The sequence below is a fragment of the Echinicola arenosa genome, assembly GCF_014841125.1.
Classification (GTDB): domain Bacteria; phylum Bacteroidota; class Bacteroidia; order Cytophagales; family Cyclobacteriaceae; genus Echinicola; species Echinicola arenosa.
In genome coordinates this window covers 288358-403700 of sequence record NZ_JACYTQ010000001.1, presented here as the reverse complement: position 1 = coordinate 403700, position 115343 = coordinate 288358, and the positions used below count along the sequence as shown (strand labels likewise).

General features: G+C 40.0%; 82 protein-coding genes, 1 tRNA gene and 1 riboswitch (1 of these 84 running past the window's edge). Of the genes, 60 read left to right on the top strand and 23 right to left on the bottom strand.

What is annotated here, in order from left to right:
- Window positions 1-170: 170 nt before the first annotated feature.
- A complete protein-coding gene (locus IFO69_RS01485; protein ID WP_192008944.1) occupies window positions 171-518 on the bottom strand; it encodes a 4Fe-4S binding protein in 348 nt (115 codons plus the stop codon).
- Window positions 519-689: 171 nt separating this feature from the next.
- On the opposite strand from IFO69_RS01485, the gene IFO69_RS01480 reads away from it, so the two are divergent.
- From IFO69_RS01480 to IFO69_RS01465, 4 genes are all read left to right on the top strand, one after another.
- Window positions 690-1706: an acyl-CoA reductase gene (locus tag IFO69_RS01480; protein WP_192007261.1), complete on the top strand. Its 1017-nt coding sequence runs from the start codon at window positions 690-692 to the stop codon at window positions 1704-1706.
- Between the two features lie 86 nt (window positions 1707-1792).
- Window positions 1793-3097 carry a TIGR00366 family protein gene (locus tag IFO69_RS01475; protein ID WP_225443953.1) on the top strand — a complete coding sequence of 435 codons (1305 nt, stop codon included), beginning with the start codon at window positions 1793-1795 and terminating at the stop codon, window positions 3095-3097.
- Between the two features lie 168 nt (window positions 3098-3265).
- Window positions 3266-5533, top strand: coding sequence for an aconitate hydratase (locus IFO69_RS01470; RefSeq protein WP_192007259.1), 2268 nt, complete (start codon window positions 3266-3268; stop codon window positions 5531-5533).
- Window positions 5534-5768: 235 nt separating this feature from the next.
- Window positions 5769-7652 carry an ATP-binding protein gene (locus IFO69_RS01465; RefSeq protein WP_225443952.1) on the top strand — a complete coding sequence of 628 codons (1884 nt, stop codon included), beginning with the start codon at window positions 5769-5771 and terminating at the stop codon, window positions 7650-7652.
- Here IFO69_RS01465 and IFO69_RS01460 read toward each other — a convergent pair.
- The gene (locus IFO69_RS01460) at window positions 7640-8587 is read right to left on the bottom strand and encodes a tetratricopeptide repeat protein (RefSeq protein WP_192007257.1); all 948 of its coding nucleotides are present in this window, start codon (window positions 8585-8587) and stop codon (window positions 7640-7642) included. The two genes, IFO69_RS01465 and IFO69_RS01460, sit on opposite strands and share 13 nt — an antisense overlap.
- A 266-nt stretch (window positions 8588-8853) precedes the next feature.
- Between IFO69_RS01460 and arsC the strand changes: the two genes are divergently transcribed.
- Entirely contained in the window at window positions 8854-9207 is a 354-nt protein-coding gene (gene arsC, locus IFO69_RS01455; RefSeq protein ID WP_192007255.1) for an arsenate reductase (glutaredoxin), read from the top strand.
- 34 nt (window positions 9208-9241) lie between these two features.
- Window positions 9242-10258: a cation diffusion facilitator family transporter gene (locus IFO69_RS01450; protein ID WP_192007252.1), complete on the top strand. Its 1017-nt coding sequence runs from the start codon at window positions 9242-9244 to the stop codon at window positions 10256-10258.
- A gap of 346 nt (window positions 10259-10604) precedes the next feature.
- On the opposite strand, the gene IFO69_RS01445 is transcribed toward IFO69_RS01450, so the two are convergent.
- Window positions 10605-11042 (bottom strand): SRPBCC domain-containing protein, encoded by a 438-nt coding sequence (locus IFO69_RS01445; protein WP_192007250.1) that lies wholly within the window; start codon window positions 11040-11042, stop codon window positions 10605-10607.
- A gap of 42 nt (window positions 11043-11084) precedes the next feature.
- On the bottom strand, window positions 11085-11492 hold the full coding sequence (locus IFO69_RS01440) for a VOC family protein (protein WP_192007246.1): 408 nt from the start codon (window positions 11490-11492) through the stop codon (window positions 11085-11087).
- A 122-nt stretch (window positions 11493-11614) separates the two neighbouring features.
- On the opposite strand from IFO69_RS01440, the gene IFO69_RS01435 reads away from it, so the two are divergent.
- From IFO69_RS01435 to IFO69_RS01425, 3 genes are all read left to right on the top strand, one after another.
- Complete coding sequence (locus IFO69_RS01435) at window positions 11615-12595, top strand: GlxA family transcriptional regulator (protein ID WP_192007244.1); 981 nt, start codon at window positions 11615-11617, stop codon at window positions 12593-12595.
- A gap of 263 nt (window positions 12596-12858) precedes the next feature.
- On the top strand, window positions 12859-15234 hold the full coding sequence (locus IFO69_RS01430) for a TonB-dependent receptor (protein ID WP_192007242.1): 2376 nt from the start codon (window positions 12859-12861) through the stop codon (window positions 15232-15234).
- A 2-nt stretch (window positions 15235-15236) separates the two neighbouring features.
- Entirely contained in the window at window positions 15237-16049 is an 813-nt protein-coding gene (locus IFO69_RS01425) for a DUF4249 domain-containing protein (protein WP_225443951.1), read from the top strand.
- Window positions 16050-16130: 81 nt separating this feature from the next.
- Here the strand turns inward: IFO69_RS01425 and IFO69_RS01420 are convergent, their stop codons facing one another.
- The 3 genes from IFO69_RS01420 to IFO69_RS01410 form a co-directional block, all read right to left on the bottom strand.
- Window positions 16131-18884 carry a hypothetical protein gene (locus IFO69_RS01420; RefSeq protein WP_192007240.1) on the bottom strand — a complete coding sequence of 918 codons (2754 nt, stop codon included), beginning with the start codon at window positions 18882-18884 and terminating at the stop codon, window positions 16131-16133.
- 895 nt (window positions 18885-19779) lie between these two features.
- Window positions 19780-21807 carry a M3 family metallopeptidase gene (locus IFO69_RS01415; RefSeq protein ID WP_192007238.1) on the bottom strand — a complete coding sequence of 676 codons (2028 nt, stop codon included), beginning with the start codon at window positions 21805-21807 and terminating at the stop codon, window positions 19780-19782.
- Between the two features lie 172 nt (window positions 21808-21979).
- Window positions 21980-23326, bottom strand: a complete 1347-nt coding sequence (locus IFO69_RS01410; protein WP_192007236.1) for a M20/M25/M40 family metallo-hydrolase — start codon at window positions 23324-23326, stop codon at window positions 21980-21982.
- 68 nt (window positions 23327-23394) lie between these two features.
- On the opposite strand from IFO69_RS01410, the gene IFO69_RS01405 reads away from it, so the two are divergent.
- Together IFO69_RS01405 and IFO69_RS01400 are read left to right on the top strand one after the other, a co-directional pair.
- Window positions 23395-23910 (top strand): DinB family protein, encoded by a 516-nt coding sequence (locus IFO69_RS01405; protein ID WP_192007234.1) that lies wholly within the window; start codon window positions 23395-23397, stop codon window positions 23908-23910.
- A 42-nt stretch (window positions 23911-23952) separates the two neighbouring features.
- On the top strand, window positions 23953-24468 hold the full coding sequence (locus IFO69_RS01400; RefSeq protein ID WP_192007232.1) for an acyl-CoA thioesterase: 516 nt from the start codon (window positions 23953-23955) through the stop codon (window positions 24466-24468).
- A 76-nt stretch (window positions 24469-24544) separates the two neighbouring features.
- Here IFO69_RS01400 and IFO69_RS01395 read toward each other — a convergent pair whose 3' ends face one another.
- The gene (locus IFO69_RS01395; RefSeq protein ID WP_192007230.1) at window positions 24545-25756 is read right to left on the bottom strand and encodes a hypothetical protein; all 1212 of its coding nucleotides are present in this window, start codon (window positions 25754-25756) and stop codon (window positions 24545-24547) included.
- A gap of 311 nt (window positions 25757-26067) precedes the next feature.
- Here IFO69_RS01395 and IFO69_RS01390 point away from each other — a divergent pair, with 311 nt between their 5' ends.
- Both IFO69_RS01390 and IFO69_RS01385 read left to right on the top strand, forming a co-directional pair.
- On the top strand, window positions 26068-27225 hold the full coding sequence (locus IFO69_RS01390; RefSeq protein WP_192007228.1) for an acyl-CoA dehydrogenase family protein: 1158 nt from the start codon (window positions 26068-26070) through the stop codon (window positions 27223-27225).
- 138 nt (window positions 27226-27363) lie between these two features.
- Window positions 27364-29043, top strand: a complete 1680-nt coding sequence (locus IFO69_RS01385; protein ID WP_192007222.1) for an AMP-binding protein — start codon at window positions 27364-27366, stop codon at window positions 29041-29043.
- 35 nt (window positions 29044-29078) lie between these two features.
- Here IFO69_RS01385 and bioB read toward each other — a convergent pair whose 3' ends face one another.
- Window positions 29079-30056, bottom strand: a complete 978-nt coding sequence (bioB, locus tag IFO69_RS01380; protein WP_192007220.1) for a biotin synthase BioB — start codon at window positions 30054-30056, stop codon at window positions 29079-29081.
- 131 nt (window positions 30057-30187) lie between these two features.
- Window positions 30188-30748: a DinB family protein gene (locus IFO69_RS01375; protein ID WP_192007218.1), complete on the bottom strand. Its 561-nt coding sequence runs from the start codon at window positions 30746-30748 to the stop codon at window positions 30188-30190.
- Window positions 30749-30904: 156 nt separating this feature from the next.
- Between IFO69_RS01375 and IFO69_RS01370 the strand changes: the two genes are divergently transcribed.
- Together IFO69_RS01370 and IFO69_RS01365 are read left to right on the top strand one after the other, a co-directional pair.
- On the top strand, window positions 30905-32275 hold the full coding sequence (locus tag IFO69_RS01370) for an exonuclease domain-containing protein (RefSeq protein WP_192007216.1): 1371 nt from the start codon (window positions 30905-30907) through the stop codon (window positions 32273-32275).
- 266 nt (window positions 32276-32541) lie between these two features.
- Window positions 32542-33339 carry a hypothetical protein gene (locus IFO69_RS01365; RefSeq protein WP_192007214.1) on the top strand — a complete coding sequence of 266 codons (798 nt, stop codon included), beginning with the start codon at window positions 32542-32544 and terminating at the stop codon, window positions 33337-33339.
- A gap of 30 nt (window positions 33340-33369) precedes the next feature.
- Here IFO69_RS01365 and IFO69_RS01360 read toward each other — a convergent pair whose 3' ends face one another.
- Complete coding sequence (locus IFO69_RS01360; RefSeq protein WP_192007212.1) at window positions 33370-34401, bottom strand: patatin-like phospholipase family protein; 1032 nt, start codon at window positions 34399-34401, stop codon at window positions 33370-33372.
- Between the two features lie 348 nt (window positions 34402-34749).
- Between IFO69_RS01360 and IFO69_RS01355 the strand changes: the two genes are divergently transcribed.
- Window positions 34750-36063 (top strand): alkaline phosphatase PhoX, encoded by a 1314-nt coding sequence (locus IFO69_RS01355; protein ID WP_225443950.1) that lies wholly within the window; start codon window positions 34750-34752, stop codon window positions 36061-36063.
- 48 nt (window positions 36064-36111) lie between these two features.
- On the opposite strand, the gene IFO69_RS01350 is transcribed toward IFO69_RS01355, so the two are convergent.
- The 3 genes from IFO69_RS01350 to metE are packed head-to-tail and all read right to left on the bottom strand — an operon-like array spanning window position 36112 to window position 39373.
- Window positions 36112-36507, bottom strand: a complete 396-nt coding sequence (locus IFO69_RS01350; RefSeq protein ID WP_192007203.1) for an acyl-CoA thioesterase — start codon at window positions 36505-36507, stop codon at window positions 36112-36114.
- On the bottom strand, window positions 36504-36995 hold the full coding sequence (locus IFO69_RS01345) for a PAS domain-containing protein (RefSeq protein WP_192007201.1): 492 nt from the start codon (window positions 36993-36995) through the stop codon (window positions 36504-36506). Before IFO69_RS01345 ends, IFO69_RS01350 begins: the two co-directional genes overlap by 4 nt.
- A 53-nt stretch (window positions 36996-37048) precedes the next feature.
- Window positions 37049-39373: a 5-methyltetrahydropteroyltriglutamate--homocysteine S-methyltransferase gene (metE, locus tag IFO69_RS01340; RefSeq protein WP_192007200.1), complete on the bottom strand. Its 2325-nt coding sequence runs from the start codon at window positions 39371-39373 to the stop codon at window positions 37049-37051.
- A gap of 195 nt (window positions 39374-39568) precedes the next feature.
- A riboswitch (cobalamin riboswitch) is annotated at window positions 39569-39763 on the bottom strand.
- A gap of 277 nt (window positions 39764-40040) precedes the next feature.
- On the opposite strand from metE, the gene IFO69_RS01335 reads away from it, so the two are divergent.
- From IFO69_RS01335 to IFO69_RS01295, 9 genes are all read left to right on the top strand, one after another.
- The gene (locus IFO69_RS01335; RefSeq protein ID WP_192007199.1) at window positions 40041-40997 is read left to right on the top strand and encodes an aldo/keto reductase; all 957 of its coding nucleotides are present in this window, start codon (window positions 40041-40043) and stop codon (window positions 40995-40997) included.
- Window positions 40998-41084: 87 nt separating this feature from the next.
- Window positions 41085-41158: transfer RNA gene (locus tag IFO69_RS01330), tRNA-Pro, on the top strand.
- Between the two features lie 280 nt (window positions 41159-41438).
- The gene (locus IFO69_RS01325; protein ID WP_192007194.1) at window positions 41439-41588 is read left to right on the top strand and encodes a hypothetical protein; all 150 of its coding nucleotides are present in this window, start codon (window positions 41439-41441) and stop codon (window positions 41586-41588) included.
- Between the two features lie 69 nt (window positions 41589-41657).
- On the top strand, window positions 41658-42080 hold the full coding sequence (locus IFO69_RS01320) for a phage integrase SAM-like domain-containing protein (RefSeq protein ID WP_192007192.1): 423 nt from the start codon (window positions 41658-41660) through the stop codon (window positions 42078-42080).
- Window positions 42081-42455: 375 nt separating this feature from the next.
- Window positions 42456-42665, top strand: coding sequence for a hypothetical protein (locus tag IFO69_RS01315; protein WP_192007188.1), 210 nt, complete (start codon window positions 42456-42458; stop codon window positions 42663-42665).
- A gap of 623 nt (window positions 42666-43288) precedes the next feature.
- Window positions 43289-43852 (top strand): phage tail protein, encoded by a 564-nt coding sequence (locus IFO69_RS01310; protein WP_192007186.1) that lies wholly within the window; start codon window positions 43289-43291, stop codon window positions 43850-43852.
- Window positions 43853-44008: 156 nt separating this feature from the next.
- Window positions 44009-52708: an MBG domain-containing protein gene (locus tag IFO69_RS01305; RefSeq protein ID WP_192007184.1), complete on the top strand. Its 8700-nt coding sequence runs from the start codon at window positions 44009-44011 to the stop codon at window positions 52706-52708.
- Window positions 52705-53715, top strand: coding sequence for a PorP/SprF family type IX secretion system membrane protein (locus IFO69_RS01300; RefSeq protein WP_394354452.1), 1011 nt, complete (start codon window positions 52705-52707; stop codon window positions 53713-53715). The genes IFO69_RS01305 and IFO69_RS01300 overlap by 4 nt, the downstream gene beginning before the upstream one ends.
- A gap of 164 nt (window positions 53716-53879) precedes the next feature.
- Window positions 53880-54107 (top strand): hypothetical protein, encoded by a 228-nt coding sequence (locus IFO69_RS01295; protein ID WP_192007182.1) that lies wholly within the window; start codon window positions 53880-53882, stop codon window positions 54105-54107.
- 82 nt (window positions 54108-54189) lie between these two features.
- Here IFO69_RS01295 and IFO69_RS01290 read toward each other — a convergent pair whose 3' ends face one another.
- The 6 genes from IFO69_RS01290 to IFO69_RS01265 all read right to left on the bottom strand — a co-directional run bounded on the left by IFO69_RS01290 (window position 54190) and on the right by IFO69_RS01265 (window position 64607).
- Window positions 54190-56070 (bottom strand): FG-GAP-like repeat-containing protein, encoded by a 1881-nt coding sequence (locus IFO69_RS01290; RefSeq protein ID WP_192007180.1) that lies wholly within the window; start codon window positions 56068-56070, stop codon window positions 54190-54192.
- A 7-nt stretch (window positions 56071-56077) separates the two neighbouring features.
- Complete coding sequence (locus IFO69_RS01285) at window positions 56078-57874, bottom strand: metallophosphoesterase (protein WP_192007178.1); 1797 nt, start codon at window positions 57872-57874, stop codon at window positions 56078-56080.
- Window positions 57875-57963: 89 nt separating this feature from the next.
- Window positions 57964-59511 (bottom strand): RagB/SusD family nutrient uptake outer membrane protein, encoded by a 1548-nt coding sequence (locus tag IFO69_RS01280; RefSeq protein WP_192007176.1) that lies wholly within the window; start codon window positions 59509-59511, stop codon window positions 57964-57966.
- 17 nt (window positions 59512-59528) lie between these two features.
- Window positions 59529-62873, bottom strand: coding sequence for a SusC/RagA family TonB-linked outer membrane protein (locus IFO69_RS01275; RefSeq protein ID WP_192007175.1), 3345 nt, complete (start codon window positions 62871-62873; stop codon window positions 59529-59531).
- Window positions 62874-62958: 85 nt separating this feature from the next.
- Complete coding sequence (locus IFO69_RS01270) at window positions 62959-63921, bottom strand: FecR family protein (protein WP_192007173.1); 963 nt, start codon at window positions 63919-63921, stop codon at window positions 62959-62961.
- 119 nt (window positions 63922-64040) lie between these two features.
- Entirely contained in the window at window positions 64041-64607 is a 567-nt protein-coding gene (locus IFO69_RS01265; RefSeq protein ID WP_192007171.1) for a sigma-70 family RNA polymerase sigma factor, read from the bottom strand.
- 322 nt (window positions 64608-64929) lie between these two features.
- Here IFO69_RS01265 and IFO69_RS01260 point away from each other — a divergent pair, with 322 nt between their 5' ends.
- The 4 genes from IFO69_RS01260 to IFO69_RS21765 all read left to right on the top strand — a co-directional run bounded on the left by IFO69_RS01260 (window position 64930) and on the right by IFO69_RS21765 (window position 66381).
- On the top strand, window positions 64930-65406 hold the full coding sequence (locus IFO69_RS01260; protein WP_192007169.1) for a nucleotidyltransferase substrate binding protein: 477 nt from the start codon (window positions 64930-64932) through the stop codon (window positions 65404-65406).
- Window positions 65403-65714 carry a nucleotidyltransferase family protein gene (locus tag IFO69_RS01255; protein WP_192007167.1) on the top strand — a complete coding sequence of 104 codons (312 nt, stop codon included), beginning with the start codon at window positions 65403-65405 and terminating at the stop codon, window positions 65712-65714. Before IFO69_RS01260 ends, IFO69_RS01255 begins: the two co-directional genes overlap by 4 nt.
- A 203-nt stretch (window positions 65715-65917) precedes the next feature.
- A complete protein-coding gene (locus IFO69_RS21770) occupies window positions 65918-66181 on the top strand; it encodes a hypothetical protein (RefSeq protein ID WP_317173397.1) in 264 nt (87 codons plus the stop codon).
- A gap of 14 nt (window positions 66182-66195) precedes the next feature.
- Window positions 66196-66381, top strand: coding sequence for a JAB domain-containing protein (locus IFO69_RS21765; protein WP_317173396.1), 186 nt, complete (start codon window positions 66196-66198; stop codon window positions 66379-66381).
- 228 nt (window positions 66382-66609) lie between these two features.
- Here IFO69_RS21765 and IFO69_RS01245 read toward each other — a convergent pair whose 3' ends face one another.
- Window positions 66610-70815 carry a hybrid sensor histidine kinase/response regulator transcription factor gene (locus IFO69_RS01245; RefSeq protein ID WP_192007165.1) on the bottom strand — a complete coding sequence of 1402 codons (4206 nt, stop codon included), beginning with the start codon at window positions 70813-70815 and terminating at the stop codon, window positions 66610-66612.
- Window positions 70816-71106: 291 nt separating this feature from the next.
- Between IFO69_RS01245 and IFO69_RS01240 the strand changes: the two genes are divergently transcribed.
- The 17 genes from IFO69_RS01240 (at window position 71107) to IFO69_RS01160 (ending at window position 98074) form a co-directional block, all read left to right on the top strand.
- A complete protein-coding gene (locus IFO69_RS01240; RefSeq protein WP_192007162.1) occupies window positions 71107-74280 on the top strand; it encodes a SusC/RagA family TonB-linked outer membrane protein in 3174 nt (1057 codons plus the stop codon).
- A gap of 16 nt (window positions 74281-74296) precedes the next feature.
- The gene (locus IFO69_RS01235; protein WP_192007158.1) at window positions 74297-75790 is read left to right on the top strand and encodes a RagB/SusD family nutrient uptake outer membrane protein; all 1494 of its coding nucleotides are present in this window, start codon (window positions 74297-74299) and stop codon (window positions 75788-75790) included.
- A gap of 49 nt (window positions 75791-75839) precedes the next feature.
- Window positions 75840-76769: a dihydrodipicolinate synthase family protein gene (locus IFO69_RS01230; RefSeq protein WP_192007156.1), complete on the top strand. Its 930-nt coding sequence runs from the start codon at window positions 75840-75842 to the stop codon at window positions 76767-76769.
- 39 nt (window positions 76770-76808) lie between these two features.
- On the top strand, window positions 76809-79520 hold the full coding sequence (locus IFO69_RS01225) for a sodium:solute symporter family transporter (RefSeq protein ID WP_192007152.1): 2712 nt from the start codon (window positions 76809-76811) through the stop codon (window positions 79518-79520).
- An 18-nt stretch (window positions 79521-79538) separates the two neighbouring features.
- Window positions 79539-81098 (top strand): sialidase family protein, encoded by a 1560-nt coding sequence (locus IFO69_RS01220; protein WP_225443949.1) that lies wholly within the window; start codon window positions 79539-79541, stop codon window positions 81096-81098.
- Window positions 81095-82627, top strand: coding sequence for a sulfatase family protein (locus tag IFO69_RS01215; protein ID WP_192007150.1), 1533 nt, complete (start codon window positions 81095-81097; stop codon window positions 82625-82627). The genes IFO69_RS01220 and IFO69_RS01215 overlap by 4 nt, the downstream gene beginning before the upstream one ends.
- Before the next feature lie 46 nt (window positions 82628-82673).
- Entirely contained in the window at window positions 82674-83843 is a 1170-nt protein-coding gene (locus IFO69_RS01210; protein WP_192007147.1) for an AGE family epimerase/isomerase, read from the top strand.
- 353 nt (window positions 83844-84196) lie between these two features.
- Window positions 84197-86299 carry a GDSL-type esterase/lipase family protein gene (locus tag IFO69_RS01205; protein WP_192007144.1) on the top strand — a complete coding sequence of 701 codons (2103 nt, stop codon included), beginning with the start codon at window positions 84197-84199 and terminating at the stop codon, window positions 86297-86299.
- An 864-nt stretch (window positions 86300-87163) separates the two neighbouring features.
- Window positions 87164-87454: an Arm DNA-binding domain-containing protein gene (locus tag IFO69_RS01200; protein ID WP_192007141.1), complete on the top strand. Its 291-nt coding sequence runs from the start codon at window positions 87164-87166 to the stop codon at window positions 87452-87454.
- A 521-nt stretch (window positions 87455-87975) separates the two neighbouring features.
- Window positions 87976-88617, top strand: a complete 642-nt coding sequence (locus tag IFO69_RS01195) for an RNA polymerase sigma factor (protein ID WP_192007139.1) — start codon at window positions 87976-87978, stop codon at window positions 88615-88617.
- 51 nt (window positions 88618-88668) lie between these two features.
- On the top strand, window positions 88669-89679 hold the full coding sequence (locus IFO69_RS01190; RefSeq protein WP_192007136.1) for a FecR family protein: 1011 nt from the start codon (window positions 88669-88671) through the stop codon (window positions 89677-89679).
- A gap of 148 nt (window positions 89680-89827) precedes the next feature.
- Entirely contained in the window at window positions 89828-93196 is a 3369-nt protein-coding gene (locus IFO69_RS01185; RefSeq protein ID WP_192007134.1) for a SusC/RagA family TonB-linked outer membrane protein, read from the top strand.
- Window positions 93197-93220: 24 nt separating this feature from the next.
- A complete protein-coding gene (locus tag IFO69_RS01180; protein ID WP_192007132.1) occupies window positions 93221-94831 on the top strand; it encodes a RagB/SusD family nutrient uptake outer membrane protein in 1611 nt (536 codons plus the stop codon).
- Window positions 94832-95013: 182 nt separating this feature from the next.
- A complete protein-coding gene (locus tag IFO69_RS01175; protein ID WP_225443948.1) occupies window positions 95014-96573 on the top strand; it encodes an arylsulfatase in 1560 nt (519 codons plus the stop codon).
- 315 nt (window positions 96574-96888) lie between these two features.
- The gene (locus tag IFO69_RS01170; RefSeq protein ID WP_192007128.1) at window positions 96889-97167 is read left to right on the top strand and encodes an MPN domain-containing protein; all 279 of its coding nucleotides are present in this window, start codon (window positions 96889-96891) and stop codon (window positions 97165-97167) included.
- A gap of 14 nt (window positions 97168-97181) precedes the next feature.
- Window positions 97182-97319, top strand: a complete 138-nt coding sequence (locus IFO69_RS21825) for a JAB domain-containing protein (protein ID WP_192007126.1) — start codon at window positions 97182-97184, stop codon at window positions 97317-97319.
- Window positions 97320-97681: 362 nt separating this feature from the next.
- Complete coding sequence (locus tag IFO69_RS01160; protein WP_192007123.1) at window positions 97682-98074, top strand: VOC family protein; 393 nt, start codon at window positions 97682-97684, stop codon at window positions 98072-98074.
- Window positions 98075-98439: 365 nt separating this feature from the next.
- On the opposite strand, the gene IFO69_RS01155 is transcribed toward IFO69_RS01160, so the two are convergent.
- Window positions 98440-98829 carry a gamma-glutamylcyclotransferase family protein gene (locus IFO69_RS01155; RefSeq protein ID WP_192007121.1) on the bottom strand — a complete coding sequence of 130 codons (390 nt, stop codon included), beginning with the start codon at window positions 98827-98829 and terminating at the stop codon, window positions 98440-98442.
- A gap of 255 nt (window positions 98830-99084) precedes the next feature.
- Here IFO69_RS01155 and IFO69_RS01150 point away from each other — a divergent pair, with 255 nt between their 5' ends.
- Window positions 99085-99378 carry a hypothetical protein gene (locus IFO69_RS01150; RefSeq protein ID WP_192007119.1) on the top strand — a complete coding sequence of 98 codons (294 nt, stop codon included), beginning with the start codon at window positions 99085-99087 and terminating at the stop codon, window positions 99376-99378.
- Between the two features lie 74 nt (window positions 99379-99452).
- Here IFO69_RS01150 and IFO69_RS01145 read toward each other — a convergent pair whose 3' ends face one another.
- Window positions 99453-101744, bottom strand: a complete 2292-nt coding sequence (locus tag IFO69_RS01145) for a glycosyl hydrolase family 95 catalytic domain-containing protein (RefSeq protein WP_192007118.1) — start codon at window positions 101742-101744, stop codon at window positions 99453-99455.
- A 240-nt stretch (window positions 101745-101984) separates the two neighbouring features.
- On the opposite strand from IFO69_RS01145, the gene IFO69_RS01140 reads away from it, so the two are divergent.
- The 13 genes from IFO69_RS01140 to IFO69_RS01080 form a co-directional block, all read left to right on the top strand.
- Window positions 101985-103187 carry a DUF4861 family protein gene (locus IFO69_RS01140; RefSeq protein WP_225443947.1) on the top strand — a complete coding sequence of 401 codons (1203 nt, stop codon included), beginning with the start codon at window positions 101985-101987 and terminating at the stop codon, window positions 103185-103187.
- A 281-nt stretch (window positions 103188-103468) separates the two neighbouring features.
- Window positions 103469-104527: a cobalamin-independent methionine synthase II family protein gene (locus IFO69_RS01135; RefSeq protein WP_192007117.1), complete on the top strand. Its 1059-nt coding sequence runs from the start codon at window positions 103469-103471 to the stop codon at window positions 104525-104527.
- A gap of 532 nt (window positions 104528-105059) precedes the next feature.
- Window positions 105060-106880: an asparagine synthase (glutamine-hydrolyzing) gene (gene asnB / locus IFO69_RS01130; protein ID WP_192007116.1), complete on the top strand. Its 1821-nt coding sequence runs from the start codon at window positions 105060-105062 to the stop codon at window positions 106878-106880.
- A 283-nt stretch (window positions 106881-107163) separates the two neighbouring features.
- Window positions 107164-107541 carry a hypothetical protein gene (locus tag IFO69_RS01125; RefSeq protein ID WP_192007115.1) on the top strand — a complete coding sequence of 126 codons (378 nt, stop codon included), beginning with the start codon at window positions 107164-107166 and terminating at the stop codon, window positions 107539-107541.
- 85 nt (window positions 107542-107626) lie between these two features.
- Window positions 107627-107866 (top strand): ribbon-helix-helix domain-containing protein, encoded by a 240-nt coding sequence (locus IFO69_RS01120; RefSeq protein ID WP_192007114.1) that lies wholly within the window; start codon window positions 107627-107629, stop codon window positions 107864-107866.
- Window positions 107859-108146 (top strand): type II toxin-antitoxin system RelE/ParE family toxin, encoded by a 288-nt coding sequence (locus IFO69_RS01115; RefSeq protein ID WP_192007113.1) that lies wholly within the window; start codon window positions 107859-107861, stop codon window positions 108144-108146. Before IFO69_RS01120 ends, IFO69_RS01115 begins: the two co-directional genes overlap by 8 nt.
- 273 nt (window positions 108147-108419) lie before the next feature.
- On the top strand, window positions 108420-109184 hold the full coding sequence (locus tag IFO69_RS01110) for a M48 family metalloprotease (protein ID WP_192007112.1): 765 nt from the start codon (window positions 108420-108422) through the stop codon (window positions 109182-109184).
- A 106-nt stretch (window positions 109185-109290) separates the two neighbouring features.
- Complete coding sequence (locus IFO69_RS01105) at window positions 109291-109671, top strand: VOC family protein (protein WP_192007111.1); 381 nt, start codon at window positions 109291-109293, stop codon at window positions 109669-109671.
- A 787-nt stretch (window positions 109672-110458) separates the two neighbouring features.
- Window positions 110459-112162, top strand: a complete 1704-nt coding sequence (locus tag IFO69_RS01100) for an amidohydrolase (RefSeq protein ID WP_192007110.1) — start codon at window positions 110459-110461, stop codon at window positions 112160-112162.
- Between the two features lie 131 nt (window positions 112163-112293).
- Window positions 112294-112971, top strand: a complete 678-nt coding sequence (locus IFO69_RS01095) for a response regulator transcription factor (RefSeq protein ID WP_192007109.1) — start codon at window positions 112294-112296, stop codon at window positions 112969-112971.
- Complete coding sequence (locus IFO69_RS01090) at window positions 112968-114251, top strand: sensor histidine kinase (RefSeq protein WP_192007108.1); 1284 nt, start codon at window positions 112968-112970, stop codon at window positions 114249-114251. Before IFO69_RS01095 ends, IFO69_RS01090 begins: the two co-directional genes overlap by 4 nt.
- 73 nt (window positions 114252-114324) lie before the next feature.
- Window positions 114325-114768: a PepSY-like domain-containing protein gene (locus IFO69_RS01085; protein WP_192007107.1), complete on the top strand. Its 444-nt coding sequence runs from the start codon at window positions 114325-114327 to the stop codon at window positions 114766-114768.
- Between the two features lie 11 nt (window positions 114769-114779).
- A protein-coding gene (locus tag IFO69_RS01080) for a DUF2490 domain-containing protein (RefSeq protein ID WP_192007106.1) crosses the window boundary here: on the top strand, window positions 114780-115343 show its 5' portion. The gene runs 207 nt beyond the window's last position; only the first 564 of its 771 coding nucleotides appear in the window; the start codon lies at window positions 114780-114782; its stop codon lies off the right edge, out of view.

Genomic DNA, 115343 nt, shown 5'->3' with positions numbered 1-115343 from the left:
GGATTTATAATACGAATGACAAGTTAAATCAATTCGGGATTTAAATTCAAGGTCTTGGTAGGTTTTTTTTTTGAGAAGGGTGCTGTTTTTTGTATAAAGCTTTAAAAGTCAGGTGTTTTTTTGGGAAACTGGTAAAAAGAAAAAGGAGCGATGTTTATCGCTCCTTTATGTTATTCTGCGTGTAAATATTCTTTCTTCGCTAAAAGTTCTTCTTCTGACTCAGGGTTGTCAGGATCGTCAACGCAACAATCCACAGGGCAAACAGCGGCACACTGAGGCTCCTCGTGAAATCCTGTACACTCTGTACATTTCTCAGTAACGATATAGTAAAATTCATCAGAAACAGGCTCCTGAGGTTCATCAGCGTCAATCACTGTACCGTCTGCCAGCTTTACCTCTTTGAGTTCAGTTCCACCGCCCCATGTCCATTCGATGCCACCTTCATAGATCGCAGTGTTAGGGCATTCAGGTTCGCATGCACCGCAATTGATGCATTCGTCGGTTATCATTATTGCCATTATAATCTCCTTTTTTAATTTCGAATTCAAAATTAATAAGCATATAACAATATACCAATACAAATATTGATACGCTAAATAATTTATAATGAATCTAGCTTAGAATTCCAAAATTCACTTTTTAATGACAAATAAATATCTTTGTGGTCTTATACAAAAAATGACAACGAAATGACCCTTCAGGAGAGAATCAATGCTTTTGCTGCTTTAGGAAAGAAGCTATCATCTTTGCCCGATTATGAAATTGATGAATTGGCTTTTAGGGCTGAGAATAATAACAATTGGTTTACTCCTGACCAAGTGAAACTAGCACTTCAGGGCTTGGTACAGCTCTTGGATGAAGAGGCCTTGAATAGTTGGATGGCAAAATATCAGGTAAAAGACCAGCCAGAGGCTAGAACGGTTGGGGTAATGATGGCTGGGAATGTACCTGCGGTTGGATTTCATGATTTAATGGCAGTTTTGTTGACAGGGCATATCGCTCATGTCAAGCTCAGTTCGACTGATCAAGTACTGCTTAAATGGTTGGTGCAGGAATTGGTGGAATTGGCGCCTTATTTTGGTGATAGGGTGTTTTTTGAGGATATGTTAAAAGGGAAAGATGCTTACATAGCCACAGGAAGTGATAATTCGGCTCGATATTTTGAATATTATTTTGGGAAATTTCCAAGTATTATTAGAAAAAACAGGACTTCGATTGCGGTCTTAGATGGTTCTGAATCAGCCTTGGATTATAGAGAATTGGCCAAAGATATTTTTCAGTATTTTGGTCTTGGCTGTAGAAATGTTTCCAAACTTTACCTGAAAAGCGAATCACAAATAAAGGCTTTTCTGAAAGCCATTGAGGGTTATCATTTTGTGTTAAGCCATCATAAGTACCTTAATAATTACGATTATAATAAATCCATTTACCTTATAAATTGTGATGTTCATTTGGATAATGGCTTTTTACTCTGTAAGCCAAGTGAGGAGTTGGTTTCTCCAGTTGCGGTTCTTTATTATGAAGTTTATGATGAGATAGAACAGTTGATGGAAGAAATAAAAGAAAAGGAAGATAAAATCCAATGTATTGTGAGTAGAGGAGCATGGTATCCAGGCAGTTTTGAGTTTGGTGAAGCGCAAAGACCTTCTGTGGAAGATTACGCAGACCATGTAGACACGGTGGCTTTCTTGCAGGACCTTTCTTGATTCAGGGTTGATATATGGTGGATGTTTTGGAGAAAGCCATTATATTATGTGGCTAATAGTGCTCCCAGAATTAATCCGAATCCAATTTGAACAATAGAGCAAAGACTTTTTCCTTTCCAACCCCTTTCGGCTTGGCCCTTCTGCTGTCTGTAACTTGTATAGTTGGGGCGATTGTGATGACTAAGTCGGATAAAATATCGACTTATTATTACATGTGGGAGATCTTAGGTTTTTGGAGGAAAGGTTTCTGGGGATTGCTGGAGTTTACTTTGCAAATGGTTTTGATTTTGGTTTTTGGGCATGCATTGGCCATTTCCAAACCTGTGTCCAGCTTGTTAGGTAAGGTTTCCTCATTAGTGAAGTCCAATGTTCACGCTGTTTTACTGACCGGGGCGGTCACCATGATAGCCGGTTATTTCAATTGGGGCTTTGGGTTGATTTTAGGAGCTGTATTGGCGAAGAGGATAGGGAATCATGCTGTACAGCAGGGGATTCCAATTAATTATCCATTAGTAGCAGCATCTGGTTACTTGGGGATGATGGTGTGGCATGGTGGGTTTTCTGGTTCAGCGCCTTTAAAAGTGGCCGAACCCAATCATTTTTTGGTATCTGAAATTGGATCCATTCCAGTTTCAGAAACTATCTTGAGCAAGGAAAATATCCTGATTAATAGTTTCCTTTTTTTCGCAATCCTGATAACCCTCTGGCTACTTTCTCGAAAGAAGGTGGGATTCACTCCTGTAGAAGTGGGAGAAGATTTTTTAGAAGTAGTTGAAGGAAAAGGTTATTTGGGATCGATAGTGGGAGGATTTATTTGTCTTTTGGGTTTTGGAAGTTTTTTTGAAAATGGAGATAATGCTTTTGGTTTTATAGATCTTAATTATGTCAATTTTTTATTACTTGGCTTTGGGATGGTGACACATAAAAGCTTAACAAATTATACCAAAGCTATCCAAAATGCCCTGAAAGGTGCTACAGGGATTATCTTGCAGTTTCCCTTTTATGGCGGAATCTTGGGAGTGTTGAAATATTCGGGCTTGTTACTGTTGATCTCAAGTTATTTCGTGAAGCTTTCATCCCCCGATATTTTTCCTTTTATGACCTTTATGAGCGCAGCTATAGTAAATGTGTTTGTTCCTTCTGGAGGCGGCCAATGGGCTGTGCAAGGGCCAGTGATTGTGGAGGCTGCGATAAAAATGGGTTTGCCCGCTCATGAAATGGTCATGGCGATGGCTTATGGGGACCAACTGACTAATATGCTTCAGCCTTTTTGGGCCTTACCTTTATTGGCGATTACAGGGATAGCGCCAAAGGACCTGTTGAAATATACCATTTATTTTTTTTTGGTAGGGGGAGTTGTATTTGGATTGGGGGTGTTCTTGGCTTTTTGATAAGAGGGTAATTCTGTCAAAAACCCTTCTAGGAACTATTAAAGGGTTATTTTAAACCCTTATAAATAAGTGACAATACTTAGCTTTTGCTTCTCTTTTTCGCCTAAAACTGTATCTTTGCCAACGATTTAATCGAAATCAAGTTATCACTAAAATAATTCATTTCAAATGGCATTTGATATAGAAATGATCAAGGCAGTGTATGCGAAGTATCCTGAGCGTATTGCAGCTGCCAGGAAGGTGGTGGGTAAACCACTTACTTTAGCAGAGAAAATCCTTTACGCACACCTTTGGGAAGGAAACGCTACACAAAGCTTTGAAAGAGGGAAGTCTTACGTAGATTTTGCTCCTGATAGAGTGGCAATGCAAGATGCTACTGCCCAGATGGCCTTATTGCAGTTTATGCAGGCTGGAAAGGAAAAAGTCGCAGTACCTTCTACAGCTCATTGTGACCACTTAATTTTGGCACAAAATGGAGCGAAAGAAGATTTGAAGAGCTCGCTTACTGCCAGTGGTGAAGTATTTAACTTTTTGGAATCAGTTTCCAATAAATATGGTATTGGTTTCTGGAAACCTGGAGCAGGTATTATTCACCAAGTGGTTTTGGAAAATTATGCTTTTCCTGGAGGGATGATGATCGGGACAGATTCCCACACCGTAAATGCCGGCGGTCTAGGTATGGTTGCTATTGGTGTAGGTGGGGCGGATGCCGTAGATGTAATGGCCGGAATGGCTTGGGAATTGAAATTCCCTAAATTGATTGGAGTGAAGCTGACCGGTAAAATGAACGGTTGGACTTCTGCCAAAGATGTGATTTTGAAAGTAGCTGGAATCCTTACCGTAAAAGGTGGTACTGGTTGCATCGTTGAATATTTTGGTGAAGGTGCCCAGTCACTTTCAGCAACTGGTAAAGGTACTATTTGTAACATGGGGGCTGAAATTGGAGCTACAACTTCCACTTTTGGTTACGATGAATCAATGGCACGTTATCTGAGAGCTACTGACCGTGCAGATGTTGCTGATTTGGCCAATGAGGTTAAAGAGCATTTGACAGGTGATGATGAAGTTTATGCGAATCCGGGGCAATATTTTGATCAGGTAATTGAAATTGACCTTTCTACCCTTGAGCCACATATCAATGGGCCATTTACTCCAGATAGAGCTACTCCAGTTTCTCAAATTAGAGCTGAAGCAGAGAAAAATGGATGGCCAACCAAAGTAGAGTGGGGTCTCATCGGTTCATGTACCAATTCTTCTTATGAAGATTTGTCAAGAGCATCTTCCATTGCTCAGCAAGCTGTGGATAAAAAATTGAAAACCAAAGCTGATTTTGGAATTAACCCAGGTTCCGAGCAAGTAAGATTTACTGCCGATAGAGATGGTTTATTAAAGATTTTCGAAGATCTTGATGCAACTATCTTTACCAATGCTTGTGGGCCTTGTATCGGTCAATGGGCCAGAACTGGTGCGGACAAGCAAGAAAAAAACACCATTGTTCACTCTTTTAACAGAAACTTCTCTAAGCGTGCAGATGGTAACCCTAATACCCATGCTTTTGTGACTTCTCCTGAAATGGTTGCTGCGATTGCCATCTCTGGTGATTTAGGTTTCAATCCACTTACAGACAAGTTGGTTAATGCTGATGGTGAGGAAGTGACTTTAGACCCACCAAAAGGTGATGAGCTTCCAGAGAAAGGATTTGCTGTAGAAGATAATGGCTATCAAGCTCCTGCGGAAGATGGTAGTGGTGTAGAGGTTATTGTAAATCCTGACTCCAAGAGACTTCAGTTGTTGGAGCCTTTTGCTCCTTGGAATGGGCAGAACATCACGTGTGCAAAACTTTTGATCAAGGCTTTTGGGAAGTGTACTACTGACCACATCTCAATGGCTGGTCCATGGTTGAGGTTTAGAGGTCATTTGGATAATATTTCTGATAACTGCTTGATTGGTGCCGTGAATGCATTCAATGAAGAAACCAACAGTGTGAAGAGCCAATTGACAGGCGAATATGGTCCGGTTCCTGCAATTCAAAGAGCTTACAAAGCAGCAGGTGTGCCAACTATCGTAGTAGGTGACCATAACTATGGTGAAGGCTCTTCCAGAGAGCATGCTGCCATGGAACCAAGACACCTTGGCGTGAAAGCGGTATTGGTGAAGTCATTTGCTAGAATTCACGAAACCAACTTGAAAAAGCAAGGTATGTTGGCATTGACATTTGCCAATGAGACCGACTATGATAAGGTAAAAGAAGATGATACCATCAACTTCTTGGATCTTGATCAGTTTGCTCCCGATAAGCCGCTTAATTTGGAATTTGTCCATGCGGATGGTTCCAAAGATGTGATTGTTGCTAACCATAGTTACAACGATGCCCAGATTGGTTGGTTTAAGGCTGGTTCGGCGTTGAACTTGATCAAAGCACAACAAAAAAGTTAATTGATTTTATTGATTAAAAGTTAGAAGCTTGCCGATTTGTTCGGTAAGCTTTTTTTTATGTTAATCGATTTAGCTTTCACTATATCGATGATTATAAGTTCTAGATGAATTGTTATTTTTAAATTAAATGTTTGATTAATTATATAATATTATAAATTTCAGTATTAGTTTTGATTTATTCCAAAGTTTCGTCTATTTTAAAGCGGTTTTTTGTAATTGCATAAAAGATAGGAATTTGAATAATCTCTTTAGGACTATAACAGACCAATCTTCTGAGATGGTTTTTATTGTTGAAAAGGTTTTTCCATATGCTATTGTGTATGGGAACAAGGCTTTTGAAAATGAAATAGGTAAGTTACTTTCTGATGAAAGTCTAAGAGGTTTGGGGTTAGATATTAATACCCTGTTATTTCAAGAGGAGAATATTATACACTATAACAATGATTTTTATTCATTTTTTGTTGAGAATGATCAAATAGGTGGAGACTATTACCTGTTTCAAAAAGGTAGCAAGATCTCTTTGCAGGATAGTGAAGTATCTTTGGATATCTTTAATAAGCAGGTAAAGGCTGAAGATTTTTTTTTCAAGAATTTACTTGACAAAATACCCACCGCACTTTTTCAAATGGTCATGGATGATAGAGGCAAGATGAGCTTCAAATATTTCAGTGAGAGTCGGAAGGGAATGTTTGATATGGCTGGAAAAGACAAGGATCATTTTAAAAGCATAGATTTTTTACTGAGTAGGGTTCATCCAGATGATATTGGGATGGTTTTGAAGACTATCGTTTATAGCACCAGATCCATGGCGCACTGGAGATGTGAATTCCGGATAATTATCAATCCTGAAGAGGGGCCTCGATGGGTAATTGGTGTGGCTTCCCCTGAAAGTTTACCTTCAGGAATTAATTGGTATGGAAGCATAATTGATATTACAGACATTAAGGAAAGGGAATTAGAGTTGGAAGCTGCTAAAAAGGTTGCAGAGGAATCCAGCAGGACCAAATCTGATTTTATTTCTATGATTACCCATGAGATCAGGACTCCTTTGAATGCAATCTCTGGTTCAGTCTATTCACTTTTTGGAGAAGAGCACAGTAAGCTTCAAGAAGGGCCGTTAAATACAATCAATTTTGCAGTGGATAACCTGATTATTATGATCAATGACTTATTGGATTTCCAAAAGATAGAGTCAGGTAAAATGTCCATTGAGCACAAGCCTTTTAATGTTAAGCAACTCTTGGGACAAGTGGTGAATGGCTTGAAGTACCAAGCCCATGAATCCAAAAATCAAGTCAACCTGATTGTGTCCGATAGGTTGGATGTTAACGTTTTGGGAGATAAGGTAAGGTTGTCTCAAGTGTTAAATAACCTTATGACTAATGCACTGAAGTTTACCAATGAGGGAAGGGTGAATTTAACAGCTACTTTAGTGCAAGACACAGAGAATCAAGTTAGGGTTTATTTTGAGGTGAAAGATACAGGTATCGGTATTGCTAGGGAGGACTTCAAAAAAGTGTTCAATGAATTCGATCAGGTAAGTCATAGTTTTGATGTAAAATATGGTGGAACTGGCCTGGGAATGCCGATTACCAAAAGGTTATTGGAAAACATGGGGAGCCAGATCCAACTGGAATCAGAAGTAGGTGTTGGGAGTACTTTTTTCTTTGAAATTACCTTTGATAAGTCTTTTGCTGAGAATAGTATTGAGGTGCTTAAGCCATCTATAGCAGAGACAGAGACTCCATTGGAGAAGCCCCGTGTCCTACTTGCTGAGGACAACGAAGTGAATGCCATTGTCATTATGAAGATCATAAGAAGGTGGGGCTTTGAATGTGAAAGGGTTTGTAATGGAGAGGAGGCACTGAGAGCTGTTGACATAAAAAGGTATGACATCATCTTGATGGATCTTCAAATGCCTGTGATGGATGGTTATGAGGCTGCAAGGCTAATAAAAGAAAAGACATCGATACCTATTATAGCCTTGACAGCTGCTTCAAAAAGCGAGCTTCAAAATAGAATGGAGGACAGGCTAATGGATAGCTTTATCTCCAAGCCAATAGATGCACTAGAATTACAGGGAAGGATCAAAGAACTGATAAAGGCTCATAAAGTCTGAGTCAGTTCGAGGTACTTTTGAGTTAGCTTGATTGATGGGGCTTTTTGATGGACTTCTGATAAATATTTTTGGGCAAGCGCTTTGTCTTTTTTAAAATAATAATAGATGCCCTTATTTCTGAGAGCGTATAGGTTTTTACTGTTTTGCTTAAGGCTGAAGTTGATGTCTTCTATTCCTTTTTCCAAGTCTCCATGAAAGAGATAATACAGTCCGCGGTTATTGTAAAAGTAAGCTTGACCAGAATTGAGGTCGATGGCTTTTTGAACCCAGTTTAGTGCTGTACTATACTCACTGTTTTCAAAAGCGATCAATGACCTTAAGTTGTAAATATTGGCTTCGTTAGGGTTGGTTTTTTCAGCGGTTTTTAGGTCTTCTTCTGCCATTTGATAGTCTTCCAAGTAATAGTATATGGTAGCCCTGTTGACATAAAGATCCGTTATTTTACTGTCTAGTTCAATTGCATTGTTAAAGGCAGTCAAGGCTTGTGAGTAATTGGTAAGTGCTTCTTGAGCTAAGCCTCTTATGAAATAGCCTTTATAATTTTGGGGCGCGTTCGCAATAAGCCGATCTGCATCAGCTAGCGATTTGTAGTTTTCTCCATTGTCAAGATAAGTTAGGGCTCTCTGGTATCGGGCATCATAATTCGCTTGGTCGATTTCAAGTGCTTTTGAAAAGTCATTGATGGCTTGGTCCAGTTTGGCCATCCTAAGGTTTGAAATACCTCTATTGTAAAAAGCATCAACAAACTCTGGATCCAAGTCAATGGCCTCATTGTAAAAATCTATGGCTCCTTCGTAATCGTTTTCCAACATTTTATTGTTTCCTTTCAAAAGGAACCTGCCTTTTTTGTCTTCTAAGGAGTCACAGGAAAAAAGAAAGATGATAATTAGGGATAAAGAAAATAATAATTGATGTAAAGAATGAAGCTTGTTCATGGTGCTGTTAAGGTATTCTATTGGGCAAGTAAAGTTAATGAAAGCTTTTTATTTAAATTACAAATAAAGCTGTTTTGAAGTATGGTGAAGTACCTCAAAACAAATCAGTGAGCTGAAGGGTATATATGATGAGGTTCTATTATAATTTAAGTACCGATACAAAATATGTATGGTTTTCTTTGTTTTGGATAGAAGGCAGGGGGAACTTTCATGATTTTATTTTCTACATTGAATAATTAATTTTGAATTCTTAATAAAAAAGTGAAATGAGTAAAGTAAAGATTTTTCATAACCCAAGATGCGGTAAAAGCAGGAATTCACTGAAATTGCTTCAGGAGAAAATGCCAGGGGAACAAATAGAGATCATTAAATACCTGGAGACTCCTCCTTCAAAGACCGAGCTTAAGGCTGTAGTTCAAATGTTAGGGATTTCAGCAGATCAATTGATTCGTAAGAATGAAAATGTATGGAAGGAAAATTTCAAAGGTAAATCGTATGGGGAGGATGAACTGATTGATATTATGGTGGATAATCCCATTCTAATTGAGCGTCCTATAGTAATCAAAGAGCGTAAGGCAGTTATCGGAAGACCACCGGAAAATATATTGGAGATTTTATAAATTGTCTTTCCATTTGCGTTAAAGAGAACCACTTGTGAACAATCCTAGAAAGCATTGGATTATTGCCTCTTTTGTCATCAGTGTCCTGTTGCTTATACTTAAATTTTATTCTTATTATTTGACACGGTCAAATGCGATATTGACAGATGCTTTGGAAAGTATTGTCAATGTGGTGGCTTCGGGCTTCGCCTTTTATAGTATCCATCTGAGCTCTATGCCTCGCGATCAAAACCACCCATATGGTCACGGGAAAATCGAGTTTTTTAGTGCTGGAATTGAAGGGGTTCTGATTATTCTTGCGGGCTTTTTTATTATTTACCAATCTATTATTGGATTTATTTTTCCATCTGTATTAAGATCTTTGCCATATGGGATGGCTTTGGTAGGTTTTTCAGGAGCTATTAATGGTTTTTTAGGCTACATGCTTTTCAAGAAAGGAAAAGAGCATAATAGTCTTACCTTGGAGGCTGATGGAAGGCATATTCTGACAGATGCTTTTAGTAGCTTTGTCCTTATCATCGGTGTGGGTATAATCTATTACACAGGTTTAGATGTGCTTGATGGTGTGTTTTCAATTCTATTTGCACTTTATATCATTTACAATGGTTATGGTTTAGTTAGAAAGTCTGTGGCTGGATTAATGGATGAAAGAAACCCAACCTCAATGATAGCAATGGTCAAGGTGCTGAACAAGCATCGAAAGAATAACTGGATCGACATCCATAACATGAGGGCCCAGCAATATGGTGCAGATAAACATATTGACCTGCATTTGACTTTACCGTATTACTTTGAACTGAGGGAGGTCCATGAGGAAGTGGAACGGGTGGAGGAAGTATTGGAGAAAAATATGTTGGGAAATGTTGAGATTTTTGTTCATGCTGACCCTTGTTTGCCGGAGAAATGCTGTCATTATTGTCAAGTGAAAGACTGCCCTGTCAGAAAGTATCCCAAATCGCAAAAGATAAATTGGAACGTGAATAATATGTCCCAAAATCAAAAGCACTATCATGAGTTAAGCGAAAATATTAGAGGGGGAAAGTTTATGTGATTTTGTTATTTGCTTTAATAGGGTTAAAAGCTTTTGTTGTAGGTTTTGGTTTCCTTATAAATTCCTGTAAATATTTGATTTTAAGTGTTTTGGTTTTGTTTTGGTTTTTGGATATTTAAGCTAAGTTTCTTAACTTAAAGCATGAGCGATGAAAAAAAGTTTAAAGTGTTCCTGACTGCGTCTGCTTTTGTTTGGTTGGCAATAGTCATTTTAATTATTGTTTTGTAGTCAGAAGAAAGAGAGCTATTACTGTTTCTGCGTACCATGCAGCTAATGTTTTTTTAAATGGATCAAATTTTTGAAGAAAATAAAAGCGGTGCAATATTCATTGCACCGCTTTTATTTTCTAGTCTTCAGCAATTGATTTTAGTTTGAGTAGTGCTTTGGGCCATGTATCGTTAAAGTATTCTTTGTACTCCTCAACAGTATCCATTTCAACTAACAGTTCCGTATTTCCGTCGATATTTTTGAGTGTATAGTTTTCATGGACCCCTGCCCAGCTCTTTACCTTTTCACTTTCTAGGTCTTCTTTTCCATTGTCATAAAACCCTAAATGTTCTATGGACATGTATTTATTAGGAATAGTTTTGGCAATTCTACTGACCATTCCTTGTCCATTTCCGTCCAGAAATAACACTTTACTACCTTCTTTCCAGTCTGTTTCAGCTCGGGAACCTTCACTGAAAACAGCAGTCCATGCTTGGTAAGACTTGTCATCCCATAGTGTTTCCCATACTTTTTCAGGTGAAGTGTTGATTTGAATTGTGAAAGTTAATTTTTCCATGTCTACTAAGGTTTAGAATATTCAATTTACCAGTATTTTAGTTTATTTTCTACATTGGAATAGCCAATGATGTCCGAATTTATCGGTAAGTCCACCAAAAAGAACACCCCAAAAATTTGTTTGAATAGGATGGAATGATTTTGCACCAGCAGCTAATTTATCATAGTATTTAAACAGTTCTTCTTCTTCTTTGGTGTCGATAAGGAGAGAGATGGAATTTCCTTTTTGAAGTCCAACTTCGTCTACCAAGTCAGTTCCTATGATGGTCAGCTTTTTATTTTTTAAGATAGCGTGAACAATTTTTCCCTTATAATTTTCAGGAAGTTTATTTGAGTGGGGAGATTCTCCTACCGTTTGTAAGCTCAAGGTTCCTCCAAAACAGTTTTGATAGAATGACATGGCTTCTCTACAGTTTCCATTAAATGTAAGGTAGCTAATGATTTGATTCATAACATTGAAATGAATGGAGTGAATAGTACTGGTAAAGTTCAGAAATAAATAGACCTTTACAACGGTGTGAAGACGACGGATTTGAGGGTTGATTGCGACAAGCTTTCTAATTATCTTTAATCATGAAAAAAGTATCCATACTTGTGCCGGAATCTTCAGTGATGGAAGCCATTGCTGATCCCCGGTATATGTTTACCGCAGCCAATCAATTTTTGATTTCTTCAGGTAAAGTTCCTTTGTTTGAGGTGCAGTTGGTTGGGGGGCAAAGAGAGGTGAAGCTTGCGGAAGGCGTGTTTTCTGTACATCCTGACAAACTTTTTAGCGATGTGGATGAAACTAATTTAATTATCATTCCTGCGCTTTTTGGGAATATGAAACAAGCGGTTGAACTAAATGAAGCATTTATTCCTTGGATTTTGGATCAATATAGAAAAGGAGCTGAGATAGCTTCCTTATGTGTAGGAGCTTTTTTGTTGGCAGCTACAGGCTTGTTGGATGGGAAAAAATGTTCAACGCATTGGGCCTATTATAATGAGTTCAGAGAGACTTTTCCCAATGTAGAGGTCGTTGATGGGAGTATTATTACCGAGGAAAACAGGGTTTACTCTAGTGGGGGAGCTAATTCTTATTGGAACTTATTGTTGTACTTGTTGGAAAAATATACCGATAGGGGCACAGCTATTTTGGCAGCCAAATACTTTGCCATAGACATTGACCGGGAAAGCCAATCAGCATTTGCCATCTTCAATGGGCAAAAAGATCATCCTGACGAGGAGATAAAAAAGGCTCAGGAGTTTATAGAAAACCACTACGATGAGAAGCTCAATGTAGATGATTTGGCAGGAATGGTTGCCATAAGTAGAAGGAGTTTTGAAAGGCGTTTCAAGCAAATGACAGGAAACACCGTCATAGAATACTTGCAGAGAGTGAAAATAGAAGCGGCAAAAAGAAGTTTTGAGTGCACAAGAAAAAATATTTCAGAAGTCATGTTTGATGTTGGATACACTGATACCAAAGCTTTTCGCAATGTCTTCAAAAAAATAACCGGACTTACACCAATTGAGTATAGAAATAAGTACAATAAAGAAACTGTGCTATCTTAATTAAATATTTTTTGAAAATACTAATTGATGCCTCAGGGTAATTTCCCTTAAAAGTGTCTATCAATTAGGGGAGGAATTTTCTCAATTTGTTAAAGTTTATTTTCTAACCCCAAGAAACTATTTTCGTTGATAGAGAAATAGTTTTTAAAATTTACCCAAAACAAAATAACCTGAATCGAAGTTGGGCAAGTGTCAATGTTGTTAAAAAGCTCAAATTTTAAGGGCTACTTTGTTAGTTTTGCCTTTTTGAAAAACAAAAACAGATGAAAAGAAGAAAAAGGACTTGTCGTTCGATAAGTTTTCAAGGAAAATTTTTGCTGCTCTTTTTGACCAGTTGTTTAGCCACTGCCAGTCTTTACGCCCAAGAGAAATTTACCATCAGGGGTAATATTGAAGATGCAAACAGTGGAGAAGGTCTGATAGGAGCCACAGTTTTTATCAAGGAATTAAGTACAGGAGGGACAAGTAACGTCTATGGCTTTTATTCCCTAACAGTTCCTGCAGGGGATTATACCTTGGTGTATAGTTTTGTGGGATATGAGTCAATTACAAAAGCCATAACCTTGGACAAAGATCAAACAATTGATGTGGAGTTAGGGTCAGGGGCAACAGAATTGGAGGAGGTAGTAGTCAATGCTGAGCCTGAGGATTCTAATGTCCGGTCCACGCAAATGAGTGTGAATAAACTGGATATGCGAGAAGTGGAAGCTATCCCTGTTATTTTTGGTGAAAAGGATATCATCAAGACCATACAATTACTTCCTGGTATAAAAGCCAGTGAAGGCGGAGGAGGTTTTTTTGTCCGTGGGGGGAGTGCAGATCAAAACTTGATCCTGTTGGACGAGGCTCCGGTATATAATGCGTCACATTTATTGGGCTTTTTCTCTGTCTTTAATTCAGATGCGATCAAAGACCTTACAATTTATAAGGGCCATATTCCTTCGGAATATGGCGGAAGAGCCTCTTCTGTCCTTGATATCAAAATGAAAGAAGGAAATAACAAGAAGTTTGCGGCACAGGGAGGTATTGGTTTGATTTCGAGCAGAGCCACAATTGAGGCACCGATTGTAAAAGATAAAGGGTCATTTGTGGTTTCTGGGAGAAGGACCTATGTAGACTTGTTTCTGAAATTGTCTAATGATGAAGAGGTCAAAAATTCCATTCTCTATTTCTATGACTTGAATGCTAAAGCTAACTATAAACTGGGTGATAAAGACCGGATTTTTGTATCAGGTTATTTTGGAAGGGATAACTTTGGTTATGGTGATCTGTTTGGATTTGATTGGGGAAACACCACAGCAACTGTACGCTGGAACCATCTTTTTAATGATCGATTGTTCTTGAATTCTACGGCCATGTTTTCGGATTACAATTATGAAGTGGAAATAATGGCTGAGGAGGAAGAAAATGAGAATAATGGATTTAAGGTGACTTCAGCCATAAGGGACTTTAGCATCAAAGAGGATTTCGAATATTATATTAATCCTCAAAATACCTTGAAATTCGGCGCAAGTGCTATTCGACATAATTTTGTGCCAGGAGAGATTATTCCACAAGGTGACTCTTATATCAATGAACAGAAGTTGCAACGTAAATACGCTTGGGAAACAGCAGCCTATATATCAGAGGATATCGAGTTTTCGCCGAGGTTCAACGTAAATGCGGGTCTGAGGTATTCTTGGTTCGCACAGATTGGTCCAGGAGAAATTTATACTTATGATGAAGACGGGGATGTAATCGATACTGAAACTTACGATGATGGAGAAATAGTAAAGTCCTATGGCGGTTTAGAGCCTAGACTTGGCTTAACATACCTCTTGAATGACGAAGTGTCTGTGAAGGCTTCATATGGTAGGAATCGCCAATATTTGCATTTGGTATCCAATAGTAATGCTGGTACCCCGATCGATTTATGGATTCCATCCAGTAATAATGTTCGTCCTCAAATAGCGGATCAGATCGCTTTAGGTTATTTCCGAAATTTCAATGATAATGCATTTGAAAGTTCTGTAGAGGTGTATTACAAGGATATGAAAAACCAGGTAGATTACCGTACGGGTGCGGAGTTGGTTTTTAATGAGAATGTAGAATCGCAATTGCTCTTTGGTGACGGTTGGTCCTACGGTGCTGAGTTTTTTGTGAGAAAAAACAAAGGTGACTTGACAGGTTGGATCAGCTACACCCTTTCAAAAACTGAACGCCAATTTGACGGGGTAGATTATGGAGAAGTATATCCTGCAAGTTGGGACAGGCCACATGATTTGTCGATTGTAGGGATTTATCAATTAAACAAAAGGTGGAATTTGTCTGCCTCATTTGTCTATCGCTCTGGCGATGCAGTGACCTATCCAGTGGGAAAATACGAGGTGAAAGGAGAAGTGATCAATATGTATGATAAGAGAAACAATAACCGTCTCCCTGAATACCATAGATTAGACTTAGGAGCAACCCTAAAACTTAAAAGCAACGAGAAGTTTGAATCGGATTTGAATTTCTCTGTTTACAACGCTTATGCTCGAAAGAATGCCTTTATGGTTACTTTCAGAGAAGATCGCGATGATCCTACCAAAACAGAAGCGGTGAAGTTTTCGCTGTTCAGCATCTTGCCATCAGTTACCTATAACTTTAGATTCAAATAATCATGAGAAGATATTTATATATAGTCTTTACCATAGCGCTTGCTTTTACTGGGTGTGAAGAGGTTATTATCATAGACCTGGATAATGCTGAGCCAAGAGTAGTGATAGAAGGTATCATCACAGATCAGCCTGGTCCTTATACTGTTACTATTTCAGAATCAGTGGGTTTTTATGAGGATAATGTTTTTCCTGGGATCGAAGGTGCTTATATAGAGATTTCTGATGATGAGGGAAATGTAGATGTGTTGGAAGAATTGGGAGATGGAGTGTATCAGACTACCATCCTTCAAGGGCAAAGAGGAGTGACCTATACGATAGAAGTACAATTGGATGGAGAAACCTATACCGCAGAAAGTACAATGCCTGAGGAGTTGGTAGAAATAGATTCATTGGGTTTTAGGTTTGAAGAAGAATCATTGCTTTACAAAGAAGGATATTACTTTCGAGCTTATTTTGAAGACCCTCCAGAATTGGGTGATTACTATAGTTTCAATGTTTACGTCAATGGTGAAGTGTATGTGTTTGACTTTGATGGGGAGTTGATTGAAGACGATAACTTTTGGCTTGGTGATGATAAATACACCAATGGTAATGCCCAAGATTATGATTTTCCTCACACTTTGGAGGTTGGGGATGAAATGTATGTGGAGTTAAGGCACTTGGATCGAAGTACCTATGATTATTACAGGACCTTGGTAGAAGTAATTGATGGAGGTGGAGTGGCCCCCTCCAATCCTTTGTCCAATTTCGGAGATACTGCTTTAGGGTATTTCGCTGCTTTCTCAGTGACTTCCATTGAGGATACGGTAGAATAGTAGCAATGTTTATTTAAATGTTTAAAAGGGCTATTGCTGAGTTAGAATTCAGGAATAGCCCTTTTCGTGTATAGGCCTGTTTTACTTTCTCTCTTCTACTTCATATGTCAGCTCTTGGTAGCCGATTTTACCATCCGGGGCAACAGCTTCTATGATCACCATAATCTGACCTGGAGTGTCTGCATTATAATAATTGACTTTGGCTTGTCCAGTAGAATCAGTTTTGACCTGGGCTTGCCAATGAATGACTGATCTTAAGTCTGGCTTTACCCAATCCTGAGCACTTAGGTTTTCATAGTTGGGACGGTAAAATTCCCTTGTCTGGGAAAAGACAGGTACAGTGGCCTGAAGTAGTCCGTCTGGTTTTTGAACCCCGAAAATCCCTTTTCCTGCGTGGGTGTAAATAGCAATTACACTTCCGGTCATTGGAGCTTCCAAAGGGCTGGCCTGAGGGTATACCTCCATAAAGAGTGAGGTGAAGTTTTTGGCAAACTTGATTAGCTCTACACTTTTTACCTCTGAAGGAGGGATGCTTGGGATAAGGTCATAATTATAGTTCATGACCGGAATGCCATCTATGACTACAAGGGTCATTTCAGCTGAAAGAACCGATGCTCTCAGGTAACCACCTGGCCCATTTACCCGGTCAATTTTAACATCCTCTGGATAGTTGAAAAGCAGGATGCTGTATAGGCCATAAGACCATTTTTCTTCTTTCTCTTGAATATCTTGCCCTTCAATTACCCTATCCGGCTTGCCAAAGCGTTTCATGACTTTCTCCCTCTCAGGGGTGAGGAGGTAATCCTCCACAGTAAATGTTTCAAGTTCCATTATATCAGTTGAAAGTTTGAAAGCAGCCTCAGCGGCACTCTTTTCTTGATGCTTCTCCACCAAAGCATAACTAAAACTGTCCAGACGTTCGATTTTTTGCTTTTGATCAAATTTGATTTCTGGGGTGAATTTCTTGTCCAGTGAAAAAGTGTAATTCTTCTTTTTTCCAGATTTGTTGGCACTTTGAATTAATACATCGATTTTTTCTCCATAAGCATCTACTAAATAAAAGCTAAAACGGCCAAGACTGTCTGTAGATTGGGTCTGAAAGGAGGCTTTTTCACCAAAGGTCATCAACGTGAGCGCTACATCTTCTTTTTTCTTCTTAGATGAAAACACTCCACCTACCGATCCTGAAACATGGAGCGAGGGTTCAGCAGGGTAGGCCAATGAGTCCAATTTCTGGTGATAGTGATAATTTCGCCAAGCCTGTGTGATCATCAAGGCGTCCAAGTCGTTGTAGCGGTTAGGGCGATCATATTGAAAATAATACCCCGGTTTTTCGATGTGCCCTTTTAGGTCGCCGCTCAATAATAATGAAGATAAAATATTTGTCCTGGTTTCTTGGGTTTTCCCCATTAAGTCTCCATTGATGGCCAAAACTGAAATATTCGCTTCTACAGGGGTGCCGTTCGAATCTTTGATTTGGATGTTGACGTTTGTTTTTTCTCTTTGAGTATATAATGATTGATTGGAAGAGGCTTCTATTGTAAGCCTGTTTTCTAGGCGTTCATTGAAGAAAAGTCTCTCTGCAACAGGCTGCTGGTGATGGTCTAATAGGGTAAAAGAAATGATGCCTTCCGGCAAGCTGTTAGTCGGTAGCATGGTGAGTGCTTTTCCTTGTTTCAGCCTTCCTTTTATCCAGTAATAAGGAATACCTCTGCTGGTGACTTTAATGAAGATGCTGTCATTATGTGCTGGTATGGCGGATTGAATTAACCGAATGTCATTTCCCGCCTTAAATACAGCCAAGTTGTAACCTTTAGGTTGTACCGTAGGAAGTGGGTATTGGTAGGTTACAGTAGAATCTCCAGAAAAATTTATTTCAGTATAATATTGATGGGAACTATCCGCTGAAATGATAAAGGAACCTATACCTAAATCATTGCTTTTTAAAGTGGTGATTTGCTTTCCACTTCCATCGATTATCTTACCTTGTATTTGTTTTCCTGAGCCAAGGTAATCCAAAGCCTTAAAACCTACCCTTGATGTCACCCCATGGACAAGCTCTCCGCTTTCTGGAAAAAACTGAAAATCCAAAGTCTCTTCGTCCAGGGCTAGCGTCTTAGAGTACTGGATCCCGTTTTCAGTTTCCATTTTCAGTGTTACCAATCTGCTGTTTTCTGGAATCTGATAATTAATGGCATATAGACCTTCTTTATTTTTTTTCAGAGAGAGAGAGTCTTTTTTGCCATCCAGATTGAGGGAGATACTTAGTTTCTTTTGATGAAGGCTGTCTATCTGCAAAGGGTTAAAGTTTGCGTTAAGCCAAAATTTCCCGGATGATTTTTCCAAAAGAGAAATTTGGTTGATTGGGGAAGCTATAGCTTCTTTGGACGAAGGAAATACGTCGATATAGGCCTTGAAAATATAATCCGAACCAAAATTGTTGTCCCACTGGGTGTAAGCCCTGATCAAATAGCGGCCGGGTAGATAGTTACGGTTTAGGTCAAAGAAACCTTCCCCGATGCCGTTTTGGAGTTTGATTAACTTTTCTTCCTTTACTTGGAGGTCGCTGCCTATTATTTCTGTGTGAAGGACTCCACTGAGCAGGGTAGGTTGGTTACTGGCGGCATTAACTACGATTGCCTTAAACCATATTGTTTGGTCATGCGTGTAGATTTTACTGTCAAGCTGGAGGTAAACTTTTTCAGCCAAAGCATTGGTGGATTCAATAATGGGGCTTTGTGCCTGGACGTTGTTTGCCAAAAGGCTAAGGACCAAAAATAGAAGTAACTTGATGCCTTTGCTTCTTTGGGAGCAAGGCCAGTAAAAATTGTTCATTCAGGAAGCTTTTTAAAAACACAAGTTAATAAAAATCAAACTTCCAGACTCTAGAATTAAAAAAGCTGAATTTTAAGTATAAAAAAAGCCATGAAACAAAATCCCATAGCTTTAGTCAATTAACAATAAACCCAAAATAACCTGCTGTAGGGGAAGGACTCGAACCTCCACGGGGTAGTTAGGCAAAACACGAGCTCCATGTTTGCTTTTTCCATTGACCCCCACCCCCGAGACAGGAGGGCTTGTCTGCCAATTTCAACACCCTACAGTGTAGTATAAACAATCTTCTATCCTTATCATCGTTTGTACGATTTGAAGAAAAAGACCTTTTGTCTTTGTTTATGATTCAAAGTTAAATAACTTATTTTGTTATTCAAATAAATTCAACATAAACATGAAAAGTTTACGTTATTTTTAATATTTATAGTATTTTGTTGTCAATTATATAATTTATACTTATTTGGAAACTTTCCGAAATTGTCAAATCGTTAATGAAGGTTTTTATATGAAATGAGTAGAAATTAAAAAAGCTATGAAACAATATTTCATAGCTTTAGTCAATTAACAATAAACCCAAAATAACCTGCTGCAGGGAAAGGATTCGAACCTTTCATTGGTAAAAAGTGAACTTATCTCATTCTTTACACTTCCAGAATACTTTTTAGTATCCTACAGTTTTGTTTGAAATCCCATTTGATTCCCTTGTTGATATAAAACTAATATAATGATTTTGAAATTCAAATTTTATAACAAAAATATTTAAAAATTATTTATTGGTTAATAAATGTTCTTTGAATTTATTGATTCGATAATTATAAACTGGAAGTTAAAAATAAGGTTTCTATTCCAATTAGATTGAATGAAATAAAAAAAGGGGACTTGAAGCCCCCTTTGGTTATATTAATCCAGCCCTCTTTAGCAGGGCTTCAGGTTTGGGTTCTCTGCCCCTAAACCTTTTGTATAAAATGGAAGGGTGGACTTTGCCTCCTGAAGAGAGTACATGATCTTTAAAAGCTTTGGCAGTAACTGGGTCAAAAATCCCGTTTTCCAAGAACATTTCGAAAGCATCCGCATCCAACACTTCCGCCCATTTGTAACTATAATACCCAGCAGCATAACCTCCTTGAAAAATATGGGAGAAAGAGGTGGACATTAAGGTGCCTTCTACTGCAGGGAGCAATTCAGTAGGTCTCATGGCTGTTTTTTCAAAATCAAATAGAGATTGGACTTCAGCAGGATTAGTACTGTAGTATGCCATGTCCAGTAAACCAAAACTTACCTGTCTTAAGGTTTGGTAGCCTTGGTGGAAATTAGCGGCCTTCTTGATTCTTTCAATTAGCTCTTCAGGGATCTTTTCTCCCGATTGATAATGCTTGGCAAATAAATCCAAGCATTCTTTCTCATAGCACCAGTTTTCGAAAATTTGAGAGGGGAGCTCTACAAAATCCCAATAGACACTTGTGCCGGAAAGCGATTCATAAGTTCCATTAGCTAGCATCCCATGCAATGCGTGGCCAAACTCATGGAATAGTGTGGTCACTTCATTAAAGGTAAGTAAGGAAGGAGTTCTTGCGGTAGGTTTGGTGAAATTACAAACAATAGATATATGAGGTCGGTGATCAACATTGCCTTCTTTGAATTGTCCTTGATAGACGGTCATCCACGCGCCATTTCTTTTTCCAGCCCTTGGGAAAAAATCAGCATAGAATACTGCAACATGTTTTCCAGAGGTATCTTTTACTTCATAGGCAGTCACTTCAGGATGATAGACAGGGATATCTTCGTTTTTGATAAACTGCAATCCATACAGTTTTCCAGCTGTAAGGAATACGCCTTGAATGGTGTTTTCAAGTTCAAAGTAAGGCTTGGTCAGCTCATCATCTACTTCAAATTTGGCTTTTTTTAGTTTTTCGGAGTAATAGCCAAAATCCCATTTTTGAAGCGTCTCTGGGCCACCAATGCTTTGGGCGAATTTGGTCAGTTCTTCCAGCTCTTCTTGGGCTTTTGGCTTGGCTTTTTCCAAAAGGTCTTTTAGAAAAGAACTAACCTCTGGAGCGCTTTTGGCCATTCTTTCTTCAAGGACAAAGTCAGCATAACTTTTATAGCCCAAAAGAATAGCTCTTTGATTCTTCAAAACCAATATTTCTTTGATGATTTCCTGGTTGTCCAGTTCATCACCTTTACATGATTTGGTGTTATAAGCTTTAAATATTTCTTCACGGAGTTCTCGGTTATCCGCATAAGTCATAAAAGGCACATAGCTAGGAAATGCCAATGTGAAAATCCATTTGCCTTCTTTGCCTTTTTCAATTGCAGTTTGGGCTGCCGCTTCTTTGATGGAGTCAGGAAGTCCGGCCAGTTTTGCTTCATCTTCTATTACCAATTCATATTTATTGGTTTCAGCCAACACATTTTCACCAAAGGCCAACCCTTTTTGGGAAAGATCTTTATCAATTTCACGGAGCTTGGCTTTATCTTCTTCAGAAAGCTTGGCTCCGTTTCTGACAAAAGATTTATATGTTTTGTCCAACAATGTCTCTTGCTCTTCGTTCAGATCAAGGCTTCCTTTTTGTTGATAAACAGTGTCTACCAAGTCAAAAAGCTCCTTATCCAACAATATGTCGTTGCCATGAGCAGTAAGCAAAGGAGAAATTTCCCTTGCCAATTTTTGGATTTCATCATTGGTTTCAGCAGCATTTAAATTGAAGAATATGCTGGAGATGATGCCCAGTTTTTTGCCCGAACTATCCAATGCTTCTATAACTGAGGAAAAATTGGGAGAGGTGGTAGCCTTAATGCTTTCTATTTCAGACTTGGCCTCTTGGATGGCCTCCTGGACAGCAGGTAAAAAGTGTTCATTCTTTATTTTATCAAATGGAGCCGTTTCAAATGGCGTATTAAATTTTTCCAATAATGGATTCATATTAAAGTCTTCTTGTTTTGAGTTCAATGCATGTACGGAAATAGGCCGGTAAAGTTAATGGTTTTTGTCCCAAATCCTCATTCCCAATTTACCAACCTGGCGTATTTAAGGGCTCCCAAGAAACAAAATCGAAGTTGAAACTGAAAGCCCAAAAATAAAAAGGAGGTTTGAATTATCTTATAGGGTGTGGGAATACCGCCATGCTTTCTACAAAATCACCTCCTACGGATTGGACTGCAAAGAAGTAATTGTCTTTGGAATAAGGTAATGTTAGATTAGTATTTTGAGTGAAAAACTTCTTTTCCCAGACAGGAGATGTGGTTTCCCGCATCAAAATATAATAGCCCATTACGTCTCCAGTAGCAGGAGCCTTCCATTTGAGGGTGGAAGAGTTAGAGAGTTGGCTTACATCGATTCCTACCTCTTGGGGAACAGAAGGGGCTGAAGCAAGGCTGGCTAGTACAGCTAGATTGACTCCTGTATTTTTTCGGAGGTATTCATAATCTATGTGTTCGGGAAGGTCACCGTATTGAATGCCATTCTCTGTTCTTAAGTCTTGATGCTGTTGGTTATAATTTTCATTGAATTCACACATTCTGACGGCTGTAAAACCTTCTCTAGAGAAAGGGGTATGATCTCCTCCCCTTAGAAATCTGTCATTTCTGTATACCAGTTTTACTTCAAGTTGGTCAACATACCTTTCTCCAATTTCTTTGATGTACCGCGCCAATTGGCGGGATTTACTGTCGTTTTCACCATTGGTATACCTTCGTAGTTGTTCCATTTCTTCTGTTTCCAAAAGTGGTACTCCTTCACTAAATACCCTAACGCGCGTATTGTCTTTGATTGAGGTGCCGCTGGAGGAACTGTTTCCTATCATGTCATTGTTGATCATGGCGGCCAAGTTCCAGCCTTCAGCCTTTGCCTTTTGGGCCATATAGGTGGCGCCTTTAAGTCCTTGTTCCTCACCGGAAACTGCAACAAAAATAATAGTGGCTGAATAGGGTCTTTTACTCATGATCCTGGCCATTTCTATCAATGCAGCAACTCCAGACCCATCATCATTGGCTCCTGGAGCATCGCTTTCGGCGTTCATGACATCACTGACCCTGCTGTCGAGATGCCCACTTACAACAAATATTCTGTCATCGTTTGGGTTGGTTCCTTTCAGTATAGCCATGACATTGCCCATTCGGACATCTTCCGGGATTCTTCTTCCATCTTTCTCTACCGTGTAATAGTCGATTTTAGCACTTAAACGACCGCCGGATTCAGCTTCAAAAGATTTGAATTGAGAAAGAACATATTGTCGAGCAGCTTCAATTCCACAGTCTTCTTGGTCCTTGCTAAGGGAGTGTCTGGTTCCAAAGCTTACCAATCCATTGATATATTCCTCAAGACGATCTGGAGAGATTTCTTGAACCATTGCAGCAATATCGCTGTTTCGATGAATAGTTTGGGTTTGTGAAAAAGCCAATATAGGAGTTAAGAATACGATGAGTAGTAAAATTTTCTTCATGGAGTCAAACTTATGGTTTTGATAGTTTTAAATTTATATCATCTTAAGAGAAATAAAAAAAGTATTACATGAACGACAAACTGATTCCAGAAAAGGGAGAGTATGGGGCTTTTTACGAGACCTATGTTTCTAAAGTTAAGGGAGAGAATATCAAAGAATTGCTGATCTCCCAAGTAGAAGAACTCAGAAGTTACTTTGAGGGAATGACGGAAGAGCAGGCAAGAGAAACCTATGAAGACGGAAAATGGAGCCTAAAAGAAGTGATAGGTCATATCAATGATACTGAAAAGATCATGCTTTTTCGTGCTTTGTGTTTTGCCAGAAAGGATGATCAGGAATTGCCGGGAATGGATCAAGAAGATTATGTAAAGGCTGCCCGTTTCAATGATGTGCCTTTAGCCAACCTTTTGGAGGAGTTTGAACTTTCCAGGTATGTGATCAGGTCATTTATGAACCATTTGCCAGAAGAAGCATTGACTTATACTGGTACGGCAAATGGCTATGAAATTAGTGTGAGGGCTTTGTTGAATATAATTCCAGGGCACTTTAGGCATCATATGCAGATATTGCATGAAAGGTACTGATTGAATGCATCGATATAATTACTAAAAATTAGCTTAGGAAACATGTTCGAATATAATCCCGATAAACACTATCCCAAAGAGACTGAAAGTAGGGCGGTGATCAGGTTCCAAGATTGTGATCCTCTTCAGCACCTAAACAATGCCAAGTATTTTGATTATTATTTCAATGCCCGTGAGGATCAAGTCCCTAAACTTTATGGGGTAGAGATGTATGATTTGATCAAGAAATACCAGGCGGCATGGGTGGTTTATAACCATAATATCTCTTATGTCAGACCAGCGATGGTGGGCGAATGGGTGAGGATTAAAAGTCGTATTCTTTGGCATAATGAGAATACGGTGTTGATCGAGTATTATATGACGGATGACTCCCACAAAGAGCTTAAGAATGTCCTTTGGAGTACCCTTAAGTATGTGGGCCTAAAGGATGGAAAGGTGAAAGACCATGCAGGTGAAATCAATGATTTTTTGAAAGCTACCACCGATGACTTTGACATCAGTAAACATTCTATTGCAGAACGGGTCAAGCAGTTAAAGGCGAAGTTAAAAGAAGGATAATAGATAATAAGCTGTAAAACAAAAGGGAAGATTGATCAATCAGTCTTCCCTTTTTACATTAATATTTAATAATACATTAGTCAACTTTATACATTTTGTTGGCTGCATTGATGTATTCCAATGGGTTGAAAGCTTTGTCAAAAGCGTTTTTCAAGTTGTTGAGTTTAGACTCTAAATCATTGATTTTCGGTCCAATATGCTTTGCTTCTTTGTATTTGTCAATGAGTGAATTGTACTTGTTGATATTTTCACTGATACGGAAAGTGATGCTGCCAAAACGGATTTTTAAGGATTGGATTTCCGACATTTCATTGTAGAAAGTGTTCTTCCAGTTCTTTGGATTGGTTTCTTTTTCGTGTTTGACTCTTCTGGCAATAATGTTGGTCAACTCATTCAAATATTCATATCTGAGGTTGGCGTCATTCTCTTTACTATACCTTCTCTCGAACTCTTTTTTGCCAATATCCAGTATTTTAAGGTTCTTGTCGAGGTTTTCCTCGTACAGTTTCTTGAGCTCTTCCAATTCGGTATCAATGGCTTCCCATTCCGTTTCAATCAGGTTTTTATCATTGGTGAACTGGCCCAATTCGGCAACCAATTCAAACATTTCCTGGCTTTGGTCCCTTAATTTTTTATCTCTTTTTCCTGTACCAATGCTCTCAATATAGCTGGACATCCCTGTAAAAAGCGCTTGACTGAAAGTCCCGAATATGGGCGTGCCTGCTGACAAATCTCCGGTAAGGCTGATCAGGTTTGCTACTACAGATAGTGTTGGGCTTTCTTTTTTGTTCTTATCCACGAAACTCTTGAATCCGCTGTACCATTCATTGAACCCTGGGTAAGAAGTAGGGTTCCCGACTGAGTTTAGTGTCTGGAAGAAGTCTCTTGTGGCGCCAAAAAGAATCAAAGGCCTGAGCTCTCTTTCCATGGCCACTAAGTTGATGATAGCAGACTGATAGTTCCCTTGGTAAATATTCAATTCAGCGTCCTTCTCAGCCTGCTGGAAGTCTTCAATCAATTTGACCCTTTCAATCAGTTTTTCAATTTTTTGGGTTTCACTGCTTGTTTGGTTTAAAGATTCATCCAACATCTGGATTTTTTGATCCAGGTCAGAGAGTTTGGTGCCAAGCTGGTTGTCCATAGAGTCGGTTTTGACCTGAATGCTTTTTAGGAGGCTGTTTTTCAAAGATTTCTCCAAGGAGATAGCGATGGAGTCTGTCTGGGCATGGACATTAAAAGCAGCCAGCAATATTATAGAAATGGTTAATAAGTAGATTTTAGTTTTCATAGAACAATCAATTTCTATTTCTCGTACGAAATTTGTGCCATAAATGTAATTGCAATATTTCATTTTGATGCATATCAGATTTCAAAAATAGAAAAGGTTTTGAAAGCATAAGCTAAATTTAATTTTGGAATGTAACTTAAATGGCCTTATTATTTAAAAAACTGTTCGTCTTTAGTTATTTTAATTGATGTCCTAAAATCTTAAATTACCTTCTGCTAGATGGATTTATGCGCGCTTTTGAAAAAAGTGAAAAAGCAAAGGGTAGGTTGGTTTTATGATGGATAAGTCTGAGAAATATAACCCAAAAATAGATGTTTGAGATTCCTAGAACGATTTTTACCGAGGAGCATGAGATGTTCCGACAGTCTATTAGAGAATTTGTAAAAAAAGAAATCATCCCTAATAATTCTGAATGGGAAAAAGCAAAACAGGTTTCCCGAGAGTCTTGGAAAAAACTTGGGGAAAATGGATTCCTTTGTCTTCAAGCGCCAGAATCCTTTGGAGGCTTGGGGATTTCTGATTTTAGGTTCAATGCTATTTTTACGGAGGAACTGGGGCTTAGTGGCTGTTCAGGGCCTGCTATTGGCTATCCGCTTCACAGTGATATAGTTTTTCCCTATTTGCAGCATTATGGAACAGACTTGGCCCAAGAGAAATATGCCTCAAAAATGATTTCTGGAGAATATATTGGAGCCATAGCCATGACAGAGCCAGGGGCTGGAAGTGATTTACAAAACATAAAAGCCACGGCAAGGGATATGGGAGACCACTATCTTCTCAACGGTACAAAAACATTTATCACCAATGGTTATTTGTGTGATATGGTCGTAGTGGCAGCCAAGACAGATCCTACTCAAGGAGCCAAAGGTATCAGTCTTTTTGTCGTTGACAAGGAGATGGAAGGATTTACCAAGGGAGTTCCATTTGATAAGGTTGGGCTTCATGCGCAAGATACCTGTGAGCTGTTTTTTGAAGATGTCAAAGTGCCCAAAGAAAACCTATTGGGGAAGGAAGGAGAGGGCTTTAAGTACTTGATGACTGAGCTGGCCCAAGAACGTTTGATTGTTGCTCTGGCTGCGCTGGCTTTGGCAGAGTTTATGCTCAAGTCCACTGTGGAATATGTAAAAGGGAGAGAAGCTTTTGGACGGTCCATTTCTGAATTTCAAAATACCAGATTCAAACTGGCTGAAATGGCTGCTAAAATTGAGCAGGCCAGGATTTATTGTGATCAACTGGTTTTGCTCCATAATGACAAAAAGGTAGACAGTGCCATGGCATCTGGAGCTAAGTATTTGATGACGGAGCTACAGTGTGAAGTAGCAGATGAATGTGTTCAACTACACGGAGGTTACGGCTATATGTGGGAATACCCGGTGGCCAGAGCTTATGCTGACGCAAGGGTGCAACGTATTTATGCTGGTACCAATGAAATCATGAAAGAATTAATTGCCCGTAAGGTGTTGAAGTAGCGGAAGTTAGTTAGTATGTGTGCCCTAATGTATATTTTATGAATGATTTAATGCTTTTTTTAAAATCCATAAATGACTTATATTGTTCTAAGAATATGAGCCACCTATACGTAATTTGTAACCCAAAATAATAACAAAATGAAAGACTTCCCATGGTTTAAAAATTACCCGAAGTCCGTCCCCAAAGAAGTGGATGTAGAAGCATATAGCAGTGTAATTGGGCTTTTTGAGGAAAGTATCCAGAAATATGGAGATGCTGTGGCTTATGAATGCATGGGCAAACAAATGAGCTTCAATGAATTGGATAAGCTGTCCAGGGATTTTGCAGCTTACCTTCAGGAAGACCTAAAACTGAAGAAGGGAGAAAGGATTGCCATTCAAATGCCCAATCTCCTTCAGTATCCTGTTGTCATGTTTGGGGCTTTGAGAGCTGGCTTGATCGTAGTGAATACCAACCCGCTTTATACTCCTCATGAGATGAAGCATCAGTTTGAGGATGCTGGAGTATCTGCGGTGGTGATTGTTGCCAACTTTGCCAAGAACCTTGAGGAAATATTACCTCATCTAAAAGTTAAACATATCATCATTACAGAGATTGGGGATCTTTTAGGAGGGCTTAAAGGCATTATTGTGAACTTGGTCGTTAAGCATGTTAAAAAGATGGTGCCCGCTTATCACATTCCAAAGGCTATAAAGCTAACCTCGGCCTTAAAAGCGGGAAAAAACAAGAAACATACACCAGTAGATATGACCTTGGAAGATACAGCTTATCTTCAGTATACAGGTGGAACAACTGGAGTTTCCAAAGGAGCAGAATTGACCCATGGAAATATAGTGGCCAATATGCAGCAAATATCTGCTTGGATGAAACCAAAACTGGTGGAGTATGAAGAAGTGGTCATCACAGCCTTGCCGTTATATCATATTTTTGCATTGACGGTAAACTGTCTGGCAATGCTAAAAATTGGAGCTCATAATGTATTGGTGACCAACCCTAGGGATATGAAGGCTTTTTGTAAAGATCTTGGCAGTCATAAGTTTAGTGTTCTGACTGGGGTGAATACCCTGTTTAATGGCTTACTTAACCAAGAGGCTTTTAGAAATTTGGACTTTAGTTCCTTGAAAATCTCAGTGGGTGGAGGAATGGCCGTACAAAAGTACGTAGCAGAAAAGTGGAAGGAAGTCACCGGGACGCCACTGGCAGAAGGATATGGACTGACAGAAACTTCTCCTGTGGCTTGTTGTAATCCCATTGATGGTACAGAGAGACTAGGTACGATTGGCTTGCCCTTGCCCAATACAGAAGTGAAGATTGTAGATGATGAAGGAAATGAATTGGCTAATGGTGAGAAAGGTGAGGTTTGTATAAAAGGGCCCCAGGTGATGAAAGGATATTGGAAAAGGCCAAAGGAGACAGCTGATGTGATGCTTGGAGCATGGTTGAAGACTGGAGATATTGGGGTGCTGGATGATGATGGCTTTGTGAAAATCGTAGACCGCAAAAAAGAAATGATTTTGGTGTCAGGTTTCAATGTTTACCCCAATGAAGTGGAAGATGCCATTGCTACCAATGATAAAGTTTTGGAAGTTGGAGTGATTGGAATGCCGGATGAGCGTTCTACAGAGCGGGTGATAGCTTATGTGGTGCCGGGTGATAAATCACTCACTGAAGAGGAAGTTATTAAGCATTGCAGGGAATCACTTACCAATTATAAGGTTCCTAAGGAAGTCCACTTTGTGGATGAGCTTCCCAAATCCAATGTGGGAAAAATCCTTCGAAGGATTATCAAGGAAAACCACATGAAACAATCGGCATAAAAAAAGCTCTCCGTTAAATACGGAGAGCTTTTTCATTATATACTAACTTCTTGATCTTTAAAGGCTGCCCTTGGTTTCAAGTTAAGCGTTTGGAATAGTTGCTTGTCCATGTCCACTTCAGGGTTCGGCGTTGTCAAGAGCTTGTCTCCAGCAAAAATGGAATTTGCTCCGGCCATAAAACACAGGGCTTGCTCTTCAGTGCTCATTCTTACCCTACCTGCTGATAGCCTCACCATGGCTTTTGGCATGATGATTCTGGCTGTGGCAATCATTCTGACCATCTCCCATACGGATACTTTTTCTTGTTCTTCTAATGGTGTGCCTTCCACAGGTACCAAAGCATTGACCGGTACTGATTCTGGGTGACTTGGTAGCGTGGCCAAAGTATGGAGCATTCCCACTCTGTCATCCAAGTTTTCTCCCAGTCCGATAATTCCACCAGAACATACAGAAATGTCAGCTTTTCTTACATTGTCCAAAGTGTTCAACCTATCATCATAGTTTCTAGTAGTGATGATTTCGTTATAGTGCTCTTCACTGGTGTCTAGATTATGGTTATAGGCGTATAAGCCAGCATCTTTCAGCTTTTTAGCTTGTTCTTCAGAGAGCATTCCAAGTGTACAGCATACCTCCATGCCCATTGTGTTTACTCCTTTGACCATGTCCAGTACTTTGTCAAAGTCCCGATTGTCTCGGACTTCTCTCCAGGCTGCTCCCATACAAAAACGGGTACTTCCCGCAGACTTTGCATCGGCTGCTTTTTGGAGCACTTCTTCTACTTCCAATAATTTATGGACTTTTACATCAGTGTGGTACCTTGCCGCCTGAGGGCAATAGGCACAGTCCTCGGGACAACCACCGGTTTTCACAGATAGCAGGGTACAAACCTGCACTTCCTGTGGATCATTAAATTCTCTATGAACGGTGGCGGCTTTATAGATGAGTTCCAATATTGGTAAATCAAAAATGGTTTTGATTTCTTCTCTTGTCCAGTTATTTCTAATCTCAGTCATCAAAATTGGATTTGTATGAATCATTACAAGCCTTAAAATTATTGATTTTTAGCAAGTATGTAATGAATTTCAAGGATTTTCCTTCGTTTGTATTTTCTGTGTCACTTCAGCATCTAGGTGAAAAGGAGCTTTTATTGATTGTTTAATCGTATCAAGAGCCTGTGTGACTGTTCATAATGCCTTTTTTCATGCTCAGTAATAATGTCAAGGGCAGTCTCTAATGAGTAAGCGATTAACTTATTGGCTGGGGAATTGATAACTTGGTGTTTTTCCAAAAAAGGTTTAAGCTTTGGAAGCCACGCTGATAAAGCTTTTTGATGGTTCTCAAAATCTTTGAGTAGTTCATCGTTTTCAGGACCCTGGTATTTTTTTGGTTCCCAAATGGGAATGGTTTTGATCTTTTTTTGGTTTTCTGGATTAACTGATTTTAAGATCATGTTTCCAATTGCCCGGTGAAGAAAACCGATATTCCCAATGAAAGGCTTTTGATAGGTACCTTCTTTCAATTGCTTGAAAATAGGAAAGTAGCTTTCATTGATCACTATAAGGTGCTGGATATTTTCAGCGATACTCCAGGTATTTGGGTTTGGCTTTCTAAAAAGTTTTTCAGGAGAAATATCCGCAAAACTCTTCAGGAATTTCTGGGTAGTCTCGTCGATGCTAGCTTGCCAGTTATTGATTTTTGTATCCATAAGAATTTACTTTTGGTCTCAGGTCTTTCAAGCTTTAATCTCAAATGCAAAGTATAAATTTTGGGACATTTTGGGTCAAAAATCGTTATAATGATTGACATATTACTAAAATTGAAAAGTAAATTTATAATTACACCCACAACCCTTTGAAGTAGAATGATGTATGCCATTGTAGATATTGAAACGACAGGCGGATATGGAAAAAGGCATAGGATTACAGAAGTGGCGGCATTGGTGCACGATGGAGAAAAGGTGCTAGAATCATTTCAAACCCTAGTCAATCCTGATTGTGAAATTCCCGGCTATATTACTGGTCTTACAGGAATTGACCAAAAGATGGTGGAGGATGCCCCTTTCTTTGAAGATATTGCCGAAGTGTTGTATGAGTTTTTGAAGGACAAGGTTTTTGTGGCACACAATGTCAACTTTGATTATCAGTTTATCAAATCTGAATTTGAGAGAGTGGGGATGGGATTTGATGTTCCAAAATTGTGCACTGTCAGGTTAAGTAGAAAGATTTTTCCAGGTTTGAGATCTTACAGCTTAGGTAGTATTTGTGAACATAAAGCCATTTCCATCAAAGCTCGGCATAGGGCTTTTGGTGATGCAGAGGCCACTGCTGAGTTGTTTGGGATGTTGGTGGCTGCTGATGATGATGGGGTTGTTCAGGCTTTGCTAAAAAGAAACTCTGGAGAAGCTTTTTTGCCTCCCAATATTACCAAAGAGCAATTTTTGGAGCTTCCAGAGGATATAGGGGTCTATTATTTTCATGATTCCAATGGAAAGGTGATTTATGTGGGGAAGGCACTAAATATCAGAAGTCGGTTTAAAGGGCATTTTTCAGGAGCTAGAAAAGGAAAGCAAGCTATGAAAACAGCCATTCATAGCATAAGTTTTCAGTTGACTGGCAGTGAGTTTTTGGCCTTATTGGTGGAGGCTTTGGAGATCAAGAAGCATTGGCCAAAGTATAATAGGGCTCAAAAGGTAAAGGAAGCCAATTGGGGGCTTTACCGGTATCAAGATGGAGCTGGCTATGAACGTTTCCAAGTGGCGAAAGTAAACAGGTTTAGCAAGGCTGTCCTGACCTTTAGGTCTCATCACGAAGCCTGGTCTTATTTGCTGGGGAAAGTGGAGCAATATCGCTTATGTGCGAAGCTTTGTGGCATTCAAAAGACCAAGGGGGCTTGTTACGATTATCAAGCTGGCGCTTGTGATGGTCCTTGCTGTGGAAATGAAGATGCAGCAACTTACAATGAAAAAGTCAAGCGATGGATGGATAATATCCAAAGGGAACGGGCCAGGTTGTTGATAAGGGAAAAGGGAAGAACCAAGGAAGAGCATGCAGCCATTTATTTTGAGGATGGTATTCTCCAAGCTTATGGTTTTATAGAGGCTTCCTTGGAAGTGGATTCTGACGAAGAAGTATTGGGCTATTTGGATAGAGTCAAACCGGTTTCCGATACCACTCCGATCTTGGAGCAATATTTGAGCAAAAAGCTATCCAAAACCATAAAAGTGCTGGATTGATCTTACGGCAAGTGATAGTGAAATAGATTGTTTACAGTATTTGGGGAATGAGGGAATTAAACTAGCATGAAAATAAAGGGGCTGTTGTAAATAACGAAAAAAAATGGTTCGAAATTTTAATGATCCCAAATTTTTTCGGTTAAAATTCAATGATTGAAGAATTAATATTTATTATGTTTTATACTTTTTCGCTAATACAGTAGAATTGTTTATATTGATAATAGCAGAGTTACTAAAGTTTTCTTGAACCCAAAAATTTCCTAGATATGAAAAAGTTGTTTTGTTTTGCCATTGTTTTTCTATTGGCTGCCCGAATTTCTTTTGCGCAAGAAGATCATCAATATATGGTGATTGAATTTATCAAAGTAGCATCCACACAGATGGTTGATTACTCGGATAATAAGGATTTCATGGAGAAAATTTATGAGGAAGCAGTAAAACAGGGGGATGTTGAAGGTTGGGATCTCTGGTCACTTCAATCAGGCCCTGATCAAGGTGAATTTCAGTTTGTAACCATCACTTATTACAATGACCCTGTTAAGATGATGAACGGGATGACCGATGATAATTTTTTGAATTATGCCAAAAGGGCATACTCTTCAACGATGTCGGAAAGCCAGATAGAATCAGCCGTAAAAAGTGCGGTGCAAAATCGGGATTTGGCTATGAGAGCATATATGGTTGAGGTAGCGGAGACCAAGGATAATTTTGAAATGAAACCCGGTGTTTTGGCATCGTTTGACCTGATGAAAGCGGCTGAGGGGCGATTTAACGAATATGAAAATGTGGAAAATGAGCTGTACTTGCCTTTTCACCAGAAGAAGATTCAAGCTGGAATGATGGGGAGTTGGAAGTTTTTAAGAACAGCAGTGCCCATGGGTAGTGCCGCTGAATATACCCATATGACATTGAACTTTTATGATGATTATGTGCAGTTCTTCAACTCTATGGAGTATGAGGACATGGAAGCTTCTGAGGAGCAACTGACCGCGATGGAAGAAGGGTTGAGCTCCAGGGATCAAAAGTGGGTTTATATGGCAACATTGTTGAAAGCCATTCGCTGATTGGATTTGAATTAAATCAAGCCTGCTTTTTTATGATAAAGTATCTTCTATCGGGACCAATTGACTGACAATGTTTTCTAAAAGATCATTGTTTTCCGAGATAAACAGTTCTGCCGCTTCTGTGAGGGCTTCAATGTTTTTTTTGCTGACATTATCTATTTCCGAGGAGGCATTGTGCAATGAAGGTTGAATCCTAATGTAGCTTTTGGCATTTTTACCAGCATCGAAAATCCATTTCAATTGATAGGATACTGTTTCAGCGTTTCCTGACATCATGATGGAAATCAAAGGCTTTATCCATTGGGCGAGTCCATAACTTTTGACTTCCGAAAATAATAGGGGATTTTGCACTTCTCCTGTTCCAAGTGATAGCATGAACATATTGCTACTCGTAGGTTGGTTTACGTATTCAAAAGCCAACTTTCGTACTTCTGCATAAGCGCACATCGCTGGGTTGTTGGCAAAGACTCCTCCATCAATCAATGGATAGCTAACGTCAAGTGCAGAAGATATTTCACTGGCTTCAAAATAAGTGGGGGCTGCAGCGGAGGCTTCTGCCACATCACGCACAAAGAAATCCTTAGCTTTGGTTTTTTGTGCATTGTGTTGAGTAAAAAACATCGCCTTACGATTGCTTATTTCATATGCGGTGATGAGGCATGGTTTGAGCAATTGACTTAGCATCGTGTTATTGAAAATCGATGCCATGGACCTTTCGAAAGTGTATTTAGAGTATTTTTCATCAATCAACCCCCATAAAGTTTTAAGCTGATGGGATAAGTTTTTTTTGAATATAGCGGTTCCGTACTTATGAAACATCTCCAATATTTCTTTGGCACTATATCTTGCTTTAGAGGGACTTTCTTTTGATGGAGTCAATAGTGCACAGGCTAAGATTCCTCCAGTACTGGTTCCTGCTACAAAGTCTACGTAGTCCGCCAGCTTAGAATTTTTATTGCCTGTTTTAAGCTGGATCTTTTTTTCAATTTCATTAAGGATAGTTGCTGGAATTATCCCTCTAATTCCACCTCCATCTATTGAGAGAATACGTACTTTGTTCATGCTATTTTGGGTTTGTCTAAAAGGCTACATACACAGTTGTCTTTAGTAATTTAGTCAATATTTATTGATATAAGTAATTGTTAAGCAGTAGGTTTGGTTGTTTTATTTTCTACACAATTTTCAAATTGATAAAATCTATTGCCAAAAAGTTTCTTGCTTTTAGGTCTTATGCTTAAAATGGTAATATAAAGGCAATATCGAATAATCAAAGTTTTGGGAAACATCCACTAGATTGAAGAATAAAAGACAATTATGAAAAGCAATGGTGCTGATTCAAGGAGATCATTTCTAAAAAAATCCGGGCTCGCAACAGTCGGGTTTATGGGCTTGTACCAATTTATTAACCCAATGGCAAAAGCATCCTCAAGGGAGCAAATAGCAGGTTATGGGCCTTTAATAAGAGACCCGAAAGGAATTTTAAATTTACCCAAAGGATTTAGCTATAAAATCATATCCAGATCAGGAGAAAAGATGAGCGATGGTTTCCTTACCCCAGGCAGGCCAGACGGTATGGGGACTTTTGAAGGCAAAGATGGACGGATAATCATTGTTCGTAATCATGAGAATAGTCCAGATGAGTTTGAAGAAGGAGCTTTTGGAAAGAAAAATGAATATTATTCAAAAGCAGATGCAGACAAACTTTATGAAACAGGAAAGGGGATTCTTCCTGGTCTTGGAGGGACCACTACTTTGGTCTATAATCCAATAACCGAAGAGGTAGAGCAGGAATATTTGAGCTTGGCAGGGACAATACGAAACTGTGCCGGAGGGGTTACTCCTTGGGGATCTTGGTTGACTTGTGAAGAATCCACTGTTAAGAAAGGGGATTATAAAGGGCAGTTAGAGCAGAACCATGGCTATGTTTTTGAAGTACCAGCCTCTGAGGAAGCCAAGCTAAGCAAAGCACGTCCCATCAAGGCGATGGGACGTTTTAATCATGAGGCAGTTGCCGTCGACCCAAGAACCAGTATCGTCTATTTGACAGAAGACAGAGGTGATGGTCTTTTCTATCGTTTCGTTCCAAATGTTCCTGGAGAGCTTCATAGAGGAGGAAAGCTACAAGCTTTGGCTATCCAAGGCTCTCCAAGTCGGGATACCCGAAACTGGAAGGACCTTAAAGGGAAGAAGTTTCCTAAGAACACTCCAATCGAGGTGGAATGGATTGATTTGGAAGAAATCGATGCTCCAGAGGATGACTTGAGGCATAGGGGATTTCATGAAGGGGCAGCCTGTTTTGCCAGAGGTGAAGGGATTTGGTTTGGGGATGAAGAATTGTACTTTGCTTGCACAAATGGAGGAGAGATTTCAGCAGGTCAAGTGTTCAGGTATGTTCCAGGTGAGTTTGAAGGAACGGCTGATGAAAAAGAGGCTCCAGGTAAATTGGAGCTATTTGCTGAGCCAAATGACAAGGAAATCCTTAAAAGCTGTGACAATGTAGCCATAGCACCATGGGGGGATCTGCTGCTTTGTGAAGATGATCCACATCCTTTTGTGGTGGGTATTACAACTCAAGGGAAGTATTATAAACTAGCAGAAAATATTGGCTTTAGGACAGAATTTGCTGGAGGAGTGTTTTCTCCTGATGGAAAAATTTACTTTGTCAATATCCAAGGGGCGGGCTTGACCCTTGCCATAACTGGGCCATGGGGAAGTAGAAGTTAGAATGTAATTAAATTGAATAGGGCCATTGACCAATGATTAGTGGCCCTATTATTCTCCTTTATCAATAGCAGTTGGTTTTTTGTTTTCATCAATCGCCACTAAGGTGAACGTGCCACTTATGGCTTTTTCCCTTCCTTCTTCATACATCTGTTCGATAAAAATATCTACCTGAACCTTGATACTTGTTCTTCCGATGTAGGCGATTCTTCCCACTAACTCCACAATGGTGCCTGCTGGTATGGGCACAGTGAAATCAATCTTGTCGCTGCTGACGGTCACCATCCGTTGCCTGCTGAAACGCGTAGCGGCAATAAAAGCAACTTCATCCATCATGTGCATGGCGGTCCCACCAAATAAGGTGTCATAATGATTAACAGTATTGGGAAAGACAGCTTTGAAAATTCTGGTTTCTGCGTTTTTGATTTTGACTTCAGTTGGGGTCATATTTCTTTTTCAAGTGCTAAGAAGTGTGAAACTTTTTGGTGATGATCTAGCAAAGGAAAGATCGTGATTTCACAAAGGTAATGAGATTGGTCCTTTTTATAATTAAGTACTTTTGTGGTAAAAACTTTTTTGGACCCAAGCTTTCTTTTTATACCTGCCAAAGCAAGTTTTGATGTGTCGTCTCCTTGAAGAAAAGTAGGTTTTTTACCTTTGGCAAAATGAGGGCCATATCCAGTCATTTTTTTAAAGCCATGATTTACCCATATGATTTCTTCGTTTAAGTTGGTCAATACCAATGCATCGTAATTTGAGCTCAACATGTCCAATTTACTCGCCCAATTGAATTTGTTCTTATAATAGGTTAAAGTGTTGAAATCTTGTTCACTGAGTGTTTTTATAGGCTTTTGAAATATAGATTGCACATAGATGTCCCAGCTTTTGAGCGGGGCAGGTTTAAATGTGATTTTGTATTTCTTACGAAAAAACATAATAAGGTTTTTTAATCCGGACAGGTACTTAACCTGTCCGGATTGGGGATTGTTTAATTTGTAAGACTTAATTCAGGCTCTTCTCTCAAAGATTTGGCAGCTAGAACCATTTTTTTCAGGGCATCATCTGTTTCCTCCCATCCTCTGGTTTTTAGTCCACAGTCTGGGTTTATCCATAGGAGCTGGTCAGGAATGACCGCTCTGGCTTTTTTTATCAAATTTACCATTTCATCGATGGAAGGCACTCTAGGAGAATGAATGTCATATACTCCAGGTCCAATTTCATTAGGATACTTGAATTCAGCGAAGGCATCCAATAATTCCATTTGGGAGCGCGAGCATTCAATCGTGATGACATCTGCGTCCATAGCCGCTATGTGCTCAATGATATCATTAAATTCTGAATAGCACATGTGGGTGTGGATTTGGGTTTTGTCCTGAACACCAGAGGCTGCAATTCGGAAGCTTTCTACTGCCCATTTTAGATAATCATCCCAATCTGACTGACGTAGGGGCAAACCTTCCCGCAATGCTGGCTCGTCAATTTGGATAACCTTAATACCGGCATTTTCCAAGTCCTTTACTTCTTCTCGGATGGCCAAAGCAATTTGCTGACAGGTAACAGACCTGGCTTGATCATTCCTTACAAAAGACCACTGGAGTATGGTGACTGGCCCGGTAAGCATTCCTTTGACATTTTTGGAGGTTAGAGATTGGGCAAAAGCTATCCACTTTACTGTCATGGCCTCAATCCTGGAAACATCACCATATATGATCGGTGGCTTGACACACCTTGACCCATAACTCTGCACCCAACCGTTTTGGGTGAATGCAAAACCGTCTAGCTGCTCTCCAAAATATTCGACCATATCATTGCGTTCAAACTCACCATGGACTAAAACATCTAATCCAATCTCTTCTTGCCATTTGATAGCTGCTTCTGTTTCCTTGCTTATCAATTCATCGTATTGATTTTGAGTCAATACCCCTTTTTTAAGTTGGGCACGCCATTGCCGAACTTCTTTGGTCTGTGGAAATGATCCAATAGTAGTAGTTGGGAACAAAGGAAGGTTCAGGTTGTCTCGTTGCAGTTTTTGTCGAACAGAGAACGTACTTTTGCGTTTGCTGTGGTTTTCTGTAAGCCCTTTTAAAGCATCACCTACCACAGGCTTATGAATTATTGGAGACGATATTTTACTTCGAATAGTCTCTTGGTTTTTCTCGAAAATTGGAGCAACCAAATCATTTTCCTTGTCCAAGGAAAGTTGTTTCAAAATGGTAATTTCATTGATTTTTTGTTTAGAAAAAGCAAGCCAGTTTTTGATTTCAATAGATAAGGAATCCTCATTTTTTTCTTCATCCAAATCACATGGACTATGGAGTAAAGAACAACTAGGCCCTATCAAGAGACGGTTTTCTTTTTTACTTTTTTTAGCATGCTCAATGAGTTTGAGAGATGCCTCAAAATCATTTTTCCAGATGTTTCTGCCATCGATCAAACCTAGTGACAGGCTCATATTCTCAGGAATTACCTTAAGTACCGGATCCAACTGTTCAGGAGACCTGACCAAATCCACATGCAGCGCACATACCGGAAGTGAGGTTGCAAGAGCTAAGTTGTCCTTTAACCCACCAAAGTAGGTGGTGAGGATGGTTTTGATGGAGGGGCAAACTTTTTTGATTTCACCATAAACATATTTAAAAGTTTCTTTTTCGTCTTCCGAAAGGTCCATGGTGAGGAACGGTTCGTCAATTTGAACCCAAGTGGCGTCTAAGTTCTCCAACTTTTCAAGAATATCAATGTAAACCGGAAGCAGGTTTTTGATCAATGAAATTCTATGAAAGCCACTTTCTTTTTCTTTTCCTAGCAAAAGGAAAGATACTGGTCCGAGTAACACAGGCTTGGTATGGATGCCCAGTCTTTTGGCTTCTTTGAATTCATCCAATATCTTCTTGGAGAAAAGCTTGAAGGTTTGGTCTTTTTTGAACTCGGGAACAATGTAATGATAGTTCGTGTCAAACCATTTGGTCATTTCCATGGCAATGATATCCAACCCATCATTTTGGTACCCTCGAGCCATGGCAAAATAAAGATCCAATTCCGGTTTTTTCTGATCTGTTACGATAGTGTGGTAACGTTCCGGAATAGCGCCGACGGTGAGTGACATGTCCAAAACCTGATCATAAAAGGAAAAATCATTGGATGGAATCAGGTCGATGCCTGCTTCCAACTGTAATTTCCAGTTGGTTTCCCTAATGTCAGCTCCTGTTTGAAGGAGTTCACGAAGGGTGCTTTTTTTTGCCCAATAAGCTTCACTGGCTTTTTTGAGCTGTCTTTTGCTACCAATTCGCGGATAGCCAAGATTGTGCGTTAGCATAATGATAAACTTTTAACGTAATAAATAATTGTCAAAAGCCTTTAGCTAAACTTCGCAATGCAGCAATGGGAAGGAGTTCTGAAAAATAGGACATACTTTTCCCTTGGGCAGATTGATCCCAGGAGTATTTTGGAAAAAGGAAGTCGTACTTGACAGCTACTTCAAATCGCGAAAGCATTGTCATTCCTGCCGGACTGGGGCAGGTCAATTTAGGCAGGTCTCCTGGCTTGTGACATTTTTGCCGCCCTTCCCATCCTGATAGCTATCAAAACAGTGGGTCCCAAGGGCAAAAACTTTGAAGTCACTTACAGTTGCGCGACAGCCCGTGATTTTCACACGGTTCCCTATTATCCTCGGCCTTGGCCGGTGACCTAAATTGGTGAATGAAGAAATTATGTAAAGAACTTTGAACGGCAAATATAGCGATAACATTTTGGAATAGAAGCTAAAAAATAAATTGGTCATTTTTTGGCAAGGAAAATATGCTGAACCTAAAGGTCTTGATCAAACAATCTTCCCGACTGGGAAACAGTTTGAAAATAAACGCTATGAAATATGGTAGGAATAAATACCGTTTTTGGTTTTCTTTCTTGTGGCAAAGTCGGTCATAATTCTATTTTTGTAAATATTGAGGGGTAATTCTCTCTTTCCTCAAATAACTATTAAAATGACTATGACACAAGTAGGTTTAGGTTTGGCGGCTTTGGGGAGACCCGAGTACATCAACGTTAGGTCCGACCAGAATATAGATAAATCCCTTGATGCTTTTCAGCATAAATCAATGGAAGTATTGGATAAGGCATATACCAGTGGAATTAGGTATTTCGACACTGCCCCTTCTTATGGTAAAGGGGAACAGTTTTTATTGGAATGGCACCTAAGTCGCCAGCATCCTGATGTACTTTTAAGCACCAAATGGGGATATACCTATAAGGCGAACTGGGAATTGGGGTATGAGGGCGCACATGAAGTAAAGGAACATTCTTTGGCTAAGCTCAAAGAGCAATGGGCATTTTCAAAGCAGTTTCTGCCTTCATTGGGTATTTATCAGATTCACTCAGCTACTTTTGAATCTGGCGTGCTTGAAAATAGAGATGTTCATAAGGAGCTGTTAAGGATTAAAATGGATACTGGGGTTAAAATAGGAATGAGTACCAGTGGTAAATCCCAGAGTGAAATTCTGAAAGCTGCAATGGAAGTTAAAGTGGAAGGAGAAATACTTTTTGATAGTTTTCAGGTAACCTTTAACATATTGGAGCAGAGTACGCTTCCCGCTTTGAAAAAAGCTCAAAAATTAGGGAAGACAATCATTATCAAGGAAGGTTTGGCCAATGGAAGGATATTTCCTAATTCGAGTTTCAAGCATTATGCTGGAAGGTATGATAAACTAAAGAAAATAGCTACCCATTATCATGTGGGAGTAGATGCATTGGCGCTTCGGTTTATTATGGATTTTCTTCAACCGGATTATGTCTTGAGCGGTGCAGGAAATACAAAGCAGCTGGAGGAAAACCTTATGTCCAATCATATTCAACTTAGTAACTCAGATCTTCAGGTTATGCGGGAAATGGAAGAAAGTGTTGATTCCTATTGGGATGAAAGAAGCTCATTGAAATGGAATTAGAAAATGATTTTTTTATTCTTCAAAATCTATTTTATTTGTAGCTTCCAAGTGGGGGGGCTATAATTTATTAGTCTCCTCCAATGATTTCGGAGTGTAGCGCAGCCCGGTAGCGTACTTGCATGGGGTGCAAGGGGTCGTGGGTTCGAATCCCGCCACTCCGACAAAATGGGGTGCAATTCCCACCAAAACCCTTCAAATCGTATGATTTGGAGGGTTTTTTGTTTTTTATACAACAAAAAACCACATACAATTTCAAAGAAAATGGGACCTATTCGGTGACCCAATTTAATTTTCTATTTTGGGTCCCGTTTTAGGCTTTAAGTCATTGATCTATAGATTGTTCCTAATCTTGGTTTCGGAGTGTTTTTAGGCCGAATTGAGCTTAAAAAACATTGAATTTTGGGACCCTTTTTTAATGGTTCCAAGTTAACCGGAAATTGTATGAAAAATGCTAAAACACTTGGTATTCAGTTTGTTATTAAATCTTCCAAAGTGAACAAAAGAGGGCTTTCTCCCGTGGTGGCAAGGGTTACTGTTAATGGAAAGAGAATTGAGATTTCTGCAAACAAAGTAATTTCACGATCAGAATGAGATTTTGGAAAAGGTTGGGTAAAAGGGAATAACCCAGAGTCCAGGTCCTCAAATCGCTACCTGGATTATATGCGCTCTAGAATACTGGAATGCTATCAAGAACTATTTATTGAAAAAAGGAATATTACCCCTGAAGCAATAAAAAATAGGTTTTTGGGCATTGAGGAAGAGGAGCATAAGCTGATGGAGCTTGTTAATTTTCACAATAAGCATAACATAGGCATTCTTGCAGAAGGTACCCTCAAAAATTACAAAACCACCGAACGACATCTTCTGGAGTTCCTTAAAACTAGAAAGCGAAAGTCTGAGATTTCCTTGTCAGAAATCGACTACAAGTTTATTACTGATTATGAAAACCACCTTAGGACATTCAAGCCAAAGGACTATCGGGGGAGATTTGTTACCAACAATGGAGTTCCAATAGAATCAGGTAGTAAAATGTTATGGCATACAAAAAATAGTGACCACACAGATGTATGCACGGGTAGTTGAGAAAAAAGTAAGTGAGAATATTAAAATGTTGAAGAATTTATTGGCAAAATAGGCTCTTCCCACTTCTGATTTTGATGTGAAGGTTAACGGTTTTTTATATTTATTTACGGTAAAAACAACCTCTAAGGAAGTAAATATTATAACTAAAGAAGATATGGATCAATTAATATTTGATCTGGTCGAGGAACTGTCCATCTTATTAAGATAATAGGAAGAAGTTGCTATTGCTGTTTTTAAGTAGAGGCTGTTTGACCAGGTATTTATACTTGATTTTTTCTATGCGAAGTAATGCGCTGTTAAAATATACTGCCAGTCCTCAATTTTGTACATACCAACATGAGTAAATAAAATTCAACAATAAAATTAATTTTTTCGATGATGAAAGTAGGATTGTTAATACCATTCTCAGGCCAGGTCTCCAGCATGGGGCAGGAAATCGTAAAAGGCCTGAGAATTGGTTGTAATGGTTTTGATACTGAAGAGGTATCAATTGCTATGCGGTATTTGAATTGTGTGGACATTGATAGGAATGGTTTAGGCAGCAATAAGGTGAAATTTCAAAAAAGCGATTGTCAGATGATTTAAACCGTGTCAATGTATTTGGGCTGCGTTGAGCTATCAATTTGCATACTCAGCCTAATCAACACCAATCCAGTATATGTTTCGAACGCAGGACTTGGATGTGATGGCTTTAAATTAGAGTAGGAAACTATCTCTTTGGAAGAAATGGCATAAGCAGAGTCTATCCAATGGATTTGTATAGTGAAATGATTAAAATTTAAGCTTAATAGGTTATTTGTTTACAAAAATATTACATTTGATATAGTTTGTATATGGTTTGTTTTGAAAATCTTAAATGGGAGTAATCTGCCAAAAATTCACCTTATGGTTTATTACTGCTTTAACATAATCCTTTTAGGAAAACACCATAGGTGAATGATGCTTATAGATCTGGTTCCTAATGGTCCAGTTGAGTTCGATTGATTTTTTTGACTTTCCAGAAAAGATAGCTTGACTTTTCTCTTGAAAATTGTCCAGCATTTAATGGCCCTTTATTAAAAAAAATGAAACAAGTCTAAGAGTGACATTATGTTTACTTGTTAGAATGAAAATAAAATTTAGGCTGAAAAATTCATAGCCTATAGAATATCACGAAAAGATTTGACATATAATTATTTGAACAATTTTTAACAAAAACCAACAAAAAGATGGAAGAATTAATAGGAGTAATCAAAATTTTTGCAGGCAATTTTGCCCCAAGAGGTTATATGCTGTGTGAAGGCCAATTGTTGCCCATAGCTCAAAATAGTGCCTTGTTTTCTATTTTAGGAACAACCTATGGTGGTGATGGTAGGACCACTTTTGCATTGCCCGATTTAAGAGGAAGAGCACCAATAGGAACAGGATATGGCCCTGGACTTTCCGATAGAAGGTTAGGCGCAAAAGGCGGATCAGAGACCACTACGTTGAATGTGACCAACATTCCTTCTCATAACCATAGCGTGATTTCCCATGTAAAAGCCAGTAGTCAAAATGCAACTGAACAAGTGCCTGGTACCAATGGAGCAAACACCTTGGCTGCACCAATGGCAGGAGGAAGGGCGGCTCAAGGTTATAATAACCAGTCCCCAGACGTTGATTTAAATGTGTCTGGTGGCACTCCGCCATTGACAAGCAATACTGGGGGCAACATACCCTTTAATAATATGCAGCCTTTTTTGGCCATTAATTACATCATTTGTGTAGAAGGAATATTCCCTTCTAGAAATTAAATAGTTAAGAAAATAAGTTGCATTAGCAGGTAAGGGCATTTTATTATGCTCTTGCCTTGGGTTGTTTATATTTACAGCTATTTTTTCTTTAAAAACCTTTTTGAGAAAAGTCTATAAATGCTCCCTCTCTATTTTATCTAGTAGAATAAAGTAATTATGAAATATATTTACCAATTTAACCTTTATAAATGCCTACTATTATTGGTAGTGGGGATGTTCTCAGTTTTTCAGCTTAGGGGACAGACAACTGAGAGTTATGATGATAATCCTTCATTTAATAACTCTAGCAAGGATTTCACTCTTGATGATTTTCGGTATCAAATAACAGGTACTAATTCAACTTATTTAAACCGTACGGACAATAATTATTCATTTTTGTCTGATAGTGGCCCGACAGATTATGCCATCCAATTTGATTACGATTCATACGGCGGTATTTCAAGTATTGAGGTTAGCCTGTCAGCAGGAGGTAGTTTTGACTTAAGAAGTCTAACGTTTGATGTAATAGCGAATTCAAATTTTACAATTTCCTCAAGTGAAGGTGGAAACGTTTCTTTTGCCTCAAACAATAGTTATTTAACTAAATATGATTATGATTTTTCTTCTGAAATAGGCTTTAACAATATTACTAGTTTTACCATATCAGGGGGGAATCTCGTTGTTGATTTTGATGATTTGACATATAACCTTTCAGCGGCCAATACCCCCCCCACGGCTTCCAGTTTTACAGCGGCCAATGGCCCATATGAAAATTTAACTTATACTTTTTCAACTTCTGATTTTGGATATAGCGATAGTGATGGTGATGCTTTGGATCATGTGTTAATAGAATCCTTACCTACCGTAGGAACCCTTTATCTGGATGCGGATAATGATGATGTTTTTGATGGTGGAGAAGCAGTGAATGTAAGTGACCAGATCAGCAAAGCCAATTTGGACGCAGGAAATTTACAGTATATCCAAACTGGAAGTACCAATACTTCCTTCCAGTTTGATGTAAGTGACGGCACGGATGCCAGTACCTCAAATTACACGGCCAACTTGAATGTATCACCAGTACCCACGGTGACCCTCAGCGTAAATCCAACTTCCAGACCTGAAAATCAAGCTACCGCAAACACTATTACAGCGACGCTTTCCAATAGTTACGGAATAAACACCATCGTAAACCTCTCCATTGGAGGTACGGCTACAAACTCGGTGGATTATACCATAAGCGGCTCGGCGATTACCATTCCTGCTGGAAGTACCACCGGGACGGTCACCTTACAAAATATCAATGACAGCCAGTATGAAAATAACGAAACTGTCATCATCGACATAAATTCCATCACTGGGGGGACAGAAGATGGAACCCAGCAAGTGACGTATACCATAATGAATGACGATATACCGCCCAATGCTTCTTTGGAGATATTGGACTTCTATAACCCCATCACCAACGAAGCTGGGGGGCAGGCTTACGTGAGAGGCAAGATAGACAATTTCGCCGGAGTAACCGTTTCCATTCCCTTGTACTTTTCCGGTACAGCTACAGGAGGAGGAACCGACTATAGCATTACAGGGTCTGTGATTACGATATCTCCTGGTCAGCTGATGGACAGTATTCGGGTGACTTCCCTTTTCGATGGCTTGGAAGAAGGTGATGAGACGATCATCATCGATATGAATACCCCTACCAACGCGATAGAGGACGGCACGCAGCAAGTAACGCTCACGATCAAAGATGCTAACCTATCGCCGCCCACAGGGTATAGCGTGGCGATTGACCAAGTTGAAATCACAGCAGCCAATCAGGCAGCGACCAGCTTTACCTTTTCCGGTGCAGAGGTGGGAGCCACCTATAATTATACCTTCTCAAGTGATGGTGGCGGTACTAATGTGACGGGATCAGGAAGTATCGCTACTGCTACCGACCAGATCACGGGTATTGACCTTAGTGGTTTAGGAGATGGAACCATCACGCTTTCTGTAACCTTGACCGATACTTTTGGAAGTACAGGAAGTGCAGCCACAGATACGGAAACAAAAGATACTACAGCCCCTACCGGTTATAGTGTGGCTATAGATCAAAGCGGAATTAATACTTCAAATCAATCAGCAGCCAGTTTCACCTTTGCAGGAGCGGAGGTCGGAACCACCTATAATTATACTTTATCCAGCTCTGGTGGTGGAACCAATGTGACCGGTTCCGGTACTATCGCAACAGCAACGGATCAAATAAGCGGCATTGATTTAAGTGGGCTTGTGGATGGAACCATTACTTTGTCGGTCATCTTAACCGATACTTTTGGTAACGCAGGTAGTGCTGCTACGGATACTGAAACAAAGGATATTATAGCACCATCGGGTTATACTGTTAGCATAGACCAAAGTCCTATCAATAATGCAAACCAATCTACAACTAGTTTTACCTTTGCAGGGGCTGAAGTAGGATCTACCTATAATTATACTTTCTCCAGCTCTGGGGGCGGAACCAATGTGATCGGTTCCGGTACTATCACAACAGCAATGGATCAAATAACGGGACTTGATTTGAGTGGTTTGGGGGATGGAACTGTTACTTTATCAGTAACCTTAACCGATACTTTTGGTAATGCAGGTAATGCCGCAACTGATACAGAGACAAAAGATACTACAGCACCATCGGGTTATACTGTTAGTATAGATCAAAGCCCTATCAATAATGGAAATCAATCTTCTGTCAGCTTTACCCTCGCAGGGGCTGAAGTAGGATCTACCTATAATTATACTTTCTCCAGCTCTGGTGGTGGAACCAATGTGACTGGTTCCGGTACTATCGCAACAGCAACGGATCAAATAGCGGGACTTGATTTGAGTGGTTTAGGGGATGGAACTGTTACTTTATCAGTAACCTTAACCGATACTTTTGGTAATACAGGAAGTGCAGCAACTGATACAGAGGCAAAAGATGCCACTTCGCCATCAGGATATAGTGTTCAGATTGATCAAACTCCGATAAGTTCTTCCAATCAATCGGCCGTAAGCTTTACTTTTGCCGGAGCAGAAATTGGGGCAAGCTATAATTATACTTTATCCAGTTCTGGAGGTGGAACCAATGTGACTGGTTCAGGCAGTATCGCCACGGCTACTGATCAGATTACAGGAATTGATCTTAGTGGTTTGGGGGATGGAACTGTTACCTTATCAGTAACCTTAACCGATACTTTTGGTAATACCGGAGCTGCAGCAACTGATACCGAGACAAAGGATACTACTGCGCCAACTGGTTATTCAGTAAACATTGATCTTCTTGGAGAAATAATGATCAATATGATCAACGAAACCATTATAGAATTTTCTGGCTCAGGAATGGAAGTAGGAAGTACCTTGAATTATTCATTTACAAGCTCAGGAGGAGGTTCAGCGGTTACAGGAACCGAAACAGTTACTACAGCATCAGAAACTTTTGATAATGGGGGACCAGGCTATGACCTGTCAGGTTTGAATGATGGAACCATCACCTTAACGGTATCTTTGACTGATCCTGTAGGTAACCAGGGTACAAATGCAACTGATACTGAAACCAAGGATGCAGGACCGCCAACTGGCTATTCCGTTTCATGGGATGATAACTTAATCAATGCTACAGAGTCAAGTTCGACATCCTTCTCTCTTACCAATGCAGAAGTCGGTACAACAGCAAGTTACTCCATTTCAAGTAGTGGTGATGGCAATACGGCAACTGTTACAGGTACTGTGAGTGTAAGCAATACATCTCAAACTGTAACCGTTGATGTGGGCGCATTGACCAACGGCGTCCTGACTGTCCAGGTTACCCTGAGAGATCAAGGAGGAAATACGGGTAGTACGGAATCTGATAATTCAGCTGTGCTGGATAAGACAGCACCAAGTGGATATGTGGCAACTTTTGACCAGGATCCTATAAATGGGACCAATGAAACAGCAGTGAGTTTTAGTTTTACAGGAGCGGAAGTTGGTGCTATATATAGTTTTACTATTTCAAGTTCTGGAGGTGGCACTAATATCTCCGGTTCAGGGACTGTTGCGACTGCCAGTGATCAAATTACAGGAATAGATTTAAGTGGGTTGGGGGATGGAACCATTACACTTTCGGTTAGCCTAAGCGATGCGGCAGGAAATACGGGATCGCCAAATACCGATACCAGTACCAAGGACACCAATGAAGCACCAACAGCAAGTGCCCTTTCCATAAGTGGGGCATTAACAGTTGGAGAACAATTGACAGGGAATTACACCTTTATGGACCCTGACAGTGATCCAGAAAATGGCTCAAGTTATAAATGGTACAGGTCTGATGATAATGCAGGGACAAATAAAACGGCCATATCAGGAGCTATAGCACAGCAATACACCTTACAGGCCGTAGACCAAGGTAAATATATCAGCTTTGAGGTGACACCAAATGATGGAACTGAAATTGGTACAACGGTGGAAAGTGCTTTGAACGGCCCCGTTAAAGTTGATCAGGCCATTACTTTCCCAAGTATCGCTAATAAAACTTATGGTGATGCATCGTTTACCTTGGGAGATGCCCAAACGGACGAAAGTTTAACAGTTACCTACACGGCCGATGATCCTAGTGTGGTAAGTATTACAGGTAACCAGGCGATAATTCTAAAAGCAGGAACTACTCAAATCACGGCAACGCAAAGTGGTGATGGAGTTACCAATGCAGCTCCTGCTGTAGTGCAAAGCTTGACAGTTAACAAGGCCGCCCTGACGGTTACTGGTAATGATAAATCAAAAGTATACGGTTCCACAGATCCAACTTGGACTGTTTCTTATTCAGGTTTTGTCAATGGAGATAATGAGACCGCTTTGGGCGGTACATTGGATCTCAGCCGCGCAGCCGGAGAAGATGTAGGCAACTATGCGATTAGCGCATCCGGTTATACTTCATCGAACTATACGATCAGCTATGTAGAAGGCAACTTTGAGATTACGCAGGCAGCCTTGACAGTAACCGCTGATGATAAGTCTAAGGTTTACGGTTCAACAGATCCAACCTTAACAGTTAGCTATGCGGGCTTTGTCAATGGAGATGATGAAACAGCCTTGGTTGGCACATTGGATGTCAGCAGAGCAGTTGGAGAGGATGTTGGCAACTATGCGGTTATGGCATCGGGCTATAGTTCATCAAACTATACGATCAGCTATGTAGATGGCAACTTTGAGATTACGCAGGCAGCCTTGACGGTTACTGCAGATAATATATCAAAAGTCTATGGTTCAGCTGACCCAAGTTTAACAGTCAGCTATGCAGGTTTTGTCAATGGAGATGATGAAACAGCCCTTGGCGGAACACTGGATGTCAGCCGTGCAGTAGGAGAGGATGTAGGCAACTATGCGGTTATGGCTTCCGGTTATACTTCATCGAACTATACGATCAGCTATGTAGAAGGCAATTTGGAGATTACGCAGGCAGCCTTGACAGTAACCGCCGATGATAAGTCTAAGGTTTACGGTTCCACAGATCCAACTTGGACTGTTTCTTATTCAGGCTTTGTCAATGGAGATGATGAGACTTCCTTGGGCGGAACACTGGATGTCAGCCGTGCAGCCGGAGAGGATGTCGGCAATTATGTGATTATGGCATCCGGGCATACTTCATCGAATTATTCGATCAGCTATGTAGAAGGCAACTTTGAAATCACGCAGGCAGCCTTGACAGTAACCGCCGATGATAAATCTAAGGTTTACGGCTCAACGGATCCAGGCTTTACCGTTTCCTATGCAGGTTTTGTGAACGGTGATGATGCAACAGACTTGGGCGGCACACTGGATGTCAGCCGCGCAGCTGGAGAAGATGTAGGCAACTATGCGATTATGGCATCGGGCTATAGTTCATCGAATTATACGATCAGCTATGTAGATGGCAACTTTGAGATTACGCAGGCAGCCTTGACGGTAACCGCCGATGATAAGTCTAAGGTTTATGGTTCCACTGACCCAGGCTTGACCGTTAGCTATGCAGGTTTTGTGAACGGTGATGATGCAACAGCCTTGGGCGGTACATTAGCTGTCAGCCGCGCAGCCGGAGAAGATGTAGGCAACTATGCGATTAGCGCATCCGGTTATACTTCATCGAACTATACGATCAGCTATGTAGATGGCAACTTTGAGATTACACAGGCAGCCTTGACAGTAACCGCCGATGATAAGTCTAAGGTTTACGGTTCAACAGATCCAGCCTTAACAGTTAGCTATGCGGGCTTTGTCAATGGAGATGATGAGACCGCTTTGGTTGGCACATTGGATTTAAGCAGAGCAGTTGGAGAAGATGTAGGCAATTATGCGATTAGCGTATCCGGTTATACTTCATCGAACTATACGATCAGCTATGTAGAAGGCAATTTGGAGATTACGCAGGCAGCCTTGACAGTAACCGCCGATGATAAGTCTAAGGTTTATGGTTCAACGGATCCAGGCTTGACCGTTAGCTATGCGGGCTTTGTCAATGGAGATGGTGAGACCACTTTGGTTGGCACATTGGATTTAAGCAGAGCAGCCGGAGAGGATGTAGGCAATTATGCGGTTATGGCATCGGGCTATAGTTCATCGAACTATACGATCAGCTATGTAGAAGGCAATTTGGAGATTACGCAGGCAGCCTTGACAGTAACCGCCGATGATAAGTCTAAGGTTTATGGTTCAACGGATCCAAGCTTGACCGTTAGCTATGCAGGTTTTGTGAACGGTGATGATGAGACCGCTTTGGTTGGCACATTGGATTTAAGCAGAGCAGCCGGAGAGGATGTCGGCAATTATACGGTTACCGCTTCTGGACTTATTTCATCGAACTATACGATCAGCTATGTAGGTGGCAACTTTGAAATCACACAGGCAGCCTTGACGGTTACTGCAGATAATAAATCAAAAGTCTATGGTTCAGCTGAACCAAGTCTAACGGTTAGCTATTCAGGTTTTGTAAATGGAGATAACGAGGATGATCTAGGAGGAACATTGGCTATTGGCAGAACCAAAGGAGAGGATGTAGGCAACTATGCGATTAGCGCATCCGGTTATACTTCATCGAACTATACGATCATCTATGTAGAAGGCAACTTTGAAATCACACAGGCAGCCTTGACGGTAACCGCCGATGATAAGTCTAAGGTTTATGGTTCCACTGATCCAGGCTTGACCGTTTCCTATGCAGGTTTTGTCAATGGAGATGATGAAACAGCCCTTGGCGGAACACTGGATGTCAGCCGTGCAGTAGGAGAGGATGTAGGCAACTATGCGATTAGCGCATCCGGTTATGCTTCATCGAACTATACGATCAGCTATGTAGAAGGCAATTTGGAGATTACGCAGGCAGCCTTGACAGTAACCGCCGATGATAAGTCTAAGGTTTACGGTTCCACTGATCCAGGCTTGACGGTTAGCTATGCTGGCTTTGTCAATGGAGATGATGAAACCGCTTTGGTTGGCACATTGGATTTAAGCAGAGCAGCTGGAGAAGATGTCGGCAATTATGCGGTTATGGCATCGGGCTATAGTTCATCGAATTATACGATCAGCTATATAGAAGGCAATTTGGAGATTACGCAGGCAGCCTTGACAGTAACCGCCGATGATAAGTCTAAGGTTTACGGCTCAACGGATCCAAGTTTAACAGTCAGCTATGCGGGCTTTGTCAATGGAGATGATGCAACAGCCTTGGGCGGCACACTGGATGTCAGCCGCGCAGCTGGAGAAGATGTCGGCAATTATGCCATTAGCGCATCCGGTTATAGTTCATCGAACTATACGATCAACTATATGGACGGCAGTTTGGAGATCACTCCTGAGGCCTTGACGGTTGTTGCAGATGATAAGTCCAAGGTTTACGGAACTATTGACCCAGCATTGACCTATGTTGTCAGCGGTCTTGTAAACGGTGATGGCATGGAAGTAATAGTAGGAAACCTTAATAGGTCTCCTGGCGAGGAGGTAGGCAGTTATCCGATCAATAGGGGAAGCCTGTCTACAAGTGCGAATTACCTTTTACAGTTCACGGGCGGTGAGCTTACCATTGAAGCCAGAAAGATCGAGGAAGTATATGAACCTGCTGCAGTGGAAGTGGCCTGGGGAGTTTCATATGATGAGGTGATCTTGCCAGAAACCGTTTTGGTGCGTACCGAGGAGGATGAAATGATCAACCTTCCCGTAAGCTGGGACAAGAGAGGTATTGACCTGAGGAACAGGGGGACCTATACTGTTACAGGGGAACTGGTCTTGCCAAGCAGTGTTTCCGAGGATGCACCGAGCCCTTATATGGATGTGGTCGTATTGCCAAAACCTGCACCATCGGACCTTTTATTGGACAATACTGAATTTGAAGCTTCAGTGGAAAACATTCAAATCGCAATTGGGGGACTTGAAGTCATTGATCCGGCTGATGATGTGCATACCATTGGACTGGTTTCCGGCGCTGGGGATAACCAATACTTCATATTATCTGGCAGTGCATTGTACTGGAATTCCACCGAAGCACTTGCCGGAAGGACATCATTTACAGTGGTGTTCCAAGTAATGGATGCGGACGGAAATATCCTTGAAAAGTCCTTCACGATAACCAGGCTAAGGAAATCGCTGGATGAAATTGAGATATACAATACGTTTACACCAAACCAGGATGGCACAAATGATACGTGGGGAATTGAAGAGCTGAAGTATTATACAGGCGTAAGGATCATGGTGTTCGAAAGAAGCGGAAAACGGGTCTTTCTGACCACTGATCCAGAAGCCAGATGGGACGGAACCTTTAACGGGAAGGAGTTGGCACCTGGGTCTTATTTCTGGGTTGTGGAAACAGGAGAAACCGACAAGGTAAGGCGTGGAACCTTAAACCTGCTTAGAAGATGATCGGGACCAAGAAGCGTACAGTGAATTTAACCATCAAGAACAATGTCAAGATGAAAAGAACAGTTATTTATATCTGCCTAATAATATTTCTGGTCCCTTTTACCTCAACAGGCCAGAGCAGGAAGTATATCAGCCAGTTTGATTTCTTCCAGAGCTATTACAACCCGGGGTTGACGGGATATGAGGGCAGTACGATTCGGGGCTTTGTAAGAAACCAATGGAGCGGCTTTGAAGGGGCTCCAAGGACCGTGTTTTTCAGTGGCGAGCTGGATTTTGCCGAAATGAAAGGCACGGAAGATCCAGCCATGATGGGAAAGAATGCAGCCAGCCTGAACTTATTGTTTGACAGCTATGGGGCATTTAAGGAGACAGGCTTGGTCCTGGGCTATGCGAGCAGGATCCGTCTTACCGAAAAGCACAACCTTAGGCTGGGGGCAGGGGTAAGCTATACCACTGTGCAGTTGGACGGCAACGCGATGACCATTGAGCAGCAGGGGGATGACTTGCTGGGTCAGTATATCGGGGCCTTTTCCGACATGCAGATCATGGATTTTAACCTGGGTCTTGCCCTGACCCACCATAAGTATTACCTGTCCTATGCGATGCACCAGGTAAATGGGGGCCGTATATCCAGTGGAGACGAGTTCATGGAAGGAAGGCCTGTCAATTATATTGTTCAGGCAGGATATCGGGAGGCCTTGAATGACCACCTGGCCGTGATCGGTAATTTCTTTTTCAGGGGCCAAGAAGACCTTCCCAACAATGTGGAGTTTAACCTGAAGGCATTGCTGATGGACAAGGTCTGGCTGGGAGCCGGCCACCGTGTTGATTATGCAAATAATCTCCAGATGGGCTTTTTGCTGAACAAGCTCAAGGTGGGCTATGTGTATGAGTTTCCTACCAATGGAAGTTATTTGCTTCCGGGCAACACCCATGAGTTTATGGCTGTCTTCAGTTTGTTCAGGTCCAACAAAAGAAACAGTCCGGATGAAGTCTTGATTTGGTAGTAACAAATATCATTTTATGTCACCAAGTTTGTTGGCACTTTAAAAGATCTTGGTAAAAAGGCTAGTTTCTTCTCTCAATTACAGGATGCAATACCAACACTGACGAGTCTTTCTTTAGGAATAATAAATATCGACCAGTATTTCGGTTTAAGGATAGAAATAAGATGGAAAACCAAAATTTAAACCCAATGGAACTCTTGGGGCAATCTATCTTTTATAGTGCTCCTAAATTAAAGGAAATGAACCTGATGATCTCTGAGAGTTTTATGGGTGATGATTTTGGTCTTGAAGAAATCAAGAAACAATATCCCTATAATGTAACACTTTGTAAAAAAGAGGATATTGATGAGACTATTCGTTCCAAAAAGGAAAATATGGCTTATCTGGTTTAAAAGCAGGACAGTTCTTGCAAAGACTGTCCTGCTTACTTTTAATGTATATTTGAATATCAATTACCTTTACCAATAATCAGTGCTAATTTGCAAAGTAGTTTTTCAACGTTCCAGAGCTATATCCTGATGGCGCTTCATCTTTGTTCCACCTGATTTGATCAGCTTTTTCATCGCCGTTAATGTCAAAGAAGTAGAAAAAAGTATTTTCACTTTGCGAGGTGCCCCTTAATGAGTATACCGGACCATCAAATGTACCATCTCCATTGGACGGATAGATTTTGATTTTTCCCTTGTATATATTGGGTCTCCAATAAATTTTGTCCGCCTTTCCATCACCGGTAACATCTGCAAAATAAAAACGCGTGGAAGCAACCCCGCTTGCTCCGGTAGTATTACTGTCCAGGAAAGTAAAGGTACCGTCGCCATTTGAACCGTAGATCCTGGTGTGCCCATCGTCAAAGTTTGGATTCCAGTAAATTTTGTCTGCTTTTCCATCACCCGTCACATCTGCAAAATAAAATGTGGTTAGGCTACTTTGGCTGGTACCGTTGGTGTTTGAGTCCAAAAAGGTAAATGTACCATCCCCGTTTGAACGGTAAACGCGGGTGTGTCCTGAATCATCATTTGGATCCCATGATATGAGATCTGCTTTTCCGTCACCCGTTACATCTTCAAAATAGAACTTATTGCTAGATGATGTACTGGCACCTGAGGGATTGGAATACAACCAATCAAATGTGCCATCTCCATTGGACTTATAGACCCTCGTGTTCCCATTGTCAAAAGTAGGGTTCCAGTAAATCTTATCCGCTTTTCCGTCACCGGTCACATCAGCAAAATAGAAAGTTGTCTGACTGCTTTGACTGGTTCCATTTGTGTTGGAACTTAAGAAAGAGAATGTGCCATCCCCATTGGATCCATATACCCTGGTGCGCCCACTATCAAAAGTAGGGTTCCAATAAATTTTATCTACCTTTCCATCGCCGGTGACATCCGCAAAATAATAGTTTGTGCTAGCACTGCCACTTATCCCTTGGTCATCAATATTTGCTCCACCAAAGTAGGCTGGAACGAAGTCGGCCATTATAGGCCAATGATCTGAAGGCCAGTTTCCTCCATAGTTTGTTTCAATGACCTTTGAACTGGTAAAAGCCAAATCCCTGGAGCTGAAAATCCAATCAAGTTTACTGTTTCCTGTACCGTCCCATCCGTGAAAGGTATCTCCCGTTTCGTGGTGGGAGCAGACCAAACTGTTGGATCCTGTAGTGTTTTTAATGGTGGATATTTCAGGAGTGCCAGGTTGTGCGTTGAAATCTCCCAAAACTATTACCGGGAGACCTCCTGCATTTTGTTCCACAACGCTCTTGACCAAATTGGCCATAATTTGTCTTTCTGAAGAGGATACCGTTGTCCAATGGCTGTTACAAATAAAGTAGGAGCGGTTTGTAAAGGAATCCAAAAGTACCGCCCATGTTCCATTGCGGGTTTCCGTTAAATTAACCTCAAACTCGCCCTGATCTAAACGGCTGAACCGATTTGCTTTATAGAAAATGGCTTTTGGGGTTCCAGTGGAAGTTACAGTATAAATGTCATAACCCAAATTGGTCATTTCATTCTCCATCCATGTTTCGAACCAGTTGTTTGAGAATTCCTGAAGCCCAACAATATCTGGATCATTGTCAGTAATGATTTGCAGGATTAGGGATTTTCTATCATCTAATGATAGGGGATCACTTACATTGTCATGTTTTATGTTAAATGACATGGTTCTGATCTCCTGTGAAATGCTGGCCGAATGAATAACTGTTGGTTCAGCAGCTTCTGAGTCCACAATATGGTTGTCCAGTTCTTTGCATGATATTAATAAAGCGCAACAAAATAAGGATAAAATTCCTAAAACCGAGTGCACTTTATAGGATCCAAAGCCGGATTGGTATTTGGAATTATTTGATTTATGTTTCATGGTCGGTTTAATCTTTTTGATTTAAAAGTGTTTCAAAGTAATGGTGTATTACAATCCGGATATTCACCAATTGGGCATTTGAGGGGGCCGTAAAAGGAACTTCCTGCCCATTCATAAGGTGAATTTTTCCATTCCGATAAACAGCTGGCTGCAACTTTCCTCCTCTGGAATAGTTTCCTGGTACTGGAATATCCCCTTGTTGTCCAAATTTGATAGGTGGGTCAAAGCCTATAAACCACTCACCGGTACTCGGTCGATATTGTGCCATTTCTGCTTTTCCATCCCCATCATAGTCTCCAGGTAAAGGGATATCTCCTTGTGGCTGTGAAAGTTGTAGTGGGATATTTCCCAATGCAGTTTGCCACATTCCATCGGATATTCTAAAAAACCCTAGATCAATTTTCCCATCCCCATCATAGTCTGCTGGAACTGGGATCACATCTTTCCTGCCGAATTTCACGCTGTCCAACGTTTCAAAATACCAGGTGAAGTTACTGGGCCGGTATACTGCCAAATCAGCGAACCCATCTCCATCATAGTCCCCGCAAACTGGAATATCTCCTTCCATACCCAAAGAGATTGATCTCCCTGATTCCAAAATAAACTCTCCGGTTGAGGGACGAAAGACCGCTGCTTCCAATTTTCCGTCACCGTTATAATCTGCAGGTACAGGAACATCTCTTTGCTCACCTAGTGAGAGTTTTCTGGAGTTGGACCCAATAGTCCATTTGCCGTTGTCAAAATGAACAATATCAGTCAGTTGGTCATTGTCGAAGTCCATTGTGCGGGAAACCGTAGTGTGGTGTTTCCAAGGTATGGTGAAGTCACTGTCGGCATCACTTTCTACTTCTCCGGTATAAGGTGAAAAAGTAGTGCAGTGGATAAGGTCTTTTGATGAAGAGAATTTCATTAGTCTCATTAGACCATGACCTCCGTTTTCACGGCTTTGGTAATCAGTAAGAATGGATTTGATAACATTTCCTGCATATCCATCCTGTCGATAAGCTTCCCCATTGTCACCAACATGACCGGATAAAAGAAGCCTTACATTGGGAAAGTTCTTTAGTTCATCAAAAATCCTTTGTCCTTGTTTCATGAATTTGGGAAAGCCTTTCTCGTTAGTTCCAGGTGTAGTATTCAGGTGAATGATGGAATGTGAAACGAGGATGGCCTCATGGTCATCGTACTTTTCCAATAACTCACTGGCCCATTGGTTAAGCGGTTCAATATTCTCATCATAGGAATCATATTCGAAATAAATGACTATAAACTTTTGGCCACCTGCCTCAAACAAATCATAGTGACTATCATTATTTTCAAGATAATGGCCTCCATACCAAGGTTTGTCCCTGAAATGGTCTACTCCAAAATAGTGGTTGTAATGATCCGTTTTACCTGATAGGGGAAATTGGCTTTTGGTTTGGTCATGGTTTCCTACAGCCAGTCCATAGGGGATACCATAGGGGTAACCCGCTTGTGGGATTTCGAGCTGATAAATTGCCTCGGCTGCATTTTCCCATTCCTTTGGGTAAGTTTCTCCATGGTCAGTTATATCTCCCAAATGGATTACATAGGCAATTTTTTCTTTCTTGGCATTTTCATGAATCCATTGTGTTTGGGCTTTGAACATGTCGTTTGAAGCTCCTCTGCTCTCAGCAGTATAGTATTGCGTATCTGGAAGGACTGCTATGGTAAATTCATCGCTTCCTGCATATTGCATGGATTGACCGTTAACACTAGCTATGTGAATAAACAAACAAAGCACTATCACTGTCCAAAGTCTTTCCTTAAAAGCGATAGGCATCACTATTGACTTTAATAATCTTATATTATACATAGTAATTCAGTAATGAAACCCACCCTTTCAGGTAGTGAAAGGGTGGGGAAGCCAGTTTAGTAACCAGGGTTTTGAATAAGGTCAGGATTGAGGTCTATTTCACTTTTTGGAATAGGAAATAGCATACGGTGATCGTCCACCATGTAGGTGGAAGTGATCAAATAATCGAACCTTTCTTTTTGTTTGATTCCAAAGGCATTCATGGTGGATACTGCTTTTCCACTTCTTACCAGATCATGCCATCTGTGGTTTTCGAAGGCTAGCTCTACTTGGCGTTCATGAAGAATGATATCCCTGAGTTCTGTTTGATCAGAAACCGTTACTCTGTTTATGTTTTCTCCAAATGCCCGGTCTCTAACTTGGTTAAGGTATGATAATGCCTCAATGGATTTTCCCTGCTCGTTCAAAGCTTCTGCTAAGGAAAGCAGGGCATCTGCATAGCGAAATATAGGCCAGTTGTTATCTGTATTATTGGGAAGGGAATGTGGGGTGATGTATTTTTTGATATAAGGGACTCCTACTTTTCCCTCTTCAGGGACATAACCAACGATACTCTTGTTTGCCGTTATATCAAAATAGTTACTTGCATCATAAGTGCCTTCGGCGATTCCTATGGAAATATCCTTTCGCTTGTCACCCGGTTCAAATGCTGCAATAATTTCTGGTGTTGGAGTATTCCAACCTCCTGTTCCCGAATTATTTGTCGCCACACCGGTTACGATAGATGTATTGGTAGTTCTGGGAAGAAAACTGTAAACAAAGCCGTTTTGTTGGCCTCCTTGATCACCTTCTCTAAATTGGATTTCAAATAAAGACTCAATGCTGTTTTTTGAATTGATATTAAAAACATCTGCGTAGTTGTCCAGCAGACCATAACCTATAGCCTCTAAGCTTTTGAAAAGGGACTCAGCCTCTGCATAATTCCCTTGCCTTAAATGAACCCTTCCCAACAACATGGTAGCAGATCCCTTGGTAGCCATACCATTTTGAGGGAATTTGGAAGGGGCTGAAAGTTGGGCAATTGACTCTGTACAGTCCTGAATAATTTGCTCATAGACTTCTTTCTGGGAAGATTGAGCCAAAAATGCTCCATCGGTAGATGTTACCTCATGAAGATAAAGTGGGACATTTCCGAAATATCTTACCAGGTAAAAATAGTTAAGGGCACGGATAAACTTTGCCTGACCGCTGATATCATTGTAGGTTTCCTCAGGAAGAGATACACTTTCCAAATGGTCCAATACAATATTGGCACGGGAAATGCCTTTATAAGCATGGAAATATACGGCATTGCTATAGGAGTTAAATTCATCATCGTTGAAATCTGCAATGGACCTTCTGTAGATATAGGCGGTACCAAAGTTAATGTCTGAATACTCATAATGGGTATTGTCCGATCTCATTTCTCCCGTAAAAAAATCATTGACCAGTAAGTCCCTAAAAGGGGTGTAAGCTGCTGCCAATGCTTGGTAAAACTGTTCCTCTGTTTGGAAAAATGAATTCCCAGATTGTTGGTCTTCAGGTGCCAGGTCAATAAAATCCTCGCTACAAGAGAGCAGACCGATATTTAAAATGAACAACCAGTATATATTTTTTAATTTCATGATTACTTAGTTTTATTTTACTTCAATGTGACATTTACACCTAGGGAGAAGGTTCTTGGAACTGGATATCCATTCTCATCGATTCCTACCCCTTTGGTAGGGTCCATTCCCCCTACATTTATTTCGGGGTTCATTCCTGTATAGCCCGTGAGTACCAGGGCGTTTTGGATGGATCCGTATACCCTTAGTTTTTGAAGTACCGATTTTTTAAGCAAGTTAATGTTGTAGCCTAATGTAATGTTGTTCACAGACAGGTAAGTACCGTCTTCTATCCATTGGGTATTTACGGACCTGCCCAGGGCAGTTGTTCCGGATTCTGTTCGGGGTAACTCTCCCTTGCCAGGGTTCTCAGGAGATCTCCAACGGTCTTTGGCATCGACCAACATCATTCTTGCTCCATCGAGGTTCAACAAATAAGCCCACTTCACAGGATTCATGATTTTACCTCCAACAGCACCTTGCATGGATAAATTGAGATCAAAGTTTTTATAACGGAAATCATTGTTGAAGCCAAAAATAAAATCAGGTGTAGGGTCCCCAATAAAAGTCCTGTCATCTTCATTGATAATATTGTCACCATTTACATCTTTCATTTTGATCGTTCCTACATTGGAATGCATTCCAGATATTTGAAGCTGTGGAGATGAGGCCAGGTCTTCTTCATCCCGGTACAGGCCTTCGAAAATAAATCCATAGAATTCCCCAAGGGAATGGCCTTCCTGATGTCTATAGTAATCAGATGAAATGGTGTTGTTCCTTCTGATGTATCCTGGATCCACCAAGTCCTTGATTAAATTTCGATTAAAGGATAAGTTCACATTACTGTTCCATTGTAAAGCTTTGTCCACAGCCAGGATATTCATGGTGAATTCATGGCCCCAAAATTCTATCACTCCGATATTTGAGTTAATGGAAGTAAAGCCGGAAGCTCTTGGGATCGGACGGTTTTGGATCAAGCCATCTGATATTTTGTGATAATAATCATAGGAAAACTGAAGCCTGTTATCCAAAAGATTTATATCCAAGCCAAGGTCCAATTGCTTGTTTCGTTCCCACTCCAGTTTGGAGTTGCCCAAAGAACCAATAGTAATCCCCGGAACCAAAGTATCGTCAAAAACATAGTTGTACTCTCCAAGATTGGAAACATGTGTGTAGTTTCCGATTCTGTCATTACCGGTAATACCATAACTGCCCCTTACCTTCAGGAAATTTATGGCATCTATATTGTGAATAAAAGGTTCGTCACTTAGTATCCACCCGGCAGAAACAGAGGGAAATAAGCCGTACTTGGATTCATCTCCAAAGCGGGAAGAACCATCCCTTCTTACAGCCAATGACATAAAATATTTTCCCTTTAAATCATAATTAAGTCTACCTAACTGAGACACAAGAGAGTATTGTGTAGTGTTACTACTTCCTCCATTGATTGAGGTGGCTGCACTGATCCAACCAACTTCATCACTGGGATAGTTAGAGCCGGAAACATTATTGCTTTCTTGATCGAATTTTTGTGCAGAATATCCTGCCAACACTTCAAAGTGGTGATCACCTACCGTTTTTTTGTATTCCAGATTGGTTTCAGCTGTCCAAGAATAATTGTCCACTGAGCTACTGTAACCGGCAGCTAATCCATTTCCTTGAATGATTGAAGGGTAAAATCTATTACGTGTTTCTGCACCTTTGTCCACCGCAAGATTAGTGTTCAAGCTAAGACCTTTGATGAATTCGTAATTAAAATATCCGTTTCCTAAAATACGAGTGGTGTTGTAGTCATCCTTGGTTTCCAACATCCTGGCATAAGGATTAAGGGTTTTTACCATTCGTGGAGAATTGACATATAATGGATAGGAGCCATCTGGGTTTATGGGGGCAACTAAGGGACTGGACTCGACAATATCCTGAACGATTCCTCCTAACCCATCAGATCCAAGGCGGTTATTGTGGTCTTTTCTATAGCTGGGAGCCAAGCGAAAACCAATTTTAAAATTATCCCTTAATCTAAATTCGTGGTTAATTCTCAAGGAATATAATTGGGTTCCTGTATTGATAATTACTCCATCCTGCTTGGTATAGCCCGCGACCACAGAAGTCGAAGAATTGTTTTTTGCCGATAATACCGTTAAATTATATTTTTGGATGGGAGCTGTTTGAGTTAAAGTATTGAACCAATCCGTTCCAGCACCATAATCTGAAGGGTTTTCATAAGCTGGGTCCAAACTCCCAGAATAGCTTTCGTATTTTACTCTGTCCTCGTAGTGTTCCTTCTGGAACTGAGCAAACTCCTCTGCCGTCATTAGGTCTGGTACCTTGTTCTTTGGAATGGACTGAACGCCATAAAAACTGTTAAATTCTATACGGGAGTCTTCAAACTCCGCTTTTTTTGTGGTGATCAGGATCACTCCATTTGCTGCTCTTGAACCATATAGGGCTGCTGAAGAAGCATCCTTCAAGACCGTAAAGGTTTCAATTTCGGAAGGGTTAATATTGTTGATGCTTCCTGTAATGGGAATGCCATCGATAACCACCAATGGTTGGTTACTGGCATGCATGGATGCAGCTCCCCGAATTCTAAAACCAATTCCTCTTCCAGGCTGTCCATTGATCTGACTTACCTGCACACCTGCAATTTTGCCCTGTAACTGTTGGGCAAATTGGTTGACGGGTTGATCCTGAAGTTCAGATGCATCAAGCTGGGAAATGGCTCCGGTAATTTCCCTTTTTTCCTGTGTACCATAGCTGACCACAACAAATTCTTCAAGGGAGGAATCATCATTTTGAAGCACTACTGTTATATTATCTTGGTTACCGACTGTTATTTTTTGTGCTTTGTAACCCACATAGTCTATCACCAGAATAGATTGTGAATTTACAGTAATGGTGAAATTTCCATCAATATCCGTTACAGTTCCCTTTGATGTTCCCGATATTAAAATGGAAGCTCCCGGTAATGGTTCTCCTTCAGTGTTGGTGACCTTACCGCGCAATGTGGTTTCCTGATTTGCTTTGGATTGATCATAACCTATCCCAATAGTTTGATTGATCAATTTAAACTCAAAGCCAGTTTGAGAAGATATGTTGTTCAAAAGATTGCTAAGTGTGATCTTTCCTTTTGAGATGCTCAGTTCCTTTTGCAGATTAAATTCAGAATTATAGGAGAAATTAAAATCGGTTTGATTTTCTATAATATGCATCACAGAAGCCATGGTAAGATGGTCTTTTGTGATCGTTACCATCGTTTCACTGGGATCCTGCGCTATGGCATTTCCCGCTATACTTACTGACATACTTACAGCTAAAATTAGCGCAAGGCATAACATTCTTGTGGTTATCCTCATGAGCAGGATAATTTGGTTTTTTTTCATAATTTTGTTTTTCCTAAGAGTTTTAGATACTACATGTTTCTGGACTCGGTTATCAAGCCAAAGCTGTTCCCAGCAGCTTTGGCTTTTAACATCCGTTAGATTCTATAATTACAATTTTCCCATTTATTGAATAATTTATTTTAGTGGTGTATGAAATGATTTCCAGGAGTTCCTCTATGTCCATGGACTTATAGGTACCTGTGATGGAACATGGTTTTTTTCCGTCCTGTTTGAGAATAACTTCCACACCATACCAGTCCTCCAACTTTTTAGCAATTTGTGAAAGTGATTCTCCTTTAAAGACCAATTTTCCTTCCAACCAACCAAAAAACTGGTCATTGTCCTTATATGTATTTGTTAAAAGTGTGTTGTTCTGAAATATGGTCATCTGACCCTTTACCAAATGGGCCTCTGAACCACTCTTTGTGGTTACTTTTACCCTACCGCTTTTCACGACAACCGATTCCACACTATCAGAAATGGTTCGAACACTAAATGAAGTCCCCAGAACTGTTGTGGTTAAATGATTTGTACTGATTGTAAATGGCCTTTGCGGATCGTGGAAAACATCGAAAAATGCTTCTCCACTAAGGGCTACATCTCTGTTTTTTAAAAAATCCTTGTTTACTTTTAGTCGACTATTCCCATTTATGTGAACAATTGTTCCGTCTTGAAGCATTATTTTCTTACGTTCTCCTGCCTGACTAATGTAAGTTTGATATTCAGGAGACATCGGCCTGTCTGAAATGATTGTATATAGCAGGGAGCTGAACAGTAGGAAAATGGATATGGAAGCAGCAATTTTTATCCACTTTCTTTTATATAGATTATTCTTCTTGGGGGTGGAACGGAGCTTTTCCAAAGTCTTTTCGTATAAACTTTCTTTATATCCATCCTTATCGGACGAAGTGTAAATGACTACTTCCTCATCCTCATGGGCGTTATACCATTGGTTCAATACCTCCTTTTCAAATGGAGAAATAGTTCCTTTGAATGCTTTATCGATAAGCTTTACAATAGCTTCTTGATTGTGCTGTTCCTTTTTCATATATAAGTAAGTGACCAAAACATGGGGTCACTACTCATTAGGATCCGTGAATAAATTGTTAATAAAATACGAGAATGAATAAGATTTAATTAATATGAGGAGGGTGAGATCTTGGTAGATCAATGTAAAAATAAAAGAAAAAGTAGGGTAGGAGAATAGTCCTTTATCTCTGTTCTTAAAGTCGTCAATGACCGATGTAAACTGTTATGAACACTTTGTTCGGATATGTCCAGCCGGTCAGCTATTTCATTTCCTTTTAATCCTTCAAATCGACTAAGTTTAAAGATCAACTTTTGGCGATTGGGTAGTTTATCAATGGCGACCTCCAGGATGCTGTATAGTTCCTGAAATTCCATTTCTTTCGGATTATAGCTAAAGAGAGTCGAATTTAAATCGTTCAGCGAACTGTTCTTTTGCTCTTGTTTAATAACTTTAAATACATAATATTTCACTGAAGTGAGCAAATAGGATTGTAAATTGGTTTTGATAATGATTTTTGATCTTCTTCTCCAGAGGTCAGCAAAAACATCTTGAACAATATCTTCACAAATAATTTGTGAATGGATTCTCCTCATTGCGGCCGCAAGCATAGTCTCCCAATATTTATCGAACAAGAGCTTAAAGGCAAGCTCATCATTTTGCCTTAACCGATCAATTAGTTTGATATCGTCAAAAATTTTATCCATGTCCAAACACAAAAATAAGAGGTCGATCCGTTCAGGTTCAGAAAATATAATTACTAAATTATTAAGTATATTTTATTTTGGACTTTAAGGAACTGGGTATTCATTGAATATTTGGTAGAGAACGAATGAAAAAATTAGGGTATTAGACAGAGTCTTTACCTTTTTGGAAAGTATGTTGTTAAAGAGGCAAGCTATTTTAAGTATTTATTCGAACAGCGCATGTTTTTTAAATTAAAGGACTAATGCATTAATTCAGGTTATTTTTTGATTTAAAAAAAGGTTCTAATTTTGAATTGATGGATCAATAGATGTTTATTTGAATATGTCAAAAGATATAAGATGGGAGCAAAGGTTTGCCAACTACAATAAGGCCCTTCTCAAGCTTGAACAAGCGGTAGAGTATATTAGGGAAAATTATTATCATGAAGGCGAATATGATGAACAACTTTTCGAAAAAGGGGAGGATATTGTCAAGGAAGGTTTGATTCAGAGGTTTGAATATACCCACGAATTGGCATGGAATGTAATGAAGGACTTTTTGAAAGAAAGAGGGAATATTGAAATATATGGGTCAAGAGATGCCACCAGGGAGGCATTTAGTACAGGTTTGATCAGGGAAGGTAAAATATGGATGGAAATGATCCAGAGCAGGAACAAAACCTCGCATACGTACAATGAAGACACTGCCCAGGAAATTTTTTCTAAAATTTTAGAGGAGTATTTTCCTGAACTTTTAGCTTTTAGAGTCATTATGAAAGAAAAACGAAGAGGGGATCAAAAAGATATTTTTGAAGGATGAGATTTGGTCTTTTAAAAGAGGAAATAGAATCAATTAACAAGGTGTTTTCAGGGTATCCATCAATATCCAAAGTTATATTATACGGCTCCCGTGCCAAAGGTAACTTTCGTCCAGCTTCGGATATAGACCTTACAATCGAAGGAAATGGATTTGGGCTTAGCGATCTTTTTGAACTTGAAAATAAATTGGATGATATTCTTTTACCTTATAAAATAGATTTGTCAATAAAAGAGCATATTTCTAATCAGGAACTTTTAAATCATATCGAGCGAGTTGGTGAAATTTTTTATGAGAGGTTTAACTCTTAGGGGGATTAGATAAAACATTGCATTTTAATTAACCATTAATCATGTTACAATTTAGCTTGTGGGCTGCTGATGCGGCCATGAGCTTACGGCATAAACACTTTTCTGCCCACTAGGCCCTCCTTTATTCCGTTGCCACTTGGCCTTGATTGCCCTCAAGCTGGGGTGGTACCATAATTAATTTCTAACCATTAAAACGAAATGTTTTGGATACCAAGAACAAAGACATCATTTCCAATCAAGTAGCTGAAATCGTTCTAAGCTACCGTCCAAACTCTAAAGTTTCAGTGAAGCCCCAAATCGACTCTTCTTTAGCGGCCAATAGGATTTTAAGGGCCAATTGGGATGAATCGAAAATAAAGTTCATTGAAGAGTTCAAAGTTGTTCTGCTCAATGGGGCAAACTGGGTTTTAGGAATTGTTAATGCCTCATCCGGAGGGATCAGTGGGAAGGAGGTAGACCTGAAATAATCTTCGCAGCTGTCATGAAAGCATCAGCCATGATTCTTGCACACAACCATTCTTCTGGATGTCTGAAGCCCAGTCAACAGGGTATAAGGTTGACGGAAAAGATGGTGAAAGCAGGTAAGCTATTAGACCTACCGGTAATCGATCACCTTATCATTACTGGTGAGGGATACTATTCTTTCGCAGATGAAGGAGGGCTTTAAGGCCCTTTTTTATTGATACAAATTAAAATGTCTTGATTTGAAAGACTGTTTCGAAATTTCAATGTTTATTTTATAATTACCCGCAAAAATACCAGTAATCATGAATTCTTTGCTCAAGTGGTCTCAAGCCTGTCTAATTGTCCGTTAGAACTGAAGTTTGGAGACTGAAGTAGTTGATAATTTAATCAAACTGGTTTTTGAGAACAGCGACTTTTTGATATCTCCATTCTAACTTCCAAACTTGTTTTTTGAATACTGTCTTGGGCTACACCCAAAATGCTTTTGAAAGCACTTGCTAAAATACTTTGGATTATTGAAACCAACCATGTAGCTGATCTCTGAGATTTTATGATCACTTTGTAAGAGCAATTGTGCAGCCCTTTTTAGCCGAAGGGTCTGGATGAATTCATTAGGAGTATGATCGGTGGTGGCTTTTAATTTGTCAAATAATATTGTCCTGCTCATGCCCATTTCCCGAACAAACATTGTAATATCAAAATCTGGATTGTCCATATGCTTTTCGGCAATCTGGATGGCTTTTTCCAATAATTCAGTATCTGCTGGACTGATGGATATATCGGAAGGCATGATTTCCGGTTTTAATTTAAAAGCTTCCTTGAACTTTTCTCGGGTATGGAGCAGGTTCCGTATTTTGGCAATCATAAGATCTAATGGAAAAGGTTTGCTCAAATAATCATCTGCTCCAGATGAATAGCCTTCCAGTTGGTAGTCGTGATTACTTCGGGCAGTCAGAAGCAAAACAGGTATATGGCTTGTTTTGATTTCTTTTTTTAGAAGGGAGCACAGTTCCACACCGTCCATTTCAGGCATCATTACATCTGAAATAATGATATCAGGGAAACGAGAAGTAGCCACATGAAGCCCCTCCTTTCCATTGGAGGCAGTTAGGATTTGGAAGTGATCCTTTAAAGCAGACTTCATAAGGTAAAGAAGCTCCTCATTGTCCTCCACTAATAATAATTTCTTGTTCTTTAGTGCAGCATCTACGGAAGTATTGTCGTTTTTTGGATTAATGGAGGAGAGCATGTGTAAATCCAATGTGGACAATTCTTCTTCCAATGTAGGCCTTTCAGACTTCCCGGTGATCGGAATGGACCTTATTTCATGAGGTTGAAAGTGCTCCTTACCATTTCTAAGAAAAATCGAAAAGGCAGTATGGACGTCAGGGATACTGGACATGCTGATTTTTCCATGGTGAAATTCAACAATGTTCTTGCTCAGTGATAAACCTATACCGGTACCCGCTGTGATGTTACGATGTGGGTCTTCAATTTGGAAAAAACGTTCAAATATACGGTCTTGATATTTTAAAGGAATACCCTTACCATTATCCTCAACAATGATTTCAATTCCTTCAATATTGGTGTTGCCTTCAGTTAGGGTTCTGTTTTTAACCTGAACGGATATTTTTCCGCCATTCGGTGTGAATTTGAAGGCATTGTAACAAATATTGTAGGCCACTTTTTCCATTTGATCCAGGTCAAACCAGATTTTTTTTGGCAAGTGATCCTCCAAGATTAATTTAAAATCTATGTTACGTTGTTTCGCCAGTGCTTCAAAGGAGGCAAAAACACTTTTAAAGAAACTAAGGGGGTTGTATTCTTGGACCTCCAGTTTTAAATGCCCAGTTTCCTGTTTCCTAAATTCCAATAGTTGGTTAATTAGCCTGAGTAAGCGAGAGGCATTATTATGGATTGAGTTTAATTGCTGATGGATTTGATAAGATAAATCTTTTTGACGGATAAGCTGCTCAAGGGGGAGCTTGATAAGCATTAACGGCGTCCTAAGTTCGTGGGAAATATTGGTGAAAAACCTCAATTTTAGTTGGTTGATTTCTTCCTGTTTTTGGTTTTCAAGGCGTTCAAAACGAAGATCATTTTTCATTTTGATCCGGAAGCCGATGATAGATTTTACGAAATAGGCTATCAGGAGAAAAAGAATAATATATACCCAAAAGGCAATGGTGCTTTTGTACCAAGGTGGCAGGACTGACAGTTGTAACGTCCGCTCCTCTGAGCTTTGAAGGCCGTTTTCAGATGTGCTCTTTACCTTGAAGATATACTCGCCGGGCAATAGGTTAGAATAAGCTGCATAGCGCCTAGAAGCATCGGTATACACCCAATCTTTATCGAAACCCTCCAGCATGTAGGCGTATCCGATTTTTTCCTGTTGGTTAAATTCCATGGCACTGAACTCCAGTTCAAAACTGTTATGATCATCGTAGAGGGTTAGCTCATCCGTATAACTAATACTATTTGTAAGCAATACATTTTGTTCCACTGTATCGCCAGGATGAACCACACGGTTTAGTACGCGGAGTTTGGTCAATACAGGCTTTTTTGGACTTTGCGGAAGGCCTATTTGTTCTGGAAGGAATGCATTAAAGCCATTGGTACCACCAAAATACATTTTTCCATCGATTGATTTGAACGCAGATCCCAAATTGAACTCATTTGACTGTAAACCATCCTCGGCTGTATAGTTTTTGAAAGTACCCATTTCGGGATTAAAGGAAGACAGTCCTTTAACCGTACTGATCCAGAGTTGTCCACTATCATCCTCCAATACGGCTTTTATTACATCACTGGGGAGCCCATCATTTTCCCTAAAATGATTGAAATTTTGAGTAGCAGGATCCAGTTGGTTCAGGCCTCCTCCAAAAGTGCCTACCCATATGGCACCGTGTTGGTCTTCATGTAGTGAAGTGATAATATCATGGCTAATGCTTTGGTTATTGGACGGGTCATGTTTATAATACACGAAGGTATCTGTATCAAAATCATATCGATTAAGTCCTCCACCATAGGTTCCGATCCATAGCCTGTTCTTGGAATCCACCAATAATGTACGGACATCGTTGAAACTAGGGGTTCGTGGGTTGTTTGGACGATGGTAAAAAGGCTGAAATTGATTAGTGCTGGGGTCAAATCTGTTCAGTCCGCCTCCATTTGCCATGCCTATCCATAAGCTGCCATTACCATCTTCGGCAATTGCCCAAATTTCATCCTTACTTAGTGAAGTGCTGTCATGAACATCATGATGATATGCTTTCATTTTGTTTAATGAAGGTGAATATTGGTAGAGTCCCGATCCATCCGTGCCTATCCATAGTTTGCGGTGGCTGTCCTCAAAAATTACCTGAACATTGGTAGATCCCTGTCCAGAATTGCTGTTAAGGGGAACCTCACGAAAATTGTTGGCGCCATCCATTTTTACGTTTAACCCCCCATTGAACATTCCTACCCAAAGGTTTGCTTGATGGTCGATAAAGATTGATTTGACCATTTTTCCGGATAAGCTTCCCCGGTCATTGACCTGTGGACGATAATGTTCAAAGTGCTGAGAGGAGGGGTTTATTTTGTTAAGTCCCTCACCAGAATACATGCCGATCCACAAATTCCCATTTTCATCCTCTAGCATGGTATAGACAGATTTTCCATTCAAACTGTAGCTGTCACTTGGGTTGTCATCATAATGATAGACCGTTGAGGAATTGGTCTCATAGACAAAAAGGCCTCCACCCAATGTTCCGATCCAAATATTGCCTTGTTTGTCTTGTAAAAAGCTGGTGATATTTTCCTCTTCCAGTCCGGAAGAAGTTCTAAAAGGTTTGAACGATTTGCTTTCTGGAGCTTTTATGAAAACACCATGATTTTCTGTCCCTATCCATAGGTTTTTTTCATTATCCTCAAAGAACCCTTTTACTGACTTGACCTTTTTCCCGTGGTGATAAATGTCTATGGAGGAAAAGGTTCCTGTTATAGGATCTATTAACTGGGCTCCATGGTCATAGGTACCTATCCATATCTGCTGGCTACTGTCTTGAAATAACTGCCAGATATTGTCGTCAGCCAACCTTGAGTTGTCTTTGGTATAATGGGTGACTTTGAGCTGATCAACTAGCTTGTCCAAATGATGAATTTCTGATGAAGGGGGCAAATTGACTTTATAAATACCATCAGTCAATGTGCTGACCCATATATTTCCTTGGTGATCGATTAATAAAGAGCCTGTTTTTTTGGAGTTAATCAGTTCACTGTTTCGGATAGAACAAAAGGAAGCAGTTTTAGGATCATAGATATTGATGCCACCACCTTCAGTACTGATCCAGATATACCCGTTTTTATCTTGGGCCAATCCCCTGATCACGTTGTTGTTGAGGCTGTTTGGGTTTTGGAATTGGTGTTTGTAAACTGTGAACTGATAGCCATCAAACCTGGCCAATCCATCATCGGTTCCAAACCATAGGTAGCCCATGTCATCTTGGAGAATGGCCAAAATAGAATTCTGAGGAAGACCGTCCTGCGAAGTAAAATGGGTGAATTTATAAAAAGGGTGGCCTGTTCCCTGGCCAAATAATGCTGTACATGTCAATATCAGGAGGAATATTGAAATGCAAGGGCGATATAACATATCATCTGTAAACTTTATTGAACTTTCTAAACTAATTTTTTTCACTGATATTTTGGTGGATGCTGGTAAAGAAATTTATTTCCCGTACGATTTTATCCCTTTTTAAGTACAATATTTCACCTTGTTGGACTTTAGATGCCCTTTTTCAGGATTCCTGGCACCCATAATTGAAAATTTCCCTTGGTAGCTTTGTCAGGTAAGCTATTGTTATCGATTAGCAACTGTACAGTTATCACTTCAAAAGCTTTCAACATATATTACAGTTATCATCAAACTATAACCCAAAAGGATATGTACTGGAAAAATTACTTGAGAACATGTCTGATATTGTTTTTAGTGTTTCTCTCCGAAGGGCTTGTTGCCCAGGATACAAACATCACAGGCATTGTCTCGGACATCAACACAGGGGAAACGATCCCAGGAGTGAATATTTTAATAGACGGAACCTCCCAAGGTACCGTGACAGATTTGGATGGAAGGTTTTCCATCGCTGCCAAGACGGGAGATGTTTTGGTATTTAGCTACATAGGCTATGTTACCAAAAAAATCACAATCGATAATGAATCCAATATAATTGTTGGCTTGGAAACCGATTCCAAGCAACTGGACGAAATTGTCGTAATTGGATATGGTGAGCAATCCCGTGAGACACTGACTTCTTCTGTGTCCAAGCTCGACAAAAAGGTACTCGAGAATATTCCTTTTCCTAATGCGGCATCTGCATTGAAAGGAACAGTGTCGGGGGTGAGGGTACAGACCACCACAGGACAACCGGGAGCGGCCCCGAGGATCATTGTTCGTGGAGGAACCTCCATCAATAACCCTAATGGTGCCGAACCTCTATACATTATAGACGGGGTGATCAGGAACAATATGAATGATATCAATCCTGATGATATAGCGTCATTGCAGGTGTTGAAAGATGCCGCCGCGACGGCCATATATGGAGCCAGGGGATCGAACGGGGTGGTAATCATCACCACCAAATCTGGTAAGGTGGGCAAGACATCGGTTACCTATCGGTTTAATATCGGTGCTTCTCAGATGTGGAACCAGTATGATATGGCATCAGCAAGGGACTATATCTATTTTAATAGGAAAGGTATCTTGGCTACCTCAGAAAAACATCCCGAGCACCTTTTTAGGTTGGGTTTGGCCAATGGGTTTGGAATAGGAAATGATCTTTCCAATACCACCGCTTTTACTCCACAGTACCTAACATCTGAAAATGAATACAAACTTAATGAGGGTTGGCAATCCATGCCTGATCCAGCCAACCCAGATGAAACCATCATTTTTTCCGAAACTGATTGGCAGGATATACTTTTTAGGACGGCGGTGTCCCAAAACCACTATATAAATGTCAGTGGGGGATCGGAAAAGGCAAGATATGATATAGGAGTGGGTTATCTTGATAATGAAGGAGTTGCCATCAATACGGATTTCAAACGATTTACCACCCGTATGAATGGTGATATCCAAGTGAACGACAAATTGGGTGTATATGGAAGATTGAACTTTACATCCAGTTCCAATAGTCAAGTATATAGTGAGAACCAGCTATTTCAAAGGGCTTTGGGACTTCCTCCAACTGCGAAACTATACTATGAGGACGGGACACTAGCTCCTGGCCAGAATAGAAGTATGGGAAATCCTCTTTACCAACTTGGTCGGATCGATGCGCTTAATGCCACCCACAGAATGACTTTATCAGGAGGGGCCAATTGGGAAGTTTTTAAGGATTTTACCTTTGAGCCAATGGCTTCCTTATATTACGTCCAGACCACTGAAAATAGTTTCCAAAAATCATACTACAATGGGCCGACCCAATTTGTGGATTCCCGGAATGCTTCGGCTTATAATTCCACTTATTGGCAGAAACAGTTTGATGGTGTATTTAGCTATCAGAAAGTGCTGGGACTCCATAATTTCCAGTTCAAGCTGGGCGGATCATACTACGATAGACAAAACTATGCGGCAAGCGCATCTGGTAGGGGCGCAGCTTCTGACCTGATCCCAACGCTAAATGCATCAGCGGAGCCAACTGCAGTAAGCAGCTCATTGAGCCAGCAGGTTATTATCGGTTATTTTGGCAGGGTCAATTATGATTTTGACAAAAAATACCTGTTTTCATTTACCGCTCGTTACGATGGGGCATCCAATTTAGGGTCCAATAATTATTGGGGTTTTTTTCCAGGAATATCTGCAGGATGGAATTTACACAGGGAAGCGTTTTGGGCAAAGGTGCCAGAGACATTTTCGTCATTCAAGGTAAGGGCTTCCTATGGGGTGAACGGGAATATCGGTAATCTGTCTGATTTCCATGCCCAGGGATTGTATTCTGTTGGCAGCAGGTATAATGATCAAGCAGCTATCCAAAATAACAGAATGGCCAACCAGGACCTACAATGGGAGCGATCAGGAACATTTGACATAGGGCTGGATTTGGGATTGTTCAACGACCGGTTGAGCTTGATTGCTGACTACTATAACCGATTGACAGATAATCTTTTGACCAATTTGGAACTGCCTCAATCTACTGGCTTTAGCAGTATCCTGACCAATTTAGGTTCTTTGCGGAATGAGGGGGTAGAAATGGAAGTAGGTGCCACTGTTATCCAAAAACAGCATTTTGATTGGAATGTTTCTGCCAACGCCTCCTACAACATTAATACTGTGGTGGAACTGCCTGAAAATGATAACGAGAACAATCGGATAGGTGGTGTCTTGGTATATGACCAAATGACCGGTCGATACACATGGAAAGGAGGCTTACAGGAAGGCGGTTATATCGGTGATTTGTTTGCTTATCAACAGCTTGGCGTATATGCTACAGACCAAGAGGCAGCAGAAGGGCCTTATGACGAACTCGTCCCCGGAACCGACAAAAGCAAATTTGGAGGGGATGTGAATTGGGCAGACCTGGACGCAAATGATTCTATTGATAGTAGAGACAGGGTGTATGCTGGAAATATCTATCCCAAATGGACAGGAGGATTTACAAATACATTTAACTACAAGGGACTTTCGCTCACCATCCGTACTGATTTTGCACTGGGACATACCATTTACCATGAAACTAGAGCAAGGTTTAACGGTCAGTATCAGGGAGATATAGGGGTTTTGGAAGAAACGACTACTTCCTGGCAGGAACAGGGAGATGTGACCGATATATCTCGATATTATTGGGCAGACCAATTGGCACAAAACAATTCATTCCGTGGAAATACCTTCTACTATGAGAAGGGAGATTACTTGGCAATAAGGGAGTTGACATTGAGCTATACCTTACCAAAAAAATGGGTAAATGCTTTGAAAATAGGGAATATTAGGACTTACATGACAGGATCCAATCTACACTATTTTACCCAGTATACCGGCCTGAACCCTGAAGAAGGTGGGACGGATTCCGGAAGGTATCCCATTCCGAGGAGCTTCTTGTTCGGTCTAAATGTCAATTTTTAACCCAAATCGAAAAATCATGAAAAAAATAAAGAATAAATTAATACAAGCAGCGGCATGCTTGGGTGTTCTTTTGCCGGTAGCCTCATGTACTGGGAATTTGGAACTTACCCCAACCAGTGAAATCACTGTAGCCGGATTTTGGACCACAGAGGATAACGCCAAGGGGGCGCTTAACGGGATGTATGTTCGCTTTAGAGACCAGTCGGCCAGCAACCTTTTTACATGGGGAGAGGGACGCAGCGGAACATTGACCTATGGACTTCAAGCCTCCGAAGGCCTGGAAAGATATTTTGAAAATACGGTTGATCCCAATTTTGCAGGTCCGGACTGGCTGCGAATGTATACCGTAGTGCATGATGCTAATCTTTTGATCGAATATGTCCCTGGAATTGGGTTTACCAATGAAGCAGATAAAAACAGAATGCTTGCAGAAGCCTATACCATGAGGGCGTTTGTCTACTTTACCTTGGCCAAAACTTGGGGAGGGGTCCCACTGGTGACCAGTCCAACAGAAGGATATGATGCTGAAACAACTTTTAGGGAACGTTCCTCGGTGGAAGCAGTATTCGCTCAGGTAAAAGAAGACCTCAATACGGCCTTGTCACTTTATCCCGATAATTTGCTAGCTGCCGGAAAAGTATCTTGGAGCAAACCAGCTGCAAATGCACTCAAGGGGGATGTTTACCTTTGGACAGCTAAGCAGCTGGACGGTGGAAATACCGATTTTCAAACGGCGCTGGATGCCCTTCAAGAGGCAGATATTGCTGAATTGGACCTTATGCCTTATTATGATGATATCTTCCGTTATGATAACAAAGGCAACAATGAAATATTGATGGCCGTGCATTTTAGGGACCTAGAGTCCGGGACAAACTACAACAGTGGCATGTACATTAGAGACGATCAAATTCCTGCTGGGGCAGATCCGGAAGTAATTGCCCAAATTGGCCAAGGTGGTGGACTTAACCGGTGGGGACCATCGCCAGTGGTGACCTTTGCTTTTACCAATGGAGACCAACGCAAAAACGCCACTTTCCTAAGTATCTCCATTCCCAATGAAGATGGCCAAATGGAACCCTATGCAAATATAGTGACCAAACTAAGGGGATATCTCGACCCTTCTGGACGTAGGTTTCTAGATGATGTGATTTTGTACCGCTATGCGGACTTATTGCTACTGATAGCAGAGGCAAAAAATGCCTTGGGAATGGATCCAACAGAAGAAATCAACAAGGTAAGGTTAAGGGCCTATGGCGAGGACTTTGAAGACCACCGTTTTGTGGACATGGGGCAGGTTGCCAATGATGAGGCCATATTGCAGGAAAGACTGTTGGAGCTGTCCTTTGAAGGAAAAAGGTGGTGGGACCTTGTACGGTTTGATAAGGAATTTGAGTTAGTACCCTCCCTCCAAGGTAGGGAAAACGAGCAATACCTTACCTTATGGCCTATCTCTTTGAATACAATAAGTCTCAATTCAAAAATTACTCAAAATCCAGGATACGGAAATTAAGTATTTAAAGGCAGGAAGGGAATCCTTCCTGCCAATAAAAAAAGCAATCATGAAATTCGAAAAAATAATCGGGCTAATAGCGGCTACTTTTACACCATTTGACCAAGACGGAACGCTTAACAGTAGCAAAATTCCAGAGTTGGCTAAGTCATTAAATGCCAACCGTATGGCAGGGGCTTTTATTGCCGGTACTACTGGAGAAGGTGCCGCCTTGACCCACAACGAAAAAATAGAGTTGATTGAGGCATGGGCACCTTTTTCCTCTTCCGAATTTAAAGTGATGGCCATGCTAGGAGGAACCAACCAAAAGGAATCCATCTCTTTGGCGAAGAAGACCCATGAGTTAGGCCTGTACGGGATTGCGCTTACGGCCCCATATTACATACGGCCCAATTCGGTGAAGCAATTGGTGGATTATTTTGAGGGGATTGCCGCAGAGGCACCCGGTCAGGCATTTTATTTCTACCATATCCCTTTACTTTCCAAAGTGGAACTTCCAATGATGGACTTTTTGGAAGAGGCGGGAAGAAGAATACCCAACTTTGCAGGGATCAAATACACGCACAATGACCTAATGGAGTTTAACAAATGTCTACGCTATCATGGTGGAAAATATGATATTCTATGGGGATGGGATGAGACGATGCTGGCAGGATTGTCCATGGGGGCCAAAGGAGCAGTAGGCAGTACCTACAATTATGCTGGACCACTTTACCAGAACCTCCTAGAGGCTTTTCAGAAGCAGGATATGGAAACGGCAAGGCATTGGCAGGAAAAGTCCATTGACCTGATCAGCCTATTTGGTCAATATGGTGGAGCAGCCTGCGGAAAGGCCATTATGAAACTATGTGGTCTTGACTGTGGACAATTCCGCTATCCAGTAAAACAGCTGGACAAGGAAGATTATAGGAAATTGGAAAAGAGTTTGGACCAGCTCGGATTTTTCCAATTTAGTAGTAACGCAAAGAAGGGGCAATAGGACAAGCCAAGCTACCATTTGCAAATTAAACATTCATCCATGAAAGCTATAACCTATATTGCCTGCATCTTATTTTTTACATTCTTCGGAAAAGTAGTCCTTGGACAAGGTCTATTCGATAATTATCTTGGGAGTTTTACCTTTGAGGACCTACCAGACTTGCCGGCAGATGCTGGCGACAGTGTGTCCCTAGGGTATGCGGGCATGTTTGCTGGTGTGCATCAGGATGTGTTGATCTTGGCCGGTGGTGCCAATTTTCCCGATAAGACACCGTGGAAAGAAGGAAAAAAATACTTCTCACAGCATGTCTACGCTTTAGAAAAATCATCTGGGGGATATCGCTGGATAGAAGGACTGGAACTGAAGTTGCCCTTTCCAGTCGCATATGGTACTAGTATTACCACAACTAAAGGGGTTTTGTGCATCGGTGGCAATAACCAAAGCACTACATTTAAGAAAGCATTTCTACTGAAGTGGAATCCCGTGATTCGACAAATAGAACTACAATATTTGCCCGATTTGCCCTTAGCTCTTAGCAATTCCACCGGAGGATTGGTAGGTTCTAAGGTGTACCTGGCAGGTGGGGAAGGAGACGTGGTCTCTGATGCTTTTTTCCGTATGGATCTTGATCAAGTTAAGCTGCATTGGGAGAAATTACCCTCATGGCCTGGAAAACCACGTTCGCATGCCATTTCTGCTGTCCAGAACAATGGGATAAACGATTGTTTTTATTTATTTGGTGGACGAAGACTTCAGGAAACCGGGATAAGTGAGTTGTATACAGATGCCTTCTGTTTTGACCCTCAAAAGGAAGGCTGGAAGAAAATAAGCAACATACAGGATGAACAAGGAAAACTCCTGACATTATCGGCAGGAACTGCCGCGGCACAGGGGGCAGGCCAAATCGTATTTTATGGTGGTGTAAGGGGAGATACCTTCAATGAACTCGAGCGTTATTCGGCGGCCCTTTCTGACGTCGTAGATACCCTGGATCGGCAAGAACTTAAACAAAAACGAGATATTTTGTTGGAAAACCATCCTGGATTCGACAGGGATATCCTGGTTTATCATACCATAACGGACAGTTGGCATACCATGGGTAAACTTCCATTTACAGTGCCTGTTACTACTACGGCTGTGCCATGGGGTGGGGAAATGATATTGCCATCCGGGGAGGTTTCCCCGGGGATCCGGACCGCATCCATTCGTGGAGTGGGATTCAAAAAAGAAGGTGCTTTTGGCTGGATAAACTATACCGTTTTAGGGCTCTATTTAGGATCCTTGGTATTGATGGGGATTTTGATTTCAGGAAATCAGCATTCCACTGAGGACTTTTTTAAGGCTGGAGGAAGGGTTCCATGGTGGGCGGCTGGCATCAGTATATTTGGCACTCAGCTTAGCGCGATTACTTTTATGGCCATACCGGCCAAGACCTTTGCCACAGACTGGACTCTGTTTTTTTTACTGATGACCATTATCATTGTCGCTCCCATAATCATAGGTATATTTCTCCCATTCTTTAGAAGGTTGAATATTACTACAGCCTACGAATATTTGGAATTGAGGTATAACCGATCGGTGCGGCTGATCGGTAGCTTGATCTATGTGGGGCTTCAGCTGGGAAGGCTTGGAATCGTATTGCTCCTTCCATCCCTTGCACTGACCGTGGTGACCGGAATAGATGTATCCATATGTATTTTGATCATGGGACTTCTGAGCATTGTATACACCGTCCTTGGGGGGATCGAAGCAGTGATCTGGACGGATGTGATACAGGTGGTAGTACTGCTTGGTGGCGCATTGATATGCTTAGGATTTGTTTTTTATGAAATCCACGAAAGTCCAGCCGAATTAATGTCCATAATCACTGAAAACCAAAAAGGAAAGATCTTTGACATGCGGATGGATTTTACGGGTACCAGCTTTTGGGTAGTGCTCATCGGGGGGATAGCTGCAAATATCGTACAGTATGGCAGTGACCAGACCGTGGTCCAACGGTACTTGACCACCAAGGATGAGAAGGCGGCAGCTAACGGGATTGCTACTGGTGCATTGATGGCACTACCCTCAGCCCTTATCTTCTTTAGCATGGGGACGGCACTTTATCTGTTTTACAAATTGCACCCAGCAGAACTTAGTCCAGCTGTCCAAAATACCGATAGTATTTTTCCCTTTTATATTGTGACCCAACTCCCCACAGGTATTTCTGGGCTGTTGATTGCCGCAGTTTTTGCGGCAGCGATGTCCAGTCTAGACAGTAGCATGAATTCGGTGGCTACAGTGGTGACCACTGATTTTTATCATAAGTGGTTTCCCCATGATACCACCGGTAAAAACACCTTAGGGTTTGCACGGTGGATAACCGTTATTGTTGGGGTTTTCGGGACAGGGTTCGCCCTGGTGATGGCCAGTTTGGGACTCCCTTCACTGTGGGACCAATTCAATATGATCATAGGACTTTTAGCAGGAGGTTTGGGTGGCATCTTTCTGATCGGAATGCTGTCGGATAGTGTTAATGGGAAGGGCGCATTGCTTGGGCTATTGAGCAGTGCATTGGTGCAGGTAGCTGTAAAATACGGTTCAGACCTTAGCATTCACCTGTATGCGCTGACCGGTTTGGTAAGTGCCATGGGGATGACCTATGTAGGTAGTTTTTTCTTTACCGATAAGCGAGATATCGATGGCTTAACAATCCATTCATTGGGTAATAAGAAGAGAAAACAGGAAAATAAAACATTGGAAAAAGCTTAATTAAGAAAAATATTGGAGATGATGACATTCAACAAACTGCAAGTATTCCTAATGGGAAGCATATTGATAATGATGGATAGCTGTACTTCACGGCCAACAAGGACAGCTGACGAGATTCAGGTAACTGTAGACCAACATACTTTTCCGGTCATCAAAGGGCAAAGCAATGATGTATTCTATATAGAGTTTACCTTAGAGGAAGGGGATGTCCTGGAAGAGCTCTCATTGGCTGTTGACGGTGCAGAGGTTTTGCAATCATTAACGATCCATGAATTGGAAAATTCCGCAGGCGGTAAAGGACAACCCATAGCGACAGAGGTAAAGGTAGGCAAAAAAGTATTGATTGATGTGGACAGATCATTTCCACCAGGTTCCCATAAATTGGTGCTCGACATTCGGCCTAAGGAAAGCGCATCTTTAAAAGAAACGGTGCAAATTGGCTTAAAAAAAATAACATTTACCAATTCCAAAGTTTCCATTTCAAAACAAAGAAATTCGATGCCATTGCGTTTGGCTACCAGCTTAAGGACTGCAGGTGATGATGGGATAGCAGCTTATAGGATTCCCGGATTGGCGACCACCACTGAGGGTAGTTTGATCGCAGTGTACGATGTGCGGCACAACAGTTCGGTGGATCTTCAGGAAGATATTGATGTGGGAATGAGCAGGAGCACTGATGGAGGGGAAAACTGGGAACCCATGAAAATTATCATGGATATGGAGGAGTGGGGCGGAAGACCCCAGAAGGAAAATGGTATTGGGGATCCAGCCATTCTGGTGGATCCAAGTGACAACACGATCTATGTGGTCGCACTTTGGCTGCATGGAAAACCGGGGAAAAGAGCATGGTTCAGCTCAGGAAAAGGAATTTCCCCAGATGAAACAGGACAGCTGGTGATGGTCAAGAGCAAAGATGATGGGAAAACGTGGTCCGCTCCCATCAATATCACTGCACAGCTCAAAAAGAAGGAGTGGAAACTCATGTTCAACGGACCAGGAAAAGGTATTACGATGAGGGGTGGGACATTGGTCTTTGCTGGACAATTTAAAGATGAAAACGACATGCCTCATAGCACGGTGATTTATAGTCAGGATAAAGGGGAAACATGGCATATCGGTACTGGAGCCAAGTCAAACACTACCGAGGCGCAAGTGGTCGAGCTCAATGACGGAAGCCTGATGCTGAACATGAGGGATAACAGGGGTGGGGCACGGTCGGTAGCCGTCACCAAGGACTTTGGAAAAACATGGCAGGTACATCCCTCAAGCAGATCTGCCTTGGTCGAGCCAGTTTGTATGGCCAGTCTCATTACTTATCCGGAAAACAGGCAATCCATGGATGCTTCGTATTTGTTTTTTTCCAATCCAGCTGTCACCGACGGTAGGTATAATATGACCATTAAATCCAGTCAGGATGAAGGAATGTCATGGTCTAGCGGACTGTTAATGGATGAAGGGAAAGGATGGGGATATTCCTGCTTAACCGTAATAGATGAGGATTATCTGGGGATTCTGTATGAAAGCAGCCAGGCACATATGACCTACCAGATCATACCGATTACTGACTTGGTACCATGATAAAAGCAATTGAAATAAAAAATAGTGGTTTTCTATGTAGCTGGTTTTTTGCCGCGCTGCTTCTACCATCATGTGATAAAGATCCAAAAAATGGATTAGGTGCTAAGGAAAAAATGAATGTCCTTTTTATCGTATCGGAGGATAATGGGCCTGAACTAGGTTGTTACGGTAATCAGGATGTTTCCACACCCAATATTGACCAACTTGCTGAAACTGGTGTAAGGTTTGATAATGCATTTGTTACCTATTCGGTCTGTAGTCCATCTCGTTCGACCCTGTTTACGGGACTATATCCTCACCAGAATGGGCAGATTGGGTTGGCCACCCATCATTATCAGATGTATGATACTCTAAAAACCCTCCCGGGATATTTACATGATGTAGGATACCGCGCTGGGATTATCGGTAAACGGCATGTCAAGCCTGCTAATTCTTTCCAATGGGATTATGAAGCCATCAAGGGTGCCAATTTTGAAAAAGTGCAATTGGAAAAATATGCTGAAAGTGCCTTAGAATTTATCCAAATGGATGTCGGAAAGCCTTTTTTTCTAATGGTTAATTTTCCCGATGCACATTTTCCACTTCAAAAGCAAGTAAATGGATTCCCTCCACAGCCTTTAGAAGCAGATGATGTATCTTGCACCCTGCCCTTTATTGGTGTGGACAGTAGAAGGTTACGAGGGTTCACTGCAAACTACTACAACAGCATGGCCCGTCTGGATATCGCTGTGGGATTGTTGCTGAAGAAACTGGAGGAGGAAAAGTTATTGGAAAATACAGTAGTAATTTACATGGGGGATCATGGGCCTCAGTTTTCTAGAGCAAAGTGCACTAACTATGAAGCGGGCCTGAGAGTGCCATTGATCATTCGCTATCCACCCCGAAATCCTCATGTTGGTATGCGGAAGGAGTTGGTGTCTTCCATAGATATTGTTCCCACTATCATGGATATTACCGGCGTCCAATGCCCCGATTCCTTGTGTGGAAGATCATTATTGCCACTATTGGGCCAAGGCTCAGAAGGGCAGTGGAGAGAGTATGTTTTTGCCGGAGGTGCAGGTTCCACCTCTTTGTTTTTTTATCCAAGGAGAAGTGTAAGAAACAATCGCTATAAACTGATCCATAACCTATTGTATGAAAGAGAAAATCCTAAGTATTCATCTTATGCTGATCATTTAAATGGACATTTTGACGGTGGGACTGAGGAGGGAGAGCTTATTCAAGGCACTGATGAGGTCAGGGCAGCTTACGCCACATGGAAAAATCCGCCCGAATATGAGCTTTATGATCTTCAGGATGACCCGTATGAGTTCAGAAATTTAATTGACAACCCTCAATATTCCTCCATAAGAGATGAAATGATTGGAGTTTTGGCCAAATGGCAAAGAGAAACTGATGATCCATTTTATGATAAAGGTATTTTTGACCGGTTTGTAGCCGAAGTGGATTCAGTGAACAAGCATTTTCCTAACCACTCCTATGCTAAAGATTCCACCTTTAGGTGGAAGTACTTGCAGTATTTTAAATAATCAGACCAATAGATTGCCTAATAAAGGAAATATACAATTGTATACCATGGACAAAAATAAGATTTGTGATTATGGCCAGCAGTATAAGACTGCACTTTTGGAAAATGTCATCCCTTTTTGGGAACGAAACTCCCCCGATTGGGAAAACGGGGGCTATTTTACCTGTTTGGACAGAAATGGGAAGGTATTTGATACCGATAAGTTCGTATGGCTCCAAGGAAGACAAGCCTGGATGTTTAGCTTACTTTATCAAGAAGTTGATAAAAGAGAGGAATGGTTAGCCATGTCTAGACTTGGTATCGACTTTCTAACAAAACATGGGTGTGACGGTAACGGTGACTATTACTTTTCCCTGACACAAAAGGGAAGTCCTTTGGTACAGCCTTATAATATCTTCTCAGATTGTTTCGTGGCAATGGCTTTTGCCAAATATGGACAGATTTCAGGAAATGAGAACTTAGGTAGGCAAGCCGTGAGTATTTTCCAACGGATTTTGGATCGTCAGGAAAACCCTAAAGGAAGATACAACAAAGCCTATCCCGGAACCCGGTCCTTGAAGAACTTTGCTTTGCCCATGATCCTTAGCAATCTCTGCTTGGAAATGGAGCCCTTGCTGGACAATGATTTGGTAGAAGGACTTCTGGACACATGTGTGCAAGAGGTCATGGTGAATTTTCTCGATCAGGACACTTTGTTGATGTTCGAAAACAGGACAATGAACAATGGATATTCCGACAGTTTTGAAGGCCGTTTGCTCAATCCGGGGCACGCTATAGAAGCTATGTGGTTTATGATGGACATTGCAAAAAGACGGGGAGACCAATCCCTTGCCAACAAAGCTGTAACGGTAATGTTAAGGCAGCTGGAAAATGGCTGGGACAAAGAGTACGGAGGGATATTTTATTTCTTGGATCATAAAGGTCATCCCCCTCAGCAACTGGAATGGGACCAAAAGCTGTGGTGGGTACATTTGGAAACACTGGTGGCATTGGCAAAAGGATATCGGATGACCGGAGATAGACGTTGTTGGGAATGGTTTGAGACGGTACATCAATATGCTTGGGGAAATTTTTATGATGAGAAAGAAGGGGAGTGGTTTGGGTATTTGAACAGAAGGGGAGATGTACTACTCGACCTCAAAGGAGGGAAATGGAAAGGCTGTTTTCACGTGCCGAGAGCACTTTACCAGATTTGGAAGACCTTGGAAACGCGATAGATAAGTAGGGCATTTAGTTATTTCAAAGGAGCTTGCCGAGAGGTTCTGAGAAGATTATTGATCAAAGCAAATAAACAATTAAAAAATACATATTGAATTAATCCAATTGGAAATCGATCAAGGAATAAAAGTTTACAACTGCCCTACTAACCTGGGGACCACAGAACCGCGCAACTATCATTTACCTTATGGGACAGAATAAGCGGTGACACTGGAGTAGGCAATCCGCAAAAGCCTCTTCCAGCAAAGTTGAACGTTTTTTGGATGTTTTGACCGATAGAACTATGGAGTTTCTGACTGAATTGGATAAGGTAAACCCTATGGATATTTATCAATAAGAACAAGTGGAAAGAATGAATACCTTGGAGAATCGATCAGCAAGGGCAACAATCCTTTCGATGCTATTGTTTTTGGTTTTGATCAATGTAAATGGTCAAACTAAAATTAAGGTGGCTTGTATAGGCAATTCAGTTACTTATGGTCTGGGGATTCCGACAAGGAGTGTTTTTTCTTACCCCGCCAAGCTCCAAGCGCTATTGGGAGAGGGATATGAAGTTAAAAATTATGGTCACAGTGGCGCCACGCTGCTGCGTAATGGGCACCGCCCTTATTATTTGACCGAAGAATTTGACAGTGCATTGAAGTATAAACCGGATATAGCGGTCATCAATTTGGGATTAAACGATACAGACCCGAGGAATTGGCCTGATTATGGGCTTGCTTTCGAAGCTGATTATGCTTGGCTAATAGCACAATTCAGGAAGATAAATCCAAATATTGAAATCTATGTAACACTGCTAAGCCCCATTTTTAGTGGCCATCCGCGCTTCAAGTCAGGGACTTACCTTTGGCATCAGGCAATCAATAACAAAATGGTAAAAGTGGCCCGTGAAAATGAGGCACAATTGGTAGACCTATTTACCCCTCTAGTAAAACGTCCAGACTTATTTCCTGACAATATCCATCCCGTAAAAGAAGGTGCGGCGTTAATGGCGAAAACCGTTTATTCCTACCTCATGAAAGATTTTGGAGGATTGCATATGCCGGAATTATTTAGTGATGGTATGGTCCTTCAGCGAGGAGATAGCATTCCTGTTTTTGGAAAGGGGAATCCAGATCAGGTGGTGACGGTAGATTTTCAAGGCAAAAGAAGACATGCCACAGTGGATCGACATGGTAAATGGATGCTATACCTTACGGGAGTCAAAATGGGAGGACCATTTGTAATGGAAATCAACCATTCCAAACAGTGCATTACCTTGAAAGATGTATTGGTAGGGGATGTATGGTTGTGTATGGGGCAATCTAATATGGATTTCCCCCTCCAAGCTTCCCAGTCATGGAGAGAGGAAGAAAGACAGCTTAAAAATAAAAACATTAGACTTTTTAAATTCCATCCAATAATGGCAACTGATAACAGCCCATGGGATAGTCTAACCCTTGGAAAGGTCAATGGGCTCGGCTATTTTAAGGGGAACTGGAATGTTGAAAGAAGAGGCTTTTCTGCGGTCGCCTATCATTTTGGAGTATCTCTCCAAGGCCGGCTTAACGTGCCTATAGGCCTTGTGCAATTGAGTTTGGGAGGAGCCCCAATCGAAGCCTTTGTGAATAAGGAGGCACTTTGGGAAGATCCACTGTTGGTTAATCTGTTGAAGAACTGGGTAAATTCGGATTATATTATGCCATGGGTAAGGGAAAGGGCAACGTTAAATATGAGCAATAAATTTTCCGAACGACAACGACATCCTTATCAACCTTCATATATATATGACGCGGCATTAAGCAATATCATTCCTTTTAGTATCAAGGGGATGCTGTGGTACCAAGGGGAAAGTAACACCCATAATCCTGATTTGTACAAAAAAATATTTTTTCAGATGGTCAGGGATTTCAGGCACAAGTGGCATAATCCTTCCCTTCCAATTTTATACGTCCAGCTTCCGGGGATGGCACGACCCTCTTGGCCCAGCTTCAGGAAAATGCAAGAGGAAATAGCCCAAGAGCTTTCGTTTTCAGAAATGGTGGTGACTGTGGATTTGGGAGATTCCCTCAATGTGCATCCTACAAAAAAGAAGAAAGTAGGTGAACGTTTGGCCATGAAAGCACTATCCAAAACCTATGGTACGGAAATATTGGCAGATTCCCCCAAAATGAGTTCAGTGGAATGCAGACCAGATGCGATTATAGTGAGTTTTGAGCATGGAGATGGTTTATGCACTCTTAATGGGGAAGAAATAGTGGGGTTTGAATTGGTCAATGGGAAGGGGCAATCGGTTTCAGTCCATGGAAATATAATTGGTGATCAAGTAAGGTTACCTATACCTAAGGACTTTCAGGTGAAAGAAATAAGGTATGCTTACGAACCCTTTACTAGGGCGAATTTGTCCAATAAGTCAGGAATGCCAATGGGTACTTCGTCAATACAAGTACCATCAAAAAGAAATGAGAAACTATAATAACCCAATCATTTTCAAACCTCTCTTAATTACATTTTTAATGCACCTTTTTATAGGAATTCACTTGCAGGTGTTAGGGCAAAAAGATGACATATCCACAAGGTTCGTCACCAAAAAGGGGGGCGAGAACTAAAGGAAGCTCCCGTGAAATTAATACCTTATCCTGACTCGATTGTATGGGAAGATTGTGGAAGAGTCATCGTTGATGGTCTGAAATTGTATGGAGAAGCAATAAACATTGAGTCTATACAGAACGAGTACCAAGATATTATCAGAGAAAAAGGCTTCTGCTCATCTAAATAGCACGGCTTGCCTATTAAAGTGGAGGAAATACCAGGAATGAAAAAGGAAGTCTATAATCTTAGAGGGATACTATTCCTTCGCAGATGAAGGAGGGCTTTAAGGCCCTTTTTTTATTTTATCATCAAAATACGAATCTATTTGAGAGTTCGATAATGTCTATTTACTTTTCGTATAATGGAAAAATATGGGGCTTAAAATAAAATTGAGAGCAATTAAAAGACAGAATAATTTTTAATAAGGTTAACTAATTGATTTATAGTTATTTGTAAGTATGGGTTCGAATCCCTCCACTCCGACAAAATGGGGTGCAATTCCCACCAAAACCCTTCAAATTGTATGTGGTTTTTTTGTGTTATAAAAAACCACATACAATTTCAAAGAAAATGGGACCTATTCGGTGACCCAATTTAATTTTCTATTTTGGGTCCTGTTTTAGGTTTTAAGTTGTTGATTTATAGGTTGTTCCTGATATTGATTTTGGGGTGTTTTTAGGCCGAAATGACCTAGAAAAAATGGGTTTTGAGACCCTTTTTTAAAGGTTCCAAGTTAACTTAAAATTGTATGAAAAACGTTAAAACACTTGGTATTCAGTTTGTTATTAAGTCTTCCAAAGTTAATAAAAGAGGGCTTTCCCCTCTTGTGGCAAGGGTTACGGTTAATGGAAAGAGAATTGAGATTTCTGCAAACAAAGTAATTTCCCGACCAGAATGGGATTTTGGAAAAGGAAGGGTTAAAGGCATTAATCCAGAGTCCAGGTTCGCAAATCGCTATCAGGATTACATGCGTTCGAGAATTCTGGAATGCTATCAAGAGCTGTTTATTGAAAAAAGAATTTTACCCCTGAAGCAATAAAAAACAGGTTTTTGGGAATTGAGGAAGAGGAGCATACACTGATGGAACTTGTTGATTTTCACAATAAAAATAACATAGGCATTCTAGCTGAAGGTACCCTGAAAAACTACAAAACTACGGAAAGGCACCTTCTGGAATTTCTTCATGCAATAACATCAATTTTTTCAAATAAATGCGAATCAGGTAGTGCATACCACATCAGCTTCTTATGGCATTTGGCAAGAATTCAATGCTAATAGCTCATTGGTTGATCAACTGTTTTTCGGGCCGGATAATTGGAAATTTATGGTTCTATTTATCTTTAATTGAGATTGACTAAAAAGAATAAATATTCATAATTACAAATTGCAAATAGATAGGGGGGATTAAAATGATTATTTTCCAATAACTATTTTATGAAACTAATGTAAATAGGTATAAGGTTTTGTATTAATTTTTAAAATAACAAAAATGTCTGGGTGCTTTTAGACTTATTTGTGCACTTATATATGACAGGATAATTGTTATGTCATAATGATTATATGAAAAAACCCAAAATATACAATAACCTAAAACACCACGAAGGTCTCTCCTTGATGGAACTCCATCACCGCCAGATAATGGTGGTGTATTGTAGTCAATCTGATGCGGAGATATGGAAATCCTTTAAACAGGGGGAAGAAGCCGCATTCAACTATATTTACAGAAAATATATCCCCGCTTTATTCAATTATGGATACCAATTGTGTAAAGATAAAAGTCTCGTAAAAGATTGCATCCAGACTATTTTCATGGATTTGCGCATAAAGAGGGAGAAGCTCCCTGAAGTTAGTAATATAAAAGGCTATTTATTTAAAATTATGTATCGGGATCTTATGCGCAGCATCAAGAAAAGCCATGCATATGAATATGAATCTTTAGACAATAGCGATAGCTTTTTTCCTATAGTAATTAGTCATGAAACGAGAATGATTAATGAAGAACATGCCAATCTGAGAAAAAAGGAGCTTGAAGAGGCTATGGCAAAACTACCTTCAAGACAGCGTAAAGCATTACTTCTACTTTACCGTGAAGAACTTTCTTATAAAGAAATTGCTAACATAATGGATTTTAAGGATGTAAAATCAGCAAGAAAGTTAGTTTACCGTGCTTTAAGCAGTTTAAGGTCTCTTTTTAAAATTTAAGAATTAAGAAAAGAAGCTAAAAGTACCTTAATGATCTCGACCCTAATAATTATGAAATACACAGATTACGATACAGAAGACTTTTTAAAAGATGAATTCTTTATTCGATGGATTTTATCCCCTGACGAACAAACGGATCACTTTTGGAAAAAATGGTGTGAAAATCACCCAGAAAAAAAACAACAAATACTTATGGCCAGAGATTTTATCCGCTCGGTAAATTATGGAGAGGAGGAAATTATTTCTGATCAACTTTACACAGATATCTATGAAGCTGTGGTAGCAAAAGACATTTCTGACCCCACAGAAACGAAAACGATAAACTGGTCATGGTTAAAAAATATAGCAGCAGTAACATTAGTCGTTAGCTGTTTTTATTTGGGATATAGTGTAATCAAACAGCCCAATGAGGAAAATAGGATAAATGAAGAGTTAGTGATCCGGGAAAATCCATCCGGAATTAAATCAGTACTTACATTATCCGATGGAACTGTAGTTCATCTAAATTCTGAAAGTTCTTTGCAATTCCCAGAGCACTTCAATGATTCCGTTCGTTCTGTGAAATTGACAGGAGAAGCTTTTTTTGAGGTAGCAGAAGACAAAGCCAAGCCTTTTGTTATCAGCGCCGGAGGAAATAACATTACAGTTTTAGGAACTACTTTTAATATAAAGCAAAGCGAAAATTTTACTATTGCCCTAGTCACCGGGAAAGTAAAAGTGGAAGATCCAACCGGAAATAAAATCCTGATGAAGCCAAAAGAAATGCTAATTATGGAAGAAGGGGGGAAGATTGTGAAAAAAGAATTCGATCCATTAGAAGTGATAGGTTGGAAGGACAAATATCTTGTTTTTAAGCATAATAATTTCGAAGAAATCAAAGAGAAAATAGAAAGTTGGTACGGGGTGAAAATTCAAGGGGGAGGGCAATTTGACCATAAATGGTCCTACACAGGTGTTTATTATAATGAGCCATTGGAGAAGGTTTTGGAAGGAATAAGCATCACTTCCAAGTTCGACTACATCATAGAAGGAAAGAAAGTAATTATCAATAACCCAAAATAAAAAAAACATGAAGCAAAGTTTTTACAATAGTAGCTGAAATGAGAAGGCAGCGCACAAATCATGCACTGCCTTCCAGCCTTTGTCCGATTTGGCGATCCTTACAAAGGCTAATTTCAAGCAATGTGTTTACTTAAAACTGATTAAAAGTATGGAAAAATCAATACTCAGGCAAATCATTATGCTATCCAAATATTTCGTATATGGCTTTATTATACAGCTGTTTTTTAACACTGTACTGCTGGCCAATACAAGCAATGCACAACGAAGCATTGATCACATTAAAGTTTCTATCAAAGTAGAACAGACTGCGTTGGAAACGGTTTTTAAAGAACTAGAAGAGAAAAGTAAGCTGCGCTTTACTTATAATGAAGATTACCTTAAGGTTAAAAAGATTAAGGTAGACCTTAATTTAGCTGAAACAAGTCTATCGAAGATTCTTGGAGAAATTTCCAGTCAAACACAACTCAAGTTTGTTAGGATTAATGATAATATCCATGTAACTGGTAGAAATTCAGGAGAGGAACGTATAGAAGAAATTTTGGATGATTTGCTAAAAGAGATCACAGGAACTGTGCTTTCAGGGGAGGATGGGTTGCCCCTTCCAGGTGTTACTGTTAAGGTCAAAAACAAAGAAATTGGTACGGTAACTGATTTAGATGGCAAATATACTATTGATGCTGCGGTAGGCGATGTCTTAGTCTTTAGTTTTGTGGGCTTTCAGGTACAAGAGCATGAAATCCAAAATCAATCCATCATTAGCATTACTTTGGAACAGGACATGGAAAGCCTGCAAGAGGTGGTCGTAGTAGGTTATGGCACCAGTAAGAAAGAGGATCTCATCAGTGCTGTAGGTTCCATAAAGGGAGATGAGTTGATAGAGAGGCCTGCCCGAAATATGTCCACTAATCTTCAAGGAATGATACCAGGATTGACCGTTATGGATCTAGGAGGTGAGCCGGGTACACAAAATGCCAGTATAAGAATTAGAGGTTATACTTCAACTGGTAATAATGATCCTTTAGTGATTGTAGATGGCATTGAACAAAGATTAAACGAGATCAACCCTTATGATATACAAAGTGTTTCTGTACTAAAAGACGCTGCTTCTACAGCTATTTATGGTTCACGGGCTGCAAATGGTGTTATTTTGATAACTACAAAAAGGGGAGAGAAAGGCAAAATCCAAGTTTCTTATAGTGGGACGATGGAGCTTCAGAACCTAACCAATAAACCTGAGCACATGGATACGGAGTCCTACATGAGATTGGATAATCTTGCCCGTGTCAACCAGGGAACAGCTCCAGCTTGGTCGGATGAGGATATTTCCACCACAGTAGCAGGTACTGATCCTTTAAACTTTCCCCTACCAAATATATGGTTTGATGTCGCCTTAAATGATAATGCTCCACTTCAAAACCACTCTTTGTCTGTTTCGGGAGGCAATGAAATGGTCAAGACATTGGCAAGCTTTAATTTTCAAGACCAAAAGTCTGTTTTTAAAAATAGGGAATTCAAAAGATATCAGTTTAGAATCAATAATGACATTACTTTCTCTGAATCCTTTGGGGTCAAAGCAGATCTAAGGGTGATGCATAGTAAACGGGATCGATCAAATACGGATAATATTTATGCACAGATGACTCATGGAAGTCAATTTGCTGTCCCTTATTATCCTGACGGGAGATACGGACTAAGTGCCCAAAGACACAGCCCTCTGTTTTGGGGAGACCCTGATGTCTCGGGTATGCTGAATGAAAAAATCAATTATTTGGTAGGCAACCTAATGGCCAATTACAGGATCCTTCCAAACTTGAATTTCACTTCTCAATTTGGAATAGAATATACCCAGCAGGAAACTTCCACCAATACTCCAACTTATGAAATAAGGGATTATTTTACAGAGAATGTGTTAAGGAATAATTTGGTCAATAGCCTTTCTGAAAACAACCAGAATACGACTCAGATAACTTGGAACAATACCTTGGATTATAACCTTGAAATAGGAGATAACAAGATCAATGCGCTTTTAGGGTACTCTCAAATAGCCAATGATTATAATTCATTATATGCTAGTGGAAGGAATTTTTACAACAATGAAATCCGTGGTTTGGATCAAAGCGATCCTGAAAACAGGACTATTTCAAGTAATATTACAGAATGGGGATTGATGTCCTTTTTTGGTAGGGTTGGATATTCATATAAGAGCAAGTATTTGGTAGAACTAAATGGGAGGTATGATGGATCTTCCCGGTTTTCCAAGGAAAACAGATTCGCATTTTTCCCATCGATTTCAGCCGGATGGATCATTTCCGATGAACCGTTTTGGGATAACTTAGAAGGGACCGTTAATTTCTTTAAACTTAGAGGTTCATTTGGTGAGGCAGGAAATCAAAACATAGGGCTTTATACTTATTATGAAAATTTGGTTCTTTCCAATGCTTATGTGTTTAATGATCAGATAGCGACAGGTGTGACCCAAACTGATCTGGCAAGTGATGATTTGACTTGGGAAACGGTTAGACAAGCAAATGTCGGAGTGGATATTTCTTTGTTAGACAATAGGCTGGAACTGAGTTTCGATTGGTATAAGAAGACTACAGAGGATATTTTGTTGAATTTACCTATTCCAGGTACGGTAGGTTTGTCCCCTCAGGCAACTAATGCCGGATCGGTGGAAAATAAAGGTTGGGAATTCCAAGTAGGTTATAAAAACTACGACAATGCCTTAAAATACTCCATTAATTTCAATATGGCTGATGTCAAAAATAAAGTATTGGATTTGGAAGGAACTGGTCCATATACCATTGGGAATACTAGAATTGATGAAGGCTATGAGATGAATTATTTGTTTGGATATGAAACAGATGGTTTGTTGACCCAACAGGATTTTGAGTCTGGCTACCCCACTATTTCTTCTCTTTCCCAACCAGGTGATATCAAATATATTGATCAGCTCACAGTAGATACAAATGGAGATGGAATACCGGATCAAGCAGATGGGCTAATTAATGCATCAGACTATAAGATGATAGGCTCTACTATTCCAAGATATACTTATGGTACCAATATCAATTTGAACTGGAAGAATTTTGACTTCAACCTGCAGTTGCAAGGAGTATTAGATCAGGATTTTAAAATGGAAGGGGCTTTTATTGAGAATGTTAGTTGGTTTGGGTTTGCTCTGGAGCAAGGTACAGATTATTGGACTGAGGATAATCCAGATGCTCGGTTCCCTAGACCCGAAAAGCAGAATTCCCGCAACATAGGATCCAGTGATTGGTGGGTCATCAATGGGGCTTATTTAAGGGTGAAAAACCTTCAATTGGGCTATAATATTCCATTGGAGATAATCGATAAAATCGGCATTGGAAAAATGAGGGTTTATGTAGGAGGAACGAATTTACTTACTTTTTCAAAACTCAATGATTGGGGAGTGGATGCAGAAGCACCTGCCGGAAGAGCATTGTATCATCCTCCTTTGAAAACTTATGTTTTTGGATTGAACATGAATTTTTAAAGGTAGAACTAAACAGAAGAAACAATGAAAAACATACTTTATAAAACAGTAATAATGATGTCATTCTCCCTGCTGATGGGGTGTGAGGATATACTGAATACGGAACCTGTGAATAACCTGAATAGAAGTACATTCTGGCTTTCCCAGAAAGATGCTGAGTATTCGCTTAATGGTATATATGGATATTTACCGGATTATACTGAAATATACCTTGACAAGGTAACAGACATAGCGTTTGAAAATCTAGGGCTTTCACATTTCTCCACAATTGAAAAAAGTGAGCATAATTCAGAAACAGCATATTTCAATACTCAATGGGATGCGAGTTACAGGTGTATACGAGCGGTCAATTTCTTTCTGGAAAACAGCGACAATATCCTGGAGAATGATCCTACTTATTCTGAAGAATTAAACGCCCGATTTAGGGCGGAAGCTAGGTTTATAAGGAGTTTTCAGTATTTAAGATTGGCCATGTTTTTTGGTGATGTTCCTTTGGTGATTAATACCTTGGATGTGAACCAAGCCGTTGAACTTACCAGAACCCCGGTGGATCAAATATGGGATTTTATATCATCTGAGTTAACAGAAGTCGCGAATATACTGCCTTCGGGCTACTCGGACCCTAATGACAAAGGACGCGTAACCAAGGGGGCAGCTTTAGCCTTAAAGGCCAGGGCCATGCTTTGTGCAGAAAGATATACTGAAGCAGCCACAGCAGCTAGGCAAGTGATGGATCTTAACGTTTATTCTTTATATCCAGACTATGCAGAATTGTTCAGTTATGAAGGCCAAGGTAATAGCGAGGTGATTTTTGACCATCAGTATTCCAAGGATATATTCAGTTATCCATTTTATCAGCAGAATGGTCCACTGGGAATTAATGCTCAAGGTAATATGGCAGTGACTAGAAATTTGGTGGATGCCTACCCAACAGTAAATGGTCTCCCCATAACTATGGATAATACGTATAATGAATTTGATCCATATAGAAATAGAGATCCAAGATTAGCTGCTACTGTTTACCTGCCAGCTTTCTCTGACGATATTCCAGGGGACATGTTAGATGATGGATCCGAAGATTTTGACCCGAGACCAGGATCTGGGACCACTGATGAAATCAATGTGGATTACCAAAGAACCAAAACAGGATTTGGGGTTAGGAAGTACCTTCAAGAGGAAGATTACACAGACCGCACCAACTGTGGAACTAATTTTATATTAATTCGATATGCAGATGTTTTGCTAATATATGCTGAAGCAATGCTAGAAGCCAATCAAATAGATGAAAGTGTTTATGAAGCTTTGGACGAAGTGAGGGGTAGAGTAGGGTTTCCTCCATTAGCCAGAGGTCAATCAGTAGAGGGGTTGCGCCAGATTATTAGGAATGAGAGAATGGTGGAATTTGGATTGGAAGGTTTGCGCCTTTTCGATATCAGGAGATGGAGGATAGCTGAAGATGTCATGACAGGGACAATTCCTGGCTTTAGATATATAGCGCCAGGAGAGTCCAACATTACAGAATATGATTATCCTGGAGTAGTCCGTGTTTTTGATCCTGTTAGAGATTATTTATGGCCAATACCGTTTTCAGAAATCACCTTGAACCCTAACCTGTCCCAAAACGACGGTTATTGAGGTTCTCCTTAACTATTTCACCTCAATATAGATGAGCACCTCCAGAAATAATTATATATGGACTCTTTGGGGGTGCTCATTATTTTAATATCGCAACTTTATACATCCATCAGTTTAAACTATTCAATCTTTCGAAGTAAATGAAAAATGTTGTTTTTAAAGGTTTGTCAAGACTATTATTAATGGTCTTAGTATTAGTAATGGTAAGTTGTACAAGTGCAAAAAATAAGGAAGGTTTGAATATAGAAAAGCCTAACATTATCTTAATTTATGCAGATGACTTTGGAAGAGGTTTACTTTCATCTGAGGGACAGGAAATTATTCGTACACCAAATATTGATAGACTTGCTGAAGAGGGCATAAGGTTTGAGAATGCTTATGGTAGTATGTTATGCGCTCCTGCCAGAGCAAGTCTGATTACAGGATATCATGATGCACATGGAGATCGATGGACTATTTCAGCAGGAGGGATTTATAAGAAAATCTCTACAGGTGAAATGGAACAGGAAGAAATTGAAGCAGGGCTTGATGCCCAGCGGGGAGATATTCCTGAAAGCGAGATGTTCTTAGGAGAAGTATTGAAAGAAGCCGGTTATGTAACGGGTGAAATAGGAAAACTGGAATGGGGATTTTCAACCACCAGTAAAGAAATAAAAAGGCATGGTTGGGATTACCATTATGGTTATTATGATCATGTGAGGTGTCATGGATTTTATCCTCCGTTTTTATTTGAGAATGGTCATTTAACTCACATCGATGGAAATACCAGAGCTGATTGTGGTAAAACAATTGAAAGAGAAACTGAGGAGGCTTTTAAAGAACGGTGGGATATGGAAGGTAAAGTCCAGTATTCTCAGAATTTGTTTCTCGAGAAAATCTTATCCTTTATAAGAGAAAATAAAGACAAACCTTTCTTTTTATATCATCCCACTCAGTTGCCTCACGGACCTGTGGCCATACCGGAAGTAGCCGATGAATACGCAAATGATGAGCGACTCACACAGATTGAGAAAGAATATGCCTCAATGGTAAAAATGTTAGATGATCATGTAGGGATCATCTTAAATGAGTTGAAAGAACTACACATTGATAAAAATACCTTGGTGATCTTTACCTCGGATAATGGTCATGAGATATATTATTCACAAGAAGGCCGAATATTAAAGCCTGTGCGCAATATGGCAACCAATGAGTTTTTTGATAATATTGATACTAAATATTATAGCGAATTGGCAGGTGATGTGTTTGATGGAAATGATGGTATGGCCGGGATAAAAAGAAGTAACTGGGAAGGTGGAGTACGCGTGCCGCTGATTGCACGTTGGCCTGGAAAGATTAATGAAGGAACTGTTTCAAATTCTTTAGTGACTAATTATGATTTCTTGAATACCATGGCAGACTTGGTCGGTGTAAATATTCGTAATAAAAAAGATGGACGTTCCTATTTACCCCAATTGTTGGGAGATACGAGTGATGGACATGAATATGTGGTGTACTCTTCTTTTATGGGGCCCGCTTTGGTTACCAATGATGGATGGAAGATCAGGTATTATGCTCCTAAAGGAATATTTCAACTCTATTTTTTACCTGATGATTACAGAGAAGAGCATAATTTAATAAAGGAAAACCCAAAGAAAGCAAAAGAGTTGACGGACCTCATGATTTCAGAGTGTGAGGGAGACCTGGCAAATGGTTGGTTTAAAAATGGAGAAAATGTTTTACCCCCAATTAAAAATAAATAGAGTAAACTTTTAATAATAAATGAGAATTGGTGGCTCAGGAAGGAGAGGTTTTAATGTAATTTGGTTATCCGCTATGATGCCAGTAACCATACATCCTTTGTTCAAGTGGTCGGAAGCCTATCTAACTGCCAGGTAGAACTGAAGTCTGAAGCAGTTGATACTTTAATCAAAAGGGTATTTTCAACTCGCTTTTAATCTTTACTGGTAGAATTGCGGATATACATAAAAATTAAAAATTATAACCACATTCTTGGCAGGTTTTGGACTTCGAGGCTCTATAGATTGGTTTATTTGGACTTAATGTTTTAGTTTTTCTTGAATTTAGCTTTGCGGTTCAGCAAAGAGCAAAGGTGTTGTTTTCAACAAGTAGTCGAAATCGTTCTAAGCTATCGTCCCAATTCAAAGTTTTCAGAAAAACCACAAATCTTCTCTTCCTTGACAGCCAATAGGATTTTAAGAGTTAACTGGGAGGAGTCGAAAATAAAGTTCATTGAAGAGTTCAAAGTTGTTCTGCTCAATGGGGCAAACCGGGTTTTAGGAATTTTTAATGCCTCATCCGGAGGGATCAGTGGGAAGGAGGTAGACCTGAAATAATCTTCGCAGCTGTCATGAAAGCATCAGCCATGATTCTTGCACACAACCATTCTTCTGGATGTTTGAAGCCCAGTCATCAGGGTAGGGATTTAACAGAAAAGATGATCAAATCTGGTGAGCTATCACAAAAAACCACATACAATTTCAAATAAAATGGGACCTATTCGGTGACCTTTTAATTTTTCCAGCTTTGGTAATGGTTTAGTAGATGGCGCATCGACTTTTGGCGAGAACCCAAAAATTTGTGGTGCTTTTTAAGAGTTGTTAACGAGCAATATGCTCTTCTGATATGTTTTTTTTAGAGGAATAATGTGTATGTATCTAATTGATTGTGAACAGGAAATACCTATACTCCACTCTTGAGGACTTGTAAGTAAAATAAGTATAAACACGAAGCGGATATAAGCTCTTTCTGTGTAAATTTGATAAAATGCCTCCAATCAAAAGCAAAATAAAAAAAGTAAGAAAATAGAACAAAAAATAAATAATTCTGTAACAAGTAAAACTAAAAGTTATGACAGGAAAAGCAAAAAATCCGTTCACTTGGGTAGAAATTTATGTAGAAGATATGGACAGGGCCCAAAAATTCTATGAAGCAATTTTTAATGTTAAAATGACTGCACTCGCTATGCCTGAGGGTATGGGAGAAATGCAAATGTTGAGTTTTCCTTGGGTTGAAGGCGAAAGAAACATTAGCGGAGCTTTAGTGAAAATGGAAAACATGAAACCAGGGACAGGTGGCACTTTGGTTTATTTTACCTGCGATGATTGTTCTGTAGAAGAAAGTCGAGTAGAAAGTGCGGGTGGAAAAGTATTTCAAACAAAAATGTCTATAGGAGAATATGGGTTTTGTTCAATAATTACCGATACTGAAGGAAACACAGTCGGATTACATTCAATAAAATGAACCGAACCTTTATGTTCTTCAGGTACGTAGTAGTACTGTCAACAGCTCAAATTAAACATAATCCAGTATCTAGTAGATTATGCCACTTCCCCCAAGATTTTGGGACCTTGTAATTGGCGTTTCGGAATTAATTCATTGGATAACTTGTAGATTTTTACTTTTTCTTGGGATAGAAGTCCTGTATTGACTCGGAAATTTTCCTACTATTTATTCACGTCATCGTATAAAACAAGTCAGATTAACTGTAATAAAACAGAGATAAAGCCTGTTTATTATCTTGTGTAAAATATTTCCTCACATTTATTTTAGATGTTTGTAAAAAATAATCCATCAAAGTGAATTGGATTATTTTAATTTTTGCGGGTCTATTTGAATTTTCCTTTAACGATTTGCTTTAAATTTTCGGTAGGTAAGTTATATAAGTAGGCCCAGCATTTCATTGGCTCAGAAGATTGTAAGTCATAAGCCGTTATGATGGTTCTCTTATATGCTTGAGGAGAGGGGAATGAAGGCCCTGCCTCTTCATATTCGTCCAAAGCCTGTAATACCTTTTCTATTTCTGATATGCGAAAGATCTGACCATAAACTTTGTCAAGGCTAGTTGGGTTTAAAACAAGGCCAGGGTAATAGGAAACTTGAAATAGTTTTCCGTAGGTAAATGCTTCTGCCACAAAAGCACTTTTCTGGTGAAAGAGCTGTTGAATAGCATATCCAGTTTCCTTTAAAAGCGTTCCATAAACAAAAATTAAGTTCATATTCAATTAAACGATCAAAGTAACAAAAGTAATTATAAATGATTTTGATTTGAGTTTAAGAGATCAAGTACGAATCTTTTTCTGAGATGGAGGGGCCATTCTTCCTTGTACCTAGAAGTGGTTTTATAACTTTTTGCTTCCTATTGTCATTATTGATATTAAGTCTTCTGAAAGAATATATTTTTACAATTGATGAAAATTTGAATTATAGGTGTTCTTTTTCAATCGTTACAAAATCAGTCATATACCCTATGCATGGAATTCGTTAGGGAAGAAGGGGGGCAATATGGAGAGTCTATTGAGAATATGAAACTCTATATCGATGAAGATGTAGTAGATGAAGGCCCGATGAAAACCCAGCCAGCCAAATTTACACTTTCCGGAGATGGATTATGTGTGGGCTATGATAGTGGAGATGCCGTGAGTAGTCAATATGAATCCCCAGGAACCTTTAAAGGAGGTACCATAGGAGGTGTTGGCGTTACTGTAGAAGGTAAGGCATATGTTGATTTGGAAGCAGAAGCTAAAAGAATGATGATGACTCAGTGAAAAACTATGTAAATTACAGAGAGACTTAGATAGAAACAGGGCTGCCAAATGGCGGCCCTGTTTTTGTATAATAATTAGTTGCTTTTGAAAACTATATGCTGTGTTTCATTTGGTTTCATGGCTAAAGTGAAGACTTCTTCTTTTCCGAGCGATTCTCCATTCGCCTGACAAGCTTCATCAAATGGATTGATGATTTTTAAAGTTCCTCCTTTTTGAGACAAAACCACTGCTTTAATTTCTTTTAAGCCTGTTTTCTCAGCGCTGATTTTAAAAGCTCCTTGGGCCAAAAAACCGTCGAAAGAAACCTCATCCCAATCTGTAGGAATGGCAGGAAACAATCGGATAAAATCTTCATGGCTTTGCAGAAGCATTTCCTGTAAACCAGCAGCAAAGGCAAAGTTCCCCTCCAAAGTAAAAGGACGGTACTTAAAATTGGAATATCCCTTTCCGGATTGGTCACCGTTGACATGGAAGCTATTGGGCAGGCAAAAACTGGTGGCAAAGATCCTCAGGGTTTCGGCAGCTCCTGCACCATCCAACATTCTGGCCTGCAGGTTAGCCAACCAACTGAAAGAATAGCCTACCCATGCCGCTGAACCTGTTGTTTTAAGATTTTCAACAGTATTTTGAATGATTTCCTGCGCTTTATCTCCATCAGACCAATTGATCATGCTAAGTGGATGGATAGCCATCAAGTGTGAAAAGTGACGATGTGAAGTAGCTAGCGGTTCGCCAGGAGCTACCATCAAACCTGTTTGGTCAATAGCATAATCTGGCCATTCGGCCAGGATAGCTTTCCATTTCCTTTCATCTTCTTCATAACCCAATTCTTTGGCAAGTTCTGAAGCTTTACTGAACACAAATCGGATATTAGCCAAATCGAAATTCGTTGTGTTCTCAAACCAGGCTTTTCGACTGTTATTATGGAATTCTGGGGAGGCACTGATAGGCAGCTTCCTAAGACCTTCTCCATCCAATATCGAGACCTCGTCCAAGTAAATCGCCACCTCTTTGAACCATGGATAAGCACGTTCCTCTAAAAACTCCCTGTCCTTACTGTATCGCCAGTGCAAATAAAAATGATGGGCTAACCAAGCAGAGACAGTAGGGCCAAAGGCATATTGGATCCACCCCCCCATAGGTTCCCCTTTAAGGGTGCTAACACCTGGGACATTGAGGCCATTAGTTTCAAAATAATTGGAGGTATAGCTTTTAAAGGTGTGATAGTTTTTCCAAAGCCAATTTAAATAGCCTTCTCCGAGATCCATGTGGTTGGCAGTGTAACAAGGCCAATAGCTAAGTTGGGTGTTCAGGTCATGATGGAAATCTCCCTTCCATGGAGGAAGCTTGCCATTGTCAGCAGTCCATACAGCTTGAAGGGAAATTGGAGGTGTGTGTTCTCTTGCGGCAGCGCCAAATTTATACTGCTCCAAGTACCATTGTTTTTGAAGGATACTGTCAGGAACTTGAATGCTGGACTTATTCCAGTAACGGCTCCACCAAGCTTCATGGCTAACAATAGCTTTGTCAAACCCAATGCCTATACCATGCTGGGTGAGTTCTTGGGATGGTTGTTTGGAAGCACTTTCATTGGTACTAATAGCCCAGCAACCTTCTACACCAGTGGAAGTTTTTTGCCAGCGAATAGCAATTTGATATTCAAAATCTTCATGACCAGTTTGAGTATAGATTATCCCGTCTTCAACCTTTTCGATCTTTCCCTGAGGGTAACCGAGCCGCCTAAGGTCTTGACCAGTTACAGGGCTGGTCACCTCTGAGTTTCCCTCTAAGCTGTAGGTAGGCATCATCAGTTCAGGCACGAATTCTTCAGGGTTTGCTCCTTCAAACTTAAACCATCCCAAGGGTTGCTCCGCGTGTACAAATGTGCTGAGGCTGGCTCCCGATTCCCACACAACTATGCCCATGGCTGTTTCAATGTCCAGGGAACTGCTTTTTACTTTACCCAAGCTGGCAATGTTAAATTCAATGGCGCCACCTGGGATTTTTGAAGGGGCGGGAGCTTTATTGTAAGGGGCATCAAAGAGATCTTGGACTTTCTTATATTCATCTTTTTCCCATTTGTCCAATACCCATGAAAATTTCCATTCTTCCCCTTCCAAGTTTTCCATTTTACGTAAATCCCAAAGTCCCACATGGTCTAAGGACATGCGTAGTTTGTCGTTTTTTTGCCAGATCAAGGCACCTATTTCCCCGTTCCCCAAAGGAAGACCTTCATCCCATGTGGTAGGGATAAAATCGAATTCTAGTCCGTAAGGTGTAAGGTTGAGGTTCTTGCTATCGTCTTTGTTACTTTCAGAACATGAAATAATAAAAGCCGATAAAGTAATTAAAAGTAAAATTCTCATTTTATAATTGTTGTATAATGAAAGTAATATGTTTCATTTTATATTAATATACAACTTTTTAGTGATTAATTTGTGCTTAAGGCCTAATGTAAGGTTGGCTTTAAAAAGGAAGCAGGCAAAGTATAACAGTTTTTCCCATTATTTTTAATTATGGGATGAAAAGAGCAATTTTGGTAAAGAATTTACTTAGTGCTGATAATAAAACTTTGATCTATTTTTAAAATAATGAATTATAATTTAATGAAAGTGAATCTACAAAAAGCTTGCGCCCTTATCATGGGTGTATCAATAGGGGTGACCATGGCCAGTTGCGACACTGAACAAAAGCAGTCTGTCAAAAGCATAATTGTACATAATGAGCTTGACTTTGCCCGCCAAGAAGTAGTAGCGATTCCAATGGACGACTTAAGTGGTTTTATCGGTGAGCAAAGCCACAAAGATTTAAGGATCAAAATGGAAGGTGCAACTGATTACCAAAGGACTCAATGGATAGATTATGATCAGGACAATAAGCCTGATGAGCTGCTGTTTTTGGCTGAGGTGCCCGCTGGCGCTTCTGTCAATTATGAGCTTGGTATGGACATTGATGCTGTGGTGCCTGAAAGTGATGTGATAGCCTATTCCAGGTTTGTACCTGAGAGGACGGATGATTATACCTGGGAAAATGACAAAGTGGCCTTTAGAACTTATGGCCCTACAGGACAAAAGGAAGCTTTGGCAGGTGTGGCAGGAAGCACCTTGTCCAGTGGAATAGATTTGTGGTTGAAGAGGACCGAGCATTCCATTATCGATAAATGGTATGCAGAGCACTTGAAAAGCCCTGGGTATTACCATATCGACCACGGTGAAGGTTTTGACCCATACCATGTAGGAGCAAGTCGAGGTACCGGAGGGAGTGGCATCTGGGCTGAGGATAGTTTGTATGTTTCTGAGAATTATGTCAAATACAATACGATTGCCCAAGGGCCTTTGCGGACAGTTTTTGAACTGGAATATGCCGCATGGAGTCCTTATGAGGTGACAGAGACCAAAAGGATCACGCTTGACCTAGGTTCCAACTTTTCCAAATTTGACATTAGTATGGATTCCAAAGAACCTCTTCCAAACTATGCAGTAGGTATCACCTTGCACAATAAAAAAGGAGAATTTAAGATTGATGAGGAAACAGGTTGGATCCGTCACTGGGAGCAGATCAAAGATTCCTTTGTAGGAGAGGGGATTGTGATGGATGTGGCTGAAATTGATTCAGCTTTTGTTAGGGAGTCAGAAGTAGCTGATCAAAGTAATTTGCTGCTTTTGGCCAAACCTTCCAGTGTGGTTAGTTACTATGCAGGCTTTGCTTGGGTAAAGAGCGGTCAGGTCAATGCAGTAGAAGATTGGGACAAAATGTTGGATCAACAAGCGGCTATCATCAAAAGCCCACTCAAAGTAACGATGGAGTAATTCCCTTTGGGGCTCTTAAAAGTTAAAAAGGCAAAACCATCAACGATATGGTTTTGCCTTTTTTATTGTTCATTTACGCTACTCAAGTATCTTAGAGAAATGAGAGGCTACACCTTGCCATTTCCGGTGTTTTTAAGACCAATGCCAAAGTTTTGATCGAAGAGCAAAAAAACACTGTTTTGAAAGGTGATTTTTGATGATTATTGGTAAGTTAGGTTGGTGTTAGGCCTATTCAAGAAAGGAATGGTGCTGCTACATTCGCTCACAATAAACTCAAAAAAATGAAAATCGCTACAGAACCAATCGGAAGTATTCCAAGGCCAGTAGAACTGGTACAAGCCATCACATCATCCTCTCAAAGTCAGGACTTAGAAGCACTTTATGACAAGGCCGTCATGGACACTTTGAAAGAGTTTGAAAGGACAGGCTCACTGATCATTACCGACGGGGAACAAACCAAGTCCAGTTTTGCTACCTATCCCTTGGATGGGGCTGTAAACATTGCTCCTGAAGGAATGAGAATTGACTTTGCTGATGGGCATTTCAGACAACTCCCATTGTTGACCAAAGGCCCCTTCCGCTATAGCAAATATGCGGTGCAATACCTAAAATATGCTCAAGAGAGAACCAGTCTTCCCATAAAACAAGCCGTCATTTCCGCTTCAGCTCTTAGCTTGATCTATCCGCCAGAAGGGATTGAGGGCTATTCACAAGAAGCATTTATCGCTGATCTGGTTAATGAATGCGAAAAAGATATCAGGCAATGTCTCGAACAAGGGGCAGCTAAGGTCCAGATGGATTTCACAGAAGGGAGGTTGTCTCTGAAATTGGATCCTTCCGGAGGTGTCTTGCAGCAATTTATAAACCTGAACAATCAGGTATTCAACCGATTTTCAGATGCTTACAGGGAACGGCTTGGTGTGCATGTATGCCCTGGTGGAGACCATGATTCCACCCATAGTGCAGATGTGGATTATACCGCTTTTCTTCCGGCACTTTTTGATTTGAATGTGGGTAACTTTTATTTGCAGTTAGCAAGTGAATCCGATAAGAAAAAAGTTTTGAAAACAGTGAAAGAATACCTGAAGCCTTATCAAAAGGTATTTATAGGGGTTACCGATGTGAACAGCCCCAAAGTTGAAACCAAAGAGGAAGTGATGGAGCGTATCTTGGAAGCTGCAGAGTTTATCCCGGTTGGCCAATTGGGCACAACGGATGACTGCGGTTTTTCCCCTTTCTGTGATGATGTATCCACCACACGGGAAATCGCCTTTGCCAAGATCAAGGCAAGAGTAGAAGGTACCAAGCTGGCCGAGGAAAAATTGTCCCAGGTCCATTAATAAGCACTGAAAGCGGGCAAATAGTTGAATCTTTTTGCCTACAGGAAGCTTCCTTAGGTGACAGGACGAAATAACTTTCGTTTATTTAAACTGATTTTTCAGTAAATACCATAATTATGGTATTTGTAATGCTGGATGAATTCTTTAGTTTTAATAACAGTGTAAGGTTTTTGAAAGCGTTTTTTTGTATGATTTATGCATGGGTTGGTTTGAAAAGCGTCAGTAAATAACCCGAGCTTTATTTGTTTTTTTAGGAAAAACCAATGAGTAGCCCAAATTGCCTTTTTGGTGATAAAAGTGAGAAAATCAATTGGAATTAATTTATATATCACTAATCAAGATGAGATATATAATTAAAAGACGATTTAGAACCGATACTCTCAAATGATTTGGCCAATAAATATTGATTGGAAATTAAGAGCGAACAATATATAGTTTTGAAGCAGGATTCATAGTCCCAAATAAGCTCAAGACAGGGCAAAATATAGTTGTACATTTACGTAAATGCTGGTATCTAAATTAATTTTACTTTATGTGTGGGATTTCTGGAATCATTAATTTTCAAAATGAATTGGTAAAGGAATCGGAAATCAGGGAGATGATGGAAAAAATGAAACATCGTGGGCCTGATGATGAAGGTGTCTTTATTCACAATAGAGTCGGTATTGGATTTGTACGGCTAAGTATTTTAGACTTAAGCCCTGCAGGACATCAACCTATGTTTAGCAAAGATGAAAATCTGGTGATTGCATTCAACGGGGAAATCTTTAACTATATTGAAATTCGAGATGTATTAAAATGTAAATATCAATTTATTACAGATACTGATACGGAGGTAGTGTTAGCTTCATATCAAGAATGGGGGGAGAAATGCTTAGATAGATTAAATGGTATGTTTGCATTTGTTATTTTTGACAAAAGAAAAGATGAAATTTTTGGAGCAAGAGATAGGTTTGGAGTCAAGCCTTTCTATTATTACCTCACTGAAGAAAAACTAGTTTTTGCGTCAGAGATTAAATCTTTGATGCCACATTTAAAGAAAAAAGAAGCCAATGATAAGCTAATTTATGATTACTTATTATTTAATCGAAATAATCATCCAAGTGAGACCTTTTTTAGAGATATAAAAAAATTAGAACACGGATCTTATTTTAAGCTTACTAAAAATGATTTAATCATTGAAAAATGGTATGTGTTAAAAAATAGATTGAAATCAAATCAAAGTTTGTCACCAGAAGATTATCGCAAACTTTTAAAAGATTCCTTAAAATTGAGATTAAGGGCTGACGTTAAAATTGGAGTAACTTTAAGTGGTGGGATTGATTCTTCTGCGGTAACTTCTTGTTTAATAGAAGATTGTGGTGTTGATGACTTAAACACATTTTCTGTTGTATTCGATAAAAATGATCCAAATGACGAAAGTGATTATATTGATGAATATAATGGTATTGTCAAATATATGCACTCGGTCTCGCCAACAGCAGATGATTTTTTTAACGAGTTTGAAAACTTTATTTGGATCCAGAGTGAGCCAATGCCAAATACAGGTACTTATATTCAATTTAAAGTTATGGAATTGGCCTCAAAACATGTAAAAGTAACTTTAGATGGTCAAGGGGCAGATGAACAACTTGCTGGGTATCACTATTTTTTTGGAAGTTATTATCTTGAACTGCTTAAACAATTTAAGATAAGACTTTTTTTCGCTGAGATCATAGCTTACATAAAAAAACATAAAAAAATCGATGCATTGAAATATTTAAGCTATTTTCTTTTTCCCCAGAAGCTCCAAGTTAGAGCTCAAGGTCAAAAATACCGTTCAGTAAATAAAAGCTTCATTAAGAGGAACAAAAATTATTACATAAACAAAGTATTATTCAAACCAAAGAACTTAAATGACTATCTATTACAACATTTTGAATATAAGTTAGAGCACTTGTTAAGATATGAAGATTTGAATTCTATGTGCTTTTCAATTGAGTCACGTGTACCTTTTTTAGATTATCGGTTGGTCGAAGCCACGTTATCGACTCCTTCAAATCAAAAAATAAAAAATGGTGAGACAAAGCATCTGTTACGTGAATCAGTGAAAGACATATTGCCCAAAAAAATAATAAATCGAAAAGACAAAAAAGGATTTTCAAACCCAAGAGAAAAATGGTTCAGGTCTGAAAAATTTAAGTCGTATATTTTTGACTTAATCAATTCTGAATCTTTTAAGAATAGAGGTTATTTTGATAGTGCAATTGCGAATTCTCAATATAAAAAGCACCTTAAAGGAAAGGAAGATGTTTCCAAGGAAATTTGGAAATGGATAAATTTAGAAATTTGGTTTAGAAAATTTATAGATTGAATATAAATTATCTTTCCCCTTCTCGGTTAATTATGTCACTTTGCTTTGAATTCTTGGGGATTTATAATTTCCGTTTTGGAGAAAGAATAATAACATAGAGAGTTGGTATTTGTAGAAAAGAGATGTCATATGAACGACCAGGGAATTTTTAAATTTTATTCCGTGGTCGTGGATGGAAAAAGGGTAGGCTTTTCCCTTTGGATATTCCGATTCCAAATAGAGGATATGTAGGCTTTTGGCTTAGTTTTTACCAACTCTTGCGGAATTTTTTACCGACCAAACCTTGACTGAAATTAAATCGGAATGTAACAATCGAATTTTGAATAAAGGAGAAATTGCAATAATAATGGCTGACCGAATTGAGGGAATGCCTTATGCAAGAGTAACTGGAATCCAAAACTGTACATTGACTTTTTGCAAAAAAAACGCAAATCTGATAGAATATTACTTACCATTTATTGAAAGAGATGGAATTGAAAAATTTCAGGAAAAATATATGGAGTGGTTAGCAAGTGATGACAGAATTGAATGGACACTGCTATTGACTTACAAAACGAAAAAAGAACAAAAAAAAATAATATGTGAACGGAAAAAAGCAATTCGTGAAATGCAAAATAAAAATAACTTTGGGCTGAAGCGCAAGGATCCAAGAGATGATTAATAGTGCTTTTCAGTACCTTGGTCAGCGTGTAAGGTAACTTGCACATGATTCATTTTTGGTGTATTTTTACATCAAAAATAATATTATGGCAAGGCAAAGTATCTCATTCACCAAGTCAAATGATGAATGGCTAAAAGAGCAAGTAGACAATAACGAATATTCCAGTAAAAGTGAACTTGTCAATGATTTGATTAGGCAGGCCAGAAAACAACAAGTGGAAATTGACTGGATAAGGGTGAAACTGAAAAAAGCTGAAAATAGCGGCTTTACTGATGAAAGTAAAGACCAAATTTTAAAGCAATCAAAGTCTCTACTGAATGGCTAACTATAAATTGAGCAATTTGGCCAAAGAGGACTTGATTAGAATTCATCATTACGGAGTCAAGAAATTTGGGATGGCTCAAGCCGACAAATACTTTGATTCCTTTTTTGAATATTTTGACATTATTGCACAAAGACCTTTTGCTTTTGAATCTGTTGACTTTATTAAGAAAGGATATCGAAGATGCGTGTGTGGTTCAGACAGTATCTATTACAAAATCACAGATGACATTGTGGAAATAATGACAATCGTAGGAAGACAAGATTTAAAGAATATCCTTTAATTTTCTGGTTAAGAATACCAATTCTAACAATATGGATTGCTTTTGGTTTTCCCTTCTAACCCGAATTTGCAAAATGGCTTGCTAAATCAGGGCATTTTCATTGCGGCTTTGGGATGAATAGTGGTGTTGAAAACGTAAAGATTAAAAGTCCTTGATACAAAAGAGAACTAACTGAGCTAATCGGACTAGTTTTTTTAGCTGTTTTAGTCAATGGAATGGTATCATAGTTATATTTAATAATGAGTAAACGTTGATAATCTTTAACAGAAGAACATGTTCAATTTTTTGAAGTCAAATAAAAAGTATGAACCGCTCAATTGGGAACTAAGAAAGTATTTTGAAAACAATTTTTTGTGGTTATTGCAGGAGTTTCCGAAACCAAAAATAGAAGACCGTAAAATATTAACCCCTACATCGGAACACTTTCCCATAAAATGGAACAAAAGCAAGGACAATGCCTTTGACGCTCATAGGATCATTTGTGAAAACATGCAAATTGACCCGAGTAAAGTGGAACTAGATTTTTTTGATAATGGGCTCAAAGAAATTGATATGGGAACTTCGATGATTTTTGTGGAGTCTGACCCTGAAAACCCTGAAGCTGCAGGATTATTTCACCACGAAAAGGAAGATGGAAAATACAGCGTTTCACTTGATGAAGCATTATTGGCAAAACCAGACCACTTAATTGCCACAATTGCCCACGAACTTGCGCATGTCAAATTGCTGGGAGTGAAAAAACTAAATCAAAATGATGAAATGCTCACTGACTTTACGACTGTTTTTTTTGGACTTGGAATTTTTAATGCCAATTCAGCATTTCAATTTTATAATCAATCGGACCGCTGGGGATACAGTAATTTAGGCTATCTGAAAACTGACGAATGGGCTTATGCCTTGGCTTTGTTTGCTTTTATTCGACAGGAAGATGATCCAGAATGGAAACAGTATCTAAGCAAAACGATTAAAAAGGACTTTGACAAATGTCTTCGATATATGATTGATAATGAAGAAGAAGTTTTCAAATTTGATGATTAAGAGGCTTGCTAAAAGGTGCCCTTTGTGACATTAAGCATAGCTATGAAGACAGGGAATAAAGATACTGTACAACCAAACTGTTGATTAAAATAATAACTGAAAATTTATGGATACGAAATTTAATGCAGGGATTAACATAGCGATAAAGATTCCTAAAAGTAAGTATGATAAAACAGTTATTTTTTACAGGGATATTTTGAAGTTAGAGGTTGAGGAGGTACCTATTCAAAATCCAACTGTTTCGAGAACGCACGAGGTAAAATTCGGAAACAATGTGATTTGGTTGGACTGTGTGGACAACTATACCCATTCTGAAACTTGGTTACAGCTTACTGTCCCAGATGTAGCAATAGCCACGGACTATTTGAGACTAAATGGGGTGGAAACATGTGATGAGCTTGAAGAACTTCCTGAAAATATGCATTGGATTCAAGATCCGGCAGGAACAGTATTTAACCTTCAAAAGGGAATTGAAAATCAAGAATAATAACTGTTTATATATGCTGGTATAATCCGTTATGCCAGCTAGTTAAAAACTTTTAGTGTGAAAGGTCACTAATGCGAAGAGGGGAAAAAGAACAATAGATGGAGAAAGAAGAGTGGGGTTTCTAACTTGATCAGAGTGTTATTCGAGGCTTACGGTGTTGTGGAACAATGGATTTTTCAAAATGGAAATTCGAGAGTGATTAGTAAATAGTCGACCCACAATTGAAGTGAAATTGGTCAGGAATGAGTGAGGGACAGAAGGATTCCCAAGGTTTTTATAACCAGAATATTGAAAGGGATGTACCCAAGTTTTTCCAGGACTTAAGGTGTAGACAAGCCTAAATCTCTGATAAGAGAAACACGGGATAAACACGGGATAAACACGGCTTAACTAGGGGTTAAATACGGGTTAAAGAGGGAATGTTAAAAATGTTACATTCATTAATATGGATCATTTTCACACCGGCAACCTGACTCCCACTGTCTGTCCACCCACAACAGAGATTCCACAGACCTAGCAAGGGCAGTAGAAAGGATTAAACAATCATTTCAGTGAGATCTGTGCTGTTTTTGAGAGAATTGTTTTGAAGGGTTAAATGTACTGGTGAAATAGCGGATATACAGATTATATTTTAAAAGCTTTTAGGTTTAATAAAATATAATTTTTAGTGTATTTTTATGAATAAATCAGTGTTGTAGCTGTCTCGTTTTAAAGGTTTGTAATACGTCTTGCTGATAAAAGGTGAGCAGGTGTTTTTTGTAGTATCGGAATTCATAAATCATGAACCATGAAGAATTATTTACTATTATTCACCGTATTGGTATTTGTCATTAGTTGTGATAGTGGAGACCAATCTTCCTCCTATACAGCAAAGGTTTATTATGGAGGAGATATCCTGACCATGGTCGGTGAACAGCCGCAATATGTTGAAGCGGTGGTGGTAGAGGACAGTATCATTACCTTTGCCGGCGAGGCTGGTGAAGCCATGGTTCAGGCTGGGAAAGGGCACGCAATGATCGATTTGGATGGTAACACCATGTTACCGGGCTTTATAGATGGACATGCTCATTTTGCCAATTTTTCCTCACAGGCCATTGGAGCACTGCTTTTACCCTCCCCAGACGCCAATGCCAATGACATTCCTACCGTTATTTCTATTTTGAAGGATTGGAATACACTGGAAAACAGGGAATTGACCGGATGGATTTTTGGGACAGGATTTGATGATTCCGTGCTGGAGGAAAAGCGCTTTCCTACCAAACATGACTTGGATGAAGTGAGCACGGAGTTTCCCATTATGATTATTCATATTTCCGGCCACTTTGCCGTAGTCAATTCAAAAGGTTTGGATGTATTGGGAATTACCTCGGAGACTACCGATCCAGAGGGAGGATTGATTAGGAGAGAACAAGACTCCAATGAACCCAATGGCGTATTGGAGGAGCTTGCCGCAATCCCCCATATGTTAAAAGCATTGACTCCGAAAAGCGATGAGGCTTCCCTGAAATTTTTCAATGCTGGTCAGGATATGGCACTTGCCTATGGCTATACCACAGCCCAGGAAGGCCGGGCCATGCAAAACCATGAATTATTGGCCAAGATGGCAGATGCAGGAAAACTGAAGCTGGATGTAGTGAGTTATATCGATTATGCCTTTGTAGATCAGTATATGGACAGTAAGTGGAACAGTAAGGATTACCTTAACCACTACAGGATCGGAGGGATGAAAGTTACCTTGGACGGCTCTCCCCAAGGAAGGACAGCTTGGAGGACTACTCCCTATTTAGTTCCCCCGGATGGAGCAGAGGCTGATTATTCAGGCTATCCTGCTATCCCCAATGATGAAGACCTAATAGCCATTTATGAAAAGGGGTTGAAGCACAATTGGCAAACCTTGACACATTGTAACGGGGATGCGGCCATGGATCAGATGATTCGCACCCTCGGCCCATTGTTTGAAAAATATGGCAATGAGGATCGACGGTATGTATTGATTCATGGGCAATACATCCGAGGAGACCAATTGGAGGCGTTTAAAGAGTTAAATGTATTCGCATCACTGTTTCCTTTGCATACATTTTATTGGGGAGACTGGCATAAAGAGCTCATAGGTGACTCACTAGGTAATAAAATTAGCCCAACTAGGACTGCCCTGAATCTTAGGCTTCCTTTGACTATCCATACAGATGCACCAGTGACTTTGCCCAACTTGATGCGGGTGGTTTGGACGGCTTCCAGCAGGATCTCACGATCGGGAGATATTATAGGGGAAGAAGAAAGGTTAACTCCTTATGAGGCTTTGAAAGCCATTACGGATTGGAGCGCTTACCAGCATTTTGAAGAAAATAGTAAAGGTACACTAGAAGCTGGGAAGCTTGCAGATATGGTTATTTTGGACAAAAACCCCTTAAAAGTTCAAGAGGATGAGATTAAGCATATCCAAGTATTGGAAACGATAAAAGAAGGAATATCGGTTTATGTGAAGGAGTAATTGCCTCAAGAAAGCAGCCCTCATCTCCATTAGATTAACTAAAGCTGAAGATAAAAGTGAATAATTTTTTAAAACAGACAAAAAAGAAGAAATTCCCGTTTCTTTCCAGATTTCATTAACACTTTTACGGAGTGAAAATATTAGTAATCGAAGACGAGGTTTTATTACAGCAGAGTATCAAGGAATCTTTGGAAAAGGAAAGTTTCTTGGTCGAAACGGCCAGTGATTTCTATGCTGCCATGGATAAAGTGTTTGTTTATGATTACGACTGTATTTTACTGGACATCATGTTGCCCAATGGAAGTGGGCTGGATATTTTAAATGAATTAAAGGAGGCTGGGAAAAGTGAAAATGTCATCATTATTTCTGCCAAGGATTCATTAGATGATAGGGTGAAAGGCCTGGAGTTGGGAGCTGATGATTATTTGACCAAACCATTTCATTTGGCCGAACTCAATGCCCGGGTGAAGGCTGTTTTGCGCCGTAAGCACCTGCAAGGCAACAGAGCCATCAGCTTGGCCAATTTGGAGTTGGATTTTGAGGACAGGACACTTTTAGTGGATGGTAAAGCAGTGTCGCTCAATCGCAAGGAGTTTGATATCCTCAATTATTTTTTATTGAATAAGAACCGTCTGGTCAATAAAACTGCTTTGGCAGAGCATGTTTGGGGAGACAATAGTGACCAGGCTGATAACTTTGACTTTGTGTACTACCAGATCAAAAATCTGCGCAAAAAATTACAGGAATGTGGAGCGCATGTTGAAATAGAATCTGTGTATGGAGTAGGGTATAAACTGGTTCAAAAATGAAGCTGCTCAATCAATCCCTGAAGTATTTGTCATTATCGATTTTAATGATCGTGACGATTTGGTCGGTAATATTTTACCTGAACATGCTCAGCGAAATCAAAAGTAGTATCGATGAAGGGCTGGAAAATTACAAGCGACTGATCATCCTCAATGCGGCAGAGGATTCTACTATTTTGACCAAAAAATACTTTGACGAAAGTTTTTTTACCATCCAAGAAATCAGCAGAGAACAAGCCTTGTCGACCAAAGATCGGTATTTCGACACGGAGCTTTATATGCAGGATGCAGATGATCAGGCACCGGAAGTGGAGCCAGTCAGGATGCTGACCACTGCTTTTGAAATGAATGGTTCCTATTATGAGTTGAAAGTGGCCAATTCAATGGTGGAAGAAGATGACCTGATCCAAGAGTTGTTGTGGGATGTTGTTTGGCTATATGTGGTGTTGATCTTAGGAGTTGTTATCATCAATAATATAGTGTTAAGGAGTTTGTGGAAACCCTTTTATGACTTTTTACAGCAACTTAAGAATTATCGCTTGGGTAGGAGTAAGCAGTTTCCTGAAGTTCGGACACAGACACGGGAATTTGTGGACCTGCAGGAAGCTGTCAATACCTTGCTTAAACGTAGTGTTGCTACTTTTGAGCAGCAAAAGGAATTTATAGGAAATGCTTCTCATGAGCTGCAAACGCCGTTGGCGGTTGTCAGTAATAAACTGGAACTCATGCTGGAAGAGGAGAGTCTTTCCGCTTCTCAATTAGAAAATATAGCAGAGATCTTTCAGACCATTCAGCAACTGGTTCGTTTGAACAAAACACTGTTGTTGCTTTCGAAAATAGACAATAAACAGTTTTTAGAGAATGAAAGTGTTGCGATTCATGAAGTTATCAGCGTCAATATTGAAAAGTTGATTGATTTTTCAACATTTATAAATATAGCAGTTTCCTCTAGCGAAATGGAGCCTATTGCTGTTCAGATGGACTTCTCTTTGGCCAATATTGTCGTGGCCAACCTGCTTAAAAATGCTATTTTTCATAACCACGAGAAGGGAAATGTAAATATTTCTCTAAAGGCTGGGGTACTCAGCATAGCAAACACAGGCAATCCTAATCCCTTGGATGTAGAAAAAATATTTCAGCGCTTTCAGAAATTTGATTCAAACAAAGGAGCTGGTTTAGGTTTGGCCATTGTCAAGGCCATCTGCGAGCTTTATGGATTTGAAGTAAGCTATAGGTTTGAAAATGGCCTACACCTTTTTGAAGTGAATTTTAATACAAACTGAGTGAAAACCCAGTATTCCCAAGTCTTTCCAGAATCGTTCATTTGCTTTGAGGTATAAACTAAAAAACATACTTATGAAAAAGCAAATTCTATTTCTCGCAGCATGCATGGCCTATGGCTTTACTCAAGCACAGGATATTGTTTCCGGTCAGGTTCCATCCGTTATTCTGAATGCATTTACCACAACCTATCCTAAGGCATCCGATGTGGAGTGGGAGAAAGAAATGAAGTTCTACAAGGTGGAGTTTGAAACGGGTTGGAATAGGGATCACGAAATTTGGTATGATGAAACTGGAGAGATGATCAAACATCAAGAAGATATTTCTGTAGGGGAGTTACCTGAAGCAGTGAACAATATCATCAATACAGACTTTAAGGGATATGGTATTGATGATTTGGAGCGCATCACCAGCAAGGATCAGGTGGTCTATAAAATGGAACTCAATTCACTCCTACAGCAGGATTATGATTTGGTAGTAGATGCCAAAGGAAATATTCTCAGTAAAATGGTCGATTAAGGGAAGGTAAGATGAAGAGGATTCTGTTATTAAGCCTTTTTGCTCTTGTGGCGTATGAATCATGTTTCGGCCAGATTTCTCCACCTGGTCTGGGGGAGGTCAATAGTTCTGAGTGGTTTGCCATTGGCGCAAAACAACGCTTAAACCAAGATAAGTCATGGACATCCATGACTTATCTTGGAGTGGGGCGAACGAGTACACCAGATGACTTCAACCCTTTAAAGAGATCGGGTATTTATGTGATCAATGAAGAAGTCACTCATCATTTCAAAAAGCATTGGAAATATGCTTTGGCATTGAGTTATAGGTGGCAGGATATGTACCAATCTGCGGAGCCATTTGAACCGGATGAGCCCAGAGCACGCCAAGAAATAAGAAGCTATGGCAGGTTTTCTTACCTGACAACGATCAAGAAAATGGTATTTGAATTGACCTATAGACCTGAAATGAGGCTGTTCTACAATCCCGATTTTTCCAAGTATGATAAACAGGCGCAGTTTAGGTCAAGATTTCGGAGTAAAATATCCATTCCGATTGATGCCAATCAAAGAAAAAAACTGAGCTTGAGTACAGAA

Coding starts and splice junctions, on each gene's coding strand:
- IFO69_RS01135 (WP_192007117.1), top strand. CDS start 103,469: ATGAAAATCGCTACAGAACCAATCGGAAGTATTCCAAGGCCAGTAGAA.
- IFO69_RS01150 (WP_192007119.1), top strand. CDS start 99,085: ATGGAATTCGTTAGGGAAGAAGGGGGGCAATATGGAGAGTCTATTGAG.
- IFO69_RS01390 (WP_192007228.1), top strand. CDS start 26,068: ATGTTTGAGATTCCTAGAACGATTTTTACCGAGGAGCATGAGATGTTC.
- IFO69_RS01085 (WP_192007107.1), top strand. CDS start 114,325: ATGAAAAAGCAAATTCTATTTCTCGCAGCATGCATGGCCTATGGCTTT.
- IFO69_RS01400 (WP_192007232.1), top strand. CDS start 23,953: ATGTTCGAATATAATCCCGATAAACACTATCCCAAAGAGACTGAAAGT.
- IFO69_RS01205 (WP_192007144.1), top strand. CDS start 84,197: ATGAATACCTTGGAGAATCGATCAGCAAGGGCAACAATCCTTTCGATG.
- metE (WP_192007200.1), bottom strand. CDS start 39,373: ATGCTAACGCACAATCTTGGCTATCCGCGAATTGGTAGCAAAAGACAG.
- IFO69_RS01220 (WP_225443949.1), top strand. CDS start 79,539: ATGATGACATTCAACAAACTGCAAGTATTCCTAATGGGAAGCATATTG.
- IFO69_RS01120 (WP_192007114.1), top strand. CDS start 107,627: ATGGCAAGGCAAAGTATCTCATTCACCAAGTCAAATGATGAATGGCTA.
- IFO69_RS01110 (WP_192007112.1), top strand. CDS start 108,420: ATGTTCAATTTTTTGAAGTCAAATAAAAAGTATGAACCGCTCAATTGG.
- arsC (WP_192007255.1), top strand. CDS start 8,854: ATGAGTAAAGTAAAGATTTTTCATAACCCAAGATGCGGTAAAAGCAGG.
- IFO69_RS01335 (WP_192007199.1), top strand. CDS start 40,041: ATGACTATGACACAAGTAGGTTTAGGTTTGGCGGCTTTGGGGAGACCC.
- IFO69_RS01385 (WP_192007222.1), top strand. CDS start 27,364: ATGAAAGACTTCCCATGGTTTAAAAATTACCCGAAGTCCGTCCCCAAA.
- IFO69_RS01295 (WP_192007182.1), top strand. CDS start 53,880: ATGGAAAACCAAAATTTAAACCCAATGGAACTCTTGGGGCAATCTATC.
- IFO69_RS01270 (WP_192007173.1), bottom strand. CDS start 63,921: ATGAAAAAGGAACAGCACAATCAAGAAGCTATTGTAAAGCTTATCGAT.
- IFO69_RS01175 (WP_225443948.1), top strand. CDS start 95,014: ATGGTCTTAGTATTAGTAATGGTAAGTTGTACAAGTGCAAAAAATAAG.
- IFO69_RS01185 (WP_192007134.1), top strand. CDS start 89,828: ATGGAAAAATCAATACTCAGGCAAATCATTATGCTATCCAAATATTTC.
- IFO69_RS01225 (WP_192007152.1), top strand. CDS start 76,809: ATGAAAGCTATAACCTATATTGCCTGCATCTTATTTTTTACATTCTTC.
- IFO69_RS01235 (WP_192007158.1), top strand. CDS start 74,297: ATGAAAAAAATAAAGAATAAATTAATACAAGCAGCGGCATGCTTGGGT.
- IFO69_RS01445 (WP_192007250.1), bottom strand. CDS start 11,042: ATGGAAAAATTAACTTTCACAATTCAAATCAACACTTCACCTGAAAAA.
- IFO69_RS21825 (WP_192007126.1), top strand. CDS start 97,182: ATGAAAGCATCAGCCATGATTCTTGCACACAACCATTCTTCTGGATGT.
- IFO69_RS01365 (WP_192007214.1), top strand. CDS start 32,542: ATGAAAAAGTTGTTTTGTTTTGCCATTGTTTTTCTATTGGCTGCCCGA.
- IFO69_RS01285 (WP_192007178.1), bottom strand. CDS start 57,874: ATGCCTATCGCTTTTAAGGAAAGACTTTGGACAGTGATAGTGCTTTGT.
- IFO69_RS01310 (WP_192007186.1), top strand. CDS start 43,289: ATGGAAGAATTAATAGGAGTAATCAAAATTTTTGCAGGCAATTTTGCC.
- IFO69_RS01145 (WP_192007118.1), bottom strand. CDS start 101,744: ATGAGAATTTTACTTTTAATTACTTTATCGGCTTTTATTATTTCATGT.
- IFO69_RS01105 (WP_192007111.1), top strand. CDS start 109,291: ATGGATACGAAATTTAATGCAGGGATTAACATAGCGATAAAGATTCCT.
- IFO69_RS01460 (WP_192007257.1), bottom strand. CDS start 8,587: ATGAACAAGCTTCATTCTTTACATCAATTATTATTTTCTTTATCCCTA.
- IFO69_RS01245 (WP_192007165.1), bottom strand. CDS start 70,815: ATGTTATATCGCCCTTGCATTTCAATATTCCTCCTGATATTGACATGT.
- asnB (WP_192007116.1), top strand. CDS start 105,060: ATGTGTGGGATTTCTGGAATCATTAATTTTCAAAATGAATTGGTAAAG.
- IFO69_RS01480 (WP_192007261.1), top strand. CDS start 690: ATGACCCTTCAGGAGAGAATCAATGCTTTTGCTGCTTTAGGAAAGAAG.
- IFO69_RS01260 (WP_192007169.1), top strand. CDS start 64,930: ATGTCAAAAGATATAAGATGGGAGCAAAGGTTTGCCAACTACAATAAG.
- IFO69_RS01180 (WP_192007132.1), top strand. CDS start 93,221: ATGAAAAACATACTTTATAAAACAGTAATAATGATGTCATTCTCCCTG.
- IFO69_RS01360 (WP_192007212.1), bottom strand. CDS start 34,401: ATGAACAAAGTACGTATTCTCTCAATAGATGGAGGTGGAATTAGAGGG.
- IFO69_RS01100 (WP_192007110.1), top strand. CDS start 110,459: ATGAAGAATTATTTACTATTATTCACCGTATTGGTATTTGTCATTAGT.
- IFO69_RS01375 (WP_192007218.1), bottom strand. CDS start 30,748: ATGGATACAAAAATCAATAACTGGCAAGCTAGCATCGACGAGACTACC.
- IFO69_RS01405 (WP_192007234.1), top strand. CDS start 23,395: ATGAACGACAAACTGATTCCAGAAAAGGGAGAGTATGGGGCTTTTTAC.
- IFO69_RS01210 (WP_192007147.1), top strand. CDS start 82,674: ATGGACAAAAATAAGATTTGTGATTATGGCCAGCAGTATAAGACTGCA.
- IFO69_RS01440 (WP_192007246.1), bottom strand. CDS start 11,492: ATGAATCAAATCATTAGCTACCTTACATTTAATGGAAACTGTAGAGAA.
- IFO69_RS01355 (WP_225443950.1), top strand. CDS start 34,750: ATGGCAAAAGCATCCTCAAGGGAGCAAATAGCAGGTTATGGGCCTTTA.
- IFO69_RS01090 (WP_192007108.1), top strand. CDS start 112,968: ATGAAGCTGCTCAATCAATCCCTGAAGTATTTGTCATTATCGATTTTA.
- IFO69_RS01140 (WP_225443947.1), top strand. CDS start 101,985: ATGAAAGTGAATCTACAAAAAGCTTGCGCCCTTATCATGGGTGTATCA.
- IFO69_RS01470 (WP_192007259.1), top strand. CDS start 3,266: ATGGCATTTGATATAGAAATGATCAAGGCAGTGTATGCGAAGTATCCT.
- IFO69_RS01265 (WP_192007171.1), bottom strand. CDS start 64,607: ATGGATAAAATTTTTGACGATATCAAACTAATTGATCGGTTAAGGCAA.
- IFO69_RS01350 (WP_192007203.1), bottom strand. CDS start 36,507: ATGACCCCAACTGAAGTCAAAATCAAAAACGCAGAAACCAGAATTTTC.
- IFO69_RS01485 (WP_192008944.1), bottom strand. CDS start 518: ATGGCAATAATGATAACCGACGAATGCATCAATTGCGGTGCATGCGAA.
- IFO69_RS01215 (WP_192007150.1), top strand. CDS start 81,095: ATGATAAAAGCAATTGAAATAAAAAATAGTGGTTTTCTATGTAGCTGG.
- bioB (WP_192007220.1), bottom strand. CDS start 30,056: ATGACTGAGATTAGAAATAACTGGACAAGAGAAGAAATCAAAACCATT.
- IFO69_RS01425 (WP_225443951.1), top strand. CDS start 15,237: ATGAGAAGATATTTATATATAGTCTTTACCATAGCGCTTGCTTTTACT.
- IFO69_RS01190 (WP_192007136.1), top strand. CDS start 88,669: ATGAAATACACAGATTACGATACAGAAGACTTTTTAAAAGATGAATTC.
- IFO69_RS01155 (WP_192007121.1), bottom strand. CDS start 98,829: ATGAACTTAATTTTTGTTTATGGAACGCTTTTAAAGGAAACTGGATAT.
- IFO69_RS01115 (WP_192007113.1), top strand. CDS start 107,859: ATGGCTAACTATAAATTGAGCAATTTGGCCAAAGAGGACTTGATTAGA.
- IFO69_RS01255 (WP_192007167.1), top strand. CDS start 65,403: ATGAGATTTGGTCTTTTAAAAGAGGAAATAGAATCAATTAACAAGGTG.
- IFO69_RS01230 (WP_192007156.1), top strand. CDS start 75,840: ATGAAATTCGAAAAAATAATCGGGCTAATAGCGGCTACTTTTACACCA.
- IFO69_RS01370 (WP_192007216.1), top strand. CDS start 30,905: ATGATGTATGCCATTGTAGATATTGAAACGACAGGCGGATATGGAAAA.
- IFO69_RS01240 (WP_192007162.1), top strand. CDS start 71,107: ATGTACTGGAAAAATTACTTGAGAACATGTCTGATATTGTTTTTAGTG.
- IFO69_RS01280 (WP_192007176.1), bottom strand. CDS start 59,511: ATGAAATTAAAAAATATATACTGGTTGTTCATTTTAAATATCGGTCTG.
- IFO69_RS01325 (WP_192007194.1), top strand. CDS start 41,439: ATGAAAAATGCTAAAACACTTGGTATTCAGTTTGTTATTAAATCTTCC.
- IFO69_RS01300 (WP_394354452.1), top strand. CDS start 52,705: ATGATCGGGACCAAGAAGCGTACAGTGAATTTAACCATCAAGAACAAT.
- IFO69_RS01320 (WP_192007192.1), top strand. CDS start 41,658: ATGCGCTCTAGAATACTGGAATGCTATCAAGAACTATTTATTGAAAAA.
- IFO69_RS01160 (WP_192007123.1), top strand. CDS start 97,682: ATGACAGGAAAAGCAAAAAATCCGTTCACTTGGGTAGAAATTTATGTA.
- IFO69_RS01435 (WP_192007244.1), top strand. CDS start 11,615: ATGAAAAAAGTATCCATACTTGTGCCGGAATCTTCAGTGATGGAAGCC.
- IFO69_RS01345 (WP_192007201.1), bottom strand. CDS start 36,995: ATGTTTTTTCGTAAGAAATACAAAATCACATTTAAACCTGCCCCGCTC.
- IFO69_RS01315 (WP_192007188.1), top strand. CDS start 42,456: ATGATGAAAGTAGGATTGTTAATACCATTCTCAGGCCAGGTCTCCAGC.
- IFO69_RS01415 (WP_192007238.1), bottom strand. CDS start 21,807: ATGAATCCATTATTGGAAAAATTTAATACGCCATTTGAAACGGCTCCA.
- IFO69_RS21765 (WP_317173396.1), top strand. CDS start 66,196: ATGAAAGCATCAGCCATGATTCTTGCACACAACCATTCTTCTGGATGT.
- IFO69_RS01275 (WP_192007175.1), bottom strand. CDS start 62,873: ATGAAAAAAAACCAAATTATCCTGCTCATGAGGATAACCACAAGAATG.
- IFO69_RS01305 (WP_192007184.1), top strand. CDS start 44,009: ATGAAATATATTTACCAATTTAACCTTTATAAATGCCTACTATTATTG.
- IFO69_RS01195 (WP_192007139.1), top strand. CDS start 87,976: ATGAAAAAACCCAAAATATACAATAACCTAAAACACCACGAAGGTCTC.
- IFO69_RS01420 (WP_192007240.1), bottom strand. CDS start 18,884: ATGAACAATTTTTACTGGCCTTGCTCCCAAAGAAGCAAAGGCATCAAG.
- IFO69_RS01395 (WP_192007230.1), bottom strand. CDS start 25,756: ATGAAAACTAAAATCTACTTATTAACCATTTCTATAATATTGCTGGCT.
- IFO69_RS01410 (WP_192007236.1), bottom strand. CDS start 23,326: ATGAAGAAAATTTTACTACTCATCGTATTCTTAACTCCTATATTGGCT.
- IFO69_RS01200 (WP_192007141.1), top strand. CDS start 87,164: ATGAAAAACGTTAAAACACTTGGTATTCAGTTTGTTATTAAGTCTTCC.
- IFO69_RS01430 (WP_192007242.1), top strand. CDS start 12,859: ATGAAAAGAAGAAAAAGGACTTGTCGTTCGATAAGTTTTCAAGGAAAA.
- IFO69_RS01290 (WP_192007180.1), bottom strand. CDS start 56,070: ATGAAACATAAATCAAATAATTCCAAATACCAATCCGGCTTTGGATCC.